Genomic DNA, 115,343 nt, shown 5'->3' on the forward strand with positions numbered 1-115,343 from the left:
ATGCTAAACAACACGCAGACATATAGCGATATGTGGCAGACCTGCTTGGACCGGATCAAGGCCCGGACATCCGCCGAGGAGTTCGAAAAGTGGTTCCAGCCCATCATCCCGCTCGAATTCGACGGGACGACGCTGCGGTTGAAGGTTCCCAACGAAAGCTATGTCCGCCAGATCGAGAAGAACTACATCCCGTTCCTCAAACCGATCATATCGCAACTCTACGGACAGCAGACGAGGCTGCACTACGCCGTGCCCCGCGCGACGGCTCCGGCGGTCCCCGTGGCGGCCGATGCCGACACGACGGCCATCTCGCGCTTCAACACGCAGACCAACACGGCAAATATAAAGAATCCTTTCGTAATTCCGGGACTCAAAAAGATAATCATCGACCCGCAGCTGAATCCGAACCTCACGTTCGCAACCTTCATCGAGGGCGAATGCAACCGGCTGGCCCGCTCGGCGGGTATGTCCGTGGCGGTGAATCCGGGCAACAATCCCTTCAATCCCTTATATATATATGGTGATTCGGGATTGGGCAAGACCCACATCGTGCAGTCGATCGGCCACGAGGTGCGTCAGCGTCATCCGGAATTGCAGGTGCTGTACGTCTCGATGAACAAGTTCCAGGCCCAGTTCCAGACGGCCTACAAGAACGGCGAGATCCCCGACTTCATCCATTTCTACCAGATGATCGACGTGCTCATCATCGACGACATCCAGGAGCTGACGGGAAAGACCGGTACGCAGAATGCGTTCTTCAACATCTTCAACCACCTGCAACTGGCTGGCAAACAGCTGATACTCACCTCGGACAAACCGCCCGTGGAGCTGAAAGACATCGAACAGCGGCTGCTGACGCGTTTCAAATGGGGACTGTCGGCCCAGCTGAACACCCCGGACTACGAGACGAAGCTCAAAATCATCCGCGCCAAGGCGCAGAAGCTGGGAGCTCAGATTTCGGACGACGTGGTGGCCTACCTCGCGGACAACATCTCGGCCAACGTGCGGGAGATCGAAGGGGCGCTTTCGTCGCTGGTGGCCAACGCCTCGTTCCTCGGACGCAAGATCACCACGTCGCTGGCCAAGGAAATTCTGAAAGTCTACGTGAAGCTCTACCAGAAGGAGGTGACCATCGACCACATCATCGAGGTCGTGTGCGAATACCTCAATCTCGATTTCGCACGCTTCAACTCCACGGAGCGCACACGCGAGATCGCCCAAGCGCGGCAGATCGCCATGTATCTGGCCAAGCAGCACACCAAGGCCCCGCTCACGACGATCGGATCGGCCATCGGAGGCCGCAACCATGCTACGGTACTCCACTCGTGCAAGGCTGTGTCGAACCTCATCGAGACCGACAAGGCGTTCCGCCGCCAGGTCGAAGAGATCGAAAAACTCGTGCTCGCCCGTTAGGACAAACATACCGTAAGGACAAACAGGAGGTCGTGACATTCGTTGTCACGACTTTTTGCGTCGTAACGACACTTCTATTTATCGAAAGGTTGCCGCACCGCACCCGATTCTGTTTCGAACCCATCCTACTTTTTATTACCTTTGCCTAAAATATCCCAAGAGGCATGGACCAACCCAAACTGGAACGCCTGCTGCGGCTGATGAAGCTGCTGACAGCGAACACCACCTACAACATCGACCAACTGGCCGAACGGCTCCAAATGTCGCGCCGCACGGTCTACCGCTATATCGACACCTTCCGCGATGCGGGATTCGTCATCAAGAAATCGGGCGACTGCATCCGTCTCGACAAGGAGTCGCCGCATTTCCGCGACATCTCGCAGCTGGTGCATTTCACCGAAGAGGAGGCCGTGATCCTGAAAAGCGCCATCGAAAATATCGACGACAACAACGTCCTGAAACAAAATCTCAAACGCAAACTCTACTCGGTCTACGACAACAAGACGCTGGCCGACACCGTGGTCCGGGGCAAGAACGCCCCGAACATCCGGCGGCTGATCGAAGCCATCGAGGAGCAGCGGCAGGCGGTCCTGCACGGTTACCAGTCGCCGCACGGCGGCGAGGTCCGCGACCGTCGAGTGGAACCTTTCGCTTTCACGACCAACTATGTGCAGGTGTGGTGCTACGACCTCGAAAGCCACTCGAACAAGCTCTTCAAAACGTCGCGCATCGGCTCCGTGGAGCTCTCCAACGCGGCGTGGGAACACGCTGCCGAACATGACGAAGGCTTCATCGACGTATTCCGCATGCACGGCGAAACGCGCCGCCGCGTACGTCTGGAACTGGGCATGCTGGCCTACAACCTGCTGTGCGAGGAATACCCGCTGGCCGAACGCGACCTGAAACCGCTGGGCCGGGGCCGCTGGGCACTGGACACCGAAGTCGCCGGCATGGCCGGGGTGGGCCGCTTCGTCGTGGGGCTGCTGGACGACATCCGCATCGTCGATTCGCCCGAGCTGACGAGATACATCCGGGAATACCTCGCGGCGAATGCGCCGCAGGTAGGCGAGGAGGGCGAATCTATTTTTCGCACTATTTTATAGTTGTGTCACAACCTGTCACACGAGCGCCGTTCCTTTGCAACGTGAACCAAAAACAACAAGACAATGGGAACAGCTTACAAGATCAGGTGCAAGCACTGCGGAGCGCAGTTCGAGCACTCCACGCAGCCGGGTTTCGGACTGATGCCGATGTGCGTCGGCTGCGGCGAATACGTCGAAACCGAAACGGCCATCCGGTGTCCGGCCTGCCGGCGGCGGCTCAACACCACGCAGGAGGAGTTCAACGAACAGGTCGAGGTGACCTACCTCTGGGATTGAGACCGCAAAAAAGTCGCCCCGGAAGCGCGGAAATCACCGGAAATTTTCATATCTTTGAGAAATAATTACCTTTTTCAAAAAACGCGATGACACAGTTGCAGGCAGGGGAGATGGCCCCCGATTTCAAGTCCACGACCCAAGACGGCGAACCGCTGACGCTCGCCGACCTCCGCGGACAGCGCACGATACTCTATTTCTATCCCAAGGACAACACCTCGGGCTGCACGCTGGAGGCCAAAAGCCTGCGCGACGGCAAGGCCGAACTGACCCGGATGGGATTCCGCATCGTCGGCGTAAGCCCCGACAGCGAAAAGTCGCACCGGAATTTCTGCGACAAACACGAACTGAACTTCACGCTGCTGGCGGACACCGACCATTCGGTCTGCGAGGCTTACGGCGTGTGGGCCGAGAAGTCGATGTACGGACGCAAATACATGGGCGTCCTGCGCACGACGTTCGTGATCGACGCCGAAGGACGCATCGAAAAGATTTTCAACAAGGTGGACACCAAGAACCATTACCAGCAAATCATTGATTCCTACAAACAGTAAAAAACGAAAACCCGATATGGCAGAAAAAGTACAGGTAAACGCGGACAAGCTCAAAGTCTTGGACGCCGTGATGCAGAAAATAGAGAAGGACTTCGGCAAAGGCTCGATCATGCGCATGAACAGCACCGAAGTGAACGACGTGCCGGTGATCCCCACGGGGTCGATCACGCTCGATATGGCGCTCGGCGTGGGAGGGTATCCCAAAGGCCGCGTCGTGGAGATCTACGGCCCCGAGTCGTCGGGTAAGACCACGCTGGCCATCCATGCCATCGCCGAAGCCCAGAAAGCCGGCGGCATCGCCGCCTTCATCGACGCCGAACACGCCTTCGACAGCTTCTATGCGCAAAAACTGGGCGTAGACGTTGACAACCTGCTCATTTCGCAGCCCGACAACGGCGAGCAGGCGCTCGAAATCGCCGATTCGCTGATCCGTTCGAGCGCCATCGACATCATCGTCATCGACTCCGTGGCGGCGCTGACGCCCAAAGCCGAGATCGAAGGCGAGATGGGCGAGTCGAAGATGGGCTTGCAGGCCCGGCTGATGTCGCAGGCGCTGCGCAAGCTCACGTCGAGCATCTCGAAGACCAAGACCGTCTGCATCTTCATCAACCAGCTGCGCGACAAGATCGGCGTGGTGTACGGCAACCCCGAGACCACGACGGGCGGTAACGCGCTGAAATTCTATGCCTCGGTGCGCATCGACATCCGCCGCGTCTCGGTCATCAAGGACGGCGACGAACAACTGGGAACCCGCACCAAGGTCAAGGTCGTGAAGAACAAGGTGGCGCCCCCGTTCAAACGCGCGGAGTTCGACATCATGTTCGGCGAGGGCATCTCGAAAATCGGCGAGATCATCGACCTGGGCGTTGACTACGGCGTGATCAAGAAGGCCGGATCGTGGTTCTCCTACGGCGACAAAAAGATCGGCCAGGGACGCGACGCGGTCAAGGAACTGCTTCAAAACGACGAGGAGCTGCGCAACGAGATCGAGGCCAACGTCCGAGAGGCCATGAAGACCAAAAAGGAGTAACATATGGGGTATACTGCCGAGGATGAGCTGCTTATAAAGGAAAAATGGGATGATCTCCTGCTGTCCTGCACCAAGATCTGCAAGAACGACGAGGACTGGAATTTCATCAAACGGGCATTTTTCCTGGCCAAGGAGGCACACGAGGGGGTAAGGCGCCGCTCCGGCGAGCCGTACCTCCTGCATCCTATTGCAGTAGCCAAGATCGTCATCGAGGAGATCGGGCTGGGTGTGAAATCGGTCGTCGCGGCGCTGCTGCACGATGTCGTGGAGGACACGGAATACACCGTGGAGGACATGGAACGTATTTTCGGACCCAAAATCGCCTCGATGGTTGACAGCCTGACGAAGATGTCGGGCGTATTCAACGCCGACACCTCGGAGCAGGCCGAATATTTCCGGAAAGTGCTCCTCACGCTTTCGGACGACGTAAGGGTCATTCTGATAAAGATCGCGGACCGGCTGCACAACATGCGCACGCTGGGGGCGATGCCGATGAACAAGCAGATAAAGATCACCGGCGAAACCATCTACCTTTTCGCGCCGCTGGCTTACAGACTGGGGCTCTATTCGATCAAAAGCGAGCTGGAGGATCTCTGCATGAAGTACCGCTTTCCGCAGCAGTTCGCCGAAATCACCCAGAAATTACAGGAGAGCGAGGCTTCGCGCCGGGAATTCATCGACAAGTTCAATGCCCCGATCATCGCTGCGCTCAACCGCGACAACATCAACTACGAGATTTCGGGCCGCGTAAAAAGCGTCTACTCGATCTGGAGCAAGATGCAGCGCAAACAGATTCCCTTCGAGGAGATTTACGACCTGTTCGCCATCCGCATCGTCTTCAAACCGCTGCCGTTCCCCTCGGAAAAGACCCAATGCTGGCAGATCTATTCCACGATCACCGACATCTACACCCCCAAGCCCGACCGGCTGAGGGATTGGATTTCGATGCCCAAGGCCAACGGCTACGAGGCGCTGCACTCGACGGTGATGGGCCCCGACGGGGTTTGGGTCGAAGTGCAGATCCGCACGCAGCGCATGGAGGACATCGCCGAACGCGGATTCGCCGCACACTGGAAATACAAGCACGCCACCATCTCGCAGGACGAAGACGAATTCGACCGTTGGCTAAAACAGATCCGGGCGGCGCTGAACAGTCCGACGGAGAATGCCGTAGACTTCCTGGACAACTTTAAGTTATCGTTGTATACATCGGAGATAGTGGTATTTACACCGAAAGGGGAGGCCCGGAAAATGCCGTTCGGCGCCACGGCCCTCGACTTCGCCTACGACATCCACTCGAAGATCGGCAACAGCGCCATCAGCGCCAAGATCAACCACAAACTCGAACCGATCACCACGCAGATCAACAGCGGCGACCAGATCGAGATCATCACCGCCGACAACGCCCGCCCCAAGCCCGAATGGCTGGAAATAGCGACCACGGCCAAAGCCAAACAGGCGATCAAGAGCTTCCTCAAACGCGAGCGGCAGAACAACATCGAGCGGGGGATGCAGATGCTCGACGAGAAGATGAAGTCGCTGAATGTCAAACTCAGCGGCCGTGTGCTGCGCAAGATCGTCCCCATCTACGACTGCAACAACAAGGAGGAACTATACAGCAAGATCGGAGCGGGAATCGTCTCGCTCGACAGCCTGGACAAGGCCCTGAAAGTCAACTCCAAGAGCAAGATACTCAAATTCTGGACCCTCTTCATCCCCAAAAAGGAGGAGGAGGACGCCGACGATCCCCAGACCCCGGGCGAAATCGCCCCGGCGGCGGATGCACAGACCGCGGCGGAACCGCAGTTCGAAATCGCCGAATGCTGCAAGCCGATTCCGGGCGACAAGGTGGTAGGGTATCGTGATCCCGCGACGGGAAACATCATCGTCCACAAGGCCACGTGCGACGAGTTGAACCGACTGGCCGCACAATTCGGGCGAAACATCGTCAAGGAGGAGATCAAATGGTCGCAGCACAAGGCCATGTCGTACCTCGTGACCACGGAACTGCGCGGCATCGACCGGCAGGGTATTCTGCTCGACCTGGCGAAGGTCGTGAGTGCCGATTTCAACATCAACATCCGCGAAGTGAACATCCACAGCCACGACGGCATCTTCGAAGGCAGCGTCAGTCTCTATGTGAAGGACGCCGAAAGCCTCCACGCCGTGATGGACAAACTGCGCAAGATAAAGGGCATAGAGAGTGTCAAACGAACATTAAGCTGAGGTCATGGAGGATTTTGCATCTGTCATATGGGCCGTGATCATCGTAGGAGCGATGATTTTCAACGTCGTGTCGCAATCCCGCAAGGCCCGCGGAAAAGGCGCCCGACAGACTCCCCACGGCGAAGCATGGCCCTCGTCGGCCCCCGACATGCCGATGCCGTCGGCCACACCGGCGCGCCCGGAGCCTGCTGCACCCGTTTTTGAGGACGAATGCCGAAGTCTCGAAGAAATTCCCGCTCAGGAGTACGAGCCGGAATATACGGCGCCAAAAACGGCCGAAACGAAGGCTCTCCGGCATCGGGCCGCCGAACGGTTCAGAACTGCGCCGGAAAAGGATGCAATCGCGGCCCAAGCCATTACCGATGCGCCGGAAGAGGCGGCGACCATCGCCGAAGAATTCGACCTGCGGCAGGCCGTGATCTACTCGGAGATACTGAAACCCCGTTTCGACGAGGAATAGGGCAGCTGAGTCCCGGAGAGCCTACATCCAGCCCGGCGACCGCTTCCGAGCGCCCCCAATCTGCAAACACTTTTCTAAACAGCATAAGAAGATGGCAACCATTTTTTCACGCATCATTGCGGGGGAGATTCCCTCCTACAAAGTAGCCGAGGATGAGAACTACTACGCATTTCTCGACATCAATCCGTTGACCAAAGGACACACGCTGGTCGTACCGAAGCAAGAGGTAGACTACATTTTCGACCTCGAAGATCAGACCTTGGCGGGCATGATGGTCTTCGCCAAGAAGGTAGCCGCCAAAATTCAGCGCGAAATAGCGTGCGCAAGGGTCGCCGTGGTCGTTTTAGGGCTCGAAGTACCGCATGCGCACATCCATTTGATTCCGATTCAGAGCGAAAACGATGTCGATTTCCACCGCGAAAAGCTCAAATTGACGCCGGAAGAGTTCCGGGAAATCGCCGATAAACTGTCGAAATAGGGGATTGTTAACAAAAATATAATTCGCTGTATTTTAGGCGGGTAGTGAGTTATCAACACTACCCGCCCTCTTTTTATTTAACATAATGTGCACCAAATCAGCAAAAGCAGTCAATTCTATCGGTCAATTATCGGGAATAGCCCAAAAACACACCAAAATCAACCCGAAAGGGTGGGTTGTTTACATTTGTAAACATCAAGAGACGGTGGATTTTCCATCTGTAATTACATTTGTAATCTATACATCTGTTTACACACCTGTTGATATATACATTTGGAAATTACGAACTCTCAAGAAGTAAAACCTTTTTGAGGGCCGCTCCGACACAAGTTAAAGCGTTAAACAATCAACAAAATATGCAATAATAACCAGCTGTTTACAAGAATTACATAAAGTAAAAATCCATACTTATGGAAGGCTTTATATGGTTAGGAGATGTAAGTATGCCCAATGTCATATATATAGAATAAATAACGCTATTTACCAATGATTTAACAAATATAATATAAAGTAAAGATTTATGATAAGTTTATCGGGCATATTTAACCATATTCTGCAATTAACAAATGTAAACTTTATCGACACTTATTAACATTTTACAAATGTAGATTTTTCTTGTTTTACAAAAAACAAATCTTTATATTTGTAAAAATTTGCGCGAATGAAGGAAAAATTGCTCGATTTGATGAAACACGAGGGTTTGAAGCCGAGCCAGCTTGCAGAAATACTTGAAGTCAATCCGGCCGGAATCTCCCACATTCTCGCCGGACGCAACAAGCCGGGCTTCGATTTGCTTCAGAAGATTCTCAGAAGGTTTCCGCAAATCAACCCCGACTGGTTGTTGCTTGACTCGCCGCAGATGTACCGCGACGAACATCCCGGCATATCGCAGGCATCCGCTCCAGCGTCCGCCTCGCAACTTCCGATCGACAATGATCTGTTCGGGTCGATCGAAACCAAGGCCGTCTCTCCGAAAGCCGACCGTCAGGAACCGGAGGTTGCCGGATCACCGGCACAATCGGCCGCATCCCAGTTTCCGGTCAGCCGAACCGGAGCCAGCGTTCAGCGGATCGTACTGTTTTACGACGATCAAACCTTCGAAAGTTTCGAGCCTACAAAGCGCTAAAATCTTTCACTCAAAAAATTTCCCGAAATACACCGCGTATGAAAAGCTAATATTCAAGGGCAATTCAATCGTCTCGACCGTAATAACCATAGGTGGTAACTATATACAACAATACCCTTGAAAGCGAACCATATAATTGGTTCGCTTTTGTCATAAAAAACGTTGGCGTGATACGGACGCTCGTATGAGGTCCTCAATTTCTTCATCAGGGTCGTCAGCAGCAGCTATCTGGCGATGTAACTCGATACGCATCAGTTCTTCTTGGCGCAGCCGCTCACGGTAGAACTCACGCGTTTCGCCGATGACGTGAAGCAAGATCAGCACCACCACTGGCGACAGGAACAAACTCAACACGCACCACCCGGTGGTCGAACGTCCCTTGTTGGCCGCAGATTCAGCCACGAAGATGAAAATAAATACCAACCACGCCACGACTATCCCAATCAGAATTAAACCCATAAGATTTTCAATTTCATGCATATTCATAATGGCGAATTTTAACGATTCTCCACATACAGCCGATAGGAGAGTTTACAATGTCTAATTAAACGGAAAGTGGGCTGTCGTCCTCGTGTACTCGTTAGGTATCGCCAAACACCTGTATATACACACAGACGAACAGCCCATTTGAATTAATATTCATGATATAGTAAAAAATGATAAAAATAATTTACATAATAAGTTGTACAAACGTGCAACGCTGCACGAGCGGTCCACCTATTAAAGGTGCGTTTTTAACAATATAAAGACGGAAATTTTTACAGATGTTACAGGCATAAAACGAGATACATCTATCAGAATAAGAATCCGAGAGGGAACCCAATCGACTCCTCAGACATTACCGGCAATCACCATGCGCACACGAAACGCGCGCGCACGCAGATAGCCGACAGACCTGAGGAGCAATTCGATTCGGTTCCCTCTCGGGCTTAAAGGTATGCCTAAAGGCATGATTTTATTTATTTTACTTTGACAGCAAAAACCGATATGGAACCTCGCCTGAGATGGCGTTTCCACATCTGGCATATGTTGATAATCGTCATCGTCGATTGAGGGGCTCAGATATACGGTGTGCGAGAGGCCGAACCGAAACGCGGTGATTTGTTTGGGATAGGCGGCGAGGAGTTTGGACATGGCCACAAGCGGGTGAATTTTGGTGATAATTCGCTGTGTGGTGTGGTCCACGGAATCGACCTTTACGGGCCACTCAAAGCATCGCATGACCTTGTAGGTGTCGAGCTTCGGCGCGTCTATATCTATCGAACGTATCGGGCACATTTCGGCCAATAGAGCCAGCGACGGCGTGATAATATCGGAGACATAGCGGTAGCCTGCACGGTCTAAATTGTGGGAATGGTCATGGATAGGGCCTCGATATGGAGCTGGTAGCACGGCCCAAGCTCACGGATAAAACGGTTGTAATCCACCATAATAACGGGGTGTTAAATTCGGGTAAAGTTAAAAGTTATTTGTGCTCAGTTACAGATGTAAAGGATTTTAGCCTCAATACATATTCAATACACTACAAAGATATTTGAATTAATATTGGCATTATGTTAAATTAATGATGCGATATTCTGAAATACATCATATTATATCCTACAACACCAAGCAAAACAAATCGCAAATGCAAGGTCTTCGCAAAATTTTATTACCTTTGTTCGGATTATGAAAACATTGATTATCAATCATGCGTAAAACTGCGACATATCTGTCGGCAATCGTGCTGCTGACGGCCTGCATAACGAATAACCGTCAGAATAACAGAATTTTATACGTTTCGATACAACCATTGCAAAGCCTTGTGGACAGCATTGTCGGCGGAGATTTCGAAGTCGAAGTACTCGTGCCCGCCGGAGCCAGTCCCGAGACGTTCGAACCTACGCCCAGACAATTTGTGGAGCTAAACGAAGCGCAACTTATTTTCAATGTGGGACTTATCGACTTCGAAACCTCGCTGTTGGGCAAAGTCGAACAACAGGAGAAAGTCATCGACCTGAGCCGCGGAATCGACCTGATCGAAGGCTCTTGTTCACTCAGCAGCCACGGACACAATCATATGCACGGTGTTGATCCCCATGTCTGGACCTCCCCGAAGGCGTTGCAGAAGATGGCGGCAAACGCTTTCGAAGCCATTCGCAAAGCCTATCCCGATTCGGTGAAATACGAAACCAATTATAACCGGTTGCAGAAAGAGTTACAAGCATTGGACGCTCGCACGGCGGAGAAAATCGCACGGAGCGGCATCGAATATTTCATCGTCTACCACCCCGCCCTCACCTATTATGCCCGCGACTACGGGCTGCGGCAAGTCGCCATCGAAGCAGACGGTAAGGAGCCCTCGGCCAGGCAGTTGACGGCGATCATCCGGCAAGCCCGGGAGGATGGAGTCCGCCGGATATTCTACCAAAAGCAATTCCCGGCATCGACCGTGGAGGTCATAGCCCGAGACATCGACGCCGAATACGTGGCGATTGATCCGCTGGACCGGGACGCCATAGCGAACATCGACACGATAACCGACTTAATCACCGCAAAATGAATCTGGTAACGATGCGCGACGTAAGCGTCGCATACGACGGATACGAAGCCATTCAACATGTCGATCTGGAAATCGGCGACGACGATTTCCTGGGTGTCATAGGTCCCAACGGCGGCGGAAAGACGACGCTCGTGAAAGCCATACTCGGAACCGTGCCCCATACGGGCGAAATATGTTTGGCGCCGGAGTTGTTCCGGGGCAAGGAGCGGCTGATCGGCTATATGCCGCAGTTGTCGGATTTCGACCGGGAGTTTCCGATCTCGGTGCTCGAAGTCGTGCTGTCGGGATTGCAGGGCCGCCGCGGGTTCCGCTCCCCCTACACCCGGGAGGACCGCGAAAAGGCGATGGCGCTGCTGGCCTCGTCGGGGATTGCCGAAACGGCCCGCCAGCCGATCGGAGAGGTGTCGGGCGGCCAGATGCAGCGGGCGCTGCTGGCCCGGGCCGTGATCTCGGACCCGAAGCTGCTGATTCTGGACGAACCCGCGAATTTCGTGGACAACAAGTTCGAGAAAGAGCTTTACCGCACGCTGCACGAACTGAATACGCACATGGCAATCGTCATGGTGTCGCACGACATCGGCACGATTACGAGTGTCGTGAAAGAGATCGTCTGCGTCAACCGCCGCGTGCACCGTCACCGTTCGAACGTGCTGACCGAAGAGCAGCTGCGCAACTACGACTGCCCTATTCAGCTCGTTTCGCACGGCCACATCCCCCACACCGTGCTGGAGCACCACCCGGGGGACGGATGCTGCGACCACGAATAACCCGCTTAAGAAGCGGTCCTTGTGGGCGAGGCATGCAAAGGATTTCAGGAACGAAGTGGCCCATGATCCCCTTTTCCCGATGACACAGTTCGCCCCGAACGGGAATACTGTGTATTTCCCGTTCGGGGCGGACAAGACTGTGAGGCAGGGATGCCGCAGTCGTCGAAAATTACTTCTGGCCGTTGATCTGGCTCAGCTTCTCGAAGAGTTTGCCGAAAACATCGTCCATCTCGGCGCGCAGCGCGGCATAGTGCTTGCGAACGAGCGACGCATTGTGCGGCTCGGCGGGATTCATCGCCTTGGCGAACAAGTCGTTGCGAACGGCGACAGCCTCCTGCATCACCGCAAAGATCTCCTTCTCTTTCGAAGGCTGGAAACAGATAGCCATATCGCAGTCGAAAACAACCTCTTCGAGGCGGTAATCAATCTCCTTTTTCAGATTACGTAAATTTGCCATATTCGGTAGATTTTAGAATTTTTGCTTCGACAAAGGTAGTAAAACGTTTCGGATTATCAAACATTTTCAGACTGCGGCCCCGGGAAATAATTTCCGTGCGGGAAGCGGACAAAAAAAGATTCCGGAAATCCGGAATCTTTTTGCCGATTACATTTTCTCGAGCTCCTTATAGGTTTTCCTGGCGGCTTTCTCGGCCTTCTTGGCGGCCTTGGCCTCCTTTTTGGCGATCTTCTTGGCCGCCCTCTCCTGCTGGCGGACTATCTTCTGGGCTTCGCGGGCCTCCCTTTTAGCGAGTCTCTCGGCGGCACGGGCCTCCTTGCGGGCCTCGCGGGATTCCTCGCGCACCTCTTTCTTATACTCATGCTCGTTGGGCATCTCGACGATGATCCCGTTCACCTGCTCATCGACGACCACATACGGTTCGGCAGGCTGTGCGGGCTGCGGCGCCGGCTGGGGCTTGGGTTTGGAAATCAACATACGCTGCTCGACGATGCTGTTGACCTTATAGTCGATCGTCAATTCGACACGGCGCAGCGGCGGCAGGATGTTCTCCTTCATATAGTCCCATGCGGCGGTCATCTTTTTCAGAGCCAGTTCCTTCTGATCCGGAGACTGCCGGCCGTCGAGAATCCCCAGCACGGCCTGCTTATCGGGCACGGACGACTGTGCGACCAGCGTGCGGCACATCTCCCAATCCTCGGCGACGGAATTCACCGTCACCTTGTACTTCTTCGAAAATCCGTATTTCCGGTCGAGATAAGTCTTGAAATCATTGGCCCGGCGGGCAGCCAGCGCCTCGTTGAATTTCACGGGGCCGTCGGGCGACGAATAGCCCGTGACGGTCACCGCGCTGACCTGCTTCAAGGTGTCTTTGGCCAGGTCGGCGACGAAGGCATTGAGTTCGTCGAGCTCCTTCGGGTTGCCGCTGAGCGCGGCGTTGAGCGTCGCCAGATTGATCCGGTAACGGACCGAATAGTCGGCATCGTTCCGGCTTTTGACGAGAAACCTGCGGACGATGCAGTCTCCGTCGGTGGTTTCCGACAGCAATACGGTATCGGCCGCAGGCGCCGTCACCGCACTCTTGGTCTGTGCCGCCGCTCCGGCAGCGGCACACAACGCGAGAGAAAAAGCGAATGTAGATACGATTGTTTTCACGCTAAAATAGTGTTAGTTGACTGCACTACCCTCTCGCAAGATTCGTACCACGGTAAAGACAACAAAAAACGGAGGTTTTCGAAAAACCTCCGTTCCATATTGTCACTGAATGAATTACATCCGTTCGGGAACGTCGATGCCCAACAGCTTCATGCCGCGGCGGATGACGCGGGCGACCTGCCGGGCCAGCTGAAGGCGCATCCGGCGCGTGTCGGTGTTCTCCTCCTTGAGGATCGAATGGTCGTGGTAGTAGCCGTTGAACTGTTTGGCCAGTTCATAGACGTAGGCCCCGATGATCGACGGCGCGAAATTCTCGCCCGCAGCGGCTACGACCGCAGGATATTCGGTCAGCGTCTTCACCAGGTCGATCTCTTCGGGCAGATAGTCGGCGGCGGCAGCCCCTTCGAAATCAATGCCCGCCTCGGCGGCCTTGCGCAGGATCGAGCAGATACGCGCGTGGGTGTACTGGATGAAAGGCCCCGTATTGCCGTTGAAGTCGATCGACTCGCGGGGATCGAACAGCATCGTCTTCTTGGGGTCCACCTTTAATATAAAGTATTTGAGGGCGCCCAGTCCGACCATCGTCGAGACGGCGTTCGCCTCCTCTTCCGTGCATCCGTCCAGCTTGCCCAGCTCGGCCGACATCTCGCGGGCCGTCGAAACCATGTCCGCGATCAGGTCGTCGGCATCGACCACCGTGCCCTCGCGCGACTTCATCTTGCCCTCGGGAAGCTCCACCATGCCGTAGGACAGATGGGTGATGTGGTCGCTCCAGTCGGCATAGCCCAGCTTTTTCAGCACCAGTTTCAGCACCTGGAAATGGTAGTTCTGCTCGTTGCCCACGACATAGATCATGTCGTCGAGCTTGTTATCCTCGAAGCGGCGGAAGGCCGTGCCCAGATCCTGCGTCATGTAGACTGACGTGCCGTCGCCGCGCAGCAGCAGTTTTTCGTCGAGGCCGTCGGCCGTGAGGTCGATCCACACCGAATTGTCGGGACGGCGGTAGAAAACGCCCTTTTCGAGCCCCTCCTCCACCAGCGCCTTGCCCAGCAGATAGGTCTGCGATTCGTAGTAAACCTTGTCGAAATCGACGCCCAATGCCTTGTAGGTCACATCGAAGCCCTCGTACACCCAGCCGTTCATGGTCTCCCACAGCGCGTAAACCTCGGGGTCCTTGGCCTCCCACTTGCGCAGCATCTCCTGCGCTTCGAGCATGATCGGGGCGTTTTTCTTGGCCTCGTCCTCCGACTGTCCCTGCGCCACGAGCTCCTTGATCTGGGCCTTGTAGTGTTTGTCGAACTCCACGTAGTATTTGCCCACGAGGTGATCGCCCTTCATGCCCGTCGAGGCGGGCGTTTCGCCGTTGCCGTAGAGCTTCCACGCCAACATCGACTTGCAGATGTGGATGCCGCGGTCGTTCACCAGATTGGCTTTGATGACCGTGTGGCCGTTCGCCGCGAGGATCTGCGCCACGGAGTACCCCAGCAGGTTGTTGCGGATGTGCCCCAGGTGCAGCGGCTTGTTGGTGTTGGGCGACGAGTATTCGATCATCACCGTGCGGCCCGTAGCAGGCGCCTGTCCGAAAGCGTCGTCGGCAGCGATATCGGCGAAGCGCGCCGCCCAGAAACTGCTGTCGAGCGAGAGGTTCAGGAAGCCTTTTATTACATTGAAAGCCTTGATCTCCGGGATGTTGGCCGTCATATATTCGCCGATCTCGGTCGCGGTGGCCTCGGGCGACTTGCGGCTTCGTCGCAGCAGCGGAAACGTCACGAGGGTATAGTCGCCCTCGAACTCCTTGCGGGTCTTCTGAATCTGCAACTGCTCGTCGCCGAGCTCTCCGTAAAGCGTCTCCACCGACCGGCGGACCGCATCCGAAATAAAGGTCTCGATATTCATGTGCGAATTGATTTTTGCCTGCAAATTTAACGTTTTTCGCCGAATAATCAATCCCGTGCCCCGATATTCTGAAACAATCCGTATATTTGCCGGGTAAACCGACAAGACATTCATGGAAATTCTCGTCATACTGCTGCTGATTCTGTTCAACGGGCTCTTCGCCATGTCGGAAATCGCGCTGATCTCGGCCCGCCGTTCGAATCTGGAAATGCAGGCCCGTCAGGGCAGCGCAGGGGCCCGCCAGGCCCTGAAGCTGGCCAAAGACCCCGACCGGTTCCTCTCGACGGTGCAGATCGGCATCACGCTCATCGGAATCCTCACGGGTATCTATTCGGGCGACACGCTGGCCGCCAAATTCGGCCGGGAGCTGGCCGAACTGGGCATCCCGATGCGTGCGGCGACCGTCACGGCACAGGTCACGATCGTCATCGCAGTCACCTACCTCACGATCATCTTCGGCGAGCTGGTACCCAAGCGCATCGGCATGAACGCCGCGGAGAAAGCCGCGAAAATCGTGGCACGCCCCATGCGGGCGCTTTCGGTCGTGGCGTCGCCGTTCGTATGGCTGCTCTCCAAAAGCACGGCGGGCGTCACCCGCCTGCTGGGGCTGCACAAGGCCGAAAGCAAAGTGACCGAGGCGGAAATCCGCTCGGTCATCCGGGAGGGCGCCGAAGACGGCGAAGTGCAGGAGGTCGAGGAGAAGATCATGGGCCGCGTCTTTTCGCTGGGCGACCGCACGGTGGAGTCGATCATGACGCACCGCAGCGAGCTGGTGTGGATCGACGTGTCGATGACGGCCGATGAAATCCGCGAAGTCGTGGCCCGCGCGCCCCACAACCGCTACCCTGTCGGCGAAGGCAGTCTGGACAAACTGCTGGGCGTGGTCTACCTCAAAGACCTCTTCCTGCACCTCAATGCCCCTGCGTTCGATCTGCGCGCGCTGCTGACTCCCGGAAAGTTCTTCCACGAGGGATTCGAGGTCTACAACGCCCTCGAACAGCTGCGCAGCGAGCAGCTGGGATACGGCATCATCTGCGACGAATTCGGCGTCACACGCGGCATCATCACCCTGAAAGACATCTTCGAAGCGCTCGTGGGCGAGCTCCCCGACCCGCGCGAAGAGCCCGACATCGTGCGGCGCGACGACGGCAGCTGCCTCGTGGATGGACAGTGCCCCTACTACGACTTCCTCGCCTGGTTCGGGCTCGAAGAGGTGTTCCCGAACAACGCCTACAACACCGTCAGCGGCCTGATCCTCGACCAGCTGGCCCACATCCCGGCCACGGGCGAGAAGCTGTCGTGGAACGGCTTCACGCTCGAAATCGTGGACATGGACGGAGCGCGCATCGACAAGGTGCTCGTCACCCTCGAACAACCGGAACAAGCATGAAAATCGCAGACATAGAATTAGGAGACCGCCCCCTGCTGCTGGCGCCGATGGAGGATGTGACCGATCCGTCGTTCCGCTACATGTGCAAGCGTTTCGGCGCCGACGTGGTCTACACGGAGTTCATCTCCTCGGACGGGCTGATCCGCGACGCGGCCAAATCGCTCAAAAAACTCGAAATCGACGACGCGGAACGCCCCGTAGGCATCCAGATCTACGGCCACCTGATCGAACCGATGGTCGAGGCGGCGCGCATGGCCGAAGCGGCCGGACCCGACATCATCGACATCAATTTCGGCTGCCCGGTGAAGAAGATCGCCGGGCGCGGCGCCGGATCGGGCATGATGCGCGACGTGCCGCTGATGGTCGAGATGACGCGGCGGATCGTCGCGGCGGTGAAGACCCCCGTGACGGTGAAAACCCGCCTGGGATGGGACGAGGAGTCGAAAAACATCGAGGAAATAGCCCTGCGTTTACAGGACACGGGCATCGCGGCGCTCACGATCCACGGCCGTACAAGGGCCCAGATGTACCGCGGCGAAGCGGACTGGACGCTGATCGGACGGGTCAAGAACAACCCGCAGATACGCATTCCGATCATCGGCAACGGCGACGTTGATTCGGGTCCGAAAGCCCGGGAGATGTTCGACCGCTACGGCGTGGACGGCGTGATGATCGGCCGCGCGACCTACGGCCGTCCGTGGATATTCCGCGAAGTGAAGCATTATCTTACGACAGGCGAGGTGATGCCCCAGCCGTCGGTCACGGAACGGGTGGCCATCGCCAAGGAGCATCTGCGGAAATCGCTCGAAATCAAGGGCGACCATGTCGGCATTCTCGAAATGCGGCGCCATCTGACGAACTATTTCAAGGGGCTGCCCGACTTCAAGTCCACGCGTCTGAAACTCGTCACGTCGCTCGACATCGACTGCCTGTTCTCGACGCTCGACGAAATCGCCGTCCGCTGGGGCGGCTACGACCTGAGCGGCGCGGTCCCCGCCCCGCTCTCGCACGATCTCTGAAAAAAACCGGGACTGACGATCAGCCCCGGTTTTCGTTCGCCCCGACGGTCCTATTGCACCGTGATGCTGTTCAGCAGGTCGGTTTTGCCTTCATTCACCAGTTTGAGGATCAGCTCCCCGAACAGCGTGTTCTGCCATGCGAACCACGAGCGCGTGAACTTGTTCGGGTCGTTCACATCGAACGATTCGTGCATGAAGCCCGTCCCGGCGTCGGTCGTCATCAGCATTTCGACACAGCGTTTGATCTTCGCGTCGTCCGTCGAGGTGAAAGCCTTCATCATGATACTCATCGGCCAGGCCATGTCGTAACCGACATGCGGTCCTCCGATGCCCTCGCCCGCCGTACCGCGGAAGAAATAGGGATTCGACGTGCTCCACACGAAGCGGCGGGTGTTCTGATAAATCGGGTCCTTCACGTCCATATCGCCCAGATAAGGCATGGCCAGCAGACTCGGAACGTTCGCGTCGTCCATCAGGAAGCGGTTGCCGTAGCCGTCAACCTCGAAAGCATAGATTTTACCGAAATCCGGATAGTCGCAGACGGCATACTTCCGGAGCGCCGTCTCGACCTCCGAGGCAAGAGCCGTACATTCGGCGGCCAGTTTCTTCTCCCCGTTCACCTTCGTCAGGATTTCGGACGCCTTGCGCAGCGACGTTACGGCGAAAAAGTTCGAGGGAACCAGGAACAGAAACGTCGTAGCGTCGTCCGAAGGGCGGAAAACCGAGGCGATCAGCCCCACCGGCTTCACCGGATTGCCCTTGCCGTCGTTGCAGACCGTATCCAACTGCCGCTCCGTACGGCGCCGGAACGTATAGGGCCCCACGCCCTCCTTGCGCTGCTGCTCGCGGAACGTGCGCAGGATATTCCGCACGGCGGCGAGCCAATGCTCGTCGAAAACCGAAGTGTCGCCCGTCACCTTCCAATACTCATACGCCAGGCGAAGCGGGTAGCACAGCGAGTCGATCTCCCACTTCCGTTCGTGAAGCTCGGGACGCATTTGCGTCTTGTCCTTCATCCACTGGTGGTCCGGATTAGGGTCGTAGGGGTCCAGAAAAGCATTGGCGTAGGGATCGAGCTCGATACATTTCATTTGACGGCGAATGACGCCCGCGAGCATGCCGCGCAGATGTTCATCGCGGTTCGCAAGCTGGAGATAGGGCCACACCTGCGCACCCGAGTCCCGGAGCCACATGGCGTGGATGTCGCCCGTATAGACCACCGTATCGTCTTTGCCGTCGTCGTCCTTGCGGTAGCGAACCGTCGTGTCCAGCGTATTCGGAAAACAGTTTTCGAACATCCAAGCCAGCTTCGAGTTGGTCAGGACGCTTTTCACGCGCGCGATTTCCGCTTCGACGGCGGCGGATTTGAACAGGCGCTCCGACTCCGGGGGCCGGTTCGTCTTCGAATAGCAGGCTGGCCGGGCCGACAACCGGGTAGCGTCGGCGGGAATGAGCAGCTCAGCGGAAGCATGCGACTGCGCCCCGATGCAAAACACCGATACGGCAGTCAAAATCAGCAGTTTTGAGTTTTTCTTCATCTTTTCGGTATGATTCTAAGATTCAACAAGTCGGTTATTCGGCGACATCCGCCATCCGGGCGAACATCTCGGCCAGCGCAGCCTGCGACAGAAGCCACTTGCGCCCCTCGCGGCCGCGGCCGCTCCAATCAGCCAGAAGGCCCCGGCAGTCGCGGGAGCAGGTCCACGCATGGTCCAGCGTCTGACGAAAGGCATCCAGACCGGTCTGACGGCCGTCTTCACGGCTGAGTTCGATGAATCCGCGCAGCATCACCGCATCGAACCAGATTTTATCGCGCCGCAGAATCCGGACGGAACCGCCGCCCGGTTTGTGAACGGGCCGGAAAAAATGGGTCAGGCAGGCCGCGGCGGTCTGCTGCGCTTCGGCGAGATAACGTTTTTTGCCGGTGATGCGGTGAAGCAGGGCGCCCGCCTGGATCATCTGACCGCTGTTGTAGGAGAATTTGGCCTTGTTGACCGCCCCTTTCAGCGAGATGTTGTCGAAATAGAGGTCGTCGGAACGGTCGAGAAGCCTCTTGCGCGTCCATTCGTAGAGCGCCCGCCCCTGTTCGAGATACTCCTCCCGGCCCGTCGCCAGATAGAGTTTCAGGGCCAAAACGGCCCCGGGAGCGTTCGAACAGGTATTTTTCGACCCTTTTTTCTGCTCGCACCAATAGATGCCGCCGCCCAGCCGGTCGTCGGTCCCGCTGGCAACGAAGAGCCAGATGCGCTCCGCTTCGTCGAGAAAACGCCGCTGGCGGGTTGCGGCGTAGAGATCGGCGAAGTCGATCCCGAGCCAGATATTGTCGTCGTAGAAACGGTCCGAAGCCGGAGCGGAACGGATATAGGAGGCATAGGCGAAAGGTCGTCGCCGGTCGTCGGCATACTCCCGCAGCCCGGGCAGGACCACCGAGTCGAGCAAAGGCCCGAAACGCTCCCAGCCCTCCGTTTCGACGAGGGCCGCAACGGCCGACAGCGTTCCCGAAAACGGCCAGAGGTAGGAAAATTCGTTGGCTGCGGATTCGCCGGCGAGGTAGGTCGCCTTATAGGCGCCGTCGTCGGGATAGTTCTCCCGGAGGAGCCGGGTCCCGGGGACGGAATAATAGGTATAGAGCGAATCGAGCATCGCCGTGGCGCGTGCGGCATATTCGCCCCGCTGCGCAGCAGCGGAACCTGAAACCAGGACGGCGCAGAAAAAGAGGGCGAAAGCCGGGCGTTTGGGAAACAACATAAAAAACATCACGATTTATTTGCATACAAATATAGATATAACAACCGCTACGAACCACTAATTTTTGACCAATAAACATAATATTCCCGCCAACCGAACGCCGCCGGAGCGATTTTGGCTAAATACTGTTTTTTCCTGATCAAAATGTTGCGGACAAAAAATTATTATTTCCGAAATTTGTAATCAGAAAACGAGACCTTAAAACCAACCCGACCATGAAAACTCCCGTACATACCGCATCGCTGCGCCGGACCGCGGGCCGGATCATCTCCACCCTGCTGTTGCTGTGCACCGCGTGCGCGGGGAAAGAGACGGCGGGAGACGATACCTTCGAAAACCCCGTCGTCCTCAAATACGAGAACACCTCGATCTATTTCCACGAGGGAACCTATTATTACGTCACGAATTCGAACGGCAATCTGGAACTGTACGCCGGTGCGGACCCGACGCGGCTGGAACAGAGCACCCCCAGCACCGTATGCCGCGTCAGGGCAGAATACGGGCTGCTCCATATCTGGCACCCCCAGATCGTGAACATCCGGGGAAAATGGTACATCTACCTGAGCGCCGACGACGGCAATACGGACAACCACCGGATCTACGTGCTCGAAAACGCAGAACAAGACCCGCGCGACGGAGCGTTCACGATGCGGGGACGCATCAGGACCGACCCGGAGGATAACTGGGCCATCCATCCCTACGCCTTCGAGTACGACGGCGAACTCTATCTGATCTGGTCGGGATGGGAATCCCGCAGAGTCTACGCCGAAACGCAGGGCATCTATATCGCCCGGCTGGAAAACCCCTGGACCCAATGCACCCCGCGTGTCCGGATCTCCGCGCCCGAACACGAATGGGAACGGCAGTGGGTAAACCCCGACGGCTATAAAACCGCCTATCCGGTCTACGTCAACGAGGCTCCCTTCTTTTTCGGAAACGACCGCACGGACCGGCTCTACATTTACTACTCGGCCAGCGCCATGTGGACCCCCTATTATGCGATCGGCGAGCTGTCGGCAGCCAAAGGCTGCGATCTGCTCAACGCCGCGTCGTGGAAGAAAAAGAGCAAACCGGTCTTCACGATGACCGATCCGTCGTGGAAAAAGACTCCGGACGCACGGACCGCCTCGGCGCCGGGCGTCTACGCCCCGGGATACCCGTTCATCATCCCCTCGCCCGACGGAACCGAATATTTTCTGGTTTACATGGCCCGGAACATCGTGGGAGACCCCTACCGGCCCTATTCGCGCACCGTACGCATGCAGAAAATCGGATTCTCGACGGAGGGAACCCCCGAACTGGGCTCCCCGGAACCGATCGGCAAAGCGCTTAAAAAACCGTCCGGCATAAAAACCGAATCTCAAAATCAACATAACGATGAATCCAAGTAAATTAATTCTTCCCGTTTCTCTTCTGACCGCAGCGGCCGCCGAGAGCGAACATTGCACGGCCAAGCCGAAGAAAGACGCCCGGCCGAACGTAATCGTCATTCTGGCCGACGACCTGGGCTTCTCCGACATCGGATGCTACGGGGGTGAAATCCATACCCCCAACCTCGACCGGCTGGCAGCGAACGGGCTTCGCTTCAACAACTTCTACAACACAAGCCGCAGCTGCCCCACCCGGGCGTCGCTGCTCACGGGCCTCTACCAGCACCAGGCGGGTATCGGCCGGATGACTTTCGACGACCACCTGCCGGGATACCGCGGCACGCTGTCGAAGAACGCCGTGACGATCGCCGAGGCGCTCCGCGGTTCGGGATACCACACGGGCATGGTCGGGAAATGGCACATCGCCGAAACGCCCCTGCGCCCCGACCAGCGCGAATGGCTGGCCCACCATGTCTACCACGAGGAGTTCGCCGACAAGATCAACTACCCCACCCGCCGCGGCTTCGAGGATTTCTACGGCACGATCTACGGCGTGGTGAACTACTTCGACCCGTTCAGCCTCGTCGATGGCGAGGAGCCCGTGCGCGAGGTTCCCGAGGGATATTACATTACCGACGACCTCTCGCAGAAGGCCGTCAGCTACGTGAACAAATACGCCAAAGACGACAAACCGTTTTTCCTCTACCTCTCCTACACGGCGCCCCACTGGCCCCTGCACGCCCTGCCCGAGGACATCGAGAAATACAAGGACATCTATAAGGAGGGCTGGGAAGTCATTCGCAACCGGCGTTACGAACGCATCAGGCAGCTGGGCATCTTCCCCGGACAGGAGGATTTCCTTTCGCAGCGCCAGTTCAACGACAAATGGGAGGATAACCCCAATGCCGAATGGGACGCGCGCGCAATGGCCGTGCACGCAGCCATGATCGACCGGATGGATCAGGGAATCGGTCAGGTGCTGGACGCTCTGGAAAAGAACGGACAAATGGACAACACGCTGATCATCTTCCTCTCCGACAACGGATGCAGCAGCGAAAGCTGTCAGAACTATTCGCCCGGCGAGAACGACCGTCCCGACATGACACGCGACGGACGTCCCATCGTCTATCCGAAAAAGAAAGAGGTGATGCCCGGTCCCGAGACCTCCTACGCATCGCTCGGCGCGAAATGGGCGAACGTGGCCAACACCCCGTTCCGGTTCTGGAAAGCCAAGTCGTTCAGCGGAGGCATCTGCACCCCGGTGATCGCCCACTGGCCCAAGGGACTCAAAAAGAGCCTCCGCGGCAAGGTGACCGGCCAGATGGGACACGTCATGGACATCATGGCCACCTGTCTCGACCTCTCGGGCGCCGAATACCCCGCGACCTACGACGGCAACCGGATCATCCCGCTCGAAGGCAAGAGCCTCGTACCCGTGCTGCGCAAAGGCGAGCGCGAGGGACACGACTACCTGGGGTTCGAACACTTCAACGAACGCGCGTTCCTCTCGAAGGAGGGCTGGAAGATCGTCCGTCAGGGCAACAAACACCCCTGGGAGCTCTACGATCTCAACAACGACCGTTCGGAGCAGCACGACCTCGCCAAGCAGAATCCCGCGAAGGTCGAAGAGCTGACGAAAGCATACGAGGAGTGGGCGAAACGCTGCATGGTGGAACCTTATCCCGGCCAATTCAAGAAGAACAAGAAGTAAACCGCATATCACCTTAACAATCAGTAATGAGAAAAACAATTCTGACAACCGTGGCAGCACTGAGCGTGCTGTGCACCTTTGCCCAGTGGAAACCCGCGGGCGACAAACTCAAAACACCCTGGGCCGAGAAGATAGATCCGGCCAACGTACTCCCCGAGTATCCGCGTCCGCAGCTGGTCCGTTCGCAATGGATGAATCTCAACGGACTGTGGGACTACGCCATCAAGCCGGCCGGCGCCTTGGAGCCGAAAACGATGGACGGAAAAATCCTCGTTCCCTTCGCCGTCGAATCGTCGCTGTCGGGCGTGCAGAAAAGCCTTACCGAAAAGGACGAACTGTGGTATCGCCGCACGTTCAGCGTACCCGCAGCGTGGAAAGGCAGCAACGTGATGCTGAATTTCGGCGCGGTGGACTGGAAAGCCGACGTATTCGTGAACGACATCCTCGTGGGATCGCACACGGGAGGCTTCACGCCGTTCTCGCTGGACATCACCCCCTGCCTGAAAGCCAAAGGCGATCAGAAACTGGTGGTGCGCGTGTTCGACGGCACGGACAAGGGCTACCAGCCCCGCGGCAAACAGGCGCTCAACCCCAACGGCATCTGGTACACGCCGGTCAGCGGAATCTGGCAGACCGTATGGATCGAACCGGTGGCGAAGAGCCACATCTCGGGGATCAAGGCCATTCCCAACCTCGACCAGAAGAACATCGCCGTAACCGTGACGGCCGATAACTGCACGACGGGCGATCTGGTGGAGGTCAACATCCTCGACAAAGGCAAGGTCGTAGCTTCGGCCACGGGATTCCCCGGCAGTCCGCTGCGCCTGGCCATCGCCGAGCCGAAACTTTGGAGCCCCGACTCACCGTTCCTCTACGACATGACGGCGGAGCTCAAACGAGGAGGAAAAACCGTGGACAAGGTGGATTCGTACACGGCCATGCGCAAGATCGGCACCGCCCGCGACAAGGCCGGAATCCTCCGCATGACGCTCAACGACGAACCGCTGTTCCACTACGGCCCCCTCGATCAGGGCTGGTGGCCCGACGGGCTCTTCACCGCACCGACCGACGAAGCGCTGCTGTTCGACATTGTGAAGGCCAAGGAGCTGGGCTACAACATGATCCGGAAGCACGTGAAGGTGGAGCCGGCACGCTGGTACTACCACTGCGACCGCGAAGGCATCCTCGTATGGCAGGACATGCCCTCGGGCGACATGGGTAACAAGTGGGAAATGTACATCTACAACGGCGGTACGGACAAACTCCGCACGCAGGAGTCGAAGGACAATTTCAGCAAGGAGTGGAAAGAGATCATGGATTTCTGCATCTCCTCGCCGAGCGTCGTGGTATGGGTTCCTTTCAACGAGGCGTGGGGACAGTTCGACACCGAGCGTATCGTGAACTGGACTATGGAATACGATCCTTCGCGTCTGGTGAACCCCGCCAGCGGCGGCAACCACCGTCCCTGCGGCCACATGCTCGACCTGCACCACTACCCGGGGCCCGCCATGAAGCTGTTCGACCCGCAGCGCGTCAATGTGCTGGGCGAATACGGCGGCATCGGACTGGCCTTGGAGGGACACCTTTGGTGGAACAAGCGCAACTGGGGCTACGTACAGTTCAAGAACGCAGAACAGGTGACGGCCGAATACGAGAAATACGCCAGGAACCTGGCCAAATTCGTACGCCTCGGCTTCTCGGGCGCCGTCTACACCCAGACGACCGACGTGGAAAGCGAAGTGAACGGCCTGTTCACCTACGACCGGAAAGTGATGAAGGTCATACCCGAACGCATCAAGGCAGCCAACGAAGCGGTGATCCGATCCATGTCGCTGGAGATGGAGTAACCCGGATAGAGTTCCTAAAAAAATACATCCTCCCGTGCGGGAGGATGTATTTTTTTGCACTTCGCCGAAACTATTTCCGGACGCGGACCGGCTCGATCGGAGGCAGCGGCCCGAATTCGCCGTGCGCAGCGGCCTTGATGCTGAAATCCTTGTACATCCAATGGTCACGATACCACGTACAGGGCTTGAATTCGTCGTTCAGCTCCTCCATTTTGGCAGCCATTCCGCTGCGGAGCGAGGCGAGGACCTTCGCATATTTCTTGTCTTCAGCGACATTGCGGGTCATGTGCGGGTCCTTCTGCCGGTCGAAAAGCAGTTCGGAACCGTCGCGCAGATAACGGGCATAGGTGTAGCGCTTGTCCCGCACGGCGCGCCATTCGAACCCGTTGCGCCAAAGGTGGGTATGTCCCATTCCCTGCATGAAGGCGAAATCCGGTTCGAGGCCCTTGCCGCCGCGCACCGCGAAACTGAGGTCGTCGCCCTCCATCTCGGCCGGGATGCTGTCGGAGAGCCCGACCAGACCGAGCAGCGTGGGCGCGATGTCGGGCGTATTGAGGCAGACATCCGTCCGTCCCCTCTTCGCCCCGGGGCAACGGATGAGAAAGGGAATGCGGCACGCCTCGTCGTAGAAGATCATCTTGAACATGCGGCCCTGCGAGGTCATCATCTCGCCGTGATCCGACGTAAAGACGACAATCGTGTTGTCGGCGATGCCCAGGCTGTCGAGCAGCTCCACCACGCGACCGAACTGCTCGTCGATGGAGTTCACCATCGCATAATAGCAGCGCATGGCCTCCTGATACCCCTCCCCTTTGACGAAATCGTCGCGCCAGCTGGTCCGGCCGTTGAAATACTCGGAGAAAAAGCGGTCCATATAGGGATCGGGATTCTCGTTGAAATTCTCCGGAAGCTCGAATTTCACGTCTTTGAATCTCTCGTAACAATGCGCCGGAACGTTCCTGCGGACCCAGGGGTCGTGCGTGGGGCTCCAGGAGAGCATCAGCGTGAAGGGCTGTTCGTCGCCGGCATGTTCACGAATGTAGTCGAGCGCGAGCCCCGTGAAGACCTCCGGACCGTATTGCCCTTTGAGATCGACATGCACGGGCTCGCCGTCGGGACCGTCCGTATCGTAAAATGCGCTGTAATTGATGTGGTTGAACGAATAGGTCGCCCAATAGCCGTCGAATCCCATGCGCTCGGGCCCCGGCTTGTAGGGACGGCGGTGGGCGTCGTTCCAATGGACTTTGCCCACGTAGCCGGTCTGGTAGCCGGCATCCGTGAGCACATGGGCCAGGGTCCGGTGGTTGGGATTCAGGTTCAGTTCGTTGATCACCATGCCCGTCGATGAGGTGTATTTGCCCGTTATCAGGCTCGCCCGGTAGGCGGCGCTGACCGGGCTGACCGACACGGCATTGGTGAAATCGAGCGACTGGCGCGCGAACCGGTCGATGTTGGGCGTCACGGCCAGCCCGTCGCCGGCATATCCCAGCACGTCGGCCCGCAGCTGGTCGGCCATCATGTAGATGATGTTGGGACGCTGCTGCTGCGCCCCGGCAGTCCCCGCAAGTCCTGTCAACGTACCTGCTCCGAGCAGGTACAGCAATCGTTTGTCTTTCATTCTTTGGGTTTTGAGTTTTGATCCTTAATATTGCTTGGGCGTCATCCCGAACTCCTCGCGGAAGCAGGCCGAGAAGTAGCTCGAAGTCTTGAAGCCCACCTGCTCGTAGATCTCCTTGATCAGGAAATCGCCGCTGCGGATCATCTCCGCAGCCTTGCGCAGGCGGTAGGTTTTCATGTAGTCGTTGGGCGATATGCCGAACAGGCTCTTGACCTTGCGATAGAAGTTCGAACGGCTCATGAACATCTTTTCGGCCAGCTGTTCGATGTAGAACGTCTCTTCGCAGAGGTGCTCCTCGATGTGGAAGTTCAGTTTCTCGACGAACTCCGCATCGCGCTTGCTGAGACCGAGCGACGCCGTGTCGGCGTGCCCCGTTCCGGAGAGCAGCGCACGGCGGATGCGCTCCCGGTTCTTGATCAGGCTGTCGATCTGAGCCATCAGGTGCTCGGCGGAGAAAGGCTTTTCGATGTAGGCGTCGGCGCCGTATTCCAATCCGCGGACCTTGTCCTCGACCGAGGTCTTCGCCGTGAGCTGGATGATGGGAATGTGGCTGTAACGCAATTCCGACTTGACGTATTCGCACAATTCATAGCCGTCCATCTCGGGCATCATGATGTCGCTCACGATCAGATCGCAGTTGTTGTCGGCGAGGACGCCGAGCGCTATTTTGCCGTTGGCGGCCGTCAGCACCTCGTAGCGGGCACCGATGATCTCGGCGATGACCGCCCTCAGATCGTCGTTATCCTCCACGATCAGTATCTTGCAGGTTCCCGTCTCTTCGGCGGCGAAGGGAGGGGGGGGGATTTGCGCATCCCCGCCGCCGTCCGGCCCGGAATCCGGGCCGTCCGACGCACCGGACGCGACAGCCGCAGGATCGAGCGGAATCTCCACTGTGAACACAGCCCCGCCCCGCTCGCCGTTGGCGCACACGACGCTTCCGCCGTGCTTGATCGCAAGCAGGCGAGCCAGCGGCAGCCCGATACCGGTTCCGCCCTTGCTGTTGCCCGACTGGTAGAAGGTGTTGAAAATACGCTCCATATCTTCGGGAACGATGCCCTGCCCGTCGTCGGAAACCGTGATGCGGAAACAATTATCCCCGGCGGCGAGAGCCACGCAGCATTTGCTTCGAGCGTATTTCAGCGCATTGGACAACAGATTGTTCACGATCTTCGAGATGGCGTCGCAGTCAACCTGCGCCACCACGCCGGGCTCGACATGCCGTTCGAGGCGGATGCCGCCGACCTCCGCGGCCGGACCGAAACGCACGCACAATTCGTTCACCAGTTCCGAAACGTCGCACGGCTTCATCGTCGGCGTGTAATCCGTCTCTTCGGTCTTGCGCAGATCGAGCAGCTGGTTGACCATCTCCAGCAGATTGCTCGTGTTCTTTTCCATGACGCGGAGGTAATCCCGGACCTTGGGCGGGAAATGCGCATCCTCCCTCAGAATCGATTCGAGGGGAACCTTGATCAGCGAAAGGGGCGTCCGGATTTCGTGGGCCACGTTGGTGAAGAAATCGATCTTCGACTGATAGTTGATCTTCTCCTGCTGCGAGGCGAACTCGGCGAGTTTCAGACGGTGCTTCCGGCGGACGTACCAGGTCCCGCACCCGGCCAGCAGGCCCAGCAGAAGCAGGTAGCACACGACAGCCGGCGCCGAACGGTAGAACGGCGGCTGAATCACGAAAGCGACGCGGGCCGTATTCTCGCTCCACACGCCGTCATCGTTCGAGCCGCGCACCTCGAAGGTGTAGCGCCCCGGCGAGAGATTGGTGAAATGGACCTCGTTGCGGTCGGTGAAGCTCCACTCCTTATCCTGCCCGGCGAGCCGGTAGGTATAGCCATTCTTGGACGAGGACTGGTAGCTCAGGGCCGCAAAGGTAAACCCGACGGAGTTCTGGTTGTATTTCAGTCTGAGCTCCTTGTTCAGATGCAGCGGATATTTGAGCGGCGAAGGATTCTGGCCCCCGCGGTCGATCTCCACCCCGCGGTCGTTGATGAGGAGCCCGGTCATGCAGACCGAAGGGACGAACCCGTTGCGTTGCAGATCCCCGGGCCGGAAGACCGAATAACCGTTGATGCCGCTGAAACAGAGCCGCCCGTCGCGCATGCGCAGCGAAGCGCGGTCGTTGAACTGGTTGCCGGTGAGGCCGTCGCGGACGGTCAGGTGGTAGCGCACCTCCTGCGTCTCGGTGTCGAGGCTGAAAAGCCCGTTGTTGCTCGCAATCCAGAGCATTCCGTCGTCGCCTTCTTCCAGCGAGGCGATCGGCACTCCTTTCAGCCTGTCGCCGCCGGCATTGAACGGAACGAAGTGCCGGGTTTCGCGGTTCAGCCGGAACAACCCCGTCTCCGTACCCAGCCACACGTCGTCGCGGCTGTCGGTCAGGATGCAGACGCTGTTGGGCGTGCTGCTCCGGGCGAACATATAGTGCCGGAAATCTCCGGAAGCGACATCGAACAGAAAAGCGCCCTTGTTGCGGGCCAGCACCCAGATCATGCCGGGCCCCGCCTGGGCGAAATCGCAGACAGAAAGGTCGTTGCCCCCTTTGTTCACCCGCACGAAATCGTCGAGTTTGCGATCGTAGCGGGCGAATCCCCACGGCGTTCCGGCGTAGATCGTCCCGGTGTCGTCGCGGAAAAGCGCCTCCACGTCGTCGTCGCAGAGCGAGGTCCCCACCCCGGGGTTGTTCCGGTAGTTGCGCACCGCCCCTGTCTTCATGTCGCGGGTATAAACACCCCCGGCGAAGGTTCCCATCCACAGGCGTCCTCCGGCGACGAGCATCGTCCGCACGTTTTTCACCTCCCGCAGGAAAGAATCCGGACCGCCGCGGAAAGGTTCCGAGACGGTGCGCCCGTCGGCACTCACCTTCAGCACACCCCGTTTGTCAATGGCAACCCACAGACTGCCGCCGCCGTCCTCGGCGAAACAGGTGGCGAGCGTCTTGCCCCGCTCCCCGATCTTCAACGGCATATGTTCGATCGGTTTGAGCCGGCGGGGAAGGTAGGTAATGCCGTTGTACTGCGTGGCGACCCAGATTCCGCCCTCGTGGTCGCGGAAAAGCGCATTGACCGTATGGGTGTAGCTCTCGCGGCGGACGGTCATGTCCGTCACGGGGTCGATCTCTTCCGAACCCGTATAAAAGACGAACAGTCCGTCGTCCGAACCGACCATCAGCTCGCCGCGCGAAAGCGGCAGCAGCGCACGGGCCGACATCTCCCGGCGCATCGTCCAGTCCGCAGCGCTCTCCCCCGACCAGACCATTTTCGCAAGTCCGTCGGTCTCGAAACACCCCCACAGTTCGTCGTTGCTGTAACAAAGCGATCTGACCACGGAGGGCACATGTCCGCTCCGCTCCTTCGCATAGACCGCCAGCCGCTGTTTCCCCTCGCTGTCGAACTCCGCGACCGTGCCGTTCCGGGCGCTCACGAAGACGTTCCAGTCCGGGCCGCCGACCATGTCGGTCACGGCGTCGGACAGACGGCTGTTCTGTTCGAGCGTGCCATCCTCGGGATAATAGATGAAAAACCCCTGGGCCTCCGTGCCGATCCAGATTTTGCCGTCGCCGTTCTCGAAGATGCGGGTGATACGCCCGGTGATGACCACGCCGTACTGCGTGCGCACGCTGAAAGAGGAAAACAGATCCTTACGCTCGTCGTACAGGTAAACGCCCTGCTCGGTCCCCACCCACAACCGGTTTTTACGGTCGGCGCACAGCGCATGGACCGACGTGTTCAGCAGTCCGTGCCGGAGGTCTTCCGAATCATAGACGCGGAACGCAACCCCGTCGAAGCGATTCAGGCCGTCGGCCGTGCCAAACCACATGAACCCGCGCTGATCCTGGGCGATGCACCGGACCGTATTGTGCGACAGACCGTTGTCCGCGTTATAACTGACCAGCGCGTAATTCCGGGCCGAAACGGCTCCGGAGCACCCGATCAGCAGAAAGAGCGATATGATGAATCTTTTCATATATGAATCCATACGATAAAGGTAGAAAACAGTTTCCAAACGCGCAACCCGGCCGTTTTCGTATACCAAACGGGGCGAATATGTCCGGCGCAGCCATTCGCGGACACGGGCCGCAGAATCACCGCGGCCCGCATCCGCCGTTCGGAAGCAGACGTTCGACGGTCCCGGACGACGGGGCCACGAACCCTATTTCTGCAACCTCTTCGGGTACACTTCGTGCGTATCGGCCCACGCCTTCCATTTGGCCACGAGTTCATCGAGGAGCTCGGGATACCAGGCGGCGAGATTGCGGCGTTCGGTGCGGTCGGTCGGAATGTTGAACAGCTCCCATTCCTTCGATTTCTCGTCCTTGACAGCTTTCCAGTCGCCGTGGCGCACGTAGCAGTTGTCGAAATGCTCGCCGAAAAGATAGTCGTGGAGCACGGTCTTCGGCTTGCGGATCGTCGGCACGAGGCTCTTGCCCTCCAGCGGATGAATGTCGTTGCCGCCGTAGGTCGCCGGATAGGTCGCCCCCGAGACATCGACGAACGTAGCCATCAGGTCGGGCAGGAAGCTCACGTTGTCGCGGATCTGTCCGTCGAAACGGGAGAAGCGTCCGGGCCATGAAACGATCAGCGGAACGGCGAGGCCGCCCTCGTAGGCGCGCACCTTGTACTTGCGCAGCGGCGTATTGCTCACCTGCGCCCACGGCAGGCCGTAGGAGGGAGCCACCCAGCTTTGGGGATCGTTGATGTCGGCCACCGTGCCGAAGCCCGTTTCGGTATGGGGCTCGGCGCAGGCTCCGTTGTCCGAAAGGAAGATGATCAGCGTATTGTCCTTCTCGCCGCTCTTTTCCACCCAGTCGAGCACACGGCCCACGTTGTAGTCCATGCAGTGCACCTGCGCGGCATAGACCGACATACGCATCGCGGAGTGCTTCCGCTCGGTATCCGTCAGATCCTCCCAGCGGCGCGACTCCCACTCGGCGAGCTCCCACGAATCGTCCACGAGGCCCAGTTCGGCCTGACGGCGGAAACGAGCCTCACGGATCGCCTCCCAACCCGCGTCGTACTTGCCGAGAAACTTGTCGATGTCCTCCTGTTTGGCATGGAGCGGCCAGTGGGGAGCGTTATAGGCCAGGTAGAGGAAATAGGGCTTGCCGTCGCCCTTGTTGCTGTCGAGGAACTCGATGGCATAGTCGGTGAAAGCATCCGTCGTATAATACGGCGCCTCCGGAGGCGGCAGTTTGGTGTTGTCGAGCGTGAGCCCGCGGCCGCCGTGGGGCCGCAGATAGCTGCTGGCCCCGGCCAGGATGCCGTAGAAACGGTCGAAGCCGCGCTGAAGAGGCCATTTCTCCTGTCCGTGCATGCCCAGATGCCACTTGCCGGCCATGTAGGTATGATAGCCCGCGCTCTTCAGCACTTCGGCAATCGTTACGCAGTTCCGGTTGAGATAGCCCTGATAAGCGGCAGGCTTCCGGGGAGACGGATCGCCCGGTTTGCGTCCGGGAACGGGGTCCTCGGACATGCCGCCGATGCCGGCCTGATGGGCATACAGACCCGTCATCAGGCTGGCCCGCGTGGGACATGAACGCGCCGTGGAGTAAAACTGCGTATAGCGCACTCCGCTCTTGGCGAGACGGTCGATATTGGGCGTGGGAATCTCGCCGCCGTAGCAGCCGACATCGGAATAGCCCATGTCGTCAACCATGATCAAAATGATGTTGGGCTGCTTCGCCGCCGTCGCAGCGCCTCCGGCGAGCGCCGCGGCCGAAGCTCCCAATGCAAAAACGGTTTTATTCACGATATTCGATTTTCGATTGTTCTGTTATCTCTCTATTCGGTCTTCTCTTCCACCAGTCCGAATCCCATCTCGCACATCTGCGTAATGGAGTAGCCCGAAGTACCCGGCGTGATGGGCTGCAACTTGAAGCGGATACGGGTCGTCGTGTACTCCCGCTCGAAGTAGTAGAACTCCCAATTGGAATTGTACAGCAGCTTGAATTCGCTGGGAGCGGTGGGTTTCCACTCGCCGGACGCATCGTCAAGGTATTCGATGTCGTAAATATAGCTCGTGTAGTAGTAGTTGGCGACATTCCAGAGCGCGAACGTGTTGAACGTAACGGGCTCCTGCGAATACTCGAAGTCGTCGTCCTCGGGAGTATCCTCGCCGGGGCCGGTGAAGCTCAGAATGTAGAACGGGATATGGGCCCACATCGAACCGGTAGCCGGCTGCATATGGCCGAGAAGTCCGTTCATGTTGCTGGTGTTGCCGTCGAAAACGTTTTTCCAGAGCGGGTTGTCGATCGAGTTTCCGGTGAACTTCGTTCCGTTGGCCCTGACGACCGTGTCGCAGCGGGGATTGACCGGATCGTTATAGGCGTTGTAATCCCACGCCACACCGCGCAGATACCAGTTCATCTTGTCGTCGGCGGAAGCCATGCTGAACGTCAGGCCGGGAGCCGGCCGCGCGATGCTCTTATTCGGCGTCCGGGATTCGAACGAAGGCTCCGTCGAACTGTCGTAGCTGGTCCAGAAGCGTTCGTTCTCGCCCAGCTCCCGGAACTGCATCATGTAGCGGATGGCGACGGTCGAACAGGGGAAATGCCAGCGACGGAAGAACGGCAGCAGATTGCGGTCGGCGTACTCGCAGGCGCTCATCGCAAAGAAATCGCAGGCGGCCTGCCCCTCGAGCAGCTCGTCGGGCTCATACTCGAAACCCAGCTCGCGGGCGCGCTGGGAAACGTAGGGGAAAAGCCCCCAGCCCAGATAATCGGCCAGCTGTTTGAGCATCGTCGTGCGAACATTGTCGTTGGCGTGACCGTACATGATGCCGTTGTCGCGGTTGCTGACCGTCCGGGCGAACTCCTTGTTGAGCTTGTCCACGTTGTCCGCGAAATTGATCACCTGACCGGGCCACATGCCGAGCGTGCGCGCATAGTGGTAGTAACCGATATTCAGCGAGGGCTGCAAGAGTTTGTCGCTCTCCTGCCACGGGCTTTTCACCGCCTCGCCGAAACCGAAGAAGACATTGAACCAGTTGGTCGAACCGTCGGTCTGCGCCTGCAACAAGGTCGTGTTGATCAGCTTCTTTTCGTCCACGAACGTCGTGGAGGATTCGCCGCGCAGGAACCCGATGGGATAACCGCCGTACTGCTGGACGTTGGCCGTCGGGAAAAGCGCCGTCTGCCCGGCATCCGGCAGCTGGATGTCGGAATAGACACGCATGGGAGGCTGGTTGGCGGGATCGTAGCCGCCGAAACGGTAATAGGCGTCGGCGATCTTTCCGTAGTAGTCCAGAACGCCGTCGGGATCGGTCATCGCGCTCATCTCCGAAACGCCGGCCGTAAGGATCACCTTGTCGGAAACGAGCTCCGTCCAGTTGAGGAACGCCATTGAATCGGGGTCCTCGCTGGGTGCGGCCAGCAGCGCAGCCCGTTCGAGCATGGTGTTGATCCAGTCGCCGAAGCGGGTTTCGCCCTGAACATAGTCGTCGGAGGGAACCGCGTTGCCGACCGTAACGGTTATATCCCCGGCCGGAACCTTGTCGGCCGGATAGCAGAAATAGAGGAAACCGCCGAAATAACTCGAAACGACATTCGTTCCGGAATGGAGCGATCCCCGCGTGACGACATTCCCGTAACGCTGGCGAAGCTGTCCGGAGAGCAGCTGATGACCGATGCCGATCTGGTATTGCAGGTCGTCGGTCCCCTCGGGAACCACGATTTCGACCTGATCGCCCGAAGCGACGTAGAGGCCCGTACGCTGAAGCACGGCCGAATCGGGGGCGAAAGCGAGCGGTTCGTAACCGCCCTTCACCGGAACCTGCACACCGAACACACGCTCGATGCCCGAGGAGACGATGCCCGGGAATTTGTCGGCCCAGTCCCAGTAGGGATTGCCCGAGGAGCCGCCCTGGTCGGAACCGCCCATATCGATCAGCGGGGCCTCCTCGGTCAGGTCTTTCGAACACGAAAAAGCTCCTGCGCCGATGACTGCCGCCAGCAATATAATCAATGACTTTTTCATAGCTTTATCTTCGTAATGATTCCAATTCTATTTGTCCAACTTCAAGTCGTAGTCGATAAACCAGTTGGCAGGGTCTTTCAGTTTCGCTCGGTAAACGGCGCGTTCAGCGTCGGACGGGAACTTGCGGGTGACCATTCGGGCAAGCATCGACGGATTGTTGCTGTTACGGGCCATGCGCATTATGGTAAACCAGCGTTTTCCTTCGCCGGCCAGTTCGCGGCCCGTCTCCTCGATGATCAGGCTGTCGAGCACCTGGCGCCTGCGCCCGGCGTACTCCGGACTTCCGGGATCGAGCGCCCCCATGAACCGTTCGTCGGTGGAACGCACGGCCGGGAGGCTGAGCCTTCCGCGGACGCCGCGCCCCGCCTTCAGTTTCTCATAGGCGTAGATCGGCGCGTCGAACGGCGGATTGTAACGGTTGCCCGAAACCCAGTAAGGCTGGAAACCGTTGTTGAGAATGGCATCGGCGGCATCGTAGTTGCCCATCGCGGAGAGCGCCTCGGCGATCATCAGATGGATTTCCGCCGCCCGGTATAGGTAGATCGGAGCGTCCTGGCTCTGGATGGAGCGGATATAGTTGTATTTGTTGAACACGCTCTCCCCCATGCTCGTCGTAAAGGTGACCGGATCAGTGCGCGGATCTTTGGCTACCTGGGACCCCGTCATCTGATAATCGGCACGGAGCGAAAAACGGGATGTCAGCACCGCAGTCGGCTTCATGTAGTACTCGCAGACGGTTTCACTAGAAAAGAGCGAATAGAGCGGATTGATCTGGCGCTGCGAATAATCGTAGAGCACCATCGTGAGACCCTCGTTGGTCTGGGGGTTGGCCGGCGTATCGGAGAAGAGCGAGCTCCACTGTTTCGTCTTGCCGAACTGCTCCGAAAGGGTGAATTTGTTGTTGTCCCCGGCAGGCGTCAGAGCCTGTCCCGTGATCAGGTTGATGCCCCTCTTGGCCGCGGATTCGTAATCCTTGTTCCAGAGATAGAGCTCGCACAGCAGGGCGTCGGGCGAAATGGCGATGCTGTTCCAGATACCCGTCGTGCCGAACATCGTGTTGATGTCCACGCGGCGGAGTCCGTTGATGTTGTCCACGCCGGTGTTCATGAAATGAATCAGCTCGGGAATCAGCTCGTCGAACGTCAGCACGGGAAGTTTGCTCAGATCCGTCTCGCCGGTCATCGCATAGTCGTAATAGACGGCCTTGCCGTAGAGTTTGCCGATATTGAGGTAAGCCCAGGTGCGCAGCGCGACCGCCCCGGCGATCATCTGCCGGTAGGTGGTGGTCGGAATAACGCCCGGATAGCTCTTGTTATATTCGATGGTATTGCGCATGAAGTCGTTGCAGTTCATCACGATGCGGTACAACGGCGCAGGATCGGCCACCGAATTGTCCGGCTGAACGTCGTAGCGGAACACCTCCCAGTAACTGTCGGGCGCCTGATCCGTAGGGGTCAACAGATCGCCCCACAGTTCGCTCGTCACCACGAGTTTGGGCGCTACGTCCTGCAAGGTCCCGTACAGACCCATGAAGGAGGCGTAGATATTCGAACGTTCGGTATAGTTATCGTCCGCGTCGAGCATGTTGTCCGGCGTCTGCTCGAAAAAATCCGAGCACGACGCCAGCGAAGCGGCGCACAGGACAAGCGTTATCTTTTTGAAAAGTTTCATAACTCGTATCGTTTTCACCGTTAAAAATTCAGGATAAGACCGATTTTCACATATTTCGGCACGGGGACCTTCGCAACGTCCATACCTGCCATAGCCATGTCGTAGGAGTAGGCGAATTCAGGGTCGGAGCCCGTGTAATCCGTGAAGCAAAGGAGGTTTTCACCCGTGATGAAGACCTTGAATCCGGTCATGAAGAGCAGTTTCTTCCGGGTCTCCCACGAAATCGTCAGCTCCTTGATTTTCAGATAGGAACCGTCCTCGATCCAGCGCGAGGAGAAGCGGTTGTTGCCGGCCGGATCGCCGTAGACGACGCGCGGAATGTCGGTCTGCTGCCCCTCGGCCATCCAGCGGCGACCCATGCTGGCCGCCTGGTTGGTAAAGCCCTTGCCCAGTTCGTTGTAACGGCGGGTTCCGTTGTAGACCTTGCCGCCGCAGCTGTACGAGAAATTGGCGAACAGCGAGAAACCCTTCCAGCTCATCCGGGTGTGGAAGCCGCCGAAGAAATCGGGGTCGGCGCAGCCGAGAATCTCCCGGTCGCTGTCCGTAATGAGCTTGTCGCCGTCGAGGCTGCGGAAACGCACGTCGCCGCCGGTGTAGGGATAGCCGCTCAGGGTCGTCAAGCCCTCGGCTGCGGCCTGCTCCGAGGTGGCGTAAACGCCGTCGGCGCGGTGTCCGTAATAGGAGAAGGGAGCTTCGCCGACCTTGTTGATGAGCGTCACGCCGTCGCCGAGGTCGATGGTCTGCTGATCCTGACCGCCGAGGCTCATGATACGGGTCTTGTAATAGGCGATGTTGCCGCCGACGCGCCAGCGGAATTTGCCTCCGGTCAGCAGGACGCTGGCGCTGAGCTCCACGCCGCGCGACCGCATCGAACCGCTGTTCTTGTAGATGACGCCGGAACCGTAAACGGGCGAAGCCTTGGTATCGACGATCATGTTGCGGGTATATTCCTGGAAAATGTCGGCGCTCACCGAAAACTTGTCGCCCAGCAGCGAGAAGTCCACGCCCAGGTCGATGTTGGTCACGCGTTCGGGACCGATCTTCTGGTTGGGAACCCCGGCGCGGACCAGGCCGCTCACGTCGCGCAGCAGTTGCAGCATGTAGTAATAACTGCCGTAGGCGCTGCTGTAACGGCTGTTGGGGTTGACGCTGTATTCGCTGCGCACCATCAGGTTGGAAACGCTCCGGCTGTCGCGCAGAAACGGCGCGTTGCTGATCTTCCAGCCCGCCTTGACACCGGGGAAGAGATACCAGCGGTCGCTGTATTTGCCGTAGGTCGAGGAGGCGTCCACGACCCCGATGGCCGAAAGGTAGAGCTGGTTCCGGAAATTATAATCGGCTTTCAGATAGACGTTCATCCAGTTCAGGAGCTCGGCGTAACCGCCCGAAGAGCGGCCCACGGAGGAGACGTTGGAGAGCGTGCGGTAACGGTCGGTCGTGGTGTTGATGCCCGATCCGCTGCTGGCCTGCGTGCGCGACGAGATCATCTGCCACCCCGCTCTCAGGTCGAGGTTGTGACTGCCGGTCGAGAAATTGTAGGTCACGCCGACCTTGCCGAAATAGTCCCTCGATTCGGACGAGCCGCTGCGGACCGTATTGAGCGCGAGACCGCCCATCAGCGGGGCGATGGTCCCCGAGCTCAGACCGCCGATGAAAATGTCGTCCTTGACATAACGGTAGTAAATACCGAACGTCATGTCGGCTTTCAGGTTCTTCAGGATATTGTAGTTCAGACCCGTGTTGACGAGGAAATCATAGATCTTGTTCTTGCCCTCGATGCCCGTCAGCATGGCCACGGGGTTGGAGACGTTCATCACGGGGTCGATCCGCGCATATTCGGTCAGGATGGCCCCGCGGTCGTCAACCTCGTAGATTCCGGTCAGCGGGGAGTGGGAATAGGCCGCCAGCAGCGGGTTGGTCTCGGGCGAAAGGCCCTGCTCCTGGAGCTTCATCTCCAGGAAATCGAAGGAGATCGAAGCGAAAGCGCTGAGTTTCTCGCTGAAATTGATATTGGTATTGCCGTTGGTGTAGAACTTGTCCCGCGTGGTTCCATCGACCACGCCGTTGCCCTTCTGGTAACCGGCAGTAACCAAATACTGAACCACAGCGTCGCCGCCGCGCACTTTGAGCATGTTGTCCGATACGAACGCGGGCGAATAGATCTCTTTCTGCCAGTCGGTGTCGAAACCGTAGCGCACCTTCTGTCCGGCGGTCATGTCGCCGCTCAGGAACGGGAACGCCTTGCCGATCTCCCCGGAATCCGCATAGTAGCTGCCGGCGATATCGGCGATGTAACGGCTGAAGTCGAGTCCCGAAAGCAGGGGCAGCGTCTTGTTAATGAACCCCACGCCCTCGACGCTCTGCAATTCGACCAGCGTCCGGCTGACCTTACCGCGCTCGGTCTTGATCATCAGCACGCCGTTGCTGCCGAGCGAGCCGTACGGCATTGCGTCGGCGCCCTTCAGGAAAGTGATCTGCTCGACATTGCCCAGGCTGACCGGTTCGAGCAGGTCGCCCGAAAAACCGTTGATGATATTCGACGAATTCTGGTCCGACAGGAAAGGAACCCCGTCAACGACCAGCAGCGGCGTATTCTGGCCCAGCAGCGTGCGGTTGCCGCGCAGGTTGAAGAAGGAGCCCTCCCCCACCATGCCGCTCTTGTTGCTCACGCGAAGACCCGCGAAGCGGCCCGTGAGGGCGTCGCTCGCCGTAAAATAACCGCGGTTGATGTCCTTGATGCCCACCGCTCCGGCCGAACCGATGCGGTCGGACATCGGGACTTCGCCGTCGGGCGAGGAGTAATGGTCGGTCGCCAGCGTGTTGGCCGACTGTTGGAGGTAGATCACCACGCTGTCCCGGCCGAGCAGGTTGACGCGAGCCGAAAAATAGCCCTCTTTCACCACGTTGAGAGTCGCCCGGTCGGAGAAGACCTTGGCCCGGAAAACACCTTTCGGACCGCTGACGACCGAACGCGCCAGTTCGTCGGAGCTGACCTGCGCCGCGCCGAGCGGCTTTCGGGTGTCGGCATCCAGCACGAGACCCACGATCTGACGGGCCGTCTCCCGATCCCGGTATTGCTGCGCCGCTGCTCGTCCCCCGGCAAAGAGTACGGACAGTAGCAAAATGTATTTGATGGAGTTACGCATTTTTCACTCTTTTTTGGGGTTAATAATTATCGGTCGGGGTGAGAACGATCCGTCCCACGCAGATCCGGCGCTTCTCGCCCGCGGTGAACTTGCCGGGAATGACAATCCGCAGTTCGAGCGGCTGGTATGTGCCGGTGACCTCGTATTCGGCGGAAAGCAGCCCGATCACATCGTTCCCGGTGGCCAGACCGTTGTCGAACGCATTGGCGACGATTCCTTCGGCACGTCCGATCAAGGTCATGTCGTTTTCGCCGTGGACCTGGTAAATGTCCAGAATGTCGGTCTGGTTGGCATTGTTGAACTTGTAGCTGACCAGATGGCACTGAATCTTGTATTTGCCCGGCATGACGCTGAGCGGGATATTCGTCAGCGATTCTTGATCGTAGGTGCAGCTCTTGAACTGGTAGTAGTTGTCCTGGAAATTGGTCGTGTATTGGAGGAAAACCGCCAATTTGTCGGGAACCAACCGGCTGTTCGCATTGTTGATCGTGCTTTTGTAGGAGTCGTAGGTTCCGGGATTCTTGGTGATGGAGCCTCCGCCGTCGATGATCTCCTTGCGCAAGAAGTAGGGATTGAACCAGAAGCTCTCGAAATAGACGCTGCGCGGAACGTAGCACCGGCTCATGGGATAGACGCGACCGTTGCTCATCTCAACGGGATCGAGCACCGTCTGGTAATCGGTGCGGACATCCTTCCCGAGCACCGATCTCAAGGAACTGTTCGGCTGGAAATCGACCACCCCGCTGTGGAGCGACGCCTGCATCATCCAGTTCACCCACTTGACGGTGTCCTCCTTCGTCACTTCACGCTCGACGCTTTCCAGATACTCCGTCTTCTCCCGGAACATCGCCTCGAAAGCCGCATTGTCCGGTGCGAGAATCGTATAGCGCACGCTTTCGTCGTTCAGGTCGAGATCGTTCAGCAGGTCGTTCTTCACGATCCACACCGAATCGTAAATGATCCGGCCGTTCTCGTCAACGCCTGTGATCGGGCTGTTCTCCTTGTCGAAAACCCGCAGGTTATGCGCGAAAAGCGTGTCGCGGAAGCGCGAATAGTCGTCGCCGACCTCTTCGAGCCACTGGTAAAGGTTCTTCCGGGGCGTAAGCCAGTCGGCAGCCCGGTGGACGACCCCGTTTTCGAAGACCCGGTCGAGCTCCGAAAGCGCGACGCCATCGACGGTGTACCCCTCCGAGCCTTTTCCCACGGTGAGATATTTGCCCGCCAGAGTCCCCACGGTCGAAAGGCGGTCGAGATTACGGCTGAAAACCGTCGTGATCGAAATATGGTTACGCACCAGGCGAATCTTCTCCGACGGGCTCATCGAAGCGACCCCGGCAGGCATCGGGTTGGCCGGAGCCCAGACCGTCACGAGGTCCGTGCCCGACAGAGTTTCCGTCATGCCGGTCTCGGCGACGAGGTTCACGAAGTCGGAATAGTCGGGCATCTTCTCCAGATATTCGAGGACGCTCCCCTCCCTGGTAGCCGTTTCGCCGCCCGTATAGTAGTCGTCCACGGCGTCGATGCAGGCCGAAGCGGTCAGGAACGCCAGGCAGCACAACGCTTTTACAATCTTATTTTCAGGAATATACATAAGTTTCATTTTTTTGATTCTGCCACAAATGAGATTATTCCACGGGAACGAACACGATGCGGTCGAATCCGCAGGTCCCGCCGACGGAACCGACCGTAAACCGCACCGTATGGGCCTCCTCGCTGGTCAGCGTACGATTGCCCCACGATCCCACTTTGTCGCCGTTGACGAAGTTGCGGTCGCTGCCCATCGACACGTCGTCCCACAGGATGTTGCATTTGCCGCCGTAGTCGGCATCGTTCGACTTCTCGATCGTGAAGGTGTAGGTTCCGGCAGGAAGCACGGGGATGTCCACTTCGAGCCAGCCGATGTCGCCCATGTCCCAGTAGAGAGCGTCGTTGTTGAGATAGCGGCCGTTATCCACGTAGGCGCTGTAATACCACACCTGCGCACTGGTCGAGGGAATCGACTCCCAACGGATACCGGGAATCGAGAGGTCGTTTTGAATCAGGTCGAATTTCTGCACTTCGCTGCCCTCGCTCTTCTCGGCGCGGTAGAAGGGAATCGCCTGGAATTCGACCTTGTCGGTCGGCTCCCACACCACGACGTAATGGGCCATGGTTTCCGGGAGCAGCCCCAGATTGTCGATTTCATGGACATAACCGTTCTTGGCCGGAATGTCACGCCGTCCATCGACGATGCGGAAACTCTCCTCGCCGGCCTGGGGGTTGAAGTCGATGGCGCTGCCCGTGTCGAGCACCGAAATGCCCTTGATCTCGGAACAGGAGTAGATCGTCATGGACTTATAGCCCGAGGGGAAGGTGGTCAGCTCGGCATATCCGTTCAGTTTATCCATCAGGTGATAACGCACATACTGATAGAAATCCGACTCGGGATCGGCGGGATCGCCGCCGCCGAAATAGGCTATCAGATCGTCCAGACTGTTGATGCCCCGGCGGCGGAACACCTCGTCGGAAACGACCAGCACGGTCTTGTTCTCCCGGATGGTGGTCTCGTTGATCGTCCGGTAGGTGTTGTCGAGCCATTCATCGAACCCGCTGGCCCGGAGCGCCCCGGTGAAGATCGAATAATCGGAATTTCCGGAGATAATCCCCCAGACGCTCACGGTCAGAGGCTCCAGCAATTTGTCCAGCGTGTGTATCACGCCGTTGGTAGTCTCGATGTCCCTGCGGACGAGGAAAGAGGGCTCCTTGCCCTCGCCGTTGTCGATATAACGCTGCTGCGTCACGACATCGACCCCGGCCGTCAGGTAATCGCCGGTAAGGGTCGGCAGCGAAAGTTTCAGCATCAGGTTCGCGCTGGCCATCTTCGCACCGTTGATGATGTGGTAGCGCAGCAGGAAATCGACCTCGTCGTCCGGCATCTCGGCGATCGACTCGTAATCGGTCTTCTCCCGCAGATAGGTCCGCACGGCGTCGTTGTCGGCGACGAAGCAGGTAAACCGGCTGGCACCGAGGTTCATGGCGTTGTAGAGATCGACTTTGCGGAGCATCTCGACCCACATCGAAAATTCGGGCTGACCGGAAAGCCATTCGCCGACAGGTTTCTCGTCGTAAGCACGGAACACCTGATCCTTGAACGGGTCGTTGCAGCTGCCCAGCAGCAGCGAACCCGCTATGATTGCTATGATTTTACGCATAAGGTCCTTTTGTTTGGTCGGTTAGGTTAGAGGTAATAAGGGTTTTGCACGAGCACCCCGCCGCTGGCGACCATGTCGCTCTCGTTGATCGGCAGGAAATAGCCGTAGGTATTCTGCAATTTGGCTTCGTAGAGCGGACGGTCCTTGGCGGCCACGTTTTGAAGCAGCAGTTTGACCAGCTTGCTCTTGTACTTTCCGTCGTCGCGGATGGCCACCCGCACCAGGTCGAACCAGCGCTTGCCCTCAAAACAGAGCTCCCGCAGGCGCTCGTCCAGCACCAGGTCGATCATTTCGGACTGACTGGAGGGCATATCCGGGTGCACCGTGTATCCGGCACGCTCCCGGATCTGCCGGACAATCGCATAGGCTGCGGCCATGTCGCCCTCGCCCTCGCGCATGACCAGCGCCTCGGCGCGCATCAGAAGCACGTCGGCCAGACGGTAGAAAATCCAGTTGGCGTCGCGGCGTCCGGATTCCCGCAGGTTACTGACGCCGCGCGCCGTTCCGGCATATTTCCAGATTTTGCCGCTGGACTCGATATAACTGCCCCCGTCTCCGCGCTGATCGGATTCATCGGGAAACTCGTTGAACTTGGCGACGGCGGCGTCCGAAACGGCATAGTTGTTCGCATTGGCGCTCTCATTGTAAAACCACGCGAAAAGCGAATTGTTTTGGAGCTGCATGCCGTCCCACTGCAACTCGATGATGCTTTCGGAGGAGTTTCCCGGGTAATAGAGACCGTACCAGTCGTCCGTGGAGAGCAACGTATAAAGGCCCGATTTTTCGATATTTTCACACATGCCGATCGCCTCGTCGTACTCCCCGAGCCAAAGGTAGATGTCGGCGGCGAGGGCATAGAGCGCCCACACCGTAGCCCGTCCCTTGTTCTCCCACGAACCGGGATCGTAAGCCACCGGGATCAGCTGCGCACATGCGCGGAGGTCTGCGACGACGGTTCTCAGAATATCCATGCCGTCGCTCTTCGGAATCCGGAACTCCTGCCGGTCGTTCAGATAGGGTTCGGTGATATAGGGCACGTCCCGGAAGGTGCGGACCAGGTAGAAATAGCAGAGCGCCCGCACCCACTTCGCCTCGGCGATATACGCTTCGCAAGCCCTGTCGGTAAACGTCTTGTCGCGCGGCAGCACGTCGGCCGCATACCGGATGACCGCATTGCAGCGGCCGATGGCGTTGTAAAACGGCTGCCATTTGCAGATCGGGTTGTCGGACTTTATATCGAGCCCCTTGACTGCCAGCATATTCTCGTTGGAGGTCAGGCCGGGGCCCAGCTCCACCACGTCCCCGCGCAGCTCGCCCCAGCGAACCAGATATTCGAGGCTGCTGCGGAGCTGCTGGTAAGCGCCCATCATAACGGCATCGACCTCCTCCTTGTTGTTCCAGAACTCGTCGATCGGCTGTTCGTTCTCGGGTCGCACATCGAGCCAGTCATTGCATCCCGAGGCCCCGGAAACCGTCAGAAGCAGCAGGAGTGTTTTCAGAAGATTGAAAAAGTATCTCTTATTCATAACTCGCACAATTTAGAAGCTAAACGAAATGTTGAACGCGATTTTTCGGGCAGGCGGCGTACGGCTGGTGTCTATCGCCAGACCGTAGGCACCCGCTCCGACGCCCACCTCGGGGTCCTGTCCCGAATAGTCCGTCAGGGTGAACAGGTTGTAGGCCGTGGCGGAAAGCACCATGTTCATCAGCCCCAGTTTCCGGCAAAAATTCTGGGGAACGCGATAAGTCAGCGTAATGTCCTTGACCTTCAGGAACGATCCGTCCTCGACGTATTTGCTGGAACCCATCGAGTTGTAGTTCACGCCCCACAAGGCACGGGGCACGTCGGTCTGGTCACCTTCGTAGCGCCAGCGGCGAAGCACGGCCTTCGACTGGTTGTTACCGGTGTTCATATTTTCAAGGTCGTGACGCACCATATTGACAATGCTGTGTCCGAGACGGAAATGCAGCGAGGTGCGCAGCTGCCAGCCCTTGTACTTCAACACGAGACTTCCGCCTCCGGTGAGCGTCGGGAACGAAGAACCGAGGTATACGATGTCCTGCTCGTCGATCACGCCGTCGTGGTTCAGATCCCGGTACTTGGCGTCTCCGGGGCGCATGCGGGTGGTGCCGCCCACGCGGATGGGAACCGTATTGCCGTTGACATCGCGGATAAGCTCGCCCTGGGCGTCGCGGGCCAGCGTCTCGTCGTAATTCTGATAAACGCCATCGAAAATATAACCGTAGATGGAGCCGATCGGGTTGCCCTCCATGATCTTCCGGGGGTAATTGCCGTTTCCGATCGTGTATTTCTCGGCGATCATGCTTTCGGGCAGCGAGGTGATCTCGTTGACGTTGCGCGAGAGGTTGATATTGGAGAGTCCCAGCCGGAAAGCGCCTATTTTCACGATGTCGTTCAGGCTCACCGAGAACTCCCAGCCGCGGTTGCGGATGTCGCCGCCGTTATACCGGCGCACGGAGCTGTAACCGGTCGTCGATTGAATGCTCATGTTCTCCATGATCAGGTCCGAGGTTTTCTTGTCGTAGTAGTCGAAACTGAACCGGATCATATTCCGCTTGAAGGCACCCTCCAAACCCAGGTTGTACGAGGAGACGATCTCGGGTCTGAGGTTGTCGAGCTGCATCTGGTTGGGCTTGATCGAAGGACGGTCCATATAGGCGTCCTCGTATGCGAACGTACCCGTAACGAAACTTGCGGCCGGAACGCGCTCGCTCTGTCCCCAGCTGGCTTTCAGGCGCAGTTCGTCGATCCATTTCGCCTCCTTCATGAATTTTTCGTTGTTGATTCGCCAAACGGCGGAGAGCGAAGGACGGATGGCCGACCAGCGGTTATTGCGGCCGGTGTTGGAATTGGCGTTCAGACGGCCGGCGATGTTCAGGGCATAGCGTTCGTCGTACACGTAGTTCAGACTGCCCGCGAATCCGAGCGTACGCCGCTTGGCCCAGGCCGAATTCATCTTGATGATCTTGCCTTCGGACGAAGGCGAGCTGACCGCTTCGGCGCCGCTGCCGGTGGTCGTGATGCTGTAACTGTTGTTGTTGGTGGCTTCGATCTGCTCTTGAAGCGTCGCCTGAATGCTGTGCCGGTTGATGTTCACTCCGTAGTTGATATTGACATCGGCATAGGTTACGGCCTTGTTGGACTGCGCTTCGAGACCCTGGTTGTAATTCTGATTGGACCACTTCACATTCATCACCGACGAGGGCAGGAAACCGTTGGTACGGACGGCCGTGAGACGGTAAGAGATATTGGCCTTGATGTTCAGACCCTGAACCGGCGCATAGTCGATGCCGAAATTGGCACCCACGGTGCGCGCCTTGGTCCGCTGGGTCGATTCGAGCACGTGGGCGAGCGGATTGGGGAACGTCTTCTGGATGGAGCCTTCGGGCGTGCTGAAATACTCGCTGGTCGGATTTCCATACTGGTCCAGCACCCAGGGGCTCACGTTGGGCATCTTGATCATGGCCGTGTTGCGCACCGGCTTTTTCAGCTGGTCGTTGATGGCGTAGACCGAATTGGCCTCGTTCGTCGCATTCTCCGTCGCGCCGATGGCCAGGTCCTTGGACGTGGAGCCATAAGGCTGGTTGCGCGTCGATTCGGTGTAGTCGAATTTGGAGGAGACGCGGAACTTCCGCGAGAACTTGATCGTCAGGTTCAGGCGCGAGGTGATGCGCGCGAAGTCGGTCGCCTTGGTCGTACCGTCCTGATCGAGGTAGTTCAGCGAAAAGCGGTAATTGGCCACCTCGCCGCCGCCGTCCATCGCAAAGTCGGTCGTGGAGGTAAACGCATTCCGGGAAATGAGATCCAGCCAGTCGGTATTGCAGTTGAACTCGTTGAAATATTCGTAGGAACGGTCGTAGAGGATGTCCTTCTGGTTGGTCAGCGTCCTCACGCGCTGCTGGTCGTAGTCGCCGTCCTTGATCCAGTTCCACATGGCGTCCTGCATCAGCGTCACGTACTCCGGACCGTTGAGCAGCGGAATCGGCTTGGGATCGAACGCAAAGTCGAATTTCTGATTGAAGGAGAAGACGGGCTTATGCACGCCGCCCTGCTTGGTGGTGATCAGCAGCACGCCGTTGGCCGCACGGGGGCCCCAGAGCGCGGTGGCCGCCGCATCTTTGAGGATCTCGATCGACTGGATGTCGTTCGGCGAGATATTGAGCAGGGAGCCGAAATCCTCCACGTTGGCATCGCCGAAGTTGAAATCCTCGTCGATGTCGTTGTCCTGCGGAATGCCGTCGATCACGATCAGGGGTTCGTTGCTGGAGTTCAGCGACGCCGAACCGCGGATGCGGATCGTGGAGACCGTACCGGGATCGCCCGACGCCGCCACGATGTCGAGATTGGCCATTCGGCCCTGAATCATCTGGTCGATGGAGGTTACGCTCATATCCTCGAACTGCGTCACGTCGAGAAATTCGGTAGCCGTACCGAGGTTCTCGCGCTTGACGCCCTGGTCGTTCTTACGCACGATCTTGCCCTCGACGACGATGGACTGGATCGACTTGGCATCCTCTTTCAGACGCACGTCGTAGACCCGCTGCCCGGTATAGGGGACCTTCTGGGTGATATAGCCCACGAAACCCGTAACGATGGTCAGCTCCTTCGCGTCGGCGGGCACGCTCAGAATGTATTCGCCCTGAATACCCGTTACGGCTCCGACGATAATTCGCTGATCCTTGTTCTGCAAGTAGACCGTGGCGCCCGGCAGCACGCCCTGGCTGTCCGACACGACACCGCGCATCGTATAGCTCTCCTTCTTCTGGCTTTTGGCGCTTTTGGAGGATTGCTGCGCCTGTGCCGGAGAGAAATACGGCAGCAGGCACATGGCGGCCATTATTAGTAGAAGTGAAAAGTTTTTCATCATCCGCTGGTATGTAGTTTTGATTTTGGTTCTGACTTAGTTTCCGTACATCGTGCGATAATCGAAGCAGGTGGTGATGGAATAGGTCGCACAGTTGGTGCGCAGATTGATCACCCCGGGTTCCGTCGTGATGGAGTTGCCGGCCATGTCGGTAATCGTCAGCGACTCGGGATTCTCGGGATTCCACGCGATAGCCATCGTCTTGGCATCGACCTCGTTCTGGTACTCCGACAGCGTGACGTAGGTTCCCGAATAGGGCTCCTCCGTCGCTCCCTCGGGACCGAGACCCGGCAGCAGGTAATAGTTGAGCTTGTTTTTCTTCAGCGGCACGAAATAGTACTGGAGATATTTCCGCAGCTCCGTCACGTCGCCATCGACCACCTCGGGGATCATTCCCGCCGCCTTGGCGGCGATAACCGCCTCGTTGGTCGGGAAGAAGACCAGTCCGTCGGCGATCGGGGTGACCAGACCGCCGCTGTTGTTGCCCAGGCCCGCCGTGATCATCAGGGCCTTGAACTGCTCGTATTCGGGCAGCTTACCGGTCTCGGAGTAGGCTCCGACGCGGGCGGGAATCACCCGGTCGATCTGGTAGACCGTTCCGTTTTCGGTATCGAACGTCGCCTTGACGACCAGCTCCCGGCCCGAATAGTCGTAAAGCGCCTTATCCTTTATATAAAAATAGGTCTTCTCGTCCTTGGCGATGAAATAACGCAGGTCGTCGGTTTCCGCCAGCTCGGGAAGAGTTCCGTAGACGAACTGGGACATCACCAGATTCGACACCTGGTTGGCGTTCATCGCACCGGACCTGCTGCGGAACGCATAGTCGCCGTTCGTCCCGGTTCCCTCGCTCGACGAATAACCGGCCGTGGCCAGGTCCTGATCGTTCTGGATGAAGAGCGTGAAGCGGTTGTTGGGATCGACCGTCTGATTGTACATGTTCTTCGTGTTGAAAGCCCGCGCGTAGAACGAAAACTGAGGATAGCGGAACAACGGGGCCGTCAGGTAGGTGAAGACAGCCGGTTCGAACACTTTGTTCATCCCGTAAATGACGCCGTTCGAGCAGTAGGTCACGCTGCGCAGCTCCGACGACGAAACACGGAACTGCTCGCCGTTCACGCCGGCCACCGGACGCCGGTCGAGCTCCGAAGGCAGGATCAGATCCTGGCTCCCGTAGACATGGGCCCGCAGGAAATGGTATATGGCGTTTTTGGGAATCAGGCTCAGGAAATCGTCCGAGGTCTGCGTGCCGTACTCGCTGAAATACTCCTTCATATACTCTTCCAGCACCTCGTCGTCCGGCAGGAAACAGTTGACCGAATAACGCAGCGGACGGTCGAAGACCACGCCGCTCTCGTCGTGATAGGTCCATTCGCTGGCGATTTCCGGAATCTCGGCCGTACGGCTGGGCTCTTTCCAGTGGTAGAAATAGAAAAGCGAGTCGCCCGACGACGCAGCGTAGTTCTTCGACACGGACGCGTCGTACTTGTAAAGGCTGATCCGGTCGAAAAGGCCCTTGCAGAGCGAATAACCGGCTCCGGTCCCCGAATTGTCCGACAACTCTTTATATATGGTGCGCGAAGGCTCCATCACCTTATCGACGATGTAGAGATAACCGTTGTCGGTAGGAATGCCGCTTTCGATCACGGCGGCGTTGCCCGCATAAAGGCGGTCGTCCGAACCCTGCCAGTTCACGTCGGGAAAGAATTTGCGGTAGTCGCCCTCCGCATCGGAAATCCCCCGCTTGGCGAACATCCGGGTCGAGAAGACGGGCATGTACTTCTCCCGGGAGAAGAGCTTCACCTTCCGCCGGGTCACCGGGTCGGTATAATCCTCGATGGCGGCACGCCCATACGTCTTGTACTTGTAACAGGAGCCGTCGCCCGCATCCGTCCCGTCCTCCGAAGAGGTCATCGAGAAAGAGAGGAAATCCTCCGTCGTGTAGGCGAACTGGATCATGTGGCAGCCTACGAGCAGCGTGAGCTCCTCAACGGGAACCTGATCTACGTCCGACGTTCCGTACCTGCCTTCGAGATAACTGTCGAAAGCATCGTCGTCGGGTGCAAAAACCGTCACGAGTCCGCCGCCGTCCACAAGCCTGCGGTAACCGCTGCGGTCGAGCGCCTTAATGAAGCTGGTGAAATTGCCTCTGCTTTCGAGAATCCGGCAGGTCGTTCCGAGCGAATATCTCCCGCCGTCCTTCTCATCCGTCGATTCACAGGCGGCGAGGAAGAGCACTGCCGCCGAAAGCATCAGCGACCATAGTCGAAATACCTTCATACAAATTGGTTTTAGGTTTAGTAAGTTTTACTCGATAACAAAGAAAGGCTGTTTCCGAGAAAACAGCCTTGAACTCTTATCCAAAAAACGTCATTTTTTGGTCAAATCGGGTGAAAGCGGCCTTGCAGCCCGTTCTGGGCTATTTCGCATCATTCATAAACAAGGCCGTCTGCTTCCACTCGCCGCGCGTTTCGTTCGTCTGAGCGGGGCCCGGAGTCGAACGTCCGCGCTCGATATGCTCCCTCATCCGGGCGGTCAGGCGCCGCACGACATCGGGATGTTCGCCGATCACGTTCCGCGTCTCTCCGGGATCGCTCTCCAAATCGTAGAGCTGCATGGCGGGAAGCGTGGCCATATACTCCCTGTCCTTGGGCAGGGTCGGGAAACTCCAACCGCCGGAACCGGCCGTAAAGAGAATCTTCCAGCGGCCCTCGCGCAGCGAGAAGCAGCCGGTGTTCGAATGGTGCACGGCATCGGGACGCACGTTTCGGCCCTCGCCCGTCAGCACGCCCCAGAGACTGTAACTGTCCTCGCCTTCGCCGGGCGTGAGCCGGTAACCCGTCATCTCGGCGAACGTGGCGTAGAAGTCCGTGAGCGAAACGAGCCCCTGCTCGACGCGCCCGCCGTTCTTTCCGCCCCGCGACACGATGAGCGGCACGCGGTGTCCGCCGTCGAAAAGGTCGGACTTATACCCCCGGTAAATATAGCTGGGATAATGTCCGTCGGCCTCCATCTGTCTCACCCCCGCCCCGTGGAAACAGCCGTTGTCGGCGGCGAAAACGATGACGGTGTTCTCGTAAAACCCCTGCTCTTTGAGCCGGGCGACCACCTGCGCCACCACGTCATCGACCATCATCACGAAATCGCCGTAGGGCGAAAGCCCCGACTTGCCGCGGAACTCCTCGGAAGGCAGGATCGGCGTATGCGGGGCCGTCAGCGGCATATAGAGGAAAAAGGGCCTGTCCTTACGCTGCCGGGCGATGTATTCGAGCGATTTGCGCGTAATCCGTTGCAGACACTCCCCATGTTCGAAGTCGGCGCCCTGCGGACCGCTGCGCTGCAACAGGAGCCCCTTGCCGTCAGCGGCGGTCCGGTCCGGCAGCGCCGTCACCCGGTCGTTCTCTATATATACATAAGGTGGCATGTCCAGCGACGCCGGGATGCCGAAGAAATAGTCGAATCCCCGGGTCACGGGACCGCCGTCGATCGGACCGGAGAAATCCACCTCGCCGTCGCGCATCGCCCAGTTCCACCCCAGATGCCACTTGCCGATGCAGGCCGTCGAATAGCCCTGCTCCGAGAGGAAGGTGGCGATGGTGCGGCGGTCGGGGGCGATCAGCGGCGGGGAGTAGCTGTTGGTAACGCCGCTCTTGAGCGTCGTGCGGAAAGCGTAGCGCCCCGTCAGAATGCCGTAGCGCGAGGGCGTGCTGACCGAAGAGCCCGAATGGGCGTCAGTGAAGGTCACCCCTTCCCGGCAGAGCGCGTCGATGGCAGGAGTTCGAATCCGCGATTTTTCATTCAGGGCCGACACGTCGCCGTAGCCCATGTCGTCGGCCAGGATAAAGACGACGTTGGGCTGTGCGGCACAGGCCAGCGAAGAGGTCAGGGCGGCAGCCGAAACGAGCGTTGCACGCTTGTCGAATTTCATCATATACGTCGGAATTAGGTTCGTAATTTCAGGAAAGGTAAAGGAAAAAATCGGCCCGGTCAACGCCCCGCCGCACCCGAACGGGGGTTTGGTCATTTTTTGGCCATATTTGGACAAAATAGAGCCCCCGGTCTGTCCCGATCCGCCTAATTTTGTGTCATCCGCTCCGGCGACCGACTAAAATTTCAATCTAAAATCAAATATCCGATGAATCCTGTTAAAATCCCGCTGGGTGCGACCGCGCTGCTGCCACTGGCAGTATCGACCGCAACGGCCCAGGAGACGGGAGCTTCCGCCAAACCCAATTTCGTCTTCATCATGACGGACCAGCAGCGCGCCGACCTCTGCGGCCGGGAGGGCTATCCGCTGGATGTCACCCCCTTCGTGGACCGTATGGCCGGCGAGGGCGTCTGGTTCGACAGGGCCTACACCCCGGCGCCGATCAGCGGTCCCGCCCGCGTGGCGTTCCTGACCGGACGTTTTCCGAAAGCCACGCGTGTGAAGTCGAACCACAATATCGAGGATGCGGTCTACAAGGACGACCTGTTCTCTTTCGCCCGCCGCAACGGATACCGCACGGCCCTCGTCGGCAAGAACCACGCCCACCTCAAACCGCAGGACGCCGACTGCTGGCGGCCCTACAACCATTTCGCCCAGCAGGGCCGGGTGGATGAAAAGGCCAAAGCCTTCAACCGCTACCTCGGCACGACCGATATGTACGCCGACTACGATCCGGCGCCGTTCAGTCCCGAGATGCAGCACCCCTGGCGCATGGTGGACGACGCGCTGGCATGGATCGGCAACGGTGATGACAAACCCTTCATGATGTGGCTCTCGTTCCCCGAGCCGCACAATCCCTATCAGGTCAGCGAACCCTACTACTCGATGTTCCCGCCCGAGAAACTGCCGCCGATGCGGACCGACATCCGGGACCTTGCGGTGAAAGGACCGGAATACGAACTTCTCCACGAGATGATGTCGCTGGGGCATGCGGGTTACTACGAACACCTCGGACGCCTGCGCAGCAACTACCACGGGATGATCCGCCTGATCGACGACCAGATAGCCCGTTTCGTGGAACAGCTCCGCAAAGAGGGCCTGTACGAAAACACGGTCTTCGTCGTGATGTCCGACCACGGCGACTTCGCCGGAGAATACGGGCTGATGAAGAAGGGCGTAGGGCTCTCGGACATCGTCGCGCGCGTGCCGTTCGTCTGGTTCGGCGGCCCGGTCCCGGCGCAGGGATTGAGCCATGCACACGTCTCGCTGGTGGACGTGTTCCCCACCTTCTGCGAGATGGCCGGGGGCGAGATTCCCGAAGGCGTGCAGGGCCGCAGTCTCGCAAACGTCATCGGCGGCGGCGACTACCCCGAGGAGGAGTTCCGCAGCGTGATGAGCGAAGACGGCTACGGCGGCCAGTACTACACCAAGGAGGACGGAACCGACTATGCCCGGGAGGGAGCCACCCGGAAGAAGCCCGGATTCTTCGACGAACTGAACACCTGGACGCAGAGCGGTTCGAGCCGCTGCGTGCGCATGGGAGACTGGAAGCTGGAATTCGACATGCTGGGCAACGGCCGGATGTACAACGTCAGAAAGGACCCCTCGGAGATGAAAAACCTCTACGGCAACAGAAAATACGCCGCCAGACAGCAGGAGCTGCTGGCCGAACTGCTCAAATGGGAGATCGCCACCGACGATCCGCTGCCGCTGCCCCGTCAGCGCTACCGCTTCAAGCGCAACCCCCACAACTACCTGTTCTGCGCCGAATAAGATGGAGATGAAAGCAACCCGCATCGTCGTGACGGCCGCCGCCCTCGCGGCACTCCCGGCGGTCGCGGCCGCCAAACGGCCCAACATCGTGCTCGTCATCTCGGACGACACGCGCATGCTCGACTTCGGCTGCTACGGCAGTCCCGACGCCGTGACGCCCAACATCGACCGGCTGGCAGCGGAGGGTCTGCGCTTCACGCGGTTCTTCCAGGCGACGGCGATGAGCTCGCCCACGCGCCACTGCCTGCTCACGGGCCTCTACCCCGTGCGGTCGGGCGCCTACCCCAACCACACCTACATCGACGACGGCGTAGCGACCCTGCCCCGATATCTGAAAGAGTGCGGCTACCGGGTGGCCATGCAGGGCAAACGGCACATCGCGCCAATGAGCGCATTTCCTTTCGAGGAGCTGGCCAAGCCGAACGCCGATGTGAATCCCGCACGGATCGAACCGTTCCTGCGCGAAGTCGCCGAAAGCGGCGAGCCGTTCTTCCTCTACGTGGCCTCGCACGACGCCCATGTTCCGTGGACGCGCGGCGATCGCTCGCTCTTCGATCCGGCCACGCTGACCCTGCCCCCGACGCTGGTCGATACGCCCGAGGTCCGCGACCTGTACGTACAGTACCTGGCCGAAATCAACCAGCTCGACACCGATGTCGGCCGCATCGACGCCCTGCTGAAAAAATACGGACTGGACGACGACACGATCTTCATCTTCACCAGTGAGCAGGGACACCAGTTCCCTTTCGCCAAGTGGACCTGCTACGACGCCGGTCTCCAAACAGCCTTCATCGTGCGCTGGAAAGGCGTCACGCAGCCCGGCACGACCACCGACGCACTGTGCGAATATGTCGATGTGACCCCCACGCTCGTGGAGATCGCTTCGGGCGCGGTGCCGAAGGGCCTCGACGGCAAGAGCTTCAGGAAGGTGATCGAAGGCAGAAAATCGAGACACAAGCAGTATGTCTTCGGCATCCAGACCTCCCGGGGCATTCTCAACGGCCCCGACCACTACGGCATCCGCTCGGTCCGCGACGAACGCTACCTCTACATCCGCAACCTGACACCCGAAGCGACGTTCCAATGCGTCATAACGAAGCAGGAGTACTTCAAGGAGTGGCAGCGACGGGGCGCCTCGGGGGACGCATTCGCCCGGGAACGCGCCGGGCTGTACCAGAAACGGCCTGCCGAGGAGCTGTACGACATCGTGAAAGACCCCTGCCAGATGCACGACCTCGCCGCAGACCCCGCCTGCGCGAAGGTGATGGCCCGGATGCGCCCGAAGCTCGATGCGTGGATGAAAAGCCAGGGCGACCTGGGGGCGCAGACCGAACTGGACGCGACGCAGCACCTGCTGAGCAACCGCAAGAAAACCCAAAATACAAAATGATAAACTATCTTTGATTTCTGTACGAATGAAGAAAAACCTGTTCATAACGATTCTGGCGGCCGCATCGCTTCTTGCGACCGCACGGGCCGCGGAGCCCGCGCAACGGAACGCACTGCGCGCTCCGGCCTATCCCCTGATCACCATCGACCCCTACACCAGCTGCTGGTCCGCGGGCGATTACCTCTACGACAGCCACACGACCCACTGGACCGGCCAGCCGTTCCCGCTGGTGGGTGCGCTGCGCGTCGATGGCAAGGTCTACCGTTTCATGGGCATCGACGCCCCGACGGGAGCCTTCGATGCCAACTTCGGAGGCGAACGCCATTTCTCCGTCCCGGCCGTGCAGCGATCGGCCGACGTGCAGGCCATGCAGACCGTCTACGAATTCGTCTGCGGCCCGGTGGCGCTGACGCTGACCTTCACGGCGCCTCTGTTCCTCGACGACCTCGACCTGATCTCCCGCCCGGTGAACTACATCTCGTATAAGACCCGTTCGCTCGACGGAGCCGCACACGACGCACAGATCTATTTCGAGGCGTCGCCCGCCTGCGCCGTCAACAATGCCGAGCAGGAAAGCGTAAGCAAAAGCTATCGCAAAGAGGGCCTGACGTTCGTCAGCACGGGAAGCAAGGAGCAAAAAATACTCCACCGCAAAGGCGACCAGATCAAGATCGACTGGGGCTATTTCTACCTCTCGGCCGCCGACAACGGCACGACGCAATCGGTGGGCGGCGCCATGACGCTGCGGAAGGCTTTCGCAGCGAACGGAAAACTCGACGGCAAAGCCGCCTCCGCGGACAATGCCAACATCGCGGTCGCCCGCAGCCTGGGACGCTCGGTCGAAGCCGAAGGCATGGTCATGGCCGGATTCGACGACATCTACTCGATCCAGTATTTCAAGACCGACCTGCGTCCCTACTGGAACCGCAAAGGCGACAGCTCGATCGAACGCCAGTTCGCGCTGGCGGCCCGGGACTACACGGCCCTGAAGCGGAAATGCGGGGAATTCGACCGGGAGCTGATGGAATCGGCGACCCGCAGGGGAGGCCGGAAATACGCCGAACTCTGCGCGCTGGCCTATCGGCAGGCCATCGCCGCCCACAAGCTCGTGGAGGCCCCCAACGGCGACCTGATGCTGCTCTCGAAGGAGAATGCCAGCAACGGCTCGATAGGAACCGTGGACATAACCTACCCCTCGGCCCCGCTGCTGCTCTACTACAACCCCGAACTGTGCAAGGCGCTGCTCAACCACATCTTCTATTACAGCGAAAGCGGCAAATGGAAGAAACCCTTCCCTGCGCACGACGTGGGCACCTATCCCCAGGCCAACGGACAGACCTACAAACACGACATGCCGGTCGAGGAATCGGGCAACATGCTCGTGCTGACCGCCGCCGTCGCGGCATCGGAAGGCAATGCCGAATATGCCCGCAAACACTGGACCGAGCTGACCCGATGGGCCGACTACCTCGTCGAGAACGGACTCGACCCCGACAACCAGCTCTGCACCGACGACTTCGCGGGACACTTCGCCCACAACGCCAATCTCTCGATCAAGGCCATCATGGGCATAGCCTCCTACGGCTACTGCGCACGGCTGCTCGGCATGGAGGAGACCGCCGCCAAATACGCCGCCAAAGCCAGGGAGATGGCCTCGGAATGGGTGAAGATGGCCGACGACGGCGACCACTACCGTCTGACCTTCGACAAGAGCGGAACGTGGAGCCAGAAATACAACCTCGTATGGGACAAACTGCTGGGCTTCGACATCTTCCCCAAGGAGGTGACGCAGAAGGAGATCGCCTACTACCTCGGCAAGCAGAACCGCTACGGACTCCCGCTCGACAGCCGCCGGCAGTGGACCAAGGCCGACTGGATCGTTTGGAGCGCCACGCTGGCCGACGACCGGGAGACCTTCGAAGCGTTCATCGAACCGCTCTGGAACTTCATGAACGAAACCGTACTGCGCGTGCCGATGTCCGACTGGTACAAGACCGACGTGCCGGCCCATGTGATTTTCAAGGCCCGCGCGGTGGTCGGCGGCTACTGGATCAAAATGCTCGAAGGCAAATATACGAACAATAAATAACGACCTACGATGAACCATACACTCGCAGCCCTCGCCCTGGCGCTGCTGCTCGGTCCCGGAATTTCCGCGCAGGCCCGCAGCAGCCGGAAAAACGACGACCGGAAAGCCTCCGTATCGTGGAGCGCGGCGGCGGACTACGCCACCGGTACACTGGCCGACAACTTCTGGCGCGTACCCGACAACGGGTTCGTCGGCAAACAGCCGCCGTACCACTTCACCAACGGCGTGAAAGGCGCCGAGGACTTCCCGAACAACTAGCTCACGGCATGGACGTTTTCATCGACGCCTACCTCCGGGCGCAGCGCGAAGGCGACAGCGAAGCCGAAGCCTTCTACAAAGAGTGCTTCGACAAGGGTTACCGCGACCCGATCGGCACGGGCGAAGTCAAAAAACAGACCGGCATCCTCTGGACCAGCTACGGCATGAAGAAATACGCGGACATCTCGGCATGCTTCGGAAACCAGTTCGTCGATGACATGGAGTGGCACGCGCTGACGCTGATCCGGCTCTACGAGGCCACCGGCGAAGCCGTTTATCTGCGCGAGGCGCAGAAACTCTACGCCCAGATATGGAAAGCCTGGGATCTGCCCGCAGCCCGCGACGTAGGCGGCAACGGCGGATTCATCTGGTGCTACGGGAAAGAGAACACTGCTCAGGGATTGGCGAAGAACGCCTGTTCGAATGCCCCCGGCTGTCTTGCGGCCATCCGCCTGCACGAAGTGAAGCGACGGACTCCGGCCGCGCGCTACCGCGCCGACTCGCATCCCGACTACGCCGATTTCGACTATCTGAAAAACGCCGAAACGGTCTACGAATGGATAGCCCGCGAACTTTTCAACCGTGAAACGGGACAGGTCTACGGCTCGTTCTCGCAGAAGAAGGGCAAAATGACGGCCTACTCGCTCACCTACGATCAGGGAACGTTCCTCGGAGCCGCCCACCTGCTCTACCGCTACACCGGCAAGAAGCTCTACCGCAACGACGCCCTGAAAGCCGCCCTCTACACCATCACCCATCCGGGCATCACCAAAGGCGGCATTCTCCGCGACGAAGGGGCCGGAGGCGACAACTCCTTCTTCAAGGGAATCTTCATCCGTTACGCCGTCGAGCTGGTGAACGACCGCCGCATCAAGCGCAAGGCCCGCATCCAGCTCTACGACTTCATCCGCCATCAGGCCGAAACCCTCTGGACCGAAGGTCTGGGACGCGACGAGGCCGGAAACCCCAAAGGTCTGTTCTCACCGGACTGGAAGCTCACGCAGGAACAGGCGGCCCGCAAGGGCGGCGACTATCAGAAGCCGAAACTGGGATGGCAGGTCAGCGGCGCAACGCTGCTCGAAGCCATGAACATGATGAAAGATCCGCGTTAACGACAAATTCACTAATTTTACCGCCATGAACAAACTGAATCTGAATTCCACGCTGCTCAAAGCCTCCGCACTCTCCGCGGCGGCACTGCCCGCAACGGGCATGGCAGCCGAAAAAAGCAAACCCCAGAGCGACCGGCCCAACATCGTGGTGATCGTGGCCGACGACCTGCTGTCGTCCGAGCTGAGCTGCTACGGAGGAAAGAACATCGTAACCCCCAACATCGACAGACTGGCCAACGAAGGAGTGCGGTTCACCCACAACTACGCCTCGATCGCCATGAGCGTACCCATCCGCGCCTCGATGTACACGGGTCTCTACCCCGTCCGCCACGGCTCCTACCAGAACCACAAGGCGACCTTCGGGGGGACCAAGACCGTCAACGAATACATGCCCGAAGAGGGTTACCGCGTAGGCCGCGCCGGCAAGAACCACCCGATCACTCCGTCGGTCTACAAATTCGAAAAGGTCCCCGGATTCACCGTAGGCTGCACGGCGAAGAGAGCCCCCTACAACGTGGACGGCATCCGCGAATTCGTGACCCGCGACGACAATCCGTTCCTGCTCTACGTGTGCAGCATCCACCCGCACGCGCCGTGGACATGGGGCGATCCGACGGAGTTCGACAAGGACAAACTCGTGATGCCCGAAAACTGCGTGGACAATCCCAAAATGCGCGAGATATTCACCCACTATCTGGCCGAAGTCCGCGCGCTCGACAACGAGGTCGGCTCGGTGCTCGAAGTGCTGGAAGAGACAGGCAAGCTCGACAATACGATCGTCATGTTCCTCGGCGAGCAGGGGCCGCAGTTCCCCGGCGGCAAATGGACCTGCTGGTATCCGGGCGTGAACAGCGCGCTCGTGGCCCGTTACCCCTCGAAAATCGAACCGGGAAGCCTGTCCCACGCCATCGTGCAATACGAAGACCTGCTGCCCACGTTCCTCGACATCGCGGGCGGCAAACCGCGGAAGGAACTCGACGGCATCAGTTTCAAGAAAGCGCTGTTCGGCGAATCGCAGAAAGCCCGCAAGTATGCCTACGGCATCCACAACAACATTCCGGAAGGCCGTCCCTACCCGATCCGCAGCATCCGCGACGAGAAATACGCCCTGATCTGGAACCTGACGCCCGAAAAGGAGTACCACGAAAAGCATCTGATGAAAGATCCCCCCAGCAACACGGGCGTCTGGGAGGCGTGGAAATCGTCGGAGAATACGGACCCCAAGGCCAAACGGCTGATCGACAGGTTCGTGCACCGTCCCGAATTCGAATTCTACGACGTGGAGAACGACCCGTGGGAGATGAACAACCTGGCCGACAAACCCGAATACCGGAACCGGATCAAAAAGATGAAGAAGGAACTGGAAAAATGGATGGAACAGCAGGGAGACAAAGGCGCCGCAATGGACGTGAGCTTCCCGGGGCAACCCAAATGACAAACGACGAAAACGGGCGTGAAATTCACGCCCGTTTTCATTCTACCGATACCTCTCCGTCTATTTCAGCACCCGCTCGACGTAGGCTTTGTAGTCCTTCACGACGGGTTCGTACTCGTCGTCCTCGAACAGCGGCGAAGAGATCAGGAAATCCGCCGAAGAACGGTTGACGGCCGTCGGCACGTTGTAGAGCGTCGCCAGACGCAGCAGCGCCTTCACATCGACATCGTGCGGCTGGGCCGACATCGGGTCCCAGAAGAAGATCAGCGCGTTGATCTTGCCGTCGGCGATCAGCGATCCCAACTGCTGGTCGCCGCCCAGCGGGCCCGATTTCAGCAGCGTGATCCGCAATTCGGGCTTCGGCTCGTCGTCCTCGTGCTCCTCCTTGTGATCGCGCAGCGTCTTTTCGACCATCTTGCCGGTCGTTCCCGTGCACACCAAGTGGTGACGGCTCAGTTTGCGGCTGTTCCAATCGACCCACTCCGCCAGGTCGCGCTTCATGTTGTCGTGGGCCACCAGGGCCAGCACCTTCGTCTTCTTGTCCATGATTCCGATGCGTCAAAGTTATTTCGCCTCCTCTTCAACGGGGAGCTTGAACTCCGTGAATCCGGCCTGCACGAGCGTGTTGTACCACGCGAAGCATTTCTTCATGTCCGAAACGTGCACCCGGTCGCGGTCGTACTCGGGAAGCACCTCGGCGAACGCGGCTTTCAGCTTCTCGGGAGCCTCCTTGTGACTGATCGCCTCCTTGCCCCCGGTGTGGGCGTAAATCCGGGTGAAGACATCGGCCAGCGCGATGTCGTCGCCCTCGGTGAACATCGAAATCTCGGTCAGGGCGCTCACCTTGGCATTCGCCGCGGCATTCATGCGCCGGCCGTCGAGCAGCGACTCGACGATCACGCCGTTCTTCGACTGCGCCACGTATTTATAAAGTCCGGGCTGGCCCGAGATGGCCAGAATCTCTTTCAGTTCCATAGTGATTGCGTTATTTCTTGTTGTTAATTGGGTTGTTCGTTTTTTTCATCCCCCTCTCCGTCGGGAATCGTGTACGACCGGGGATCGGAGTAGGTGACCACGTCGTAAGCCGTGATGGCGCGCACCCGGAAAGTCACCTTCCGGCCCGCCTTCTGCCCGGGAATGATCCCTTTGTAGGTCAGCGCCTTGGTTTCGGCATCGAACGAACGCATCGGCGACGCGAACAGCACGTAGGATTCGTCGTCGTCGAAGAAATAGACGATGTCCACGCGGCGGAATCCGTATTCGCTCGTAATGAACGCCTCCACCGCGACCTCCGTATCGGACGCGACCTCGGCCGGAGAAAACGTCACTTCGCCGAACTCCGCAGGGGTCGTCCTCTCCGGCCCGGAATCGGAATTGCAGGCCGCGAGACACAGCGCGGCAACAGCGGCGAACAACGTCCGTTTCATCGGTCTACTCCTTTTTCACATGAACGTCCATTTGCGGGAACGGAAAGCTGAGCCCGTGCTTGGGCAGCTCCTTGTAGAACTCCTCGTTATGCTCGAAAAAGACGTTCCAGTAATCGCTGTTCTTCACCCATGCGCGGATCGTGAGGTTCACCGAACTGTCGGCCAGCGCGGCGACCCACACCACCGGTTCGGGGTCTTTCAGAATGCGGGAATCGGCGGCCAGCATCGCCAGCACGGCCTTGCGGGCCACGTCCACGTCGTCGCCGTAGGAGATGCCGACGCTCCAGTCCACACGGCGCAGGTCGGCCGTCGAATAGTTGTCGATGATGGCCGTGGCGATCGAGTTGTTGGGAATGTAGATCGTCTGGTTGTCGGCCGTGGTGATCACCGTCGAAAAAAGTTTGATGTCGCGCACGGTGCCCGACTGTCCCTGGGCCGAAATGTAGTCGCCGACGCGGTAGGGCTTCATCAGCAGGATCATCACTCCGCCGGCGAAGTTCTGCGCCGTACCGCTCAGGGCCATACCGATGGCCAGCGTGGCGGCCGAAGCGACGGCGATGAGCGACGTGACGTTGACGCCCAGCGTCGAAACGACGATCAGCACCAGCAGGAGCGTGAACACGGTGCTGATCGTATTGCGCGTGAACGACCGCAGCGAAATATCGACGTTGCGGTGCTGCATGGCAACGTCCACGAGTTTCAGGATGCGCCGCACGATCCACCGCCCGACGAAATAGATGGCCAGCGCGATGAGGATCTTTATCAGTATCCAGACCGATTCCGAAAGCAGCGATTGCAGCAGGGCGTGATAATCGATGTTGGCGATCTTCTCGACCGCTTTCGCAAAATTAGCCTTCTGCACGCTGTCCGGCACGATCAGCGACGCAGGGTCTTCAGCCGCTAAAAATGTCCACATAATTCCATTATTTTAGGTTTGTCACGCAAAAATAGCCAAAAAAAGGAGAACTTTATTAACTTTGTCTACGCTTTTTGCAGAAAGCAACGGAAAACACCATACACGACACGATGCAGAACAACGTTGAAATCATCCAGATAAACATTTCGGGCGAGGACAAGCCGGGCATGACCTCGTCGCTCACCGAGATTCTCGCGCGCTACGACGCCTTCATCCTCGACATCGGCCAGGCCAACATCCACCAGTCGCTGACGCTGGGCATCCTGATAAAGACCACCTCCGACAAGTCGGGAAGCATTATGAAGGAGCTGCTCTTCAAAGCCTCGGAGCTGGGCGTCATGATCCGCTTCACGCCCATCACCGAGGAGCGTTACGAAGACTGGGTGGGCCGTCAGGGCAAAAACCGCTACATCATCACGCTGCTGGGCCGCACCGTCACGGCGCGCCACATCGCCGAGGTGACGAAGGTAGTGGCCGAACACGGACTCAACATCGACGCCATCAAGCGCCTCACGGGACGCATGCCGCTCTGCGAGGACGACCGCGCGGCCAAATCGTGCATCGAACTCTCGGTGCGCGGGTCGCTCTCCGACGAGGAGCGCAGCACCATGCAGGCGGGGTTCATGAACCTCTCGGACATCGGACTGGACGTTTCGTTCCAGAAGGACGACATCTACCGCCGCAGCCGCCGTCTGATCTGCTTCGACATGGACTCGACGCTGATCGAGACCGAAGTGATCGACGAACTGGCCGAACGAGCCGGCGTGGGCGACGAGGTGCGCGCGATCACGGCCAGCGCCATGCGCGGCGAGATCGACTTCCGCGAGAGTTTCTCGCGGCGCGTGGCCCTGCTCAAGGGGCTCGACGTTTCGGTCATGGACGAAATAGCCCGCAACCTGCCCATCACCGAAGGGTTGGAGCGCATGATGACCATTCTCAAACGGGTGGGCTACAAGACGGCGATCCTCTCCGGCGGATTCACCTATTTCGGCAACTACCTGCGCCAGAAATACGGCTTCGACTACGTTTATGCCAACGAGCTGGAGATCGAGAACGGACACCTCACGGGCCGCTATGTCGGCGAGGTGGTTGACGGACGCCGTAAAGCCGAACTGCTGCGGCTGCTGTGCCAGTTCGAGGAGATCAACATCGCGCAGTCGGTGGCTGTCGGCGACGGCGCCAACGACCTGCCGATGCTCAACCTCGCGGGTCTGGGCATCGCCTTCCACGCCAAACCCAAGGTGAAGGCCACGGCCCGGCAGTCGATCTCGACGATCGGACTGGACGGCATCCTCTATTTCCTCGGCCTGAAAGATTCCCGCATCGAAGCCTGACCCGGTATGCCTCGCTTCCACCGCATCGCCGTCGCCTTTGCCGCACTTCTGACGGCCGGGTGCTACGACTCCCGGTTCGGAGAGCCGGACGGCGGCGTATCGGGGGAACCTGCGACGGAGACCATCGCCGCCCTGCGGGCGCTCTACGCCGGGACGCCGTTCACGGTCACGGGCGACATCGTGGTCGCAGGGAGGGTCACGACCAGCGACCGGGCGGAGAACTTCTACCGCACGCTCTGCATCGAGGACAATGAAGCGGGACTTGAAGTGATGGCGGGTATCGACCATCTGCACAACGACTTTCCGGCCGGATGCCGCGTAACATTGCGGCTGAAGGGGCTGACCGTGGCCGAAAGCCGCGGCGTATTGCAGGTCGGACGCCCTCCCGCCGCAGGAAGCGGCTATGCGACCGATTACATCGGCTCCCAGCCGGCGCTGGCCGCGGTGCTCGTCCGCAGCGGCGAGAGCCTGAATACCCCCACACCCGCCCTGCGCCGGATTCCCGAACTCACCCCGGCCCTCTGCGGCACGCTGATCCGCATCGACGGCCTTCGCTACACGCCTGAAGACCTCTCGGCGTCAACGTGGTCCGGATACAAACGCTTCGCCGACAGCGACGACAACACCGTCTACACCTACGTCCGCCCCTACGCCCGGTTCGCCGATGCCGACGTTCCCGCCGGGACGGTATCGCTCACGGGGATTCTCCAATACGACGCCGCGGGCGACGGGCGCTACACCCTCAAACCACGCGATGAAAGCGATTGCCGGCCTTAGCCTGTCGCTGCTGCTGGCCGGGTGCGACAAAGCCACGGAACCCGGATTCGCCAAGACGCCCGAAGCGTCGCAGCACACCGTCACCTACCTGAAATCGCTCTGCGACGGCTGCGCCAGCGTCGCCGTCACGCAGGATATCACCATCCGGGGATTCATCACCGCCAACGACCTTTTCGGGGAATTCGACAGGACAATCGTCGTCGAGGATGCCAGCGGCGGCATCTCCATCGCCGCCGATCATCCCTCGCTGGCCGACGACTATCCGTTCGGAGCTATCGCCACCGTCCGGTGCAACGGACTGACACTCTGCAACTACGGCGGAAAGATCGAATTGGGCGCCGAACCCGGGGATTACGGCGCCGGGGCCATTCCGCGCGAGGAGCTCTCCCGCCATATCCGCGTCACGCTGCCGGAGGAGGGCGAAAGCCACCGGACCGCCCCGCTCACCTTCGGGGAGGTCGGGCCCCGGCATATCGACACCCGGGTCCGGTTCGACGGCGTGCGTTTCGCCGAGCCGGGCAAGACGTGGTGCGACACCGATCCCGAAACGGGGCGCACCGTCGCCACCGAGCGGACGATCCTCGACGCCGAAGGCAACGAATTCACCGTGCGGAGCGCCGCGACGTGCGCATACGCAAAGGAGCCCCTGCCTTCCGGCACGGGCTCCCTGTACGGAATCATCGACTATTTCGCGGGAAAATACACGCTCCGCGTCACCAACCGCGAGATCGTCTTTTCCAGGACCGCAACGCCGTACGCGGCACATCCTGAGTAGCAAACGCCCGATCCCGGCGTCCGGGAACCGCACGCTACCGCTGCAACGCCTCCCAAAGCATGTCTTTCAGCTGCTGGATATTCAGCCCCGAAACCGACGAGATGAAGACCGACGGAATGCCTTCGGGCAGATGGCCGCGCATCTCGGCGATCAGGTCGTCGTCGAGCATGTCGCATTTGGTGACGGCCAGCAGGCGCTCTTTGTCCAGCAATTCGGGATTGTACTGCGTCAGTTCACCCAGCAGGACCTCGTAGTCGCGGCGGATGTCGTCGCTGTCGGCGGGGATCATAAACAGCAGCACCGAATTGCGCTCGATATGGCGCAGGAAGCGGGTTCCGAGACCGCGGCCCTCGTGGGCGCCCTCGATGATGCCCGGGATGTCGGCCATGACGAACGATTTGTGGTCGCGGACCTCGACGATGCCCAGGTTGGGTTCCAGCGTCGTGAAAGCGTAGTTGGCGATCTTGGGCTTCGCGGCCGAAACCACCGACAGCAGTGTCGATTTGCCCGCATTGGGGAAGCCCACCAGCCCCACGTCGGCCAGCACCTTCAGTTCGAGGATGAACGTGCCCTCCTCGCCCTCTTCGCCCGGCTGGGCGTAACGCGGCGTCTGGTTCGTGGCGCTCTTGAAATGCCAGTTGCCCAGACCTCCCCGGCCGCCTTTGAGCAGCACGAGGCGTTCGCCGTCGGCCGTCACCTCCCCCACCGTCTCGGTCGTGGTCGTACCGTCCTCGTTCTCATAGATGCGGTTGGCGACCGTGCCCAGCGGCACGGGGATGATGATGTCCTTGGCATCCTTGCCCGACGAACGGGCTCCGGAGCCGTGCTCGCCGTCTTCGGCGAACTGGTGACGCTGATATTTGAGGTGGATGAGCGTCCAGTACTGCTTGTCGCCTTGCAGGATGATGCTCCCGCCCTTGCCGCCGTCGCCGCCGTCAGGGCCGCCGAAAGCCACGAATTTCTCGCGCCGGAAATGCGTCGAGCCGCCGCCGCCGTGTCCCGAACGGGCGAATATCTTTACGTAATCTACGAAGTTCGATCCTGCCATATTTGTTCATCGTTTTTGTGCTGTCAATCGTCCTTGTCGCCGCCTCCGACATTCGTTTACAAGTCTGCCCCACCCCGGCTAAAAGCCGGGCTTTAGGGGCGATCCCCGGATGTTAAACATCGGATCCAACACTCCGCTCCACATTTTAAGAGCCGTTTCTTAAACGGCCCTCGGGAGGGGCTTATCGCATGCGACCGGAATGCAGCACTCTGATTAGGATTGCAAAGATACTACAAAAAAAGCAGACTGCGAAACGCAGTCTGCAAACAACCCGTTATTTCAGAGGACCGTTCATACGTTCTTCGCAACGTAATCCCCCACCTCGGAGGTCGAATACGCCCGTCCGCCGGCGACCGCAAGATCCTCGGTGACGATGCCGTCGGCAAGGGCCTTGTCCACGGCACGGCGCACGGCTTTGCCCTCGGCGTCGAGCCCCAGGTGCTCCAGGAGCATGGCGGCCGAGAGGATCGTGGCCATCGGGTTGGCGATGTTCTTGCCCGCAGCCTGCGGATAGGAGCCGTGGATGGGCTCGAAAAGAGCCACCTCGGCACCGACGCTCGCCGAAGAGAGCATGCCCAGCGAACCGCTGATGACGCTGGCCTCGTCAGTGAGGATGTCGCCGAACATGTTCTCCGTCACGATGACATCGAACCAGGCCGGCTGGCGGATGATCTGCATGGCGGCGTTGTCCACGAACATATAGTCCACCGCCACCTCGGGGTACTCCTTGGCAATGCGCTGGGCCGTCTCACGCCACAGACGCGAGGTTTCGAGCACGTTGGCCTTGTCCACGACCGTGAGCTTGCGGCGGCGCGAAGCGGCCAGCCGGAACGCCACGTGCAGAACCCGTTCGATCTCCCCGACGGTATAGGTGCAGGTGTCGAAGGCGCGTTTTCCGTCGTCGTCGCGGCCCTGCGGACGGCCGAAATAGATGCCGCCCGTGAGTTCGCGCACGCAGATGAAATCCGTTCCGCGCACGACCTCGGCCCGGAGCGGCGAACGGTCGGCCAGCGCGTCGAACAGCGCCACGGGTCGCAGATTGGCGAACAGCCCCAGCGACTTGCGCATCCGCAGGAGCCCCTGCTCGGGGCGCACCTTGGCCGTGGGGTCGTTGTCGTACTTCGGGTCGCCGATGGCTCCGAACAGCACGGCGTCGGCGGCGAGGCAGACGGCGTGCGTCTCGTCGGGATAGGGGTCGCCCGTGGCGTCGATGGCCGCGGCGCCCACCAGCGCGGGGGTATAGGTGATCTTGTGTCCGAACTTCTCCGCCACGCGGTCCAGAGCCTTCACGGCTTCGGCGACGATCTCGGGACCGATGCCGTCGCCGGCTAAAAGAGCGATGTTAACATCCATTGTCGTTATAATTTATTTCGATGATATTCAGCATTTTGATCGTCGCCTTGATGGCGGCTTCGGTCTGGTCGGCATCCAGCCCGCGGGTCTTGAACACGCGGCCGTCCATCTCCCACGTGATGATCGTCTGCACGAAAGCGTCGGTGCGGCCGCCGGGCGGAATCGACACGGCGTAGTCGCGCAGCATCGGGAACTCGCGGCCGAGCTGTTCGCGGTAGATCTGCCGTAGGGCCCGCATGAAAGCGTCGTACTGACCGTCGCCGGCCGAAGTCTGCTCGTAGGGGCGGTCGTGAATCTCGATCTTGAGCGTCGCCACGGGACGAAGCCCCTGCGCCAGCGAAAGGCTGTAATTGAGTATCCTCACCGGATTGTCCGCAAGGTCATAGCGCAGCACGTCGGCGACGATATAGGGCAGGTCCTCGACCGTCACCAGCTCCTTCTTGTCGCTCAGCTCCACCACCCGCTCGGTCACCTTGCGCATCGCGGCCTCGTCGAGGTCGATGCCCAGCACTTCGAGGTTTTTGAGGATGTTGGCCTTGCCCGAGGTCTTGCCCAGCGCGTATTCGCGGACGCGGCCGAAGCGTTCGGGCAGCAGTTCGTTGAAATAGAGGTTGTTCTTGTTGTCGCCGTCGGCATGGATGCCCGCGCACTGCGTAAAGACGCTTTCGCCCACGATCGGACGGTTGGCGGGAATGCGAATGCCCGTGTGCGACTCGACCGTGCGGCTGACGCGGTTGATCTTCGTCTCGTCGATGCCGGTCTTACAGCCCAGCCGGTCGTGGAGCACCGCCACGGTGCTCGACAGCGGCGCATTGCCGGCGCGTTCGCCCAGCCCGTTGACGGTGACATGAACCCCGTGGAAACCCGCCCGCACGGCAGCAGCGGTATTGGCCACGGCCAGGTCATAGTCGTTATGGGCGTGAAAATCGAAGCGCAGATGCGGGTAGCGCGCCACCAGATCGCGGCAGAAACGCTCGGTGTCGTAGGGATCGAGCACGCCCAGCGTGTCGGGACACAGGAAACGCTGCACGGGGGCGTCGGCCAGTCCGTCGAGCATGGCATACACGTAGTCGGGCGAGTGGCGCATGCCGTTGGACCAGTCTTCGAGGTAGAGGTTCACGCGCATGTCCCGATCGACGGCGGCGAGAATCTCGGCGCGGACATCCGCCAGGTGCTGTTCGGGCGTGCGGCGCAATTGTCCCTCGCAATGCCTGCGGGAGCCTTTGGCCAGCAGGTTCACCACGCGGCATCCGGCCGCGCCCAGCCAGTCGAGCGACAGCCCGCCGTCGATGAACCCGAGGGCCTCGACACGGTCGGCATACCCTTTGGCGGCGGCCCACTCGGCGACGGCGCGCACGGCCTGCTGCTCGCCCTGCGAAACCCGCGCCGAGGCGATCTCGATGCGGCTCACACGCAGTTCCTCCAGCAGGAGCCGGGCGATGGTGAGCTTTTCGCGGGCGTTGAACGAAACGCCCGATGTCTGCTCGCCGTCGCGCAGCGTGGTGTCCATTATTTCGACCGAACGCACCATCGGCCGGTCCTATTTGCGAGCGGCTTCGAAGGCCGCGATCCGGTCGGCGATACTGTGCAGGTAGTCCACGTCGTCGTAACCGTTCTGAAGGCAGCGTTTCTTATAGGCGTCGATCTCGAAACCCTCGCTGCGGCCGCTCGACACGACGGTCAGGGTCTGGTTGTCCAGATCGACCGTGAACTGCGCCGCGGGATCGCGGCAGATCTCGTCGAACACGACTTTCAGAAACTCTTCGCTGACGCGGATCGGCAGCAGCCCGTTGTTCAGGGCGTTGTTGCGGAAAATGTCGGCGAAGAAGCTCGACACCACGACACGGAAGCCGTAGTCGGCGATGGCCCAGGCGGCGTGCTCGCGCGAACTGCCGCACCCGAAGTTGCGCCCGGCGACGAGGATCTGCCCCCCGTAGCGGGGATCGTTCAGCGGGAACGACGCGATCTTCGCGCCCGAAGCGTCGTAACGCCAGTCGCGGAAGAGGTTGTCGCCGAATCCCTTGCGCTCGGTGGCTTTCAGAAAGCGCGCCGGCATGATCTGATCGGTATCTATGTTTTCCACCTCGACAGGCACCGCCCCCGAAGTGAAAGTCACGAATTTGGGTATTGACATAACGAGAATCTTTTACATATCGAACACTTCACGGGGATCGGCGATCCGTCCCGTCACCGCGGCGGCGGCCGCTACGGCCACGCCCGAGAGCATCGTGCGGGCGCCGGGACCCTGACGCCCCTCGAAATTGCGGTTCGAGGTCGAGACGCTGTATTTGCCCGCGGGAATCTTGTCGGCATTCATCGCCAGACACGCCGAACAACCCGGCTGGCGGAGTTCGAAACCGGCGGCGGCGAGTATCTGGTCCAGCCCCTCGGCCTTGGCGGCGGCTTCGACGCCCTTCGAACCGGGGACGATCCACGCCGTGATGTTGTCGGCCTTGCGGCGTCCCTCGACCAACTTGGCGAAGCGCCGCAGGTCCTCGATACGGCCATTGGTGCAGCTGCCGACGAAAACATAATCGACCGGCTTGCCCAACAGTTTCTCGCCAGCTTTGAAACCCATGTATTCCAACGCCTTGGGATCGGCATCGGCGGGGATCGACGCATCGACGGCCATGCCCATCCCGGGGTTGGTGCCGTAGGTGATCATCGGGGCGATATCGGCGGCATCGAAGCGGTATTCCTTATCGAAAACGGCGTCCGCATCGCTGTAAAGCTCCCGCCAGCGGGCCACGGCCTCGTCGAACTCGGTCCCCTGCGGAACCCGTTCGCGGCCGCGGAGGTACTCGAAGGTCTTTTCGTCGGGAGCGATCATGCCGCCGCGGGCACCGCACTCGATGCTCATGTTGCAGACCGTCATGCGGCCCTCCATCGAAAGCGAGCGGATGGTGCTGCCCGCGAATTCGATGAAATAACCCGTGCCGCCCGAAGCGGTGATCTGCGAAATGATGTAGAGGATCACGTCCTTGGCCTCCACGCCCGGACGCAGTTCGCCGTCAACGGTGATACGCATCGACCGGGGTTTGGTCTGGAGGATGCACTGGCTGGCGAAGACCATCTCGACCTCCGAGGTGCCCACGCCGAAGGCCACGGCCCCCAGCGCCCCGTGGGTCGAAGTGTGGCTGTCGCCGCAGACGATGGTCATACCCGGCTGCGTGAAGCCCAGTTCGGGCCCGATGATGTGGACGATGCCCTGCTTGGGGTGCCCCACCCCGAAATGCTCGATGCCGTGCCGGGCGCAGTTCTCGGCCAGCGCCTCGACCTGCCGCCGCGACTCGGGCTCCTCGATCGGGAGATGCTGGTTGACGGTCGGGATGTTGTGGTCGGCGGTGGCGGTGATCTGCGCCGGGCGCGCCACGCCGAGCCCGCGGCGTTCGATGCCCCCGAAAGCCACGGGCGAAGTCACCTCGTGGATATACTGCCGGTCGATGTAGAGCACGCAGCGGCCGCCGTCCTCGACGCGCACGGTGTGCGCGTCCCAAATCTTGTCCAAAAGCGTCTGTTTCATATTATGCCTCTTCTTCGCGTTTTTCGGTTACGTTCAGGGCCCGCAGGGCGTCGAGGAACGCCTCGATCGAAGCCCGCGTGGTGTCGGTGTGCGCGGCGAACCCGTGGACCGTACGGCTGCCGCACTCGACCTGCACGTGCACGCGGCCCACGTCGTTCGATCCCCGCGTGATGGCCTGCATCAGGAACTCCGACAACACGACCTTCTCGTTGATGAGCTTCTTGATGGCCGAGACCGCGGCATCGACCGGACCGTTGCCCGTGGCGATGGCCATACGCTCGTGGTCGCCGAATTTCAGCACCACGGTAGCCGTCGGAACCAGCGTTCCGGTGGTCACTTGCAGGAATTTCAGCGCCACGGACTGCTGTTTCATGCGGTCGATGTCGCCCACAAGATAGATCAGGTCGTAATCGTGGATCTCCTTCTTCTTGTCGGCCAGCACGAGGAACTTCTCGTAGGTGGCGTCCAGCTCCTCCTGCGTGAGATCGTAGCCCAGCAGTTCGAGCCGGTGCACGAGAGCCGCGCGGCCGCTGCGGGCCGTGAGGGCAATGACCGACTCGTTCAGACCGATGTCCTGCGGGTCGATGATCTCGTAGGTCTGACGCTGTTTCAGCACACCGTCCTGATGGATGCCCGACGAGTGTGCGAAGGCGTTGCGGCCCACGATGGCCTTGTTGGGCTGCACGGGCATATTCATCAGGCTCGACACCAGATGCGAAGCCTTGGTGATCAGCTGCGAGTTGATATTCGTGTCGATATGGACATCCTTGTGGCAGCGCAGGGTCATCACCACCTCTTCGAGCGAGGTGTTGCCGGCGCGCTCGCCGATGCCGTTGATCGTCACCTCGGCCTGCCGGGCGCCGTTCAGGACGCCGCTCAGCGTATTGGCCGTAGCCATGCCGAGGTCGTTGTGGCAATGGGTGGAGATGATCGCCCGGTCGATGTTCGAGACGTGATCGACGAGGTATTTGATCTTCGCGCCGTATTCGTTCGGAAGGCAGTAGCCCGTCGTATCGGGGATGTTGACCACGGTGGCACCGGCGGCGATGGCCGCCTCGACGACGCGCGCCAGATACTCGACATCGGCGCGACCGGCGTCCTCGGCGTAGAACTCCACGTCCTCGACGTAGCGTTTGGCGTACTTCACCGCCGCGACGGCCCGTTCGAGAATCTTCTCGGGCGTGGAGCGCAGTTTGTCGTAGATGTGCTGCGGCGACACGCCGATACCCGTATGGATACGCTTGTGCCTGGCAAGGCGCAGGGCGTCGGCCGCAACGTCGATGTCCTTCTCTACGGCGCGCGTCAGCGCACAGATCGTCGGCTCGGAAACGGCCTTGGAAATCTCCAGCACGGAATTGAAATCCCCGGGGCTGGAGATCGGGAAGCCCGCTTCGATCACGTCCACGCCGAGATTTTCGAGCAGTTTGGCGACCTCGATCTTTTCGGTGGTGTTCAGCTGACAGCCGGGGACCTGCTCACCATCGCGGAGCGTGGTGTCGAAAATGTACAATCTCTCACTCATAACTAACCTGTTTTTAACCTGTGAACTCAGACAAAGACAGTGCGGGCCACAGACAAAGCCGATCTCACCGGCTCTGTCGGGCGCCGCCTATCCAAGCGAAAACCTGTTTTCGCAAATATAAATAAAATTTCTTAAATAATAGCCTAAATCTCTTATTTAGCGCTCTTTTATGGCAATGTGACGGTCAGCGGATAAGCTCCGTCGTTGAGAAATCCGTACTGGTATTCGGGCAGGCAGTAAACGGGATAAAGCTGCAACACCTTGTCCGACAGCTTCTTATTCTCCTTGTTGTACTCCGAAAAATCCTTTCCCCAGATATACTCGCCCGGATAATAGGCATAGGCCGTATATTTCGCATTGACCATCATACCCGTACAGAACGGTTCGTAGGTGATCTGCCCGTTGGCATCGACGGCGAACTGCACGTAGGGAGCCGGAGTTCCCATCCAGCCGTTCTCAGCGTACTCCTCCTTGATAAGCCCCTCGGTATAGGGGTCCATCACCCGGTAGATCTCCGCCTCCTGCGCCCGGTAGATGTCGGCCTTGTAGGTGCCGTCGAAGACGCAGGCGTCGCGGTAATCGCACTTGCCCAGGTAGTCGAACGTCAGCTGGCGGCTCACGGACATCGTCACCTGACTGCGTTTCGAAGGGCTCAGGGAGTCCTTGATCGTCAGGCGCATCTTGTATTTGGTGGTGATGCCCAGCAGGTCGAGGTTCGTGAAACGCACCTGCGCATAGGCCACCTTCGCCCCGTCGGCGAAGATCACCCGCTGAGTGGTCAGCGAGAAGATGCCCGCGGGATCGGCGTCGGACCAATAGGGTTCGGAGGCCCCCGCCTTGGAGATGTCGTACTCGAATTTCAGTTCGGCGATCTGGGCGTCCTCGCTGCCGCGGTAGATCGGCACGAGAATCTGGTTGGCATTCGCCGACCCGACCTCCACGTTGAGCACCGAAGCCGCGAACCCGAAGCCCGAGCTGCCCGAATAGGTGGTTTTCTGCACGTCGTCACTGCATCCGGACGCCGTGGCAAGCGCCGCGACGGCGGCCAGTGCGACTATATGGAATGATTTCATCGCTTGTACGCATTTAGGATTGAACATAGGGATTCTGGTCGGCGGCCGTGATGTTGGGATTGTTGTCGATCTCGGCCTGCGGGATCATCATGATACATTCGAGGTAGTCGGCCGGGAAATTGAGGTACTCGGAGTACTTGCTCAGGTAATTGGTGTGGTTGCTCTTCTCGCCGTTCACCTCCCAGTAGCGCGTCCACCCTTTCGCCAGACGCAGGATGTCGAAGATGCGCCCGACCTCGCCCCAAAGCTCGATGCGGCGCTGGAGGATGATCTCGTCGAGCAGGGTCTTCACGACGCCCGTCGTGGCGAAAGTCTGGGTGCTGCCCGTCAGCGATTCGATGCGCTTGGCGTACTCCGTGTCGCGGCGCGAGCCCAGTTCGAGCAGCGTGCTGCGGGCCTCGTCCTCGTATTCGGCGCCCATGCGGCACAGCGCCTCGGCGCGGATGAGGTAAGCCTCTTCCAGCCGCATGAAGATATAGTCGCCCTTGTGCGCCTTCTGGTCGGCCCACTGGAACTTGTGCTGGTTGTAGTTGATGTTGGCACCGTAGCTCCAATCCTCGGCCGGAATGCCGATATTGCCGTTCCACCACCCTTTGCGCACGTCGGTGTCGGGAATCTGGGCATAGAGCCAGTTGCTGATGCACTTGGGCGTCTCGGCCGCATAGTAGACATCGGTGCAGGCGTCCATGTTGGAGAAGAACGACGCATAGACGGTGGACTGCTCCGAGAGCATCTCCGCGCCCCACAGCACCGAACTCGACGCCACGGAGTTGAACGGCGTCTTGCCCGTGGTCCAGTTCTTCGTCGCATCGTCGAACGTACCCTTCACGACCGTGGCGTCGGTCATGCTGAGCAGCGAACGTCCCGGTTTCTTCATCGCCTCGGCAGCGGCTTCGGCAGCCGTCGCCCAGTCGTTCTGCACCAGCGCGACGCGGGCCTTGAGCAGGCTCGTGGCGTAGTAGTCGAGGTTGGAAATGTGCTCCTGCGCGATGCCGCACTCCTCGAAGCGCGTCAGGGCCGCCGTCAGGTCGTCGTTGATCTGCGCATAGACCTGCTCCACCGTTCCGCGCCCCTTGCCTTTCGAAGCGCTGGTCGTGGGTTCGGTGTACACCGGCACCCCGGGCCACGTCTCGTGTTTCTTATAGGTCTGCTGGAACGACTGGATCAGCATGAAGTAGGCGAACGCCCGGGCGGCATAAGCCTGCGCCATGACGCATTTCAATTCGTTCTCGTCGCCCGCGGCGGTGTGCTCGACCGATAGAATATAGTTGACGTTGCTGATGATCTCGTAAAAATATTTCCACGTGAAATAGCTGCGCCAGATCTTGCTGGTGTAGCGCACACGGGCCTCGTAGTTGTAGTCCTTCCAGAACCATCCGGGTCCCTGGGCCGTCTGGATCATATCGTCGCCCATCACCTCGGCGCACAGCGTCACGGCCATGTTGCCGAAGCACTGGTGGGCGTTGGCCGTCACGAAGTCGATGCGGTTGTACATCGTCGAATAGACCCCGTTCATGGCCACCTTGACGGCGTTGACATCCTTGAGGATCAAACTTTTGTCCACCTCGTTCGACGGAGCGGTCTCCATCAGGTCGCCGCAGCCGGACAGCCCGGCGCAGGCCGCGAGGCAAAGGAGTATGCAGTTGATTTTTTTCATCGCGGTTTAGAATTTTAAGTCCACGCCCAGCGTGAACGTGCGGTTGGGCGTATAGGAATAGGAGGTCGATCCCGTGAAGCTGGCCTGCGGGTTCATGCCCTTCAGGTGGGTGAAGATCCACGGACTGTCGGCCGCGAGGTAGATGCGCAGCGACTCGATGCCGACCTTGCCCAGCAGCTGCTTCGGCAGGCTGTAACCCAGCGAGATGTTCTTCACGGCGAAATACGAGGCGTCGATCAGGTAACGGTCGGTGATCTGCGTCGAAGCGGTGGTCGTCGTGCGCGGCACGTCGGTCCGCTGCCCCGGGGCAGTCCACGTGCGCAGGGCGTTGCGGTGGTAGGTCTGCCCGACGAACGAAGGCTCCATCAGGGCGTTGTAGATCGAGTCGTAGATCTTGCCGCCGAGCGAATAGGTGAACAACAGCCCCAGGTCGAAGCCGCGGAATTTCAGCGACGAGGAGATCGAACCGTAGATGTCGGGAATACGGCTGCCTTGCAGGTATTTGCAGCTGGCGGCCACCGTGGCGTCGTTGGTCACGTACTCCGAACCGGGCTTCATGCTGCCGTCGGCGTTCTTCTCATAGGCCCAGTAGAGCTGCTCGCCGGTGGTCGGATCGACGCCCGCGCTCTTGGACATGTAGAAGGTGTTGATCTCCTGCCCCTCGCGGATGATGTAGACGCCGTTGACGATGTCCTCGCCGTTGCCGGTGAGCTTCAGAACCTTGTTTTTCAGCGTGGAGCCCATCACCGTGACGTTCCAGCGCCAGTCGCGCGTCGTGACGATGTCGGCGCCCAGCGTGATGTCGAAACCGCGGTTGACGATGCTGCCCACATTGGCGTAATAGCCCGGGAAGCCGAGCGAAATGGCCATCGGGTACTCCAGCAGCAGGTCGGTGGTCTTGCGGTTATACCACTCGACGGTGCCCGTAAGGCGGTCGAACAGGCGGAATTCGACGCCGACGTTCAGGTTGCCGTTCTTCTCCCACGTCACGTCCCGGTTCTCGATCGAGTTGATCACCGCCCCCGACTGGTTGGCGTTCGGATAGTTCATGTCGTAGAGCGACTGCCAGGCGTAGTAGGAGCCGAGGTTGTCGTTGCCCTGCACGCCGTAGCTGGCTTTGAGCGTGATGTTGTCGATCCAGCTCACGTCGCTCAGGAATTTCTCCTGCGAGATGCGCCACGAAGCCCCCACCGACCAGAAGGCTCCCCAGCGGTTCTCCTTCTTGAAACGCGACGAGGCGTCCATGCGGAAGCTCGCCGAGAGATAGTAGCGGTCGGAGAAGTCGTAGTTGACGCGGCACAGATAGGAGTTGATCGAATAGTTGTCGGACGCCGAATTGGCCTCGGCGAGCGTCGAACCCATGCCCAGATCGTCGTAGTCGGCGAAGGGGAAGCCCGTGCGCTCGGCGACGATGTAGCGCATGTTGTAGTTGTAGAACTCGTGGCCCGCCATGACATCGAGGTTGTGCCGTCCGATCTGCGTCTTGTAGGACAGCAGCTGGTTCCACGTATAGCTCATCATGCGGCTGCTCTCCTTGGTGAGGCGCCCCGTGCCGGCGGCGTTGCCCGAAAAGGGATTGTAATTGGTCGTCTCGTAGGCGTTGACGTTGTCCACGCCGATATTGGAGGTGAATTTCAGCCCTTTCCAGTTGAAGCCCACATAGGCGCGGGTGCTGACGTTGTCGGTCAGCGTATAATAGTCGTCGTCGAAGAGCGTCGCCACCGAATTGCGGTTGTTCTGCGCTCCGGCCGGACGCGACGAACCGTAGTCGAAGACCTTCCGGCCCTCTTCGTAAACGGTGCTGCCGTCGGGATTCTTCTTGTAGACCGGGTAGATCGGGGCCATCAGCATCGCGGAGTACCAGACATTGGTGTTGTTGGCCGTACCCTCCGAACCCAGGAACTGACTGTCGGTGTGCGCATAATTGACGTTGGCGCCGAAATCGAGCCACTTCTTGGGCGAGAAATCCGCGCCGACGCGCACCGTATAGCGTTCGAAACCGGTGGTCTTGAGCGTACCCTCCTCGTTGAGATAGCTCAGCGAAGCGAGATAGCGGCTGTTCTTGCCCGAGCCGTTGACCGAGACCTGATACTCCTGACGGATCGGGCATTCGGCCTCGGCCTCGTCGAGCCAGTTCTCGCTGTATTTCTGACGGGCGTCCTTCACGATCTTTCCGTTCGGGTCGAAAAGCTGCCCGACCTCCTTGTCGTAGACATTATAGATATTGTCCGTGCCGAGAATCTGGCGCGCCAGCCGGTCGGCGGTCATCCCCGCGGCCACGGACGGAAGATAACCCTCTGTGTAGACCAGATCGTTGTAGCACGCCAGGTACATGTGCTCCATATATTCGCGGGCCGACATCGTGTTGTAGGAGGGAATGGCCCGCGAACTGACTCCCACCTTGGCGCTCAGGCTCACGCTGAGCGATTCGCCCCGTCCGGCGTTCTGCTTAGTCGTGATGAGGATCACGCCGTTGGCGCCGCGGGCCCCGTACAAGGCTCCGGCCGAAGCGTCCTTGAGCACCGACATGGACTCGATGTCGCTGCTGTTGATCGAATTCAGGTCGCCGTCGAACGGCACGCCGTCAACCACCAGCAGCGGGGAGTTCGAAGCGTTGATCGACCCGAAACCGCGGATGCGCAGCTCGGCGCCGCTGCCCGGCTGTCCGCCGCCCGAGGTGGACATGACGCCCGCGACCTGTCCGTCGAGCATCTTGGTGACATCGGTCACGGGACGGTCTTTGAGCTTCTCGGCCGTGACGATCTCGGCCGAGCCGGTGAACGTCTCCTTCTTGGTCGTTCCGTAAGCCACGACGATCACCTCGTCGAGCACCTTGTTGTCGGCAGCCATCTTCACGTCGATCACGTCGGCCGCGCCGACCTTGTGCCGCTGGGTGGTCATGCCCAGGAACGAGAAGACAAGCGTCTGTCCCTGCGAGACCTTGATCGTATAGTCGCCCTTGAGCCCGGTGACCGCAGCCGCGGTTCCGTTCTCCACCGTGACGGCGACGCCCACCACGGGCGATCCGTCGGCGGCATCGGTCACAGTGCCCCGCACCGTACGGGACTGGGCCCACACGGCGCAGATCGCCGCACAGGCTATGACTGTTGCCAGAAATCTCTTCATTTCATGCTGTTTTAAGCGGGTTTGAATTGCTGATAAAAGGGGTTGCCCGCCTGACAGGCCGGCAACCCCTCCGATTTCTACGCTTCCGGGGCGGTCATCACTCCTTGATGCAACGAACCGAAGAACCGTAAGGACGGTTGAGACCCGTCTCGCTGGCCGGATTGCCCCACGCGAACAACTCCATAATGGCCAACGTGTTCTGACGAGTCGCCGTATGGTAGTTGGCACCACTGCCGACCCCGTTCAACACGCCGGTCACAACGTCTTTTTTACCAGTGAAAGGAAACCAGTACTCCTTGCCCGAATCGGCCTGCTTGTAACGGAAACCATTATCATTAACATAGTCGCAGTACCAAGGAGCAGTAGCATCATAAGCACCATCATCTTGCAAACCGCCTGTTTTCCTATATTCACTACGGAATCCCCACGGAGCACCCGCAACGGGAACCTTCCAGCCCTCGGGACACGGATCGTACTTGGTCTTGTAACCTGAAACGCCGCCCCACAGGTCATGGTCCTGACGCTGCGCGTCGTCGGTCAGCCAATCCTGTACGGGATACGACGAACTGGGTGCCGTATAAAAAATGGTCGGATTCTGAATAGCCAACTGAAGGTTGGTGCTCTCGTAGTCGCTCGACGGATAGGTCGGACGCTCCTCGCTGACCTCGCGCACCCGGTTGCCGTCGATGTCGTATTTGGCCACGTAAACCGAAGATTCCGTGCCGTCAGCATTTACGAACGGGTCCTTGCGGCCCCATTGGTAGAGCAGGCCGAGCGCACCGGCGCTGTATTTCTCAGCATTCCGGGCACCGAGGTTCCGGTCCATGAAGGTATAGCTCGTACCCGTCGATTTGTCGGTCCAGACGAACGGATCGCTCATCGGATCGTAGTCGGCGACCCAGACATGCCAGCTCCAAACGATCACGTCGTCGAGCTTGGCGGCCACGACGGCGTTGCCCGCAATCCCGGGGTTGAGCTGTACGACCACCACCTTTTCGGTGCTGTTCGCCGAAACGGACTTCACCATGCCCAGAGCGTCCTGCCATACGAGCGCGGCGTTGTTGAAATTGAGTTCCGTCGTCGAATTGCCCTCGACAGCCTTGATGGTCAGCGTGCTGCCCGGAGCCACGATGTAGCAGTTGGCGGCATTGGCTGCGATCGAGATCTCGACGATCGTCAGCGTCGCTTCGAGCTTCGCCGTACGGTTGTGGTTGTCGGAGATGGTCATCGACAGCGCGAGCGTCGGGGTGAGAGCGGCCGGAGCCGTCACCTTGATCTTGCCCGAACTCTTGTCCGAACCCCATTCGCACGCGGCGCTCCAACCCGACGTGGCGGTCAGGGTCACGTCAGAAGCGATCGTGGCCGTGCCGATGCCCGTCACCGTAAAGGGCAGTTCGAACGAACCGCCGGGTTTGGTGGCCATCGACTTGATGTCGGCGCTCAGCGCGACGGCGAGTTTCTCCGAAGCCCCCACGGTCACCGAGGTCTGGGCCGTCGTCGAGCGGTTGTTCTTGCTGTCGGTGACGGTCAGCGTCACGGAGATCGTCTCACCGTCGGTAATCGCCGGAGCGGTAAACTCGACCGACCCCGAATAGTTGGCGTCGGTGGTGACGCTCGTCGCGGCAGCCGTATTGGAAGCCGAAGCGCTCAGAGCGAGCGTGGCGCCTTCGACTCCGGTCACGGTAAAGGGAAGCGACACGGTCCCGCCGGCCTCGACCGAGAAATTATCCGACGAAAAGATCGCTTTCAGTTCCCCGAGCTTCGGACCGTCGTCCGAATCGTCCGAGCCGCACGACACGATGGTCGCAGCCCCTGTCAGCAGCAATGCGGCAAGCAGGCTCTTGCCGAGTTTGTTGATTGAAATCATACGTATTTGAGTTAAAAAGGTTTTTGGAATCCGATCAGAGTTTCACACAGCGCACGGGAAGTTCGTAACCAAAGCCTATACCGCCTTTCGGAGATACGGTAGTTGGAGAAATGCTCGTCGCCCAAACCCGGAAATTGTCCGCATCAACGGTCGAAGACCATGTCTTCGAACTGGGCCAGTTCGTACCGATGCCATTTCCATAGCTGCCGGCGTGGGCAACTTCACCTTGGGCCGGGAACCAGAATTTCGTGGTTCCGCCGTCGGTGCTGACATAACGTCCGAGCAGGTCCTTGTTGGCAGGAGCATCCACGCCTTCGGCGAAAACTTTTTCGACAGTGACGTTGGAATCGGTATAGAAATACCATGCACCGCTCGGCGCCACGCGCCAACCCGCCGGACACGGGTCGTATTTGGTCTGTACACCGGTAACCCCTCCCCAATAATCGCTGATCGCATCAATGTCGGCAGAACCCTTGTTGTTGGAAAGCCAGCTGTAATTACCTCCGCTGACACCGGAATAGTGCGTCAGAGGATTCAGAATGGCGTTCGGCATGTTATCTGTTACCGAAACAGGCTCGACGGTGCGCGTCACCTCTGCGCCGGCCATGTCGTACATAGCTTTCAGCTTGCCTTCGTAATTCGAGGAGCCGAACGGGTCCTTGCGGCCCCACTGGTAGAACAGACCGTTGGAAAGGTCGCTGCCCGGCTGGTTGCTGACGGCGCCCACATAGCGGTCCATCATCTTATAAGAGGTGCCGCTCTCGGAGTCGGTCCAGGTCATGACGTTCGCATCGGGATCGAAATCGGCCACCCAAAGGTGGTAGCTCCACACGACGGCTCCGTCGGCGTTCTTGACGGCGACGACGGCATTGCCGCTCACACCGGATTTGAGAACTGCATAGACGCAGTTCTCTTCGGGAGCGGCGATGAGCTGTTCGACCATTCCGGCGACGTCCTGCCACAGGAGATCCGCCGTCTGGAAAGCGGCCTTTTCGGTCGTGTTGCCGATATTTGCGGGGAATTTCACGAGAGCTCCGGGAGCTGCCACATAGCAGTTGGCGGGAGCGGTGATTTCGGTGAATCCGTCGATGAGTTTCGAGGATACGGCGACCGTTCCGGTTGCGGAACGCTGTGTTTTGGAATCGTCAACTTTGAGGGTGACGGTGACGGTAACGGGAGAAAGGATGAGATCGGGGGCCGTTACCGTGATGACTCCCGATCCGGGATCGGATTCGGAAAGAGTCGCTGCGACCGTGTATTCGGTCTTGTCGGCCGAAGCCGTGGCGGTCAGTTCGGCGTTTTTCGCCTCACCTACCGTAAAGGGTATTTCTAAATGCTGTCCCTGCTCGATTACATATTCATCCGCGTGAGGGGGGGGGAAATTCTGACGGTCAGATCCTTAATGGGATCTTCATCGTCCTTGCACGAGGCAAAGAAGCCGGCGAGCAGCAACATCCCTGCGAAGGAAAGATTCTTGGCGATTTGTTTCATGACTCTTGGTTTTTATTACCGCCCGGTTTCTGAGGCGGCGCACTATATTCAGTCGGTACGGGGAAACCGTCGTCCGGTGCCCGGCATCCGGAACACCCCGCACACCGCCGAACCTCGCACCTAAATTTCGGGACCTTTTGATTACGATCTGTAATGAAAACCCGCCGTATTCCTACGAATCGCATGATATTCCGGCCTGTTTTTCGCACGGTTCGAAACACGAACGACCATCGTAACCCATTCGTTTACTTGCAAATATACAAATTTTTCAAGAATTTCAAAAAGAATGGCGCCGAATTTTCGGATGATAACCGGCCGGTTTGCGGCATCGCGGCGGCCTTTCGGAGCGTTCCGGTACCCGGAAGGCCGCCGCGGAGCCGGAAGCGTCAGAGTTCCAGCGGTTCGTAAGGCAGCCCCCAGGCGTCGGCGACGGGTTTGCAGACCACCTTGCCGCCGATGATGTTCAGACCCGAAGCCAGTTCGGGATTCTCCTTCGCGGCGCGCCGCCAGCCCTTGTCGGCCAGCTGGATGGCATAGGGAAGCGTGGCGTTGGTGAGCGCGAGGGTCGAGGTGCGGGGCACGGCGCCCGGGATATTGGCCACGCAGTAGTGGAGCATCCCATCGACATAATAAACGGGGTCTTCGTGGGTGGTGGGATGCGATGTCTCGAAGCAGCCGCCCTGGTCGATGGCCACGTCCACCATCACCGTGCCGGGCTCCATATCTTTCAGCATGTCGCGCGTGACGAGTTTCGGGGCCTTGGCGCCCGGAATCAGCACCGAGCCGATCACCAGATCGGCGTGTTTCAGCTCCTGACGGATGTTGTATTCGGAGGACATCAGCGTCTTGACGTTCTTGGGCATCACGTCGGCCAGATAGGTCAGACGTTGCAGCGAGATGTCGCAGATCGTAACGTCGGCGCCCGTTCCGGCCGCCGTGCGCGCGGCGGCCGTACCGACCACCCCGGCGCCGATCACGAAGACCTTGGCGGGTTTCACCCCCGGGACGCCGCCCAGCAGCACGCCTTTGCCGCCGCGGGGTTTTTCGAGGAAATAACGCCCCTCCTGCGTCGCCATGCGGCCTGCGACCTCCGACATCGGAATCAGCAGCGGCAGCGAACGGTCGGCGCGTTCGACGGTTTCATAGGCGCAGCAGACGGCCCCGCTGTCGATCATGGCCCGCGTGAGGGGTTCGCTGCTGGCGAAATGGAAATAGGTGAAGACCAGCTGGTCGCGGCGGATGAGTTTGTACTCGGGGGCGATCGGCTCCTTGACCTTGAGGATCATTTCGGCCCGGGCATAGACCTCTTCGATGGTGGGGAGCATCTCGGCCCCCACACCTATATAATCATCATCGGCGAAACCGCTGTTCACACCGGCCGAAGCCTGCACATAAACCTTGTGTCCCCGCTTCACGAGCTCCTGAGCGCCCGCAGGGGTAAGAGCAATGCGATTCTCATTGTTCTTGATCTCTTTTGGAATACCGATAATCATGGTTTTGGAAGTTTTAGGGTTCTTTCGCCCTTACAAAATACGAATTTCATCGTAAAATCCAAAAAAACCGGACGTTTTTTTACGATCCGCTCAGAATCGGTAAGAGATTGTAAGATAGAACGAACGGGGCCACGCATAGGTGTAGCGCGTGGCATGGGGCGTGTAAAGGGTGTCGTCGCCCGGCCGGATGCGGCGCACACGTAACGATTCGTAACCGCCGTAGGGCGTATCGGCGTCGCCCAGCAGGTTGCGCAGCATCAGCGCCGCGGTCAGCCGCGAGCGGTCGAACCGGACGGTTTTGAAGAACGACGCATCCAGCGTAAAGGCGTCCGCCAGCCGCTCCTGCCGGGTGAAGGCGTCGAAAGCCTCGTGCGTGATGCCCGCCTGCCCGGCGATGCGGTCGGTGCGGCGCAGGGGCATCGGCTCGACGAAACGCCGTCCGGCGAAGCCCGCCGAAGCGCGGCATCCCCACCCTTTCGTCCCGAACCAGGCCAGTTCGGCCGCGGCGGTCAGCTGCGGAGCGCCTCCCGTCTCGCAGCCGCCCATGCGGCTGACGGCACGCATGTCCACGGCCGAATTGTCCACATCGGAAATCACCGTGACGACCGGGTCGCGGGCGTATTTGTAACGTCCCGCCGAGGCGGCCAGCAACAGCCGCCAGCGGTAGGACAACCGGATGTCGGCGGCGGCTTCGACACCGCAGGAGAGGCGTCCGATCCCGGTGACGGCCATATCGCAGTAGACCGAGGCCATGTCGTCGTAATAGCGGCGCGTCTCGGTGCCGTCGAGCGTCAGCACGGCGAAGGCCGTGACCTGCAAATCGAGGACAGGGCCCGTGAGGCGCCAGCCGAGTTCGGCGGCGGAGGTGCGTTCGGGCACGGGATCGTCGATCGTGCGGTTGTTGTAAAGGGGCTGATAGAAGAGGTCCTCCGCTGCGGGCATCCGCGCATCGGCCAGCAGGGCGGCTTCGAGGTAACAGCGCGGGGTGAAGGCCCAGCCGGCAAGGACCCGGAAAGCATAGGGCGTGAAGCGCATCACCCGCGAGCGTCCGTAAGACTGCGCCCCGGGAAAGAGCTCCTTTTCGTAATAGCCCCGGCGGCTGACGGCCCCGCTGCCCAGCTCGGCGGAGAGGTCGGCCCGGAAGCGGTCGGAGCGGTAGTCGGCCTGCACCCGGACCGAGGCCGTGCGGACAGTGAGCGCATAGTCGTAGCCGAAGCGGCCGCCCTCGCGGATCGTACGGTCGGGATGCCGCAGGTCGTTCTGCAACAGATTGCTGTACGTGTCGTCATCGACCAGGAACCGGTCGATGTCGGTGACGTACTCCGCACCCAGCAGATCGCGCATCTGTTTGTAGGAACGGGTCGTCCCGCGCCGGAAGGCGACTCCGTAACGGAGTGTCAGCCGCGGGTCCGGATCGGTGGTGAAAAGTGCGTTCAGCGAGAGATTGCAGAGCCGCTCGGCGCGGTCCTCCAACGCATAGACCGCGTGCCCTCCGGCCATGCGGTTGCGGCGGATCAGTTCGTCCCAGTCGATCTGCGTGAAGCGCGGGTCGTTCGAACGCCACGCCAGTTCGGTCTCCCGGTCGCCGGCGTAGCTCGGCAGGTAGCGGTAGTTGTCGGGCATCGGCGTCCGGGCGTCGTACCAGTCGAGCACGCTGTATTTCGAAATGCCCGCCTCGGCGCCGAAAGCCGCCGTGAACGAGGTCGCGGGCGACAGCGGAACGCCGTAGGTGACGAGAGCCAGCGGGATCGTCTCGCGCCGCACGCGGGAGTTGCGGACCCGGCCGTCCTGAAATCCCCACGCAGGGTTGTAGAGCCGGTCGCCCGTCAGCGAAAAAGCCTCCTCGGAAGAGGAGAGGCGCGTGCCCCGCGTCGAGGGCGGCACGATGCAGAGCAGGGCGAGTTCGTGCCCCGGACCGAAGCGCCGCGCGAGGCGCAGTCCGGCGGTCAGGGCGTTGGTGAAGACCCCTTCGACGTGCATGTCGCGGCCCGTGCGGACATCGGCGGCGGCCGAAAGGCTCCATCCGCTGCCGAGGGTCCCGGAAGCGGCGACCCGGGCCCCGAAAAGATAGTTGCGGTCGGTGAAGCGCACCGAAGCGAAATAAGGTTGCAGCGGCTCCCCTTCCGGAAACCGGAACAACCTCACGCCGCCGGCAGGAGCCCACTCCCCGGAGGCCGCCGCAAGCCCCGCGCAACGCTCCTCCTCAGCCCCCAGCAGGCGCAGAAGCGGCAGATAACGATAGGACAAATCCACGCCCGAGAGCGACGTGCGCACGGCGCGGTGATCCAGCCCGCGGCGCTTCCGCGCCACCTGCGGCAGATTGAAATCGGTATGGTCGCCGTAGAGGTCCGAAACGCCCTGCACGGCGCGGTAGAAGATCGCGGAATCGGTCGCAAGCGTCTCGCGCAGCTCCTCGCGTTCGGCATAGGGATAGTATTCGTCGTCGGGATGCTGTGCCGCAGCTTGCAGGCCCGACAGCAAGAGGAACAGCAGACAGCAACGACTTTTCGGCATACTTTCACGACTTATCGAAAGACAAAGATAGCAAAAAATCGAATCGGATGCGGCGCGGAGAAACGGTGTGCCCCATAAAAGTGTCGTTGCGACACCGAAACCCGGCCGGAAACGAGGCGAGGAAAACACAAACCACCCGTGCGAAACGAATTTCGCACGGGCAGTTTCGACGCGAACCTCCGCCGGAGGCTACTCCGTCAGCGTCAGTTTCACCTTGCGGTCCTTGACGATCACATAGTAATCGCCCGTTTCGAGGAATCTCCGGCCGTCGCCGTCCGTGAAACTCAAATCCCGCTCGGGGTCGATCTCGAACCGGAAGAGATGCGTTTCGCCGCACCGGATCGGCTGTTTCTCGAAATGTTTCAGCTCCCGGACCGGACGCGAGATCGTGCACACCGGGTCCGACACGAACCAATGGACCGTTTCGGCTCCATCCATCTTTCCGGTGTTGGTCACGGCGATCTCGACCGTCACTTTGTCACCGCGCCGGAACGTCACGGCCGACGGTTTCAGATCGCCGTATTCGAACGTGGTGTAGCTGAGCCCGTGGCCGAACCCGTACAACGGTGTACTGGGAATGTCCTGATACTTGCCCTGATGCGTGCGTGCGCTCTGGCGGTGATTATAATAAATAGGTATCTGGCCGGTCGAATAGGGAAAGGTCATCGCCAGCCGGCCCGACGGATTGATCCGTCCCGCGAGGATTCCCGCAAGCGGACCGCCGCCCCTCAGACCGGGCTGCCACATCTGGACGATGGCCGCGCTCAGCGGTTCGAGCCGGCACAGCTCCAACGGACGGCCGCTCGAAAGCACCAGCACGATCGGCTTGCCGGTCTTCGCCAGTTCGCGCGCCAGCCGTTCCTGAATTTCGGGCAGCGCGATCGAGGAGCGCGAAGCGTTCTCACCGCTCCAATCCCGCTTCTCGCCCAGACAAAGCACCACCACGTCGGCGGCGGACGCCGCGGCGACGGCCTCCCCGAAGCCGGAAGCATCCTCCCCGTCGAAGTTGCAGCCCTGGGCATAGAGCAGTTCCGCTTTGTCCCCGTATTCCGCTTCCAGTCCCGCGAAGACGCTCACCACGTCCTCCGCATCGCCCTTCGAGGACCACGATCCCAGCAGGTGATAACGGCTTTTGGCAATGGGACCGACGACCGCGATCCGGCGGACGCCTTTCAGCGGCAGCACGTCGCCTTCGTTCTTCAACAGCACCATCGACTCCGCGGCCAGCTCCTCGGCGATCCGAAGGCTCTCGGGCAGCAGGAAACGTTCCTCCTCGGTCGAATCCGGAGTGTAGGGCCTTTCGAACAGTCCCAGCCGGAATTTCACCCGAAGCACCCGCCGGACGGCATCGTCGAGCTGCTCCTGCGAGACACGCCCCTCACGGACCAGTTCGGCCAGGTGGGCGTCGTAACAGCGGTTCATCATATCCATTTCGAGTCCCGCGACGAAGGCTTTTTCAGCCGCTTCCTTTTTGTCGGCGGCAACGCCCTGGGACCTCAGCTGCTGGATGGCGCCCCAGTCAGACACGACGAACCCGTCGTGTCCCCACCGCTCTTTGAGCACCTCGGTCATGAGATAGCGGTTGGCCGATCCGGGAGTTCCGCTGATGTCGTTGAAACTGCTCATCACCGTTGCGGCTCCGGCCTTTATGCCCGCCTCGTAGGGCGGCAGGTAGGTATCCCAGAGCGTCTGCCGCGAAATCTCCGTGTATACGTAGTCGCGGCCCGCCTCCGAAGCGCCGTAACCTGCGAAATGTTTGAGGCAGGCAGCCACATGGCGGTCGTCCGACAGATCGTCGCCCTGATAGCCCTTCACCGTGGCCGCACCGAAGACCGCATTGGCGTAGGGGTCCTCGCCGTAACCTTCGGCCACACGCCCCCAGCGGGGATCGCGCGCCACGTCGATCATCGGGGAGAAGGTCCAGTCCACTCCCGACATCCGGGCCTCCTGCGCGGCGACCCCGGCGGCCTTTTCCACCAGGGCGGGATTCCACGAACAAGCCTGCGCCAGCGAGATCGGATAGGTCGTGCGGAAACCGTGTATCACGTCGTGGCCGAAGAGGATCGGAATGCCGAGCCGCGACTCCTCCACGGCTTTGCGCTGCACCCGGTTCCTCAGTTCGGGGGAACTGCCGTAATAGATGAGCGAGCCGATTTCGGCCGGAATGTCGTTCACCGGATCGGCCATGTTGTTGGCGTTGTCGTTCCGGCCGAGCGTATACTGGTTGAGCTGCATGACCTTCTCTTCGAGGGTCATTCTCGACAGCAGGTCCCCGACGCGCTCCTCGACGGGACGGGACGCGTCCTTGTAAACGGGTATGCGTCCGTGTGTTTTCTGTGCCCGGGCTCCGGCCACGGAGACCGCCGCCAGGCAGAGGATAAGGATCTTTTTCATTCGGTCGTATTGATTATTCGTACTGATTATTTGAACACGGGTTTGTCCGAAAGACGCATCGCCGCATCCGGATCGTTGTTCCTGATGTCGAAAACGACGATCCGGTTCCCTTTCGTTTCCAGAACGTCGTCCGGAATCCGGATCGACTGCTGCTTCTCCTCGTCCCAGAAGGCGCCCAGATAACGGCCGTTGATCCACACCTCGCCCATCCCCCATCCCGACACGTCGAGATAGACGCCGTTTCCGGCCGCACAGTCGAAATACCCGCGGCGGAAGCAGGGAACGTTGCAGGGCCCCAGAGGGCCGAAATCGAGCGACTCCGTGTCGGCATCGCGGACTTCGAGCGGCGTGATCCTCCAGCCGGCGACCTCTTCGCCGCCGAGACGGACGCTGCCGAACAGCCCCTTCGAATTGTCGAGGATCTCCGGACCGTAGGTGATGCGGCCGATATTCTCCACATAGAGTTGCAGCGCATGAGAGCCCGCTTCGGCATGCAGCGTCAGCGTTTTCCGGCTGTCCGTCATCGTACCCCGGAACTCCCCGTCGAGATACACCGCGGCATAGTCCCGCACGTTCGCCAGCTCCAATTCCGCATCGCCTCCGGGAAGCGTCACCTCCGCTTCATAGAGCACATAGCCGAACTCCATCCCGAGATCGTTCATCGGAAGCGGTTCATCGGATTCGACGGACTCGCCGAAAACCTGCGTCAGCGGAGCGCTTCCGGTCATTTTCAGCTCCTGCGCCCCTCCGACGAGAGCCGTCAGCAAAAAGCCGCAGAGCAGTATCGTCTTTCTGTTCATGCGATTCACGGTTTATCGAACGAAGGAACGGATGAACGATTCGTCCAGCTCGACCTGAGGATCGAAACGATCGCTCCGGACGTATTTGTCGATGCTTTCGAGCAGCTGGCGCGTCGCAGGACGCTCGTCGAGTTTCTTCCGGGTATCGACGGCCAGCACGAGCAGCCGGCCGCCGCCGACGCGGGCTTCGAAGCCGATACCCAGCTTTTCGTTGTTGTCGAAACTGTCGATCACCTGGATAAACGGACGGAGTTCGCGCGGCGTCTGCTGCATCTCAATCACCTTGGCATTTTCCAGAATGTCCCACCACTGCCAGTCGGTGTGGTACGATGTCGGGAAATCGGCGAATACCGGTTCGTCGGCATGGATCAGACAGCCGATGGTCATAGGCGCCCAGGCGAACATGATCGGATTCCAGAAATGGTTGTGGAAAGTCGATTTACGCCCTTTGACCTTGCCCGGCGCAGGGGTGAAGACCACCTTTTTCCCGGCGGCCAGATACGATTTCGCCCGGTCGTCGAACTCCGTCGTATAGAGCACGTCGTCGTCCGACCGCATCAGCGACGGATTGCGCGGGAAGACCCAGATGTCCCAGCTGTTGCCGATCTCCCCGCCGACGCTCAGATGCACGGTCATTTTCTGCGCTCCCTCCACCTTGTTCAGGGGGATCGAGAACTCCCCGACCGGGAAAACGCCATCGACGCCGACGGTCTGCGTTTTCAGCGATCCCCTGGCGACGGTCTTTCCGGCGCTGTCGGTCATCGACCAGCGGATTTTCGCATTCCGGAGGGCCGAGCCGCTGAAATTGTACACCTCGGCTTTCGCCGTGAAGGTCTCATCGCAGAACCATGCGCTTTTCGGATAGCGCAACAGAGCCACCGTCGGAGCGCAGAACGCCCGCCAGTCCTCGGGCGTCACCAGCCCTTTGGAATCCCAGAACGGATCGAGCACACCCACCGGAGCATAGCCCTGCCCCGGAAAATCGTTGAGCGACAGCAGCTGGAATCCGGCCGACTTGGACGAACGGAGCAGCGCCTCGATCACAGCCTTGTACTCCACGACGGTCAGCGCTCCCGACGCCCGGAAGAAATCGTGGGCCTGATCGAGCATCCCGTTCGCCTCCAACATTTCGCGCCACAGCTCGAAATTCCGGGCCTGCACCGGCCCCGTGAACTTCTCGATCTCCCGGAAATCGGGATATACGCACCGCTGTCCCGACTCGTGGGAAATGACGGGCACGTCCACGTCCGATTCGACGCTGCGGTCCCAGTCGGTCGAAGGACGGCCTTCGTACACCTTCACGGGCCCCTTGTTGGTCTGCTGCGAAACGTAATACTGGTCGGAAGGCACCCGTGTGCGGGCGGTCGAACCGCTGTAAAGATGGCGCGTGTCGAGTTTGCGCCCGTCGGAGGTCAGCTCCTCGATGAAGTCGAAATTGCCGGTGATCTCGTTGCCGTTGCAGTAGAGCACGAATGACGGATGGTTGCCGTATTCGCGGAGGATCGCCCGCATTTCACGCCGGAAAAAGTCGTAGCGCGCCTCGTCGGGCTCGGCATCCTTGCCCCACATGGGCATTTCGATCTCGAAATAGACGCCGTACTTGTCGGCCATGCGGAAAGCGGCGGCCGGAGGACACCACGAATGGAAACGGACGTGGTTCAAGCCGTACTCCTTGACGATCCGCATGATCCGTTCCCACTCGGCATCGTCGAGCGGCGCGTGTCCCGTTTTCGGGAAAACGGCGTTCTCGACCGTACCCCGCAGGTGGATCGGACGGCCGTTCAGCAGCACATGGTTGCGGCCCTGAGCCACCTCGCGCAAGCCGAACACAGCCGATTTTTCATGCTCGCAGGCTCGTCCGCCGGCGGTCGTCGCCAGCCGGCACGTCACCGTATAGAGATTCGGATCGAATTCGTCCCACAGTTTCGCATCCCGCCCCAGCGGAATGCGTTCCGTCAGGTCTGCCGTCTCCCCGTCGCCGCTCACGGGCACTTCCCGGGTCAGTTCGAGCCCGTTCCCCGAGACGGTGAACAGCGCCTTGCCTTCGAACGGCTTCCGGGTATGGTTGGCGATCGTCATCCGCACCTCGACGCTCCGGTCCGAAATGCGCGGGTAAAGCTGCATGTCCTCGACGAAGACCGGGTCCACGGCCACCAGTTTCATTTCGCCGAGAATGCCGTTCCAGTTGATCTGCGTGAACTCCGTATGGGCGTGGTCCCACTTGTGGGTATTGTACTGGAAGCGGTTGTCGATGCACACCGTGATACGGTGCGTCTTTCCCGGAGTGACGAAATCGGTCAGGTCGTGGTTGTGCGGAACGCTGATATAGTCGATGCGGCTCACCTCCTTGGTGTCCACCCACACCGAACTGAGCCAATGCGTACGTTCGAAATAGAGGAAGATGCGCTTGCCCTTCCAGTCGGCGGGAAACTCGATGTCGCGCTGGTACCACGCCGGACCCATATATTCGTAGACGCGCGTCAGGCGATCGACATGCCGGTAGGGAGATTCATACCCGATCTTGTAGTCGTCGGTGATGCCGGGAAGCGTGATCGTCTCTTGAAGTTCATGGTTGTACCTGGGCGAAAGCGATCCTCGGCGGAAATCCATCACGTCCGTCTGGAACCGCCACTCTCCCGAAAGGTCCACTTCGCAGGTCTGCGCGGACGCCGAAGGGAAAGTTTCCAGGAACACGATGGCAAGGAACAGTTTTAGAAACCGGTTTTTCATGTATCGTCGTTTGTTTTAGGGTTATTTCAAATAGTTGTCGGCAAACTTCACGAATTGCCGCCAGTCGTAAAGCGTGATGTCGTGGCCGCCCGAACGGACGTGGTAACCGATCCGGCCCGACATGCAGGGTTCGTCCGCCGGCGGCAGTTCCGTACCGTAAAGCCCCTCCGATCCGAACAGCTCGTAGACGGGGGTGGCATGGACTCCCGCGAGAAACTCGCCTTTCACGTCGGCCCACTTGTCCCCGGCCGCACTCGCTATGTAAACCGGGCGGGGAGCTATCAGCGCGATGAGTTCGTGCTGATCCACGGGCAGCGCGTCCTCGTTGCCGGCGTAGCGTTTGTAATTGTCGCAGAACCAGTGCGGGAAAAGCCGGTTTATCCGGGCCACCGTCTCCGCATACCGACGCCGGGCCAATGCCGCGCCTCCGCACCCCGAATCGTTGGAAACGACCAGGGCGAAACGCGTATCGACGGCTCCCGCCCACAGCGCGGCCTTCCCGAGGCGCGAATGACCGATGACCGCCACGCGCCCGGCATCGACATCCTCGTCGGTTTCGAGGTAATCCATCGCCCGGCTGAGCCCCCAGGCCCATGCGGCGATCGTACCCCACTCGTCGGGAGCAGGACGGGTCTGACCGTCGCGGTAGAACAACGGATGAACGCCGTTTTGGAAGCCGTCGTCGTAATCGGGATCTATGTCGCCGCGGTAGACGGTCGCCAGCCCGTAGCCGTTGGCGATCAGCATCTCGACCGGCCAGCGCGAAGCCGCCGCAGCCCGCGGAAATCCCTCGGAGGGGCCTTTCCCCGGCTCCGTCCGAAGCGTCGAGGGCGTGACGAGCGGATCGTCGCAGATCGTATGGTTACCCTTGAAATTCAGCCCGAGGAACACCGGAACGGCATCCGTGCGTTTGTTGGGCACGTACAGCAGGAGGGTCATGAAGTGTTCTTCGTCGTCGGTGAAATAGACCGCGATCTCCTTCCGGGTGGCCATGTTGCTCAGGGCGTAACGGTCTTCGCTCAGCACTTCGAAATGCACTCCTTCGGGACGCCCGGGCGCCTTTCCGTAGATCTGCGACTCGAACAGGGCGAGGAGTTCGGGACGGCGTTCGGACATCCAGCCTTCGGCGTCGGCGACCCTCCGGCCGTCGGACATCGTCAGCGGATCGGGCAACGTGTAGGCCGGAACCCGCGATTCGTCGTAATTCATCGCCGGCTCCTGCGCCCGGACGCCCGACACGCCCAGACAGCACAACAACAGCGCGTATTTGCGAAAGAGTCTCATGACTGCAATCTGCGTTTGAGGCGGGTGAGGGCCTCCAGGTAATAATAGTCCGCATAGGTCAGCGGCACGTCCACCTCGGACGAGAAGGGATAGGCCCCCGTGGAGTGCATGAGAATGAAATCCCCGTTGGTCCCCTCCGGTGCGGTATATTCCGGCGAAGCCAGACTGCGGATCTGCTTTTCGGCGAAAGCCATGTATTCGTCCGCCTCGGCGCCCTCCGCGAAACCGCTCAGTTCGATCAGCGCCGAAGCCATGATCGCCGCGGCCGAAGCGTCGCGGGGCGTGTCGGGAATCTCCGGAGAATCGAAATCCCAGTAGGGAACCCCGTCGGCCGGCATATTCGGATGGTTCAGAAGGAACGCCGCGATGCGGCGGGCCTGTTGCAGATAACGTTCCTCCCCCGTCAGACGGAACATGCAGGTGTAGCCGTAGAGTCCCCACGCCTGTCCGCGGCTCCATGCCGAATCGTCGGAGAAGCCCTGATGGGTCTGCCGGATATGGGGTTTGCCCGAAACCGTGTCGTAGGAGACCACGTGCCACGAACTGAAATCGGGGCGGTAATGATATTCCATCGTCTTGTCGGCGTGCGAAACCGCCATCTTCCGGAAAGACTCGTCGCCCGAATAACCGGCCGCCCACAGCAGGAGTTCGAGGTTCATCATGTTGTCGATGATGACCGGGTACTGCCACTTGTCGCGGTTGTGGTCCCACGAGCGGATCAGACCCACTTCCGGCTTGAAACGCGTCGCCAGCGACCGGGCTCCGGTGAGCAGCACCTCTTCGTAGGACTTGTCCCCGGTGAGGCGCAGTCCGTTGCCGAAACTGCAATACAGCATGAATCCCACGTCGTGGTTGTCGGTCGTATATTTTTCGCGTTCGACGCGCGCGGTGTACATCCGGGCGTATTCCAAAACCCTCGGATCGCGGCTGTTTTCATACACGTACCACAGCGTTCCCGGAAAAAATCCGCTGCACCACCAGCGCGAATCCGACGAAACATCCTCGCCGTTCTCCCACGTGCGCGGCAGGCGGCCTTCGCGGCCGCTGTACTTTTCGGCCATCAGCAGCACCTGCCGCTCAGCCCGGGCCAGCGCGTCGTCCACGACCTCCGCCAGCGGTTTTTCCCGGCCGCCGCAACCCGCAAACAGTACGGCCAGCCCCATACATAGCAATATCTTCTTCATCGTCTTGTATTTTTAGCGTTTATCGTAATAGGCTTTCATCAGATACCACGCTTTCTTGCGGTATCCCCGGTCCGAAACCAGTCCCTTGCGGTTCCAGCCCTCCTGATTCGTGGGATGGAACCGGAACGGCGAACGGAAATCGAAGAGAATCCACGGCGACACGCCCCGCAGGTTGGGAATGTTCTCGAACATGCGGAGGTTGTCCCGGTAAAGGGCCTCCTGATACTCTTCGCTCCACGAACTGGCCGTATCGGCCGCACCGTGCTGTCCGTAAAGAGCCTCGCCGCCGAATTCGGAGATGATGAGCGGTTTCCCCCGCGCAACGTCCCACACAGCCCGATCGGGCGTGACGGGCCACGGATGGTACCAGCCCATGTATTTGTTGACAGCCACGACATCCAGCGCCTCGATGAACGGATCGTCCATCACGAACAGCTGACGGTCGCGGTCGAACCGCACCAGATCGAAAGCCGCGACGATCAGCCGCGTGTCGTCCAGCTCCCGGCAGCAGGAGATCAGGTAGCGGAGAAATTCGTTGCGGGATTCCGACGGCTGCGTCTCGTTGGCCACGCCCCAGAAGGTCAGCGCACAGCGGTTCCTGTCGCGCCCGACCATCTCGCGGATCATGCGGCCCGCCTTCTGCCGGGTGGCGTCGTTGGCGAAGTCGATGCCCTGCCAGATCGGAATCTCCTCCCAGAGCATGAAACCCATCTTCTCGGCCAAACGGACGATGTATTCGTTCTGGGGGTAGTGGGCCAGGCGGATCATGTTACAGCCCAGCGCCCGGGCCTCGGACAACAGCATCACGGCGTCCGACTCGGAGAACGCGCGGCCCATGCGCTGCGGTATCTCCTCGTGGAAGCTGACCGATTTGAGGAACACGGGCGCGCCGTTGAGATAAATGTCCTCGCCCTCGACCCGCACGTTGCGGAAACCGATCATCTCCTCGACCCGGTCGCGGCCCGCGGAAACGATCACCCGGTAGAGTTTCGGGTCCTCGGGCGACCAGCGTTTCAGGTTCTTCACCCGGAACGAAAGCGCCGCCGCACCCCGTTCGTCGGCGGAAGCCGTCTCCCGGACTTTCAGTTCGGGAATCTCGACCAGCACGGAGGTCCCGGCAGGAGCCCCCGACAACCGGACATCGGCGCTGATCCGGTCGGCGGAATCCTTGTCGAGACGAATGAAATAATCCTCGACGAAGGCTTCGGGAACGCTGACGAGCGACACGTCGCGCGTGATGCCGCCGTAATTCCACCAGTCGAAAGCCATCGCCGGAATGGCATCGGGCGTGCGCGTGTTGTTCACCTCCACGGCGAGGAAATTATCCGCCGGTTTCAGTCTGCCGGTCACCTCGATTTGGAAGGGCGTGAAACCGCCCTCGTGGCTCCCGATCTCCTCGCCGTTGAGATAGACCCGGCAACGGTAGCTTACGGCCCCGAAATGGAGGAACAGCCGCCGTCCGTCCTGCCGCGGAGCGTCGAACCGCCGGGCGTACCAGACCGTACCTTCGTAGTATTTCAGTTCGGGCGTCTGGGAGTTCCAGTCCGAGGGAACATCCAGCCGCAACCCGTTTTCGAACGCATATTCGTAAAAATCGGTCTTTCCCTCGGGTTTGCGGTTCAGGTAAATCTTGTTCTTGCGTCCCTGATCGTAGAGATCGACGACGGCGTCCCATTTCCCGTTCAGCGACTGCATCTCGCGTCCGTAAACGTTGGCGATAAGGTCCTGCGCCCGAACTCCCGTCACCGCGAGGAACGACAGGGCGAGCGTTATTGCAAATTTTGTCAGCGTTTTCATGTTCGTTTCAGATTCGTAAATTCAGGGTTTCGGTTTACGGATTATCTCATAGCGGTACATCGCATAGTCGTCGGGCGACGGCAGTTCCACTTCCAGCTCTCCGCGGCGGCCGGCCTTCCGCACGGCGGCTTTCCCGCTGCCCAGCACGGGCGTCAGCCGCACCGTAGCCCCCTCCGGCAGCCACGTTCCGATACGAGTCCGCCGGTCGGGATGCTGCTCGCGGAAGAAGATGAAATAGCCCCGGTCGCCGTTCAGCGACTGGAATCCGGTCCACGACCGTCCCGACGGTTCGTCGCCCACGGGCAGGATCACCCCGCTGTGGAAATCGTGCTGCACCTCCTTGTAACGTCCGATCTCCCGGCCGAGAGCCAGTGCTTCGTCGGGAAGCCCTCCCGCCTCCATCCAGGCCAGCGGTTGCCCGGCCATCGTCACGGCGAAAAGGTATCCGAAACCGTAGTTCGCCGGGGCGAAGCGGTCGCCGGCATATTTTCCGGCATTGCGCCACTTGTTCAGGAACTCGATCTGCAACCGCTCGGCAGGGACGTATTTCGACAGCATCCACAGGTTGCGCAGCGTCCAGTAAGGGTAATAGTTCTGCCAGTCGGTATAGCGGTTTTCGAGGAAAACGTTGCCGTACTCGTTGAACATGTGGTAACCTCCGCGGCGGCCGGCCGTGGCGTCGAGGTTGAACACCACCCTGCCGTCCGTCTCGGCCAGCACCCGGTCGAACAACCGCCGCAGGTTGGCCTCGGCACGTTTGTCGGGAATCGCAAGACCGTCGATCTTGAAGGTGCGGATGCCGTATTCGTCATGCAGGGCGATCATCGCCCGGGCGTCCTTCTCCCAGTCGGCATAGCCGTCCTGCACGCTCGGATTGAACCAGAGGCAGATCTCCACTCCCAGCTCCCGGCCCAGTTCCACGACGGGATGCAGACCGTTCGGATACTTCTCCGGATCGGGTTTCCAATAGTCGGGATTGTCCCAGATGTTCCGGAACGAGCCTTTCGCCACCGCCGAATTGGGGCTTTTGCCGACCTGCCAGCCGTCGTCGATCTGAAAATGCGTGATGCCGAGGCATGCGGCCCGCCGGACCTCCTCCAGACAAAAGCGTTCGTTGACCTTCGTATCCTGACTGCGGTCGCCCCACGTGTTCATCATCACCATCTCGTCGCGCCCCGGGAGCTGTTTCCGCAGCTGTTTCTGATAGCTCCGCAGAGCGGTCAGCTGCTCCAGCTCCCCGCCCGACCAGACGCCGACGACGCATCCGTAGGCCCTCATCCACTCCCCGCCGTCGAGGTCCCGCTCCGTAAGACCGAGCCCCGAAACCGTGAAATTCCCGAATTCGGCCGTGAAATCGTAACCCTGATAGGCCGGCTGCACGTTCGAACAGGGAGCCTCTTTCAGGAAAAAGAAGCCCCGGTCGTTCTCCCCGCTGCGGGCGAACAGCAGATTGCCCCGGTAGTGGTTCTTCCGGTAAGGGATCACGTCGGTCTCGAAGACCAGATTGTTGTTCCAGTCCGTAACGTCCTGAAACTCGACGATCCGCGTCTGCCAATGGAACCCGCCGGGATTGAACCGGTCGAGCACGCTCGAACTCCCGAGCGCACGCATATCCTCTTTCGACTCGATGTTCTTCCGGTCGCCGAGGTTCGCGGCACGGTCGCCGGCAAGCGCTCCGGCGGCGCGTCCTTTCAGGTAGGTGTCGCAGGCAATGGCCGGAGTATCCCCGTAAATCCGGTAGACCCGCCGGACGGCAAGCGCGCCCAGCGAAAATTCCACGGTCGTTTCCAGGTATTCCGGATGGATTCCGGTCTCGCCGATCCGGGCCGACGAATACGTTCCGGCAGAGGCTTCGGCATCGCCGGGAATCTCGAAATCGGGCGCCGGAGTGCGGTTCAGCCACACCTGCCCCGACGACTTGTCGGTCAGGCTGTACGTCACGAGGTTTCCGCCGTTCCAGACGAATTTCCGCTCGATCCGGGAGTTGCCGATCGTCAGGGTGTCGTTTCGCAGACGGCTGTAACAATCGTCCTGCGCAAATGCACAGGCGCCGCACAACAGCGCCGCGGCAAGTATCGGGAATGTGTGTTTCATCGTTTCTGAAAAATCCGTTTCGTCGTCGTTTTCAATCGTTGCGCAATGCGCGGGGAGCCTTCAGCGAAGCCCCCTGGTTGAATCGCTGGTTGTCGGGAACGTCCTTCCTGCCGACGCCTTCGCGCATCAGCGATCGCAGTTCGTCCAGATGCCGCTGATAGACCCCGCGGGGCGAGGTTCCGTATTTCCGGCACAGCGAAGCCGCCATGCCGACCACTTCGCCCATCATGCCCGTCGTGCGCATCACGCGCACGGAGCCCAGCGCCACGTGCGTCACGCTGATATTTCTCCCGGCCATGAACAGATTGTCCACGTTGCGGGAATAGAGGCACCGGTAAGGCACGGCATAGGGATAGATATGGACGTGCTTCGTGGCCGCCTTGAACTCCCGGCCCGGGAAGCGCACGGAATTGAGCGAATCGGGGAAATGCAGGTCGAGGTCCCAGGTCGTGGCGAAAGAGGCGTCTTCGTGGAAAACGTGCTTGTCGATGTCGTCCTGTTTCAACACGTAGTCGCCCAGCAGCCTGCGCGATTCGCGTTTGCCGGCGACGTAGGCCACCCAGCCCAGTTCGCGGTTGCGGAATTCGCCGTTGTCACGGAGTCCGTTTTTCAGGAAACTCCAATTCGAATAAACCACCAGCAGACCGTAGTCGCGGATGCGTTCGAAATCGGCGATCTGGTCGAGATTCATGCCGGTTTCCCATTTCCACTCGCCCATCGTCACCTTCTCGCAGTTCGTTTCGTCGAACCTCAGGCCATAGCTGAACACCGGAAAATCCGTCTTTTTACCCGCATCGACCGAATACCACTGCACCGACGAACCCATCGTCATCCTGTCGGCGGCCGCAGGGGCCAGCTCCTCGCCGAATTCGTCCCGGCTCTCGCGGCCCATCCGGAAATCGGCCCCGGCCAGAAACCCGACCGTGCCGTCGCCCGTACAGTCGGCGAAAAGCGGCGCTTCGAGAAGCGTCTCCTCCCCGGTTTCGATGTGGCGGACGACCACCGAAGCGATCCGGCCGCCGGTCGTGTTCACGGCGACAGCCCGACAGCCGGCGAACAGGGCGACGTTCTTTTCGGCGGCGATGAACTCCTCCTTTTTCGCATCCTCGTAGTTCCCGGCCGGCTGGGCGTTGCCGCCGCGCGAGTGGCCGAATTCGCGGATCATGCGCCCGAGCCCCTTGTTCGGGCCGACCTCGATGACACCGCCCAGATGTACGCGGACTTCGGAGCTGTTGTTGCCGCCCAGCACCGGACGGTCGTTGACCAGCGCGACCCGGCATCCCAGCCGCGAGGCCGACACCGCGGCACACATCCCGGCGATGCCGCCGCCCACCACGACGAAATCGAACGACTCCACGCGCTGCGGCGTATCGGGAATATGCAGCATCCTGCGGCGGAAAGCCGCCAGCTCCCCGGAATCGGCAGGAGGCACATCCCCCTGATCCCGGGTGAAATAGACGGCGTCGCAGCGGCCGTCGAAGCCGGAAAGGTCGGTCAGCGAAACTTCGACCGGACCCTTCCGGACAGCGACCCGTCCGGCATACTGCCACATCCACTCCCGGCCCCGGTTTCCCAGCACCTCGGGCAGCGTCCGTTTCCCCACCCGGAGGGAGAATCTCCCGGGGCCCTCGCCGTCGTACCAGGGAGCGACCCAGTTGAACGTCCGCACGTAGGCGTGATAAGTCCCGGATTCGGGGAATTCGACGGTCGTAACGGCGTCCGCCACGGGTTTGCCCATGCCGTGTGCGATGAGATACGGCGATCCCATCAGATCCATGAACTGCTGATCGACGGACCAGCCGCCCTTGTCGCGGAAACTCTCGGCCTCGACCCAAACGCCGGTCCCGAAAGCCGTCGTCGAGGAGAGCAGCAATGCGGCGGCAAGCAAAACAACCCGTTTCATAACTTACCCGGCACTAATGAATCTGAACGTCGAGCAGTTTGACCCAACCTTCGGCGGTCTTTTCGTCGTTCACCGCCAGTTCGATGGCCGGAACGTTCTCCTTCGTCGTATCGACGATGGCAATGCCCCACGTATATTTTCCGGCGGGGAGATCGACGGCAGGCGTCTCGAACGTATAGGAGAAAGGTTTGCTCTCGACCCACGTCGAAGGCTCGCACTCCCCGTCAACGAAGACCCGCTGCGCCTTGCCCGAAGCGTCGAGCAGCGCATAGGCCACCTTGTATTTGTAGTTCCACTGCGGAAGGTTGTTCGGGAAATAACCCCAACCCATGTTGCGCCAGCGCGAAGCGACCTTGACGCGGCTGCCGGCGTTCACCTGGTCAGGAAGGGTCACCTGGTCGGGATAAAGGCGGTAACCGCCCTCGGAAACAAAACGCTGCACGAGGTTGAAAGCGTCGCCGAACCATGACTCGGTCTCCTGCCCCACACGGAAGTCCATCATATTGACGTGCGCCTCGGCCGAAGAGTCGAATTCACCCTGGCGGACATCTTCGGGATGGCCCTGGCGATAGCCCGCCGGATCGTTCCAATAGCTGTGGCTGCTGACGATGTAACCGCCCTCCATGATGATGGGAACCTTATAGCGCCACTGCGCGGCGATGGCCTTCTCCCAGGTGCTGTAACCCCAGCTGGCGTTGTTCATGCCGAAGGCGTCGTGACGCAGGCAATAGCCGTTGGCCACGGACAAGGCGACCAAACTCTCGCTGTTCGGATTGGCCGTGCCCTCGCTCGTGGGATGTCCCAGCACGCGGTGGTAGTTGATAACGAGGGGAACCTGCGTGAAATACTTGGCATAGAGCTTCGTGATCCAGTCGAGCACCTCGCGCTTGACCGTCTCCGTATTCGCGTCAACGGCCGACACGTCGTCCTTGTTGTAGGCCACGCTGTGACCCTCGCCCCATTTCCCGAGGCCGTAGCCGTCGATGAACGAGGTGTTCTCAGGATCGTTGAATTCCGCGGCGAAAGCCTCGACGAACTTCTCGTAGTAACGCTGGAAAACCGGGTCCTGCGGCATGGGAGTCTTGCGGTCGGGGTACTTCGGCTCCGACATCGCATATTCGGCCCCGGCGTCGTAAACGAACTGGGGCGTGTTCGCTCCCTGATCGCGGCCGTCCACCACGACGCGGAACGCAATGGGAAGTTTCCGTTCGCGGGCCGCCTGAACCAGCTTGTAAATCTTCGAATCGGGATTCTTCCAGGCATACTCGCCGTCGGCGGGATTCAGCACGGACCATTTCGTGCGGATGTAGCAGGCGGAGGCATAGTCCGCCACCTTCACGTTCTTGCCCAGCAGAGGCACGTAGATCTCCTTGTCGAAATACGAAGGATCGTAGTCGGCACTCACATACATCACCCAGCCGTTCAGCGGATTGTGCAGCACCTGCGATTTGTTGTATGCGGGTTTCACGGTCACGCCGGCGATCTTGCCGCCGTCATCCTCCCCTCCGCCGCTGTCTTTCGAACATCCGCAGGAGGCGGAGCACAGAAACGCGGCCAAAAGGCAGGCCGTCATCAGATTTTTCATAGCAGTCATATCGTTTTTGAATTGATGGACAACATGTCGGAAAAACAGCGCCGTATCGTTCTGTCGGCCGGAACCCAGTATCCAGTCCGATACGGCGCTGTTTCAGATGGCCGCGGTCCTATTTGTTCCGCGCAAGGATCGTATTGTGCCGCAGATCGAAGATCAGCAGGTCGGAAGCGGGAATCGTGTAATACGAGTTACGCGTCTCGCCGTCGGCACCGCCGTGCAGTTCGCTCTCCTTATCGAGCACCAGCGTGAGGTTCTGGCGTTTGCCGTCAGCCGTCAGCGGGTTGGTGAAGCAGTAAGCGTTGTTCTGGTTGTAGTCCACACCGCCGACCGTGAAATTCTGGGCCACGCAGAACTTCATGCCGCTGGACAATTTGGTGCCGTTATGCTCCTCGGCATCGTAGATCAGCACCTGAGGATCGGCAAGGCTCTGTTTCAGGTTGAGTTTGCGGACGCCCCAACCCGTACCGGCTCCGTAGGCCCAGAGGTCGATTACCTCGATCGTCGTCTCGGGATTGGCCTCGGCACCGCTCGGACGGAACGTCACGGAGAGCGGTTTCAGGTCGGTCGCCGGCGAGTAGATGCGCACCTGCTTGTTCTCCATGTCGATCAGCAGACGGTAGTTGCCGGCGGCCGGAATGGCCCACGAAACGGGATCGTCCTGCATCTTCACGTCAACGAGTTCGCCGTCGCGGAGCGCCCCGTTGCCGTCGTTCGGAACGATATAGTAGGTCTGTCCCTCCAACTCGACGGGGATTTGCAGCTCACCGATGCTCAGCGCGCCGTACCACGCGTAGAGGTTCGCATTCTCGACCGTCTTTCCGATCTCCGTGACGCTGCTGAGAGCCGTACCGGAGAGCGACACCTTGTCGGCGTCGAAAACATCGACCTTGATCGGGGTGACGGTCACCTCGACGGTCCGCACCTCGGGCATTTCATAAGTGGGACCGCCCGCATACTCCGCGATGACGCGGAACGCCAGCGTAAAGGTCTTGTTCACGGGCACTTTCCAGCGCTCGTTGGCCCAGTTGTTGAGCTGCTCGGAGGTGTAGCTCCGGCTGAATATTCCGTCGTCCTCGCTCGTCTCGATGGTCGTGGCCGAACCGAAGTTGTTGGTCAGCAGGTCCAGTTTGGTCTTGTAGGAGACCAGATACTCGTCGGACATCGGACGCGCCGGCGTCCAGTCGAAAGTGAGGACCGTAGCCGTCAGGTCGTTTTCGTCCAGAGCGATCTGGGAGGAGGAGGCGGTCAGTTCGAGGGTCTCCCTGACCGGGTCGCTGTCATGCTCGTACGGGTCCCACGCACAAGCCCACTGGCCGAGTGCCACAAGGGTCAGCAGCGATATGTTACATGCAAATTTCATCTTTTTCATAGCTGTTTTTTTCGTGTTTGCTGATAGGGTCCGGAAGCGTCCGGACACATTGCTTTTCTTGTTCGCCCGGAGGCGGGGCCGAAAACCGGTCGGACCGGTCATCAGCCCTCGTAGCCTTCGTAACCGGGGTTCTGCGGGAATTCTCCGGTGTTGGCGTCGCGGACAGCCTGCGGAATGGGCCACAGCACATGAAAATCCTGGATGAGGTCGCGCGCCTCAGGATTGTACTTCTTCACACGCTCGATCAGTTTGCCCGTGCGCACCAGCGTAAAGCGGCGGCTCTCCTCGCCGTACAATTCGCGGATACGCTCGTCGAGCAGGTAGTCCATCGTCATCTCGTCGTCGGAAACGTCGGCCACCTTGGCACGGCGGCGCACCTCGTTCACGGCATCGGCAGCCTTGTCGGGCATGTTCTGACGCAGGTAGGCTTCGGCCAGCAGCAGATAGGTTTCAGCCAGGCGGAATTTCGTGCGGTCCTTGTACGAACCGGTGAGCTGCAAATTCTCCTCTTTTCCGAAAAAGAACTTTTTCAGCGCCGGAAAAAGCTGGGCCTGCGACCACGATTTGTCGTCGATGGGGCATTTCTGGCCGAGTTTGTTGGGCGTCAGCGGGTTGTTGTAGTACCAGTTGCGCTTGATGTTGTACTCCGAATTGCGGATGTCGCCGTCGTCGAAGATACCGTTCTCTTTGATTTCGGGGAAACCCTCCTTTTCGCCGGCGGTCGTGGCGTTCGTGCCCTTGACGCCGATCCACCATTTCAGCGGATAGATCTGCGCCAGACCGCGGCCGCCGAGCGAATCGGCCAACGCAAAACCGTCGATGGCATGGTACTGGGGATTCCAGGCGCGACGGGTCCAATCATCGGAGTTCGTGCCGCCGCCGACGGTGTTGTACTGGAACTGCATGACCCAAATGCTCTCGGTATTGCCGGCCGAACGGTTCTGGTTGTTTTCGAGGAACATATCGCTGAAATAGTCGCCGGGCTTGCTCTTGTCGGCACCGTAACGGCTTTTCACCAGGCTGTAATGCTTGCTGTCGATCACCTCCTGGGCATTCTCCTCGGCCAGCTTGTAATCGCCCTCAGCGCCGCGCAGCAGGTACATTTCGCTCAGCAGGTGGCGTGCGGCCCACGTCGTGAGCTTGCCCTCCTTCACCGCATCGGGATCTTCGGGAAGATGCTCCTTGGCGAATTTCAGGTCGTCGATGATGTGTCCCAGCACCTCGATCTTGGGGTCCCGCGAGAACGAAAGCAGGAAGGGTTTCTGGATGGTCTCGACCCAGGGCACGTCGCCGTAGAGATAGACCAGCGTGCGATAGGCGTATGCACGGAAGAACCGCGCCTCGGCCTGATAGAGCTGTTTGTCGGTCGGATAATCCCAGTTGTCGTTCTTCTCGGAATAGATCAGCAGCTCGTTGGCCGAACCGATCAGGTTATAGGCCCAGTTCCAGTACGATCCGACGAAAAGCGTCGAGGGATTGAGCGTCAGCTCGGCGAACGGAACGAGCGAACCGTCGCGGACAGTGCCCATCCGGCAGAGATCGGTCGAAATCTGCAACACTTCGTAGGCGCAGGCACCGTTGTGCATGAAGGCACCCTGCTCGCCCCAAGTGTTGTACTCCGAACGGGCGATGGCATAGAGTCCCGTGGAGCCGACCTCGAAGCCCAGCGAACTGGTATAGGTGTTGTCGGGAGCCAACGAACTTTTCAAATCCTCTTCCAGAAAGGAGGTACAACCCGCAACGATTGCCAGAACCGAGCATGCGGCGCTGAGTTTGATATAATTCATCGTTTTCATAATCAGTTCTTACTTAAAAGGTTAAGGATAATCCCAACACATAGGAACGGGCGGTCGGGAACGATGCGAACCAGGTGTTGTCGTAGTTCAGCATCTGCCGCATGTTAGAGAAGGCGCACACGTTGTTCACGCTGAAATTGACATCGATGGCGCTCAGGCCGATCTTGCGGACGAATTTCTGGTTGACGCGGTAGCCCAGCGTGATGTTGCGCAGCTGCACGTAATTGAGCTTCTTGTAGTAGCCGTGGTCGAAAGAGGCCTGGTAGCCCGGCGAAACGACCTCCGCATCGGGAGTCTCCGGCGTCCAGTATCTCACGCCGTGGATGTAGTTGCCCGAACCGAACGTATACGAACCGATGTTGGCCACGTTGTCGGTCATCCATTTGCCGAAGACGCCGTTGAACAGGAACGAGAAGTAAAAATCCTTGTATGTAAAACGGTTACCCATCGACATCGTGAAACTCGGCTGTTTGCTTCCGATGACTTTCCGGTCATTGGAGTCGATAACGCCGTTGCCGTCAACATCCTCCAATTTGGCGGCGCCGGGCGTGGCTCCCGTCTGATGAGCCACCTCCTTGCCGTCCTTGTCGGTGAAGGTGAACTCGTCGCCCTGCTGCCAGATGCCGATCATGTTCCAGTCGTAGTAGACCGACAGCGGCTTGCCGATGAACCACTTGTTGTTGATGTCGTCGTTGCCGTCGCCGCGCAGTTCGACGATCTCGTCGCGGTTGAGCGAGAAGGTGAAATCGGTCTCCCAGCGGAAATTCGTCTTGCGGATATTCTGCGAATGGAGCGTCAACTCGATACCCTTGTTGCGGGTTTGTCCGACGTTGTAGAGGATCTTGCTGTAACCGTTCATGATAGGCACAGAACGCGACATCAGCAGATCGTGCGTATTGGAAAGATACATGTCGATCGTACCGCCCAAGCGTCCGTTGAAAAACTGGAAGTCGATACCGAGGTTGGCCGTATAGGTCGTCTCCCACTTCAGGTCGGGGTTGCCGATGCCATCGCTCGGCAGATAGGCCGAGTTGGCGGCGCTGCCGCCGTCGCCCCAAATGTACTTGACGCCGTTGGTTGCGTAAAGACGGTCGAGCGACTGGTAGCGCGAAATGGCGTTGTTGCCGTTAGCGCCGTACGACAAGCGGATTTTCAGCATGTCGATCCACGAAGCGTTGTCCTTGATGAAACTCTCTTCGCCCAGATGCCAGGCTACGGCGGCCGAAGGGAAGAAGGCCCATTTGTGATTTTCGGCGAATCCCGAGAACGAGTCGGCGCGTCCGGTCAGCGTCAGCAGATACTTGCTGTCGAATCCGTAGTTCACGCGGAACATGCCCGAAACGAAATTCTCCTTCCAATAGGACGAACCGATAGTGATCTTGTTTTCGGCGCCGTCCATCCGGTAGAAGCTCGAATCGTCGTTCACGAAGCCTTCGCCGCTCTGCGAAGCGCCCGTATACTGGGTTTCCTGCATGGAGAACAATCCCGTGAAGTCGATATGGTGCTTTTTGAAATTGCGGTCGAATTTCAGCACGTTCTCCCACGTCCAGTCCGTCGTGTGGTTGTTATCCAGTTCGGCGCGGCCGTCCACCTTCTTACCGGTCACGGTGTTGCGGCCGTAGTAGGTGCCGTTCAGCTGGCTACGGTAGTTGTAGCCAAACTGCGAGCGGAACGAGAGACCCTCGACGGGAAGTTTGATGTCGAGAAAACCGTTGGCCATGAAGTTGCGGCCCGTGCGTTTCTGATCGGCGTTGACATCCTTCATCGGGTTGGGCAGGTTCGAATAGTCCATCGGCTCCTCGTAATAACCGCCCGTCTCGTCCTTGTAGATGCCCCACGGGCTCTGCTTGATGGCGTGTTCGAGGTTCGGCGTCGCACCGCCGCTCTCGCGGTTGACGAACTGCGTGGTGAGGCCCACCGACAACCAGTCGTTCATCGTCTGGTTGATGCTGGCGTAAACGGTCGTACGCTGATAATTCGAGTTGTAGACGACGCCGGGATTGTCCAGGTAGGAAACGGCGGCCATGTAGGTCGTCTTTTCACTGCCGCCCTGGAAGCTCAGCTGGTGGTCCATCGTGAAGACCGTGCGGAAAACATAGTCCTGCCAGTCGTTGGTGACGCCTTTGGCGTAGTTGACCTTCTCGCTGGCGCTGATGATCGAACCCACCAGCGGATCGAGCTGCTCGCCGCTGTAATTGTTTTTGAGCCGGCCCATGTCCTGCTTGAAACGGATGAACTCGTTGGGACCCATCGTCTCGATGCGCTGCATCGGTTCGGCGACGGAGAGTTTCGTCTTGTAGGTCACATGGAAACTGCCTTTCGATCCGCGCTTGGTCTGGATCAGAATGACGCCGTTCGATCCGCGTGAACCGTAGATCGCAACCGCCGAAGCGTCTTTCAGCACCGACAGGCTCTCGATGATGTTCGGATCGAGGTCGGCCAGGCCGCCCGAATAGGGAATGCCGTCCAGGATGATCAGCGGGTCATTGCTGGCCGTCAGCGAGTTCTGGCCGCGGATCAGCAGCGTCTGGTTGCTGCCCGGAGCCTCGTTGCCGGTGGTGATGTTCAGACCGGCGACCTGTCCGACCAGACGGTCCATCAGGTTGTTGGTCGAAACCATCTCCAGCGTCTGTTTGCCGACCACGGCAAGACCTCCCGTGAGGTCCTTCTTCTTCTGCGTACCGTAACCCACGACGACCACTTCGTCGAGGGACTGCGCATCCTGCGCCATCTTCACGTCCACGACGTTGGACGTGCCGATCCCGATCTCCCGGCTGGAATAACCCAGGCACGAGAAAACCAGCGTCGAGGCCGCGGGGGCCTTGATCTCATAAACACCCTGCGTATTGGTGACGGTAGCATTGTTGTTCCCGCCGTCCTTTACGAGTACGACGACACCCGCCAGGGGCGCTCCGTTTTCATCGGTGACCTTTCCGGTCACGTTAATCGCATTCTGTGCAAACAAAGGTCCGGCTGACAACAGCAGCAAAACGGTCATCGCCAGAGTGCCTTTAAGCATTTTGTACATTCTTATCATAAAAGGTTCCGTTTGGGTTAAAATTGCATCTTCAAAAGATTGTGCGGACGGCAGGAGAACCCGGTCGTCCCTGGGCGGTTTTCAGGTCATTTTCCCATAAGCATTCGGTTTTAATTCGCATTTTCGGTTAGTTTTTCCGGAGAGTCCGTTTCAGCTCCCGGCAATGCAAATATCCAGAAAATGAGTTCATAACATGGTAGCCATTTATTCAGAAATGGTTCCATTTTGTACGAATCGCACAAAATGGAACCATTCCCGGCCGAACACGGCCTCCCCCCTTGTCGCGCAGGGCGGAAACGGCGCGGCCGGTCGCCAGACATTACGCCTTTTTCTTGAATTCGGAAGGGGTCAGCTCGAAGTGGCGCTTGAAACAGATGCTGAAATATTTCGGATTGGCGAAGCCCGTCATGATCGAAATCTCGGAGATCGTCAGGTCGGACTCCCGGAGCAGCTGGGCGGCGCGTTTCAGCCGTATGTCCATGATGAACTCCTTGATCGACATGCCCGTAATGTCGTTCAGCTTCTGGTAGAGGAGCGTCCGCCCGATGGCCATGTCCGACACGAACGACTCCACGTCGTAGTCGTTGTTGTCGATGTTCCGCTCGATGTAGTTCATCGCCTTTTTCAGCAGTTCTTCGTCCACGGAGGAGATCGTGATCTTCGAGGGTTCGGCGATGTATTTCCGGCTGTAACGCTGTTTCAGCTCGTTCTGGGTCTTGATGAGGTTGGCCACCTGCCCGAGCAGGTAATCCATGTCGAAGGGCTTGTCGATGAACACGCTGGCGCCGCACTCCAGCGCCTTGATCTTGTTGTCGGCGTCTTTGCCCTGCCCCGACAGCATGATGACCGGAATATGGCTGGTCTTGATGTTCGACCGCAGGGAACGGCAGACATCGAAACCGTCGGCTTCCGGCATCATCAGGTCGGTGATGACCATCTGGGGATAGATCTTCTCCACCTTGGCAATGCCTTCCCGGCCGTCGTCCGCCGTATATACATTATAATATTCCGACAGCCGCCGTTCCAGGTAGCTTCTCAGATCCGGATCGTCCTCGATGACCACGATGTCGTATGCCTTGCGGACACGCCGGTCGTTCCGGTCCGCGGCATCGGACTCTTTCAGCAGGTTGTCGATCTCGGAAACCGTGTAGTCGTACGATTCGGCGGCGCTGTTGGTCTTTTCGGCGCTCCGCGAGAAGGGAAGCACCACCGTGAAGGCGACCTTCGAATTTCCCGAATGCAGGGTTATGCTCCCCGCCAGATTGCCGACCAGCTCCCGGACGATGGCGAGGCCCAGGCCGGTGCTGCTCTCGAACTCGGGACGGCGCGCGGAAAGGCGGTTGAACGATTCGAAAATAATATCCTTCTTGTCCTCGGGAATCTCCGCCCCGGTATTGGTGACCGTAAACGAAAGGTATTCGGTATCGGCGGCCGGCACCGCCCCTTTCGGCCACCGCTCCCGGGGAGCCCGGCCGATCTTCACCCCTACGTAGCCGTTTTCAGAGGTGTATTTGATCGCGTTGGAGAACAGGTTGGTGAAGATTTTCTCGATCACGTCGTGGTCGAAACTGGTGTAGAAACTCTCGTACCGGGAACTGAAATCGGTTTCGATGCCCTTTTTGCTGGCATAGAACTCGAACAACGAAAAAATGCTGTCGATAAATCGGATCAGGTCGCCCGGCTGCCGGTTCAGGGTCATTTTCTGGCTCTCGATCTCCCGGAATTGAAGCAGCTGGCTGATCATTCGCTGGATACGCCCCACGTTCTTTTCGATCAGGCGGACATAGTCGTTGCACGGGGCGTCCCCGGGCAAATGCTGTTTCAGCTGTTTCAGCGGATCGATGACCAGCGTAAGCGGTGTTTTGAGGTCGTGGGAGATGTTCGTGAAGAAATTGATCCGGGCCTGGGTCAGTTCTTTCATGTTCTGCTCCTTGATCCGTTCCAGTTCGAGCCGCTGTTGGAAGATCTTCTTGTCGGTGAAATAGCGCCAGATAAAGCTGGCGACAGCCAGCAGGAGCATCGCGTAAACGGCATAAGCCCAGCGGGAAAGAAAGGGCGAGGGGCTCACCTCGAAGCGCAGGGAGGAAACCTCGTCGCCCCACAATCCGTCGTTATTGGCGGCCTTGACCTCGAAGACATAACTCCCGGCAGGCAGGTTGAAGAACTGCACCGCCTTCTGACCCCGCGGGAGCAGGGACCAGCGTTCGGAAAGCCCCAGCATCCGGTAGGCATACTGGTTTTTCCCGGCGTCCAGGTAGCTGTTCGCCGAAAAGCAGATTTCGAGATTCGACTGCCGGTGCGACAGTTCGATGGCGCTGCCGTCGTCCCCGTCGCAGGCCATCGTGGTTATGGACCTCCGCAGGGGCGAGTCTTTGGCACCGGGCCTCACGGGTTCGCTGTTGATCAGCAGGTCGGTGAAAAAAACCTTCGGTTTCTGCTCGTTGTGCCCGATCTTTCCCGGATTGAACAGGATAAATCCGTCGGTTCCCCCGAAGAGCATCTCCCCGCGCGAAGTCTTATAGCAGGCCCGCACGTAGTAGGCCCCGCAAAGGTTCGGGCTGTCGATCTGCGACTTGCGGATCATCCGGCTCACATAGTCGTAATAATAGAGTCCGCTGTTGGTGCTGAACCAGACGTTTTTCGAAACCGTATCTTCCAAAATGCCGAAAACCGTTTTCCCCGACAGCCCTTCGCCGGTCCGATCCTTGAAATTCGCATACTCCCCGTCGCGGCTCAACAGGTTGACTCCCCCGCCGCGCGTCCCGAACCAGATTTCGGAACCGGACGTGACGCAATACGAACAAAGGTTGTTCTCCGAATAGGGAGCGTCGTCGAGGTAATAATGCGCCAAAATCCGCCGCGAAGCGGCATCCACGACATACGCTCCGTTGTGCGTCACCAGCCACAGACGGCCCTGTCCGTCGTGGAAGAGCGTTTCGACGTGCGGCCGGACCTCGTTTCCGCGGTCGTCCGTCAGGTGCACGGCCCCGACGATGCCGCTCCCGGCATCTCCGTACATCAGCTCGGCGTCGGGATTCGTCAGCCAGATTCCCGAATCGCCCTCCTGCACGAAATCGTAAATGCTCAACGGCTGCGGCGAGGCCGAACAATACATGCGCAGGTCGGTAAAACGCCCCCGCCGCGCGTCGAATAATTTGATGCCGCCGTTGAAAGCCGAAATCAGCAGCCTCCCGTCCCTGTCGTAGCGCAGCCGCTTAATCATGTTCGACGTAATGCCGCTGCGGCTCTCCTGCGTATAGTAGACGAAGCGGTCGTTTTTCCGGTCCCAGTAGTTCAGGCCTCCGCCCTCCGTACCGATCCACAGATTGCCCGCGTCATCCTCCTCGAAACAGCTGACGATGGGATGGTTCAGCCCGCCCGGCGTGGCCTTGAAATAATTTACGCCGCTGTCCGCCAGCGTCATGTAGGCCAGTTTGCCCCCGTAGGTGCCGACCCATACCCCGCCGTCGGGATCGGGAAATATCGACCACACCGAATTGTTGGGCAGCGAATAGGGATAATGGAGATTCGAACGCAGAAGGTGCGTACTGCCGGTCGCAGGGTCCAGAAGAAGGAGACCCGACTGCGTGGCCACCCAGATGATGCCCGACGTGTCGAGAAACAGCTCTTTGGCTCCGGCCGACTTCTCGTATTCGACCGGCAGCCTGAAATACTGCGTGACACGGCCGTCCCCGTCGCATTCGTACAGGCCGTCCATGAGCGTAAGGACATAGACCGACCCGCCGTACTCCACGACATCGCGGATCACACAGCCGTCGCCGCCCACGGTCGTGAAAAGCGTGTACTGTCCGGTCTCGCGGTTGAGCCGGTAGAGGTTCCCCTTCGTCGCGGCATAAACGTATTCGCGGGTGCATATCAGCGCCAAAGACGAAACCGAGCAGTCCGGAGGCCGTTCGTAACGCACCAGCTCGGGCAGGCGTTCCGGATCGAACGACTCGATGTCGTTGTTGCGGATCAGCCATACCGTACCGTCGCCGTTGACCATGACCGAACCGATATTCCCGTCCAGTACCGATTCGAAACTCCGGGAACCGTAGTCGAAGCGCAGCAGTCCGTGGTTGGTTCCGACGTACAACCCGCCGCGGTGGTCCGTGACCACCTGTCCGTAATTCCAGTAGGAACTCGGCGAGAGGCTCGTGACCAAATCGTCCATCCGGACGAACGCACTGCCGTTATACATGAACAGCGCATCGTATCCGCTGAACCAGATTCGTCCCACGCTGTCTTTGGCGATGCTGTGAATACCCCCGTAATAGGAGGTTTCCGGCATGGCGTGAAAGCGGTAATCCAGGTTATTCAGCGCGGCGTGGAGGGGGGGGGAAATTAACGATGCGACCACGCTAAAAAACGCAGTCAACAGCCATCTGATCCGTGTCGGGAAAGACCCCATTGCACAAAATTGAGCGGTGGTTACAGACTTTTCAGCGTCTCGCAAAGCAGGTCCCAGAACTTGGGAACCGTGGCGATCTCCAGCCGCTCGTCGGGCGAATGTACGCCGCGGAGCGTCGGGCCGAAGGAAACCATCTCCAGGTCGGGGTATTTTTCGAGGAACAGTCCGCATTCCAGTCCGGCGTGGATCGCGCGGACCTTGGGCTCGGTGTGGAACAGCCGTTTGTAGGCTTCGACCGTGACCTCCAGCAGCCGCGACTGCGGATTGGGAGCCCAGCCGGGATAGCCGTCGGAATGGGCCACATCGGCACCCGCCAGCGCGAAGACCGACTCGACCATCTGCATCACATAGGTCTTGGCACTCTCGACCGACGACCGCTGCGACGAGGTGACGACGATGCGGTTGCCGTCGGCGAATTTCACCGACGCGAGGTTCGTGGAGGTCTCGACCAGTCCCGGAACGGCGAACGACATGGCGATGACGCCGTTGGGCACGCCCACGATCGAATAGACCAGCGCGAACTGCGTCCGCGCGTCGAGGACCTCCTCCACCTGCGGCATCTCGTTGAGGGTGATCCGGAAATTGGGTTCGCGGAAGCGGAACTCGGCTTCGAGGTCCGCGGCAAACAGGTTATAACGTTTCACGAACTCCCCTTTAAGTCTGGCGGGGATGCCGAAAATGGCGTAAGCCTCGCGGGGAATGGCATTGCGGAGGTTTCCGCCGTTGAAGTAGCTCAGTTTCAGCTCGCACGACTGCATGCCGTCCCACAGCAGGCGCGCCACGGTCTTGTTCGAGTTGACGCGGCCCTTGTCGATGTCGTCGCCCGAGTGTCCGCCCTGCAGGTCCGAGACATCGACGCGGAAGAAGGCGTAATTCTTCGGCGCAGGCTCCATCGTGTAGTGGAACGTGGCGATGGTGTCGATGCCGCCCGCACAGCCGATGAAGATCTCGCCCTCGTCCTCCGAATCGAGATTGACGAGATATTTGCCCGTGAGCATCCCCTCGCCCAGCTCGAACGCGCCCGTGAGGCCCGTCTCCTCGTCGACGGTGAACAGCGCTTCGAGGGGTCCGTGCTCCACCGACTCGTCGAGCAGCACGGCCAGCGCAGCGGCCATGCCGATGCCGCAGTCGGCTCCCAGCGTCGTGCCCTCGGCCCTGACCCACCCGCCGTCGATGCGCGTGCGGATGGGATCGTTGTCGAAATCGAACTCCACGTCGGAGTTCTTTTCGCAGACCATGTCCATGTGCGACTGGAGAATCACTGCGGGACGCTCCTCGAAACCCGGCGTGGCAGGTTTGCGCATCACGACGTTGCCGATGGCGTCCTTCTTGTACTCGATATGGTGTTTTTTTGCGAAGTCGACCAGGAAGTCGATGATCTTGCCCTCCTTTTTCGAAGGACGCGGAACGCGCGTGATGGCGTCGAACTGTTCCCACACGAGGCGGGGCTCCAGCGAGGTAATTTCTGACATAGGCATTTGCATTTTTGCAAAGTTAGGAAAAATCCGTAACTTTGACAATATAAAATACGGAAACCGATGGATTTCAGAATAGGACACGGATACGACGTACACGCCCTGGCCGACGGCCTGCCGTTGGTGCTCGGCGGCATAGAGATCGCGCACACGAAAGGATGCGTCGCCCATTCGGACGGCGATGTGGTGATCCACGCCTTGTGCGACGCCCTGCTGGGCGCTGCGGCGCTGGGCGACATCGGACTGCATTTCCCCGACACGTCGGACGAGTTCAGGGGCATCGACTCGAAGATACTGCTGCGGAAAGTCGCGGCGCTGCTGCGTGAGAAAGGCTATGAGATCGGAAACGTGGACTGCACGATCCGCGCACAGCGGCCCAAACTGCGGCCGCACATCGACGCCATGCGCACCGCGATGGCCGAAGCGATGGGCGTAGACGGCGACCGGGTGTCGGTCAAAGCCACGACCACGGAACAGCTGGGCTTCGAGGGACGGGAGGAGGGCATCTCCGTCTCCGCCGTGGCGCTGATCTACAAAAAATAGGCTGCGAGAACCCGCACGAACGAGAAAGGGTGCCTGCGAGAACCCGCACGAACGAGAAAGGGTGCCTGCGGGCACCCTTTCTCAATCCGGCCGAAAACGGCGGGTCAATACAACTGCGAAATCGAACCCGAATACTGCACGGGGCTGTACCACGGATTGGTGATCGTGAGGTTGGCGCCGCCCGTACGGGAGAATATCTCGAAGGTGAAAGTGTAGGTCGAAGCCGAGAACAACGATGTCGAGAAGGTCACCATCCATCCTTCGTGGGTCTGCTCGGTGGTGTAGCCCTGCACGTCGGGCACCGTATAGTTGATGACCGTCACGTAGTAAGGCGGCACGTATCCCTTGATATAGGGCAGGCAGATGTCGATCGTGCCGTCCCAGACGCCGACGTTGAACGCGGGGTTCATGATCTGACGCATGGGACCTGCCGGCTGACGCTGCATGGTCGAGGGATTGAACTGGAAGTTGCGCGACAGCACGAGCGAGTCCATGAACTTCTCGTAGTTGGCGATGCGTTCCGCACGGCGTTTCTCGCGCACCTCGCGGCGCTCCTCTTTGGGCGACAGGATCTTCTTCTGTCCGATCACGGTGAAGGCCGTTGCGGCAAGCAGCAGCCCCAAGACGATAATGACTGTTTTTTTCATAGCACATAAGGTTTGTTACGGCTATGAAAACAAAATCCGTACCGAAATGCAGAATGCCGCGAAAAGAGTCGATTCGTGCTGTCGGAGGGTCCGTATGGTTTACAACCCGATCTTTTTAAGGAACTGCCCCGTGTAGCTGCGTTCGCACTGCGCGATCTCGTGCGGTGTCCCCGCGGCGATGATCTCACCGCCGGCGGCCCCGCCCTCGGGACCTATATCTATAATATGGTCGGCGACCTTCACGACATCGAGGTTGTGCTCGATGACGATCACCGTGTTGCCGCGATCGACGAGTTTGTTCAACACCTCCAGCAGCAGACGGATGTCCTCGAAATGGAGCCCCGTCGTGGGCTC

Annotated in this window: 79 protein-coding genes (1 of these 79 running past the window's edge); 26 read left to right on the forward strand and 53 right to left on the reverse strand. The window is 59.5% G+C overall.

Annotated elements, in window-relative coordinates; translation table 11 throughout:
• The 9 genes from dnaA to NQ519_RS00045 all read left to right on the forward strand — a co-directional run bounded on the left by dnaA (position 1) and on the right by NQ519_RS00045 (position 8,663).
• Complete coding sequence (gene dnaA, locus NQ519_RS00005) at positions 1 to 1,413, forward strand: chromosomal replication initiator protein DnaA (RefSeq protein WP_019150122.1); 1,413 nt, start codon at positions 1 to 3, stop codon at positions 1,411 to 1,413.
• 164 nt (positions 1,414 to 1,577) lie between these two features.
• Positions 1,578 to 2,516: a helix-turn-helix transcriptional regulator gene (locus NQ519_RS00010; RefSeq protein WP_019150121.1), complete on the forward strand. Its 939-nt coding sequence runs from the start codon at positions 1,578 to 1,580 to the stop codon at positions 2,514 to 2,516.
• A 63-nt stretch (positions 2,517 to 2,579) separates the two neighbouring features.
• Entirely contained in the window at positions 2,580 to 2,792 is a 213-nt protein-coding gene (locus NQ519_RS00015) for a hypothetical protein (protein ID WP_010259265.1), read from the forward strand.
• A gap of 86 nt (positions 2,793 to 2,878) precedes the next feature.
• Positions 2,879 to 3,343 (forward strand): thioredoxin-dependent thiol peroxidase, encoded by a 465-nt coding sequence (gene bcp / locus NQ519_RS00020; RefSeq protein WP_026076389.1) that lies wholly within the window; start codon positions 2,879 to 2,881, stop codon positions 3,341 to 3,343.
• Between the two features lie 16 nt (positions 3,344 to 3,359).
• Entirely contained in the window at positions 3,360 to 4,373 is a 1,014-nt protein-coding gene (recA, locus tag NQ519_RS00025) for a recombinase RecA (protein ID WP_019150119.1), read from the forward strand.
• A gap of 3 nt (positions 4,374 to 4,376) precedes the next feature.
• Complete coding sequence (locus NQ519_RS00030; RefSeq protein ID WP_019150118.1) at positions 4,377 to 6,599, forward strand: RelA/SpoT family protein; 2,223 nt, start codon at positions 4,377 to 4,379, stop codon at positions 6,597 to 6,599.
• A 4-nt stretch (positions 6,600 to 6,603) separates the two neighbouring features.
• Positions 6,604 to 7,059, forward strand: a complete 456-nt coding sequence (locus NQ519_RS00035) for a hypothetical protein (RefSeq protein ID WP_026076388.1) — start codon at positions 6,604 to 6,606, stop codon at positions 7,057 to 7,059.
• A 91-nt stretch (positions 7,060 to 7,150) separates the two neighbouring features.
• Positions 7,151 to 7,537, forward strand: a complete 387-nt coding sequence (locus NQ519_RS00040) for an HIT family protein (RefSeq protein WP_019150116.1) — start codon at positions 7,151 to 7,153, stop codon at positions 7,535 to 7,537.
• A 661-nt stretch (positions 7,538 to 8,198) separates the two neighbouring features.
• Entirely contained in the window at positions 8,199 to 8,663 is a 465-nt protein-coding gene (locus NQ519_RS00045) for a helix-turn-helix domain-containing protein (protein ID WP_019150115.1), read from the forward strand.
• A 150-nt stretch (positions 8,664 to 8,813) separates the two neighbouring features.
• On the opposite strand, the gene NQ519_RS00050 is transcribed toward NQ519_RS00045, so the two are convergent.
• A complete protein-coding gene (locus NQ519_RS00050; protein ID WP_019150114.1) occupies positions 8,814 to 9,149 on the reverse strand; it encodes a hypothetical protein in 336 nt (111 codons plus the stop codon).
• 345 nt (positions 9,150 to 9,494) lie between these two features.
• Positions 9,495 to 9,797, reverse strand: a complete 303-nt coding sequence (locus tag NQ519_RS00055; RefSeq protein WP_147513153.1) for a hypothetical protein — start codon at positions 9,795 to 9,797, stop codon at positions 9,495 to 9,497.
• A 556-nt stretch (positions 9,798 to 10,353) separates the two neighbouring features.
• Here NQ519_RS00055 and NQ519_RS00060 point away from each other — a divergent pair.
• Both NQ519_RS00060 and NQ519_RS00065 read left to right on the forward strand, forming a co-directional pair.
• Positions 10,354 to 11,205 carry a metal ABC transporter solute-binding protein, Zn/Mn family gene (locus tag NQ519_RS00060; protein ID WP_227901065.1) on the forward strand — a complete coding sequence of 284 codons (852 nt, stop codon included), beginning with the start codon at positions 10,354 to 10,356 and terminating at the stop codon, positions 11,203 to 11,205.
• Positions 11,202 to 11,972, forward strand: a complete 771-nt coding sequence (locus NQ519_RS00065) for a metal ABC transporter ATP-binding protein (RefSeq protein ID WP_227901064.1) — start codon at positions 11,202 to 11,204, stop codon at positions 11,970 to 11,972. The genes NQ519_RS00060 and NQ519_RS00065 overlap by 4 nt, the downstream gene beginning before the upstream one ends.
• A 169-nt stretch (positions 11,973 to 12,141) precedes the next feature.
• Here NQ519_RS00065 and NQ519_RS00070 read toward each other — a convergent pair whose 3' ends face one another.
• The 3 genes from NQ519_RS00070 to argS form a co-directional block, all read right to left on the reverse strand.
• A complete protein-coding gene (locus NQ519_RS00070; protein WP_019150112.1) occupies positions 12,142 to 12,429 on the reverse strand; it encodes a hypothetical protein in 288 nt (95 codons plus the stop codon).
• Positions 12,430 to 12,576: 147 nt separating this feature from the next.
• Positions 12,577 to 13,584 carry a hypothetical protein gene (locus NQ519_RS00075; protein WP_227901063.1) on the reverse strand — a complete coding sequence of 336 codons (1,008 nt, stop codon included), beginning with the start codon at positions 13,582 to 13,584 and terminating at the stop codon, positions 12,577 to 12,579.
• Between the two features lie 114 nt (positions 13,585 to 13,698).
• Positions 13,699 to 15,480 (reverse strand): arginine--tRNA ligase, encoded by a 1,782-nt coding sequence (argS, locus tag NQ519_RS00080; protein ID WP_019150110.1) that lies wholly within the window; start codon positions 15,478 to 15,480, stop codon positions 13,699 to 13,701.
• A gap of 112 nt (positions 15,481 to 15,592) precedes the next feature.
• Here argS and NQ519_RS00085 point away from each other — a divergent pair, with 112 nt between their 5' ends.
• Together NQ519_RS00085 and dusB are read left to right on the forward strand one after the other, a co-directional pair.
• Positions 15,593 to 16,870, forward strand: coding sequence for a hemolysin family protein (locus NQ519_RS00085; RefSeq protein ID WP_019150109.1), 1,278 nt, complete (start codon positions 15,593 to 15,595; stop codon positions 16,868 to 16,870).
• The gene (gene dusB / locus NQ519_RS00090) at positions 16,867 to 17,889 is read left to right on the forward strand and encodes a tRNA dihydrouridine synthase DusB (protein WP_019150108.1); all 1,023 of its coding nucleotides are present in this window, start codon (positions 16,867 to 16,869) and stop codon (positions 17,887 to 17,889) included. Before NQ519_RS00085 ends, dusB begins: the two co-directional genes overlap by 4 nt.
• A 50-nt stretch (positions 17,890 to 17,939) precedes the next feature.
• On the opposite strand, the gene NQ519_RS00095 is transcribed toward dusB, so the two are convergent.
• Positions 17,940 to 19,427 (reverse strand): glycoside hydrolase family 125 protein, encoded by a 1,488-nt coding sequence (locus tag NQ519_RS00095; protein ID WP_019150107.1) that lies wholly within the window; start codon positions 19,425 to 19,427, stop codon positions 17,940 to 17,942.
• 34 nt (positions 19,428 to 19,461) lie between these two features.
• Positions 19,462 to 20,637, reverse strand: coding sequence for a glycoside hydrolase family 76 protein (locus NQ519_RS00100; RefSeq protein ID WP_019150106.1), 1,176 nt, complete (start codon positions 20,635 to 20,637; stop codon positions 19,462 to 19,464).
• 215 nt (positions 20,638 to 20,852) lie between these two features.
• On the opposite strand from NQ519_RS00100, the gene NQ519_RS00105 reads away from it, so the two are divergent.
• Genes NQ519_RS00105 through NQ519_RS00115 form a run of 3 tightly spaced genes read left to right on the forward strand, consistent with a single transcriptional unit; the run spans position 20,853 to position 25,565 of the window.
• On the forward strand, positions 20,853 to 22,028 hold the full coding sequence (locus NQ519_RS00105; RefSeq protein ID WP_019150105.1) for a glycoside hydrolase family 43 protein: 1,176 nt from the start codon (positions 20,853 to 20,855) through the stop codon (positions 22,026 to 22,028).
• Positions 22,015 to 23,718 (forward strand): arylsulfatase, encoded by a 1,704-nt coding sequence (locus NQ519_RS00110; RefSeq protein ID WP_019150104.1) that lies wholly within the window; start codon positions 22,015 to 22,017, stop codon positions 23,716 to 23,718. The genes NQ519_RS00105 and NQ519_RS00110 overlap by 14 nt, the downstream gene beginning before the upstream one ends.
• 26 nt (positions 23,719 to 23,744) lie before the next feature.
• Positions 23,745 to 25,565: a glycoside hydrolase family 2 protein gene (locus NQ519_RS00115; protein WP_026076387.1), complete on the forward strand. Its 1,821-nt coding sequence runs from the start codon at positions 23,745 to 23,747 to the stop codon at positions 25,563 to 25,565.
• 70 nt (positions 25,566 to 25,635) lie between these two features.
• On the opposite strand, the gene NQ519_RS00120 is transcribed toward NQ519_RS00115, so the two are convergent.
• From NQ519_RS00120 to NQ519_RS00175, 12 genes are all read right to left on the reverse strand, one after another.
• Positions 25,636 to 27,183, reverse strand: coding sequence for a sulfatase family protein (locus NQ519_RS00120; protein ID WP_019150102.1), 1,548 nt, complete (start codon positions 27,181 to 27,183; stop codon positions 25,636 to 25,638).
• Between the two features lie 24 nt (positions 27,184 to 27,207).
• Positions 27,208 to 31,152: a hybrid sensor histidine kinase/response regulator transcription factor gene (locus tag NQ519_RS00125; RefSeq protein ID WP_019150101.1), complete on the reverse strand. Its 3,945-nt coding sequence runs from the start codon at positions 31,150 to 31,152 to the stop codon at positions 27,208 to 27,210.
• 186 nt (positions 31,153 to 31,338) lie between these two features.
• A complete protein-coding gene (locus NQ519_RS00130) occupies positions 31,339 to 32,937 on the reverse strand; it encodes an arylsulfatase (RefSeq protein WP_026076386.1) in 1,599 nt (532 codons plus the stop codon).
• Between the two features lie 29 nt (positions 32,938 to 32,966).
• Positions 32,967 to 35,159, reverse strand: coding sequence for a M60 family peptidase N-terminal accessory domain-containing protein (locus NQ519_RS00135; RefSeq protein WP_083870956.1), 2,193 nt, complete (start codon positions 35,157 to 35,159; stop codon positions 32,967 to 32,969).
• A gap of 27 nt (positions 35,160 to 35,186) precedes the next feature.
• Positions 35,187 to 36,830 carry a RagB/SusD family nutrient uptake outer membrane protein gene (locus tag NQ519_RS00140; protein WP_019150098.1) on the reverse strand — a complete coding sequence of 548 codons (1,644 nt, stop codon included), beginning with the start codon at positions 36,828 to 36,830 and terminating at the stop codon, positions 35,187 to 35,189.
• A gap of 20 nt (positions 36,831 to 36,850) precedes the next feature.
• Positions 36,851 to 39,976: a SusC/RagA family TonB-linked outer membrane protein gene (locus tag NQ519_RS00145; RefSeq protein ID WP_019150097.1), complete on the reverse strand. Its 3,126-nt coding sequence runs from the start codon at positions 39,974 to 39,976 to the stop codon at positions 36,851 to 36,853.
• Positions 39,977 to 39,995: 19 nt separating this feature from the next.
• Positions 39,996 to 41,567, reverse strand: a complete 1,572-nt coding sequence (locus NQ519_RS00150) for a fasciclin domain-containing protein (protein WP_019150096.1) — start codon at positions 41,565 to 41,567, stop codon at positions 39,996 to 39,998.
• A gap of 34 nt (positions 41,568 to 41,601) precedes the next feature.
• Complete coding sequence (locus NQ519_RS00155; protein ID WP_019150095.1) at positions 41,602 to 43,167, reverse strand: fasciclin domain-containing protein; 1,566 nt, start codon at positions 43,165 to 43,167, stop codon at positions 41,602 to 41,604.
• A 26-nt stretch (positions 43,168 to 43,193) separates the two neighbouring features.
• Positions 43,194 to 44,693 carry a RagB/SusD family nutrient uptake outer membrane protein gene (locus tag NQ519_RS00160; RefSeq protein ID WP_019150094.1) on the reverse strand — a complete coding sequence of 500 codons (1,500 nt, stop codon included), beginning with the start codon at positions 44,691 to 44,693 and terminating at the stop codon, positions 43,194 to 43,196.
• Between the two features lie 12 nt (positions 44,694 to 44,705).
• Complete coding sequence (locus tag NQ519_RS00165; protein WP_161603969.1) at positions 44,706 to 48,053, reverse strand: SusC/RagA family TonB-linked outer membrane protein; 3,348 nt, start codon at positions 48,051 to 48,053, stop codon at positions 44,706 to 44,708.
• A 36-nt stretch (positions 48,054 to 48,089) separates the two neighbouring features.
• On the reverse strand, positions 48,090 to 50,330 hold the full coding sequence (locus NQ519_RS00170) for a fasciclin domain-containing protein (protein ID WP_083870948.1): 2,241 nt from the start codon (positions 50,328 to 50,330) through the stop codon (positions 48,090 to 48,092).
• A 139-nt stretch (positions 50,331 to 50,469) separates the two neighbouring features.
• Complete coding sequence (locus tag NQ519_RS00175; protein ID WP_019150091.1) at positions 50,470 to 51,981, reverse strand: sulfatase-like hydrolase/transferase; 1,512 nt, start codon at positions 51,979 to 51,981, stop codon at positions 50,470 to 50,472.
• Between the two features lie 204 nt (positions 51,982 to 52,185).
• On the opposite strand from NQ519_RS00175, the gene NQ519_RS00180 reads away from it, so the two are divergent.
• From NQ519_RS00180 to NQ519_RS00205, 6 genes are read left to right on the forward strand one after another with little or no spacing between them, the layout of a single operon-like run.
• Positions 52,186 to 53,751: a sulfatase family protein gene (locus tag NQ519_RS00180; RefSeq protein WP_019150090.1), complete on the forward strand. Its 1,566-nt coding sequence runs from the start codon at positions 52,186 to 52,188 to the stop codon at positions 53,749 to 53,751.
• Position 53,752: 1 nt separating this feature from the next.
• Positions 53,753 to 55,141, forward strand: a complete 1,389-nt coding sequence (locus tag NQ519_RS00185; protein WP_019150089.1) for a sulfatase family protein — start codon at positions 53,753 to 53,755, stop codon at positions 55,139 to 55,141.
• A gap of 25 nt (positions 55,142 to 55,166) precedes the next feature.
• Entirely contained in the window at positions 55,167 to 57,230 is a 2,064-nt protein-coding gene (locus NQ519_RS00190) for a glutaminase family protein (RefSeq protein ID WP_019150088.1), read from the forward strand.
• A 9-nt stretch (positions 57,231 to 57,239) separates the two neighbouring features.
• Positions 57,240 to 57,488 (forward strand): hypothetical protein, encoded by a 249-nt coding sequence (locus NQ519_RS00195; protein ID WP_019150087.1) that lies wholly within the window; start codon positions 57,240 to 57,242, stop codon positions 57,486 to 57,488.
• A gap of 8 nt (positions 57,489 to 57,496) precedes the next feature.
• Complete coding sequence (locus tag NQ519_RS00200; RefSeq protein WP_019150086.1) at positions 57,497 to 58,600, forward strand: glycoside hydrolase family 76 protein; 1,104 nt, start codon at positions 57,497 to 57,499, stop codon at positions 58,598 to 58,600.
• A 25-nt stretch (positions 58,601 to 58,625) separates the two neighbouring features.
• On the forward strand, positions 58,626 to 60,035 hold the full coding sequence (locus NQ519_RS00205) for a sulfatase family protein (protein ID WP_227901062.1): 1,410 nt from the start codon (positions 58,626 to 58,628) through the stop codon (positions 60,033 to 60,035).
• Between the two features lie 60 nt (positions 60,036 to 60,095).
• On the opposite strand, the gene NQ519_RS00210 is transcribed toward NQ519_RS00205, so the two are convergent.
• Genes NQ519_RS00210 through NQ519_RS00225 form a run of 4 tightly spaced genes read right to left on the reverse strand, consistent with a single transcriptional unit; the run spans position 60,096 to position 62,378 of the window.
• Positions 60,096 to 60,581 (reverse strand): methylglyoxal synthase, encoded by a 486-nt coding sequence (locus NQ519_RS00210; protein ID WP_019150084.1) that lies wholly within the window; start codon positions 60,579 to 60,581, stop codon positions 60,096 to 60,098.
• Positions 60,582 to 60,599: 18 nt separating this feature from the next.
• Positions 60,600 to 61,010, reverse strand: coding sequence for a DUF5606 family protein (locus tag NQ519_RS00215; RefSeq protein WP_019150083.1), 411 nt, complete (start codon positions 61,008 to 61,010; stop codon positions 60,600 to 60,602).
• 23 nt (positions 61,011 to 61,033) lie between these two features.
• Entirely contained in the window at positions 61,034 to 61,462 is a 429-nt protein-coding gene (locus NQ519_RS00220) for a lipoprotein (RefSeq protein WP_019150082.1), read from the reverse strand.
• Between the two features lie 4 nt (positions 61,463 to 61,466).
• Positions 61,467 to 62,378 (reverse strand): mechanosensitive ion channel family protein, encoded by a 912-nt coding sequence (locus NQ519_RS00225; protein WP_019150081.1) that lies wholly within the window; start codon positions 62,376 to 62,378, stop codon positions 61,467 to 61,469.
• Positions 62,379 to 62,488: 110 nt separating this feature from the next.
• Here NQ519_RS00225 and serB point away from each other — a divergent pair, with 110 nt between their 5' ends.
• From serB to NQ519_RS00240, 3 genes are read left to right on the forward strand one after another with little or no spacing between them, the layout of a single operon-like run.
• Entirely contained in the window at positions 62,489 to 63,712 is a 1,224-nt protein-coding gene (serB, locus tag NQ519_RS00230) for a phosphoserine phosphatase SerB (RefSeq protein ID WP_026076383.1), read from the forward strand.
• Positions 63,713 to 63,718: 6 nt separating this feature from the next.
• Complete coding sequence (locus tag NQ519_RS00235) at positions 63,719 to 64,489, forward strand: DUF5689 domain-containing protein (RefSeq protein WP_019150079.1); 771 nt, start codon at positions 63,719 to 63,721, stop codon at positions 64,487 to 64,489.
• On the forward strand, positions 64,467 to 65,264 hold the full coding sequence (locus NQ519_RS00240; RefSeq protein WP_019150078.1) for a DUF5689 domain-containing protein: 798 nt from the start codon (positions 64,467 to 64,469) through the stop codon (positions 65,262 to 65,264). The genes NQ519_RS00235 and NQ519_RS00240 overlap by 23 nt, the downstream gene beginning before the upstream one ends.
• Before the next feature lie 34 nt (positions 65,265 to 65,298).
• Here NQ519_RS00240 and obgE read toward each other — a convergent pair whose 3' ends face one another.
• From obgE to NQ519_RS00380, 28 genes are all read right to left on the reverse strand, one after another.
• Positions 65,299 to 66,312, reverse strand: coding sequence for a GTPase ObgE (gene obgE, locus NQ519_RS00245; protein ID WP_019150077.1), 1,014 nt, complete (start codon positions 66,310 to 66,312; stop codon positions 65,299 to 65,301).
• Between the two features lie 291 nt (positions 66,313 to 66,603).
• Positions 66,604 to 67,665, reverse strand: coding sequence for a 3-isopropylmalate dehydrogenase (gene leuB / locus NQ519_RS00250; RefSeq protein ID WP_019150076.1), 1,062 nt, complete (start codon positions 67,663 to 67,665; stop codon positions 66,604 to 66,606).
• Positions 67,655 to 69,196, reverse strand: coding sequence for an alpha-isopropylmalate synthase regulatory domain-containing protein (locus tag NQ519_RS00255; protein ID WP_019150075.1), 1,542 nt, complete (start codon positions 69,194 to 69,196; stop codon positions 67,655 to 67,657). The genes leuB and NQ519_RS00255 overlap by 11 nt, the downstream gene beginning before the upstream one ends.
• Positions 69,197 to 69,205: 9 nt before the next feature.
• Positions 69,206 to 69,799: a 3-isopropylmalate dehydratase small subunit gene (gene leuD / locus NQ519_RS00260; protein WP_019150074.1), complete on the reverse strand. Its 594-nt coding sequence runs from the start codon at positions 69,797 to 69,799 to the stop codon at positions 69,206 to 69,208.
• A gap of 12 nt (positions 69,800 to 69,811) precedes the next feature.
• Positions 69,812 to 71,188 carry a 3-isopropylmalate dehydratase large subunit gene (gene leuC / locus NQ519_RS00265; protein ID WP_019150073.1) on the reverse strand — a complete coding sequence of 459 codons (1,377 nt, stop codon included), beginning with the start codon at positions 71,186 to 71,188 and terminating at the stop codon, positions 69,812 to 69,814.
• A 1-nt stretch (position 71,189) separates the two neighbouring features.
• On the reverse strand, positions 71,190 to 72,710 hold the full coding sequence (locus NQ519_RS00270; protein WP_026076382.1) for a 2-isopropylmalate synthase: 1,521 nt from the start codon (positions 72,708 to 72,710) through the stop codon (positions 71,190 to 71,192).
• 167 nt (positions 72,711 to 72,877) lie between these two features.
• Complete coding sequence (locus NQ519_RS00275; protein WP_019150071.1) at positions 72,878 to 73,783, reverse strand: hypothetical protein; 906 nt, start codon at positions 73,781 to 73,783, stop codon at positions 72,878 to 72,880.
• A 13-nt stretch (positions 73,784 to 73,796) separates the two neighbouring features.
• Positions 73,797 to 75,440 (reverse strand): RagB/SusD family nutrient uptake outer membrane protein, encoded by a 1,644-nt coding sequence (locus NQ519_RS00280; RefSeq protein WP_019150070.1) that lies wholly within the window; start codon positions 75,438 to 75,440, stop codon positions 73,797 to 73,799.
• Positions 75,441 to 75,446: 6 nt separating this feature from the next.
• Positions 75,447 to 78,566 carry a SusC/RagA family TonB-linked outer membrane protein gene (locus NQ519_RS00285; RefSeq protein WP_019150069.1) on the reverse strand — a complete coding sequence of 1,040 codons (3,120 nt, stop codon included), beginning with the start codon at positions 78,564 to 78,566 and terminating at the stop codon, positions 75,447 to 75,449.
• A gap of 97 nt (positions 78,567 to 78,663) precedes the next feature.
• Positions 78,664 to 80,433: a hypothetical protein gene (locus NQ519_RS00290; protein WP_019150068.1), complete on the reverse strand. Its 1,770-nt coding sequence runs from the start codon at positions 80,431 to 80,433 to the stop codon at positions 78,664 to 78,666.
• 34 nt (positions 80,434 to 80,467) lie between these two features.
• Positions 80,468 to 81,481, reverse strand: a complete 1,014-nt coding sequence (locus tag NQ519_RS00295) for a hypothetical protein (protein WP_227901061.1) — start codon at positions 81,479 to 81,481, stop codon at positions 80,468 to 80,470.
• 302 nt (positions 81,482 to 81,783) lie between these two features.
• A complete protein-coding gene (locus NQ519_RS00300; RefSeq protein ID WP_154651041.1) occupies positions 81,784 to 81,924 on the reverse strand; it encodes a hypothetical protein in 141 nt (46 codons plus the stop codon).
• 386 nt (positions 81,925 to 82,310) lie between these two features.
• On the reverse strand, positions 82,311 to 83,417 hold the full coding sequence (gene ald / locus NQ519_RS00305; RefSeq protein ID WP_019150065.1) for an alanine dehydrogenase: 1,107 nt from the start codon (positions 83,415 to 83,417) through the stop codon (positions 82,311 to 82,313).
• Between the two features lie 90 nt (positions 83,418 to 83,507).
• Positions 83,508 to 85,931 (reverse strand): TonB-dependent receptor, encoded by a 2,424-nt coding sequence (locus tag NQ519_RS00310; protein WP_019150064.1) that lies wholly within the window; start codon positions 85,929 to 85,931, stop codon positions 83,508 to 83,510.
• Positions 85,932 to 86,120: 189 nt separating this feature from the next.
• Positions 86,121 to 88,325: a glycoside hydrolase family 3 N-terminal domain-containing protein gene (locus NQ519_RS00315; RefSeq protein WP_019150063.1), complete on the reverse strand. Its 2,205-nt coding sequence runs from the start codon at positions 88,323 to 88,325 to the stop codon at positions 86,121 to 86,123.
• A 26-nt stretch (positions 88,326 to 88,351) separates the two neighbouring features.
• Positions 88,352 to 89,125 (reverse strand): hypothetical protein, encoded by a 774-nt coding sequence (locus NQ519_RS00320; RefSeq protein WP_019150062.1) that lies wholly within the window; start codon positions 89,123 to 89,125, stop codon positions 88,352 to 88,354.
• Between the two features lie 12 nt (positions 89,126 to 89,137).
• Positions 89,138 to 91,855, reverse strand: a complete 2,718-nt coding sequence (locus NQ519_RS00325) for a sugar-binding domain-containing protein (protein WP_019150061.1) — start codon at positions 91,853 to 91,855, stop codon at positions 89,138 to 89,140.
• 21 nt (positions 91,856 to 91,876) lie between these two features.
• Positions 91,877 to 93,139, reverse strand: a complete 1,263-nt coding sequence (locus NQ519_RS00330) for a glucuronyl esterase domain-containing protein (RefSeq protein ID WP_026076381.1) — start codon at positions 93,137 to 93,139, stop codon at positions 91,877 to 91,879.
• Positions 93,136 to 94,323, reverse strand: a complete 1,188-nt coding sequence (locus NQ519_RS00335; RefSeq protein ID WP_026076380.1) for a glycoside hydrolase family 88 protein — start codon at positions 94,321 to 94,323, stop codon at positions 93,136 to 93,138. Before NQ519_RS00335 ends, NQ519_RS00330 begins: the two co-directional genes overlap by 4 nt.
• Before the next feature lie 12 nt (positions 94,324 to 94,335).
• Entirely contained in the window at positions 94,336 to 96,120 is a 1,785-nt protein-coding gene (locus NQ519_RS00340) for a glycoside hydrolase family 2 protein (RefSeq protein ID WP_019150058.1), read from the reverse strand.
• 21 nt (positions 96,121 to 96,141) lie between these two features.
• Positions 96,142 to 98,214 carry an alpha-amylase family protein gene (locus NQ519_RS00345; protein WP_019150057.1) on the reverse strand — a complete coding sequence of 691 codons (2,073 nt, stop codon included), beginning with the start codon at positions 98,212 to 98,214 and terminating at the stop codon, positions 96,142 to 96,144.
• Positions 98,215 to 98,245: 31 nt separating this feature from the next.
• Complete coding sequence (locus tag NQ519_RS00350) at positions 98,246 to 100,117, reverse strand: FAD-dependent oxidoreductase (RefSeq protein ID WP_026076379.1); 1,872 nt, start codon at positions 100,115 to 100,117, stop codon at positions 98,246 to 98,248.
• Positions 100,118 to 100,130: 13 nt separating this feature from the next.
• On the reverse strand, positions 100,131 to 101,702 hold the full coding sequence (locus NQ519_RS00355) for a hypothetical protein (RefSeq protein WP_026076378.1): 1,572 nt from the start codon (positions 101,700 to 101,702) through the stop codon (positions 100,131 to 100,133).
• Between the two features lie 118 nt (positions 101,703 to 101,820).
• Positions 101,821 to 103,071, reverse strand: a complete 1,251-nt coding sequence (locus tag NQ519_RS00360; RefSeq protein WP_227901060.1) for a SusE domain-containing protein — start codon at positions 103,069 to 103,071, stop codon at positions 101,821 to 101,823.
• 110 nt (positions 103,072 to 103,181) lie between these two features.
• Positions 103,182 to 104,876 (reverse strand): RagB/SusD family nutrient uptake outer membrane protein, encoded by a 1,695-nt coding sequence (locus NQ519_RS00365; protein ID WP_019150053.1) that lies wholly within the window; start codon positions 104,874 to 104,876, stop codon positions 103,182 to 103,184.
• Between the two features lie 13 nt (positions 104,877 to 104,889).
• Positions 104,890 to 107,904, reverse strand: coding sequence for a SusC/RagA family TonB-linked outer membrane protein (locus tag NQ519_RS00370; protein WP_019150052.1), 3,015 nt, complete (start codon positions 107,902 to 107,904; stop codon positions 104,890 to 104,892).
• Between the two features lie 328 nt (positions 107,905 to 108,232).
• Positions 108,233 to 112,204, reverse strand: a complete 3,972-nt coding sequence (locus tag NQ519_RS00375) for a hybrid sensor histidine kinase/response regulator transcription factor (RefSeq protein WP_019150051.1) — start codon at positions 112,202 to 112,204, stop codon at positions 108,233 to 108,235.
• Positions 112,205 to 112,344: 140 nt separating this feature from the next.
• Entirely contained in the window at positions 112,345 to 113,796 is a 1,452-nt protein-coding gene (locus NQ519_RS00380) for an aminoacyl-histidine dipeptidase (protein WP_019150050.1), read from the reverse strand.
• Between the two features lie 66 nt (positions 113,797 to 113,862).
• Here NQ519_RS00380 and ispF point away from each other — a divergent pair, with 66 nt between their 5' ends.
• Positions 113,863 to 114,342 (forward strand): 2-C-methyl-D-erythritol 2,4-cyclodiphosphate synthase, encoded by a 480-nt coding sequence (gene ispF / locus NQ519_RS00385; RefSeq protein WP_019150049.1) that lies wholly within the window; start codon positions 113,863 to 113,865, stop codon positions 114,340 to 114,342.
• A gap of 104 nt (positions 114,343 to 114,446) precedes the next feature.
• Here the strand turns inward: ispF and NQ519_RS00390 are convergent, their stop codons facing one another.
• Together NQ519_RS00390 and uvrA are read right to left on the reverse strand one after the other, a co-directional pair.
• Positions 114,447 to 114,989: a DUF4251 domain-containing protein gene (locus NQ519_RS00390; RefSeq protein ID WP_019150048.1), complete on the reverse strand. Its 543-nt coding sequence runs from the start codon at positions 114,987 to 114,989 to the stop codon at positions 114,447 to 114,449.
• Between the two features lie 99 nt (positions 114,990 to 115,088).
• A protein-coding gene (uvrA, locus tag NQ519_RS00395) for an excinuclease ABC subunit UvrA (protein WP_019150047.1) crosses the window boundary here: on the reverse strand, positions 115,089 to 115,343 show its end. The gene runs 2,562 nt beyond the window's last position; the window shows 255 of its 2,817 coding nt (coding positions 2,563–2,817); its start codon lies off the right edge, out of view — the gene reads right to left on this strand; it ends in the stop codon at positions 115,089 to 115,091.

Source organism: Alistipes senegalensis JC50 (assembly GCF_025145645.1).
GTDB classification, from domain to species: domain Bacteria; phylum Bacteroidota; class Bacteroidia; order Bacteroidales; family Rikenellaceae; genus Alistipes; species Alistipes senegalensis.

What these genes read in the sequence shown, in the direction of transcription:
- NQ519_RS00330 (WP_026076381.1), bottom strand. Translation starts at nt 93,139, where the DNA reads ATGAGACTCTTTCGCAAATACGCGCTGTTGTTGTGCTGTCTGGGCGTG.
- NQ519_RS00105 (WP_019150105.1), top strand. Translation starts at nt 20,853, where the DNA reads ATGAAAACTCCCGTACATACCGCATCGCTGCGCCGGACCGCGGGCCGG.
- NQ519_RS00345 (WP_019150057.1), bottom strand. Translation starts at nt 98,214, where the DNA reads ATGAAACACACATTCCCGATACTTGCCGCGGCGCTGTTGTGCGGCGCC.
- NQ519_RS00170 (WP_083870948.1), bottom strand. Translation starts at nt 50,330, where the DNA reads ATGAAGGTATTTCGACTATGGTCGCTGATGCTTTCGGCGGCAGTGCTC.
- NQ519_RS00065 (WP_227901064.1), top strand. Translation starts at nt 11,202, where the DNA reads ATGAATCTGGTAACGATGCGCGACGTAAGCGTCGCATACGACGGATAC.
- NQ519_RS00030 (WP_019150118.1), top strand. Translation starts at nt 4,377, where the DNA reads ATGGGGTATACTGCCGAGGATGAGCTGCTTATAAAGGAAAAATGGGAT.
- NQ519_RS00165 (WP_161603969.1), bottom strand. Translation starts at nt 48,053, where the DNA reads ATGAAAAACTTTTCACTTCTACTAATAATGGCCGCCATGTGCCTGCTG.
- serB (WP_026076383.1), top strand. Translation starts at nt 62,489, where the DNA reads ATGCAGAACAACGTTGAAATCATCCAGATAAACATTTCGGGCGAGGAC.
- NQ519_RS00210 (WP_019150084.1), bottom strand. Translation starts at nt 60,581, where the DNA reads ATGGACAAGAAGACGAAGGTGCTGGCCCTGGTGGCCCACGACAACATG.
- NQ519_RS00235 (WP_019150079.1), top strand. Translation starts at nt 63,719, where the DNA reads ATGCCTCGCTTCCACCGCATCGCCGTCGCCTTTGCCGCACTTCTGACG.
- NQ519_RS00275 (WP_019150071.1), bottom strand. Translation starts at nt 73,783, where the DNA reads ATGAAATCATTCCATATAGTCGCACTGGCCGCCGTCGCGGCGCTTGCC.
- NQ519_RS00215 (WP_019150083.1), bottom strand. Translation starts at nt 61,010, where the DNA reads ATGGAACTGAAAGAGATTCTGGCCATCTCGGGCCAGCCCGGACTTTAT.
- ispF (WP_019150049.1), top strand. Translation starts at nt 113,863, where the DNA reads ATGGATTTCAGAATAGGACACGGATACGACGTACACGCCCTGGCCGAC.
- NQ519_RS00120 (WP_019150102.1), bottom strand. Translation starts at nt 27,183, where the DNA reads ATGAAAGACAAACGATTGCTGTACCTGCTCGGAGCAGGTACGTTGACA.
- recA (WP_019150119.1), top strand. Translation starts at nt 3,360, where the DNA reads ATGGCAGAAAAAGTACAGGTAAACGCGGACAAGCTCAAAGTCTTGGAC.
- NQ519_RS00110 (WP_019150104.1), top strand. Translation starts at nt 22,015, where the DNA reads ATGAATCCAAGTAAATTAATTCTTCCCGTTTCTCTTCTGACCGCAGCG.
- NQ519_RS00375 (WP_019150051.1), bottom strand. Translation starts at nt 112,204, where the DNA reads ATGCCGGAAACCTCCTATTACGGGGGTATTCACAGCATCGCCAAAGAC.
- NQ519_RS00220 (WP_019150082.1), bottom strand. Translation starts at nt 61,462, where the DNA reads ATGAAACGGACGTTGTTCGCCGCTGTTGCCGCGCTGTGTCTCGCGGCC.
- NQ519_RS00070 (WP_019150112.1), bottom strand. Translation starts at nt 12,429, where the DNA reads ATGGCAAATTTACGTAATCTGAAAAAGGAGATTGATTACCGCCTCGAA.
- NQ519_RS00140 (WP_019150098.1), bottom strand. Translation starts at nt 36,830, where the DNA reads ATGAAACTTTTCAAAAAGATAACGCTTGTCCTGTGCGCCGCTTCGCTG.
- NQ519_RS00095 (WP_019150107.1), bottom strand. Translation starts at nt 19,427, where the DNA reads ATGAAGAAAAACTCAAAACTGCTGATTTTGACTGCCGTATCGGTGTTT.
- NQ519_RS00225 (WP_019150081.1), bottom strand. Translation starts at nt 62,378, where the DNA reads ATGTGGACATTTTTAGCGGCTGAAGACCCTGCGTCGCTGATCGTGCCG.
- NQ519_RS00085 (WP_019150109.1), top strand. Translation starts at nt 15,593, where the DNA reads ATGGAAATTCTCGTCATACTGCTGCTGATTCTGTTCAACGGGCTCTTC.
- NQ519_RS00175 (WP_019150091.1), bottom strand. Translation starts at nt 51,981, where the DNA reads ATGATGAAATTCGACAAGCGTGCAACGCTCGTTTCGGCTGCCGCCCTG.
- NQ519_RS00200 (WP_019150086.1), top strand. Translation starts at nt 57,497, where the DNA reads ATGGACGTTTTCATCGACGCCTACCTCCGGGCGCAGCGCGAAGGCGAC.
- NQ519_RS00010 (WP_019150121.1), top strand. Translation starts at nt 1,578, where the DNA reads ATGGACCAACCCAAACTGGAACGCCTGCTGCGGCTGATGAAGCTGCTG.
- leuD (WP_019150074.1), bottom strand. Translation starts at nt 69,799, where the DNA reads ATGTCAATACCCAAATTCGTGACTTTCACTTCGGGGGCGGTGCCTGTC.
- NQ519_RS00050 (WP_019150114.1), bottom strand. Translation starts at nt 9,149, where the DNA reads ATGAATATGCATGAAATTGAAAATCTTATGGGTTTAATTCTGATTGGG.
- NQ519_RS00180 (WP_019150090.1), top strand. Translation starts at nt 52,186, where the DNA reads ATGAATCCTGTTAAAATCCCGCTGGGTGCGACCGCGCTGCTGCCACTG.
- NQ519_RS00155 (WP_019150095.1), bottom strand. Translation starts at nt 43,167, where the DNA reads ATGCGTAAAATCATAGCAATCATAGCGGGTTCGCTGCTGCTGGGCAGC.
- NQ519_RS00325 (WP_019150061.1), bottom strand. Translation starts at nt 91,855, where the DNA reads ATGAAAAACCGGTTTCTAAAACTGTTCCTTGCCATCGTGTTCCTGGAA.
- NQ519_RS00310 (WP_019150064.1), bottom strand. Translation starts at nt 85,931, where the DNA reads ATGCCGAAAAGTCGTTGCTGTCTGCTGTTCCTCTTGCTGTCGGGCCTG.
- NQ519_RS00390 (WP_019150048.1), bottom strand. Translation starts at nt 114,989, where the DNA reads ATGAAAAAAACAGTCATTATCGTCTTGGGGCTGCTGCTTGCCGCAACG.
- NQ519_RS00335 (WP_026076380.1), bottom strand. Translation starts at nt 94,323, where the DNA reads ATGAAGAAGATATTGCTATGTATGGGGCTGGCCGTACTGTTTGCGGGT.
- bcp (WP_026076389.1), top strand. Translation starts at nt 2,879, where the DNA reads ATGACACAGTTGCAGGCAGGGGAGATGGCCCCCGATTTCAAGTCCACG.
- ald (WP_019150065.1), bottom strand. Translation starts at nt 83,417, where the DNA reads ATGATTATCGGTATTCCAAAAGAGATCAAGAACAATGAGAATCGCATT.
- NQ519_RS00360 (WP_227901060.1), bottom strand. Translation starts at nt 103,071, where the DNA reads ATGAAATTTGCATGTAACATATCGCTGCTGACCCTTGTGGCACTCGGC.
- NQ519_RS00355 (WP_026076378.1), bottom strand. Translation starts at nt 101,702, where the DNA reads ATGAAAAATCTGATGACGGCCTGCCTTTTGGCCGCGTTTCTGTGCTCC.
- NQ519_RS00320 (WP_019150062.1), bottom strand. Translation starts at nt 89,125, where the DNA reads ATGAACAGAAAGACGATACTGCTCTGCGGCTTTTTGCTGACGGCTCTC.
- NQ519_RS00040 (WP_019150116.1), top strand. Translation starts at nt 7,151, where the DNA reads ATGGCAACCATTTTTTCACGCATCATTGCGGGGGAGATTCCCTCCTAC.
- NQ519_RS00240 (WP_019150078.1), top strand. Translation starts at nt 64,467, where the DNA reads ATGAAAGCGATTGCCGGCCTTAGCCTGTCGCTGCTGCTGGCCGGGTGC.
- NQ519_RS00185 (WP_019150089.1), top strand. Translation starts at nt 53,753, where the DNA reads ATGGAGATGAAAGCAACCCGCATCGTCGTGACGGCCGCCGCCCTCGCG.
- NQ519_RS00035 (WP_026076388.1), top strand. Translation starts at nt 6,604, where the DNA reads ATGGAGGATTTTGCATCTGTCATATGGGCCGTGATCATCGTAGGAGCG.
- NQ519_RS00280 (WP_019150070.1), bottom strand. Translation starts at nt 75,440, where the DNA reads ATGAAAAAAATCAACTGCATACTCCTTTGCCTCGCGGCCTGCGCCGGG.
- NQ519_RS00150 (WP_019150096.1), bottom strand. Translation starts at nt 41,567, where the DNA reads ATGTATATTCCTGAAAATAAGATTGTAAAAGCGTTGTGCTGCCTGGCG.
- NQ519_RS00145 (WP_019150097.1), bottom strand. Translation starts at nt 39,976, where the DNA reads ATGCGTAACTCCATCAAATACATTTTGCTACTGTCCGTACTCTTTGCC.
- NQ519_RS00055 (WP_147513153.1), bottom strand. Translation starts at nt 9,797, where the DNA reads ATGTCCAAACTCCTCGCCGCCTATCCCAAACAAATCACCGCGTTTCGG.
- NQ519_RS00290 (WP_019150068.1), bottom strand. Translation starts at nt 80,433, where the DNA reads ATGATTTCAATCAACAAACTCGGCAAGAGCCTGCTTGCCGCATTGCTG.
- NQ519_RS00125 (WP_019150101.1), bottom strand. Translation starts at nt 31,152, where the DNA reads ATGAAAAGATTCATCATATCGCTCTTTCTGCTGATCGGGTGCTCCGGA.
- NQ519_RS00060 (WP_227901065.1), top strand. Translation starts at nt 10,354, where the DNA reads ATGCGTAAAACTGCGACATATCTGTCGGCAATCGTGCTGCTGACGGCC.
- leuB (WP_019150076.1), bottom strand. Translation starts at nt 67,665, where the DNA reads ATGGATGTTAACATCGCTCTTTTAGCCGGCGACGGCATCGGTCCCGAG.
- NQ519_RS00380 (WP_019150050.1), bottom strand. Translation starts at nt 113,796, where the DNA reads ATGTCAGAAATTACCTCGCTGGAGCCCCGCCTCGTGTGGGAACAGTTC.
- NQ519_RS00045 (WP_019150115.1), top strand. Translation starts at nt 8,199, where the DNA reads ATGAAGGAAAAATTGCTCGATTTGATGAAACACGAGGGTTTGAAGCCG.
- NQ519_RS00195 (WP_019150087.1), top strand. Translation starts at nt 57,240, where the DNA reads ATGAACCATACACTCGCAGCCCTCGCCCTGGCGCTGCTGCTCGGTCCC.
- NQ519_RS00160 (WP_019150094.1), bottom strand. Translation starts at nt 44,693, where the DNA reads ATGAATAAGAGATACTTTTTCAATCTTCTGAAAACACTCCTGCTGCTT.
- NQ519_RS00270 (WP_026076382.1), bottom strand. Translation starts at nt 72,710, where the DNA reads ATGAGTGAGAGATTGTACATTTTCGACACCACGCTCCGCGATGGTGAG.
- NQ519_RS00340 (WP_019150058.1), bottom strand. Translation starts at nt 96,120, where the DNA reads ATGAAAACGCTGACAAAATTTGCAATAACGCTCGCCCTGTCGTTCCTC.
- NQ519_RS00350 (WP_026076379.1), bottom strand. Translation starts at nt 100,117, where the DNA reads ATGAAACGGGTTGTTTTGCTTGCCGCCGCATTGCTGCTCTCCTCGACG.
- dnaA (WP_019150122.1), top strand. Translation starts at nt 1, where the DNA reads ATGCTAAACAACACGCAGACATATAGCGATATGTGGCAGACCTGCTTG.
- NQ519_RS00255 (WP_019150075.1), bottom strand. Translation starts at nt 69,196, where the DNA reads ATGGTGCGTTCGGTCGAAATAATGGACACCACGCTGCGCGACGGCGAG.
- NQ519_RS00115 (WP_026076387.1), top strand. Translation starts at nt 23,745, where the DNA reads ATGAGAAAAACAATTCTGACAACCGTGGCAGCACTGAGCGTGCTGTGC.
- argS (WP_019150110.1), bottom strand. Translation starts at nt 15,480, where the DNA reads ATGAATATCGAGACCTTTATTTCGGATGCGGTCCGCCGGTCGGTGGAG.
- NQ519_RS00205 (WP_227901062.1), top strand. Translation starts at nt 58,626, where the DNA reads ATGAACAAACTGAATCTGAATTCCACGCTGCTCAAAGCCTCCGCACTC.
- NQ519_RS00190 (WP_019150088.1), top strand. Translation starts at nt 55,167, where the DNA reads ATGAAGAAAAACCTGTTCATAACGATTCTGGCGGCCGCATCGCTTCTT.
- NQ519_RS00365 (WP_019150053.1), bottom strand. Translation starts at nt 104,876, where the DNA reads ATGAAAACGATGAATTATATCAAACTCAGCGCCGCATGCTCGGTTCTG.
- NQ519_RS00300 (WP_154651041.1), bottom strand. Translation starts at nt 81,924, where the DNA reads ATGAAACAAATCGCCAAGAATCTTTCCTTCGCAGGGATGTTGCTGCTC.
- NQ519_RS00315 (WP_019150063.1), bottom strand. Translation starts at nt 88,325, where the DNA reads ATGAAAAAGATCCTTATCCTCTGCCTGGCGGCGGTCTCCGTGGCCGGA.
- leuC (WP_019150073.1), bottom strand. Translation starts at nt 71,188, where the DNA reads ATGAAACAGACGCTTTTGGACAAGATTTGGGACGCGCACACCGTGCGC.
- NQ519_RS00015 (WP_010259265.1), top strand. Translation starts at nt 2,580, where the DNA reads ATGGGAACAGCTTACAAGATCAGGTGCAAGCACTGCGGAGCGCAGTTC.
- NQ519_RS00285 (WP_019150069.1), bottom strand. Translation starts at nt 78,566, where the DNA reads ATGAAGAGATTTCTGGCAACAGTCATAGCCTGTGCGGCGATCTGCGCC.
- NQ519_RS00370 (WP_019150052.1), bottom strand. Translation starts at nt 107,904, where the DNA reads ATGTACAAAATGCTTAAAGGCACTCTGGCGATGACCGTTTTGCTGCTG.
- NQ519_RS00135 (WP_083870956.1), bottom strand. Translation starts at nt 35,159, where the DNA reads ATGAAAAAGTCATTGATTATATTGCTGGCGGCAGTCATCGGCGCAGGA.
- obgE (WP_019150077.1), bottom strand. Translation starts at nt 66,312, where the DNA reads ATGGCAGGATCGAACTTCGTAGATTACGTAAAGATATTCGCCCGTTCG.
- dusB (WP_019150108.1), top strand. Translation starts at nt 16,867, where the DNA reads ATGAAAATCGCAGACATAGAATTAGGAGACCGCCCCCTGCTGCTGGCG.
- NQ519_RS00100 (WP_019150106.1), bottom strand. Translation starts at nt 20,637, where the DNA reads ATGTTGTTTCCCAAACGCCCGGCTTTCGCCCTCTTTTTCTGCGCCGTC.